The sequence below is a fragment of the Flavobacterium subsaxonicum WB 4.1-42 = DSM 21790 genome, assembly GCF_000422725.1.
Lineage (GTDB): Bacteria > Bacteroidota > Bacteroidia > Flavobacteriales > Flavobacteriaceae > Flavobacterium > Flavobacterium subsaxonicum.
The window spans coordinates 1,291,929-1,376,805 of record NZ_KE383909.1 but is presented as its reverse complement, the minus strand read 5'-3'; the positions used below and the strand labels follow the sequence as shown (position 1 = coordinate 1,376,805).

The 84,877-nt window shown below is 42.4% G+C and carries 69 protein-coding genes (1 of these 69 running past the window's edge); 36 read left to right on the top strand and 33 right to left on the bottom strand.

From position 1 onward, the window contains the following. Positions 1-783 precede the first annotated feature (783 nt). From G509_RS23450 to G509_RS0116655, 3 genes are all read right to left on the bottom strand, one after another. Entirely contained in the window at positions 784-960 is a 177-nt protein-coding gene (locus G509_RS23450) for a hypothetical protein (protein ID WP_154657780.1), read from the bottom strand. A 186-nt stretch (positions 961-1,146) separates the two neighbouring features. Then, the gene (locus G509_RS0116660; RefSeq protein WP_051200313.1) at positions 1,147-1,689 is read right to left on the bottom strand and encodes a GNAT family N-acetyltransferase; all 543 of its coding nucleotides are present in this window, start codon (positions 1,687-1,689) and stop codon (positions 1,147-1,149) included. Further along, positions 1,689-2,057: a VOC family protein gene (locus G509_RS0116655; RefSeq protein ID WP_035739052.1), complete on the bottom strand. Its 369-nt coding sequence runs from the start codon at positions 2,055-2,057 to the stop codon at positions 1,689-1,691. The genes G509_RS0116660 and G509_RS0116655 overlap by 1 nt, the downstream gene beginning before the upstream one ends. Before the next feature lie 131 nt (positions 2,058-2,188). Here G509_RS0116655 and G509_RS0116650 point away from each other — a divergent pair, with 131 nt between their 5' ends. The 12 genes from G509_RS0116650 to G509_RS0116595 all read left to right on the top strand — a co-directional run bounded on the left by G509_RS0116650 (position 2,189) and on the right by G509_RS0116595 (position 12,623). Next, complete coding sequence (locus tag G509_RS0116650; RefSeq protein WP_026992577.1) at positions 2,189-2,896, top strand: HAD family hydrolase; 708 nt, start codon at positions 2,189-2,191, stop codon at positions 2,894-2,896. Then, entirely contained in the window at positions 2,871-3,740 is an 870-nt protein-coding gene (locus tag G509_RS0116645; RefSeq protein ID WP_026992576.1) for a phosphoribosyltransferase family protein, read from the top strand. Before G509_RS0116650 ends, G509_RS0116645 begins: the two co-directional genes overlap by 26 nt. Further along, the gene (locus G509_RS0116640; protein ID WP_026992575.1) at positions 3,700-4,254 is read left to right on the top strand and encodes a TerD family protein; all 555 of its coding nucleotides are present in this window, start codon (positions 3,700-3,702) and stop codon (positions 4,252-4,254) included. The genes G509_RS0116645 and G509_RS0116640 overlap by 41 nt, the downstream gene beginning before the upstream one ends. A gap of 4 nt (positions 4,255-4,258) precedes the next feature. Beyond that, positions 4,259-4,867 carry a TerD family protein gene (locus G509_RS0116635; RefSeq protein ID WP_026992574.1) on the top strand — a complete coding sequence of 203 codons (609 nt, stop codon included), beginning with the start codon at positions 4,259-4,261 and terminating at the stop codon, positions 4,865-4,867. 8 nt (positions 4,868-4,875) lie between these two features. Then, on the top strand, positions 4,876-5,976 hold the full coding sequence (locus G509_RS0116630; protein ID WP_026992573.1) for a toxic anion resistance protein: 1,101 nt from the start codon (positions 4,876-4,878) through the stop codon (positions 5,974-5,976). 16 nt (positions 5,977-5,992) lie between these two features. Then, positions 5,993-6,967 carry a hypothetical protein gene (locus tag G509_RS0116625; RefSeq protein WP_026992572.1) on the top strand — a complete coding sequence of 325 codons (975 nt, stop codon included), beginning with the start codon at positions 5,993-5,995 and terminating at the stop codon, positions 6,965-6,967. A gap of 3 nt (positions 6,968-6,970) precedes the next feature. Continuing rightward, complete coding sequence (locus tag G509_RS0116620) at positions 6,971-7,525, top strand: TerD family protein (RefSeq protein ID WP_026992571.1); 555 nt, start codon at positions 6,971-6,973, stop codon at positions 7,523-7,525. Between the two features lie 21 nt (positions 7,526-7,546). Beyond that, a complete protein-coding gene (locus G509_RS0116615) occupies positions 7,547-8,209 on the top strand; it encodes a TerD family protein (protein ID WP_026992570.1) in 663 nt (220 codons plus the stop codon). A 56-nt stretch (positions 8,210-8,265) separates the two neighbouring features. Next, positions 8,266-9,252, top strand: coding sequence for a TerC family protein (locus G509_RS0116610; RefSeq protein ID WP_026992569.1), 987 nt, complete (start codon positions 8,266-8,268; stop codon positions 9,250-9,252). A 61-nt stretch (positions 9,253-9,313) separates the two neighbouring features. Next, positions 9,314-10,060, top strand: a complete 747-nt coding sequence (gene fabG / locus G509_RS0116605) for a 3-oxoacyl-[acyl-carrier-protein] reductase (protein WP_026992568.1) — start codon at positions 9,314-9,316, stop codon at positions 10,058-10,060. A gap of 33 nt (positions 10,061-10,093) precedes the next feature. Further along, positions 10,094-12,121 carry a hypothetical protein gene (locus G509_RS0116600; RefSeq protein WP_026992567.1) on the top strand — a complete coding sequence of 676 codons (2,028 nt, stop codon included), beginning with the start codon at positions 10,094-10,096 and terminating at the stop codon, positions 12,119-12,121. A 76-nt stretch (positions 12,122-12,197) separates the two neighbouring features. Continuing rightward, positions 12,198-12,623 (top strand): META domain-containing protein, encoded by a 426-nt coding sequence (locus G509_RS0116595; RefSeq protein ID WP_026992566.1) that lies wholly within the window; start codon positions 12,198-12,200, stop codon positions 12,621-12,623. Between the two features lie 58 nt (positions 12,624-12,681). On the opposite strand, the gene G509_RS0116590 is transcribed toward G509_RS0116595, so the two are convergent. Together G509_RS0116590 and G509_RS0116585 are read right to left on the bottom strand one after the other, a co-directional pair. Further along, positions 12,682-13,092 carry a hypothetical protein gene (locus G509_RS0116590; RefSeq protein ID WP_026992565.1) on the bottom strand — a complete coding sequence of 137 codons (411 nt, stop codon included), beginning with the start codon at positions 13,090-13,092 and terminating at the stop codon, positions 12,682-12,684. Positions 13,093-13,168: 76 nt separating this feature from the next. Then, positions 13,169-14,431, bottom strand: coding sequence for an OmpA family protein (locus tag G509_RS0116585; protein ID WP_026992564.1), 1,263 nt, complete (start codon positions 14,429-14,431; stop codon positions 13,169-13,171). Between the two features lie 107 nt (positions 14,432-14,538). Here G509_RS0116585 and G509_RS0116580 point away from each other — a divergent pair, with 107 nt between their 5' ends. After that, positions 14,539-15,891 carry an NAD-dependent succinate-semialdehyde dehydrogenase gene (locus tag G509_RS0116580; protein ID WP_026992563.1) on the top strand — a complete coding sequence of 451 codons (1,353 nt, stop codon included), beginning with the start codon at positions 14,539-14,541 and terminating at the stop codon, positions 15,889-15,891. Positions 15,892-16,030: 139 nt separating this feature from the next. Here the strand turns inward: G509_RS0116580 and G509_RS0116575 are convergent, their stop codons facing one another. From G509_RS0116575 to uvrA, 4 genes are all read right to left on the bottom strand, one after another. Then, the gene (locus G509_RS0116575; RefSeq protein WP_026992562.1) at positions 16,031-18,433 is read right to left on the bottom strand and encodes an alpha-ketoacid dehydrogenase subunit alpha/beta; all 2,403 of its coding nucleotides are present in this window, start codon (positions 18,431-18,433) and stop codon (positions 16,031-16,033) included. A gap of 249 nt (positions 18,434-18,682) precedes the next feature. Next, a complete protein-coding gene (locus G509_RS0116570; RefSeq protein WP_316931087.1) occupies positions 18,683-21,514 on the bottom strand; it encodes a gluzincin family metallopeptidase in 2,832 nt (943 codons plus the stop codon). Between the two features lie 127 nt (positions 21,515-21,641). Then, positions 21,642-22,367, bottom strand: coding sequence for an LOG family protein (locus tag G509_RS0116565; protein ID WP_026992560.1), 726 nt, complete (start codon positions 22,365-22,367; stop codon positions 21,642-21,644). Positions 22,368-22,478: 111 nt separating this feature from the next. After that, positions 22,479-25,307: an excinuclease ABC subunit UvrA gene (gene uvrA / locus G509_RS0116560; protein ID WP_026992559.1), complete on the bottom strand. Its 2,829-nt coding sequence runs from the start codon at positions 25,305-25,307 to the stop codon at positions 22,479-22,481. A 1,256-nt stretch (positions 25,308-26,563) separates the two neighbouring features. Here uvrA and G509_RS23445 point away from each other — a divergent pair. Continuing rightward, positions 26,564-26,809 carry a hypothetical protein gene (locus G509_RS23445; protein ID WP_131450701.1) on the top strand — a complete coding sequence of 82 codons (246 nt, stop codon included), beginning with the start codon at positions 26,564-26,566 and terminating at the stop codon, positions 26,807-26,809. Positions 26,810-26,941: 132 nt separating this feature from the next. Here G509_RS23445 and G509_RS0116555 read toward each other — a convergent pair whose 3' ends face one another. Next, the gene (locus G509_RS0116555; protein WP_026992558.1) at positions 26,942-28,333 is read right to left on the bottom strand and encodes a TlpA family protein disulfide reductase; all 1,392 of its coding nucleotides are present in this window, start codon (positions 28,331-28,333) and stop codon (positions 26,942-26,944) included. A gap of 145 nt (positions 28,334-28,478) precedes the next feature. Here G509_RS0116555 and G509_RS0116550 point away from each other — a divergent pair, with 145 nt between their 5' ends. Further along, positions 28,479-30,101: an ABC-F family ATP-binding cassette domain-containing protein gene (locus G509_RS0116550; protein WP_026992557.1), complete on the top strand. Its 1,623-nt coding sequence runs from the start codon at positions 28,479-28,481 to the stop codon at positions 30,099-30,101. Positions 30,102-30,189: 88 nt separating this feature from the next. On the opposite strand, the gene G509_RS0116545 is transcribed toward G509_RS0116550, so the two are convergent. The 4 genes from G509_RS0116545 to G509_RS0116525 all read right to left on the bottom strand — a co-directional run bounded on the left by G509_RS0116545 (position 30,190) and on the right by G509_RS0116525 (position 33,288). Continuing rightward, the gene (locus G509_RS0116545; protein WP_026992556.1) at positions 30,190-30,489 is read right to left on the bottom strand and encodes a chaperone modulator CbpM; all 300 of its coding nucleotides are present in this window, start codon (positions 30,487-30,489) and stop codon (positions 30,190-30,192) included. Positions 30,490-30,491: 2 nt separating this feature from the next. Further along, the gene (locus G509_RS0116540; RefSeq protein ID WP_026992555.1) at positions 30,492-31,400 is read right to left on the bottom strand and encodes a DnaJ C-terminal domain-containing protein; all 909 of its coding nucleotides are present in this window, start codon (positions 31,398-31,400) and stop codon (positions 30,492-30,494) included. Between the two features lie 142 nt (positions 31,401-31,542). Beyond that, the gene (locus G509_RS0116530) at positions 31,543-32,190 is read right to left on the bottom strand and encodes a hypothetical protein (protein WP_026992554.1); all 648 of its coding nucleotides are present in this window, start codon (positions 32,188-32,190) and stop codon (positions 31,543-31,545) included. Positions 32,191-32,199: 9 nt separating this feature from the next. Continuing rightward, the gene (locus G509_RS0116525) at positions 32,200-33,288 is read right to left on the bottom strand and encodes a M42 family metallopeptidase (protein ID WP_026992553.1); all 1,089 of its coding nucleotides are present in this window, start codon (positions 33,286-33,288) and stop codon (positions 32,200-32,202) included. A gap of 80 nt (positions 33,289-33,368) precedes the next feature. Here G509_RS0116525 and G509_RS0116520 point away from each other — a divergent pair, with 80 nt between their 5' ends. From G509_RS0116520 to G509_RS0116510, 3 genes are all read left to right on the top strand, one after another. Beyond that, positions 33,369-34,034, top strand: a complete 666-nt coding sequence (locus G509_RS0116520) for a DUF4294 domain-containing protein (RefSeq protein ID WP_026992552.1) — start codon at positions 33,369-33,371, stop codon at positions 34,032-34,034. A gap of 229 nt (positions 34,035-34,263) precedes the next feature. Continuing rightward, complete coding sequence (locus tag G509_RS0116515) at positions 34,264-36,432, top strand: T9SS type A sorting domain-containing protein (protein WP_026992551.1); 2,169 nt, start codon at positions 34,264-34,266, stop codon at positions 36,430-36,432. Between the two features lie 154 nt (positions 36,433-36,586). Continuing rightward, positions 36,587-38,641 carry a T9SS type A sorting domain-containing protein gene (locus tag G509_RS0116510; protein ID WP_207382690.1) on the top strand — a complete coding sequence of 685 codons (2,055 nt, stop codon included), beginning with the start codon at positions 36,587-36,589 and terminating at the stop codon, positions 38,639-38,641. Positions 38,642-38,748: 107 nt separating this feature from the next. On the opposite strand, the gene G509_RS0116505 is transcribed toward G509_RS0116510, so the two are convergent. Genes G509_RS0116505 through rlmD form a run of 3 tightly spaced genes read right to left on the bottom strand, consistent with a single transcriptional unit; the run spans position 38,749 to position 41,487 of the window. Then, entirely contained in the window at positions 38,749-39,552 is an 804-nt protein-coding gene (locus G509_RS0116505) for a DUF6048 family protein (RefSeq protein WP_026992549.1), read from the bottom strand. Continuing rightward, positions 39,524-40,051 (bottom strand): DUF6452 family protein, encoded by a 528-nt coding sequence (locus tag G509_RS0116500; RefSeq protein WP_131450700.1) that lies wholly within the window; start codon positions 40,049-40,051, stop codon positions 39,524-39,526. The genes G509_RS0116505 and G509_RS0116500 overlap by 29 nt, the downstream gene beginning before the upstream one ends. Positions 40,052-40,068: 17 nt before the next feature. Beyond that, the gene (rlmD, locus tag G509_RS0116495; RefSeq protein WP_026992547.1) at positions 40,069-41,487 is read right to left on the bottom strand and encodes a 23S rRNA (uracil(1939)-C(5))-methyltransferase RlmD; all 1,419 of its coding nucleotides are present in this window, start codon (positions 41,485-41,487) and stop codon (positions 40,069-40,071) included. A 67-nt stretch (positions 41,488-41,554) separates the two neighbouring features. Here rlmD and G509_RS0116490 point away from each other — a divergent pair, with 67 nt between their 5' ends. The 9 genes from G509_RS0116490 to G509_RS0116450 all read left to right on the top strand — a co-directional run bounded on the left by G509_RS0116490 (position 41,555) and on the right by G509_RS0116450 (position 54,247). Continuing rightward, a complete protein-coding gene (locus G509_RS0116490) occupies positions 41,555-42,112 on the top strand; it encodes a DUF1697 domain-containing protein (RefSeq protein WP_026992546.1) in 558 nt (185 codons plus the stop codon). Between the two features lie 90 nt (positions 42,113-42,202). Beyond that, complete coding sequence (locus tag G509_RS0116485; RefSeq protein ID WP_026992545.1) at positions 42,203-42,613, top strand: OsmC family peroxiredoxin; 411 nt, start codon at positions 42,203-42,205, stop codon at positions 42,611-42,613. Positions 42,614-42,717: 104 nt separating this feature from the next. Continuing rightward, on the top strand, positions 42,718-43,689 hold the full coding sequence (locus tag G509_RS0116480; protein WP_026992544.1) for a helix-turn-helix transcriptional regulator: 972 nt from the start codon (positions 42,718-42,720) through the stop codon (positions 43,687-43,689). Between the two features lie 172 nt (positions 43,690-43,861). Beyond that, complete coding sequence (gene rocD / locus G509_RS0116475) at positions 43,862-45,106, top strand: ornithine--oxo-acid transaminase (RefSeq protein ID WP_026992543.1); 1,245 nt, start codon at positions 43,862-43,864, stop codon at positions 45,104-45,106. Positions 45,107-45,121: 15 nt separating this feature from the next. Then, entirely contained in the window at positions 45,122-45,607 is a 486-nt protein-coding gene (locus tag G509_RS22345; protein WP_035739047.1) for a DUF5362 family protein, read from the top strand. Positions 45,608-45,919: 312 nt separating this feature from the next. Further along, a complete protein-coding gene (locus G509_RS0116465) occupies positions 45,920-49,003 on the top strand; it encodes a SusC/RagA family TonB-linked outer membrane protein (protein WP_026992542.1) in 3,084 nt (1,027 codons plus the stop codon). Positions 49,004-49,013: 10 nt separating this feature from the next. Further along, entirely contained in the window at positions 49,014-50,957 is a 1,944-nt protein-coding gene (locus G509_RS0116460; RefSeq protein WP_026992541.1) for a RagB/SusD family nutrient uptake outer membrane protein, read from the top strand. 110 nt (positions 50,958-51,067) lie between these two features. Then, positions 51,068-53,005 (top strand): sialate O-acetylesterase, encoded by a 1,938-nt coding sequence (locus G509_RS0116455; protein WP_081663327.1) that lies wholly within the window; start codon positions 51,068-51,070, stop codon positions 53,003-53,005. Between the two features lie 201 nt (positions 53,006-53,206). Continuing rightward, the gene (locus G509_RS0116450) at positions 53,207-54,247 is read left to right on the top strand and encodes a LacI family DNA-binding transcriptional regulator (RefSeq protein WP_026992539.1); all 1,041 of its coding nucleotides are present in this window, start codon (positions 53,207-53,209) and stop codon (positions 54,245-54,247) included. Here the strand turns inward: G509_RS0116450 and G509_RS0116445 are convergent, their stop codons facing one another. The 6 genes from G509_RS0116445 to galB all read right to left on the bottom strand — a co-directional run bounded on the left by G509_RS0116445 (position 54,248) and on the right by galB (position 62,755). Beyond that, entirely contained in the window at positions 54,248-55,612 is a 1,365-nt protein-coding gene (locus tag G509_RS0116445; protein WP_026992538.1) for an MFS transporter, read from the bottom strand. It abuts the gene before it with no gap. Positions 55,613-55,645: 33 nt separating this feature from the next. Further along, the gene (gene uxaC, locus G509_RS0116440) at positions 55,646-57,052 is read right to left on the bottom strand and encodes a glucuronate isomerase (RefSeq protein ID WP_026992537.1); all 1,407 of its coding nucleotides are present in this window, start codon (positions 57,050-57,052) and stop codon (positions 55,646-55,648) included. Between the two features lie 12 nt (positions 57,053-57,064). Continuing rightward, a complete protein-coding gene (gene uxuA / locus G509_RS0116435) occupies positions 57,065-58,234 on the bottom strand; it encodes a mannonate dehydratase (protein WP_026992536.1) in 1,170 nt (389 codons plus the stop codon). 12 nt (positions 58,235-58,246) lie between these two features. Further along, positions 58,247-59,068, bottom strand: a complete 822-nt coding sequence (locus G509_RS0116430) for an SDR family oxidoreductase (RefSeq protein WP_026992535.1) — start codon at positions 59,066-59,068, stop codon at positions 58,247-58,249. 126 nt (positions 59,069-59,194) lie between these two features. Beyond that, on the bottom strand, positions 59,195-59,992 hold the full coding sequence (locus G509_RS0116425; RefSeq protein WP_026992534.1) for a polysaccharide deacetylase family protein: 798 nt from the start codon (positions 59,990-59,992) through the stop codon (positions 59,195-59,197). Continuing rightward, positions 59,993-62,755 (bottom strand): beta-galactosidase GalB, encoded by a 2,763-nt coding sequence (gene galB / locus G509_RS0116420; protein WP_051200305.1) that lies wholly within the window; start codon positions 62,753-62,755, stop codon positions 59,993-59,995. A gap of 228 nt (positions 62,756-62,983) precedes the next feature. Between galB and G509_RS0116415 the strand changes: the two genes are divergently transcribed. From G509_RS0116415 to G509_RS0116390, 6 genes are all read left to right on the top strand, one after another. Continuing rightward, positions 62,984-65,548 (top strand): glycosyl hydrolase 115 family protein, encoded by a 2,565-nt coding sequence (locus tag G509_RS0116415; protein WP_026992532.1) that lies wholly within the window; start codon positions 62,984-62,986, stop codon positions 65,546-65,548. 49 nt (positions 65,549-65,597) lie between these two features. Beyond that, positions 65,598-67,736 carry an alpha-glucuronidase family glycosyl hydrolase gene (locus tag G509_RS0116410; protein WP_026992531.1) on the top strand — a complete coding sequence of 713 codons (2,139 nt, stop codon included), beginning with the start codon at positions 65,598-65,600 and terminating at the stop codon, positions 67,734-67,736. A gap of 105 nt (positions 67,737-67,841) precedes the next feature. Beyond that, complete coding sequence (gene xylA / locus G509_RS0116405) at positions 67,842-69,164, top strand: xylose isomerase (RefSeq protein ID WP_026992530.1); 1,323 nt, start codon at positions 67,842-67,844, stop codon at positions 69,162-69,164. Between the two features lie 12 nt (positions 69,165-69,176). After that, complete coding sequence (locus G509_RS0116400; RefSeq protein ID WP_117590860.1) at positions 69,177-70,286, top strand: glycoside hydrolase family 43 protein; 1,110 nt, start codon at positions 69,177-69,179, stop codon at positions 70,284-70,286. A gap of 353 nt (positions 70,287-70,639) precedes the next feature. Continuing rightward, entirely contained in the window at positions 70,640-72,334 is a 1,695-nt protein-coding gene (locus G509_RS0116395) for a glycoside hydrolase family 43 protein (RefSeq protein ID WP_026992528.1), read from the top strand. A 255-nt stretch (positions 72,335-72,589) separates the two neighbouring features. Further along, positions 72,590-73,579, top strand: a complete 990-nt coding sequence (locus tag G509_RS0116390) for a PfkB family carbohydrate kinase (protein WP_026992527.1) — start codon at positions 72,590-72,592, stop codon at positions 73,577-73,579. A 53-nt stretch (positions 73,580-73,632) separates the two neighbouring features. Here G509_RS0116390 and G509_RS0116385 read toward each other — a convergent pair whose 3' ends face one another. Then, positions 73,633-74,601, bottom strand: a complete 969-nt coding sequence (locus G509_RS0116385) for a hypothetical protein (protein WP_026992526.1) — start codon at positions 74,599-74,601, stop codon at positions 73,633-73,635. Between the two features lie 108 nt (positions 74,602-74,709). Between G509_RS0116385 and G509_RS0116380 the strand changes: the two genes are divergently transcribed. Then, positions 74,710-75,846: a cysteine desulfurase family protein gene (locus G509_RS0116380; RefSeq protein WP_026992525.1), complete on the top strand. Its 1,137-nt coding sequence runs from the start codon at positions 74,710-74,712 to the stop codon at positions 75,844-75,846. Between the two features lie 47 nt (positions 75,847-75,893). Here G509_RS0116380 and G509_RS0116375 read toward each other — a convergent pair whose 3' ends face one another. The 5 genes from G509_RS0116375 to lpdA all read right to left on the bottom strand — a co-directional run bounded on the left by G509_RS0116375 (position 75,894) and on the right by lpdA (position 80,020). Continuing rightward, positions 75,894-76,583, bottom strand: a complete 690-nt coding sequence (locus G509_RS0116375) for an OmpW/AlkL family protein (RefSeq protein ID WP_026992524.1) — start codon at positions 76,581-76,583, stop codon at positions 75,894-75,896. 145 nt (positions 76,584-76,728) lie between these two features. Continuing rightward, on the bottom strand, positions 76,729-77,001 hold the full coding sequence (locus G509_RS22340; protein ID WP_207382689.1) for a hypothetical protein: 273 nt from the start codon (positions 76,999-77,001) through the stop codon (positions 76,729-76,731). Between the two features lie 77 nt (positions 77,002-77,078). Next, positions 77,079-77,858 (bottom strand): hypothetical protein, encoded by a 780-nt coding sequence (locus G509_RS23660; protein ID WP_026992523.1) that lies wholly within the window; start codon positions 77,856-77,858, stop codon positions 77,079-77,081. Further along, complete coding sequence (locus G509_RS0116355; protein WP_242604847.1) at positions 77,858-78,370, bottom strand: glycine-rich domain-containing protein; 513 nt, start codon at positions 78,368-78,370, stop codon at positions 77,858-77,860. The genes G509_RS23660 and G509_RS0116355 overlap by 1 nt, the downstream gene beginning before the upstream one ends. A gap of 261 nt (positions 78,371-78,631) precedes the next feature. Beyond that, positions 78,632-80,020 carry a dihydrolipoyl dehydrogenase gene (gene lpdA / locus G509_RS0116345; RefSeq protein WP_035739044.1) on the bottom strand — a complete coding sequence of 463 codons (1,389 nt, stop codon included), beginning with the start codon at positions 80,018-80,020 and terminating at the stop codon, positions 78,632-78,634. A 186-nt stretch (positions 80,021-80,206) separates the two neighbouring features. On the opposite strand from lpdA, the gene G509_RS0116340 reads away from it, so the two are divergent. Continuing rightward, entirely contained in the window at positions 80,207-80,863 is a 657-nt protein-coding gene (locus G509_RS0116340) for a CPBP family intramembrane glutamic endopeptidase (protein WP_026992520.1), read from the top strand. A 274-nt stretch (positions 80,864-81,137) separates the two neighbouring features. Here G509_RS0116340 and G509_RS0116335 read toward each other — a convergent pair whose 3' ends face one another. After that, positions 81,138-82,907, bottom strand: a complete 1,770-nt coding sequence (locus G509_RS0116335; protein ID WP_026992519.1) for an ABC transporter ATP-binding protein — start codon at positions 82,905-82,907, stop codon at positions 81,138-81,140. 14 nt (positions 82,908-82,921) lie between these two features. After that, positions 82,922-83,656, bottom strand: a complete 735-nt coding sequence (truA, locus tag G509_RS0116330) for a tRNA pseudouridine(38-40) synthase TruA (RefSeq protein ID WP_026992518.1) — start codon at positions 83,654-83,656, stop codon at positions 82,922-82,924. A gap of 262 nt (positions 83,657-83,918) precedes the next feature. Between truA and G509_RS0116325 the strand changes: the two genes are divergently transcribed. After that, a complete protein-coding gene (locus G509_RS0116325) occupies positions 83,919-84,413 on the top strand; it encodes a metallophosphoesterase family protein (RefSeq protein ID WP_026992517.1) in 495 nt (164 codons plus the stop codon). A gap of 1 nt (position 84,414) precedes the next feature. Here the strand turns inward: G509_RS0116325 and G509_RS23790 are convergent, their stop codons facing one another. Continuing rightward, on the bottom strand, positions 84,415-84,648 hold the full coding sequence (locus G509_RS23790; RefSeq protein WP_026992516.1) for a hypothetical protein: 234 nt from the start codon (positions 84,646-84,648) through the stop codon (positions 84,415-84,417). A 98-nt stretch (positions 84,649-84,746) separates the two neighbouring features. Then, a protein-coding gene (locus G509_RS0116315; RefSeq protein WP_026992515.1) for a hypothetical protein crosses the window boundary here: on the bottom strand, positions 84,747-84,877 show its 3' end. Its footprint extends 202 nt past the window's final position; the window shows 131 of its 333 coding nt (coding positions 203-333); its start codon lies beyond the right edge, outside the window; the stop codon is at positions 84,747-84,749.

Genomic DNA, 84,877 nt, shown 5'->3' with positions numbered 1-84,877 from the left:
AATCGAAAAATCTGCCAACATCCGGCCTAAGGTAACAACCAGTTCATCTTTTGCCACATCTACGCCTAATACTTGTTTTACTGCCTCCATTACTAATATTTATAGTTATAAAAGTGATGAATCTCCCTTCGTCTTTTCTCCTGGCTGGATATTCTGGATAACAGGTTTGCCTGTTTCCTTACATTCTGTTCAGACTCTAAAAGATAATAAAAGAATGAGGCGATATCTTCGGATCAATATACTTCAATGAGTTATTTCTGAGAGAAACGGCTCTCATTCTTTTTCACTTTAATTTATACAAATCTAATTTGATTTATTAGCACTGCAAACATAGGAGGAGAGGGGCAGCTACACTTTGCTATCCAAACTTTACCCGTTCTCGGACTCCTCTCTTTCGGAGAGTTTTTGGAGAGGACTATAGGTTTAGAGAAGACCATCAGTGTATTTCAAATATGAAAAATAAGTCTATCTCAATATTCTAAACTGTACCCGTTTTCGGCTCCCCTCTCCTTCGGAGAGGGGTTGGGGGAGAGGACTATGGGTTTGAGAGAGGACTATGAATTTTGAGGAGAGGCCTGTAATATTTTAGGAAGAGAGGGGCTTACGCCAGAATGCTAAACTGTACCCGTTTTTGGCTCCCCTCTTTTTCGGAGAGGGGTTGGGGCGGAGATTGTAGGGAAAAAGCAGGAAGTATAAGCAGAAAATCAAAACCAGAAACGGCTATAAATGCGCTTAGCACCTTGTTACAGGTGCTAAACTTATGCGGAATGCTATGTAAGCAAATTATACAAATAAAGGATATTCTTCCTCATCGTACATGTCGTGTTCCATTTCTTCATTAAGCTCGTCTTCGGTCATGTAACCAAAGAATTTTACAAGCCCAAATCCGGCAAGTGCTGCAAGGAAAAATTTAAGCAGTTTCATATCGTGAATGTTTTCTGGGTTAATTACTTTTTTCATGCTCATTCTTGTAATATTGTTATTATTACGAGTTGAAATTAGCAATAATATGTTTACGGATTAATTTCTTTAATAAAATTTTAATACTAAACACGGTAATTTGCAGCGAAAAGGAACTTTCGTGTAACAAAAATTTTATCGGCCCCAGCCGTAATTCAAAATTGGGGAAAATGTGGCACCGCGAGGTTACTTAAGGTAGTTAACCATGGTAATTTTATCTACGGGAGCATCTTCATTAAAAAAGTCTTTAATAAAGCCGCAGGTCTCAAATCCGCATTTTTCGTACAGCTTTATTCCCGCAGCGTTGTTGCTATACACTTCCAGCCATATAATATGCAACTGGCTTTTAGTGGTAGCCCAATTTAATGCGCTTTTAAGCAAAAAGCTGCCCACTTTGCGGTTTTGCCAGGCATAGGCAATGCCCATGCCCAACATAGCCGTGTGGTACATTTTTTTACGGTGGCTGCCCGTAAGGTCCAGGTTGCCTATAAGGTTGTTGCCATGCTCTGCCACCAGGAGAAGGCTGTTCCCTTCGGCAATGTATTTTTCTATAAGCTCTTTTTCCTGCTGTATGCCATTTTTATATTCGTACTCATAAAGCGGTATGCTGCGGGTATCTTTTATATAGCTTTTTTTAAGCTCTAAAAGTTGCAGCGCATCATTAGGCACGGCATGCCGAATGATAACCTCCTTACCGTCTTTGGTAAAATATAGGGCAGGGGTTTGCATCAGGCAGGCAATTTAAATTCAGGGTTGTAAATAAGGCCAATAACATTGCCCCAAAGGTCTTTTACAGATGCTACCATAAGCTCGCCACCCACATTTTGCGGAGCCTCGTGCTCCGTTGCGCCAAGGCTTATAAAATGGTTGTATGCAGCCTTAATATCTTCCACGCCCCAGTAGGTAACGGTATTGTCTCCGGTAACGGCCTCATCGGGCTGCAGGCCAAGCTCGTACCCGCCAATGTTGAAGCCTACGTAAAAAGGCTCGTCAAAATAAGGTTGCGTTTTAAAGGCATCGGCATACCATGCTTTAGCTTTATCGATATCGCTAACTTTGTAAGTAACAGTTCGTAGTCCAAGTATTGTAGTGTTCATTGCGTTTAAATTTAATGGTACTGTAAAGTTAAATTAATAAATTTGATATTGGATAAACCCAAATTGTATTGCATTAAAAAAGATTAAATTTTATATTTACCCTCATTATATATATTCAAATGATATAAAGCATGATGCAGTGGATACCGAAATTATATAAATACCGTCATATTTCTTTCGATTTGTGGCTTACCCTCATTAAATCGCACCCCGAATTTAAAGTTTACCGAAACCTTTTATTTAAAGAATATTTCCAGATTAGCAAACCTATAGAAGAGGTTGCCGCCGTTATCCGGAAATTCGATATACTAACCAACAGCATTAACGAAAAAGTAGGCCGTAATTTTGACACCTTCGAAATTTACTACCTTATATTAGATGCACTTGCTGTAGATATAGAAACGGTAAGCAGGCAACAGTTAGAAGACTTCTACACCCAGACCCACAACCTTTTAATGCAGTACAAGCCGGTTTTGTTACAAGATGATATTCCGCAGGCCTTGCAGCAGCTAAAGGGCGAAGGTAAAACCATGAACATACTTAGCAACACCGCTTTTATTAAGGGCAGTTCTCTTAAGCTTGTTCTTGCGCACTATGGACTGGATGAGGTTTTTAATTTCCAGGTATATTCAGATGAGGTGGGGTATTCCAAACCATCCAACGGAATTTACCAGTGCACGTATAACAAAATAACCGCCATAGGCAACATAGCTAAAAACGAGGTAGTGCATGTTGGCGACAACATTGTAAGCGATTACAACGGTGCCCTTGCTTTTGGTTTTGATGCCCACTTAATTATTAACTCTCCCGTAAATGAACCTAACTTACAGCCTGCATAAAATTACCGACAAGAATAACTGCCCTTTCTCTGAAGCAGAATACAGCAAGTTTAAATTTGGCGATGATGCGCTTGCCGAAAAATTTGCCAACGAGCTGTTTGAGGGCTTTATACAAAAGCACGAGGCGCTGATTTTAGCGCACGACGAAATTGTTATATTGCCAAGTCCGTACCTTGCCATACCCACGGCCTCTAACTATTTGAGCTTTCATTTTAAGGCCCGGATGAACGAGTTTTTGTACACCCACAACAAAAAGGCGTTGGCCGAATCTAAAATATACCGTAACCAAACCTATACTACAGATTATGGCAACCTTGATTTTAACGACCGTGTTAAGCTTATTGCCAACGATACCTACTATATAGACAGCAATTACATAAGCAACAAGCTGTGCCTGTTTATGGACGATATTAAAATTACCGGCAGCCACGAGCATATCGTAAAAAAAATACTCGATCAGCATGGGGTGCAGGGCCAGTTTGTTTTTATTTATTTTGCCGAACTTATAAATAAAGACATACACCCCAACATAGAAAATTATTATAACTACTTTTATGTTAAGGATGTAGAGAGCCTTAGCCACATTATTAACGGTGCCTCTTTTGTGTTTAACACCCGCACCGTAAAATATATTTTAAAATTAGACCACCAGGATCTTGTAACACTTTTGGCACAAGTAGCGACTAATAGGCAACAAGAGCTTTTTAGGCTTGCCGTAAGCAACAATTATCATACGATAAACGACTACAGAGATAACCTGGAGTATATAAATAAAAGTTTAACCAATATAAAAACAAATAATTATGGCTATCAATTTACAGAAGGGTCAGCGCGAAACGCTTAATGCGCCAAAATTTACAATTGGCCTTGGTTGGGATGTTAATGCATCTTCAACAGGATCTGCGTTCGACCTTGATGCATCGGTATTTATTATGGGAGAGAATAAAAAACTCCTTGCCGATGAATTTTTTGTATTCTATAATAACACCAAATCGCCCGATGAAGCTGTAGAGCACACCGGCGATAACCTTACCGGAGATGGCGATGGCGATGACGAGCAAATACACGTAGACCTAAGCAAAATAGACCCAAGGGTTACAGAGCTTTGCATTGTGGTAACCATACACGATGCCGATGCCCGCAAGCAAAACTTTGGCCAGGTGCGTAACTCTTTTGTGCGCATTATAGATGCCGCCAACAACAGCGAGCTTGTAAAATACGAGCTTGAAGAAGACTTTAGTATAGAAACCGCCGTAGAGTTTGGCAGGATCTATAAAAGAAACAACGAGTGGAAATTTGAAGCCGTGGGCGCAGGCCAACGCGGTGGTTTACAAGAATATTTAAACAAATACAACTAACATCATGGCAATTAATTTACAAAAAGGGCAGCGCATAAGCCTTGAAAAAAGCAGCGGAGCCAAATTATTAAATATTTGCGTAGGTGTTAACTGGGGCGCTATAGAGAAAAAAGGCTTTTTTGGTACCAAAAAAGAACCGGTAGACCTTGATGCCAGCTGTGCCATTTACGACGAGAACAAGACCAATATAGACACGGTAAGCTTTCGCCAGCTAAAGAGTAATGACCAGGCCATCCGCCACAGCGGAGACGACCTTACGGGCGACCTTAACGGAGATGACGGACTGGATAACGAGGTTATTACCGTAGATTTTTCTAAGCTTAACCCTAAAACCAACTACGTAGCGTTTTTTATAAACAGCTTCCGTGGCCAGGATTTTAAAGATATTCCGTTTGCATCGATAAGAATTTACGAAGGCACGCCAACCCGCGTAACCGAGGTGTTTGCCAAATACGACATTGCTAACGAAAAGGCTTTTGAAGGCGCAGTATCTATGGTGCTTGGCGTATTTTACAAAAAAAATGGCGAGTGGAAATTTAACGCCATCGGCAACCCAACAACCGACAGGAAACTGGAGGAGACTATCAAAACAATTCAGCAAAACTTCCTATAGGCATTATTATGGAAAACAATATCAACCCCGTAACTCCCACCCCGGGCGTAACGCTTGCCCCTATAGATAAAGAGGGCAATGTAAACCTGGCCAATATAACCGAGGCAGATGCCGTACAGTACCAGTCGATATCCAATCAGTTATCTGAAACCGATGTTAACTCGATACTTAACTTTGGTGCCGAGATACAAAACAACATTGCCAAGCAGAGCGATACGTTTCTTACCAATGTAAGAACGCAGCAGGGTGGCGATGTGGGCAACCTTATAAACGAGCTTTTAGGCGAGCTTAACTACATAGATGTAGACGAACTTAACAAAAACGCTTTCCAAAGATTCCTTTCGGGCATACCGTTGCTTAACAAACTGGTGGTAGATGTGCAGAAACTTTTTCAGAAGTACGATAAGATTACGGCTAATGTAGACAGGATAAGCAATAAGGTAAAGGCCGGAATGATTAATTCGGTTAAAGACAACACGGCGCTACAAACCATGTTTGATAGCAACGTAGGCCTTATTAAAGAGCTTGAAAAATACATTATAGCGGGCCAGCTTAAGTTTAAAGAACTTAGCGAAGAGCTTGCCGTTATGGAGGGCAACCCTGCCAACTACCAGGATTACCAGATATCTGACAAAAGAAATTTTGTTACCCGCCTGGATAAAAGGCTGGCCGATATGAAGATAGTCCGTTTTATATTGCTGCAATCTTTAGCGCAAATAAGGGTGGTGCAAAACAACAACACCTCTATTGCCGAGAAAGCGCAGACTATACTAACCACTACCATGCCGGTCTGGAAAAACCAGCTAACGCTTGCCGTGGCACTGCAAAGGCAAAAACAGCATATCGAAGTTCAGAAAAAGGTAAGCGAAACCACCAATACCATCCTTCAGAAAAATGCCGAAATGCTGAAGCAAAACAGTATAGAGGTAGCAAAAGAGAACGAAAAAACGGTGGTGTCTTTAGATACGCTAAGAACAACCACAAGGTCGCTTATAGATACACTTAGCGAGGTTAAACAAATACACGAGCAGGGCGCACAAAGCAGGCGCGAGCTCGATGCCGGTTTACAAAGCCTTGAAGCCGAGCTTAAAAAAGGCGTAATTAGTTAAGGGAGGCAAACAATAAATGCTGGAAGAAGAAGAAATACATGCCCAGGTTATAGGGGATAGCGAGAAGAAATTACTGGTGGTAAAAATGTTGTCTAACTTTTTTAACCATAAAGACCTCTTTGCCGTATTTGTTCGTACCAAGGTTATCCATAATTTGTTTGCATCTAACAAAACGTTAGATGTTAACAAGCTGGAGCTGTTTCATGTACAATACACCAGCAGCCTTATCGATTTGTTTCAAAAGCTTAAAAAAGCCAAAGAGCAGCAGTACCTTTTAATTTCAGATGAGATCTATATTAACGATGATCTTATCAAAAAACTGGAAAAAGAAACCGAAGGCCGCAACTTTACATCGGCCGCGCGCAGGCAGGCACAGGAGGTGTCGGCTAAGTTAAAAGAGCTGTACAACCTGCTGTCCGATAACAGGGCGGGGATTATAAGCTGGGGAGACATCCTGGCGTTCTCCACCCAGATGGGGCAGGAGTTTTACCGCGAAATAGGCACGCAGCAGTTTGCCACGCTAACACAGGGCACCGATAAAAAGGTGTACGCGGGCAGCAATGCCGTTATAGAGCGTAAATTGCTTGGCAGGCTTAACATATTAAATTTCAGGATAAAGTTTGCCTGTGGGCTTTGCTGCGATAAACAGTATGCCGAGGTGTACGAGTTTGTAGACAGCAACGACCGTTTTGTGTTTGTAAACAATCAAAAGGCGTTTTACCTGTTAGATGATGAGGCTGCCAAAACCATCGACCTGTCTAAAAACCAGTCGAACAAAGGCGGCATAATACTGGATATGAAGTTAAAGAACGAGCAACTTAAAGAAAAACTGGCTACCATAAAAACATCAATGCCCAATGATGTGCTTAGCGTACTGGCTGCCTACCTTGATAAAATATCGGGGGTAGATTTTTTAGAAGAGCTGCAAAATGTAGACGAACAAACCAACATTTTAAGGGCAATGTTAAACATAAACATCAATTCAAAATAAACAATGGCAATAAATTTAGAAAAAGGTCAGAGGCAAAGCATAGCCGCGCCAAAATTTACGGTAGGCTTAGGTTGGGATACTAACGCAAGCAATACCGGCGAGGCGTTCGACCTTGATGCATCGGTATTTGTATTAGGTGCCAACGGTAAACTGGTTAGCGATAGCCACTTTATTTTTTATAACAACCTTAGCACGCCCGATGGTGCTGTTACCCACAGTGGCGACAGCCTTACCGGCGAAGGTGACGGCGATGATGAAAAGATTGTAATAGACCTGTCTAAAATTAGCAGCGATGTAGCCGAGATTACTTTTGTGGCTACCATACACCAGGCGGCAGAAAGAAGGCAGAACTTTGGGCAGATTCGCAATTCGTTCATCCGTATTGTAGATGGTGCCAACAATACCGAGTTGGTTAAGTATGAGTTGGACGAAGATTTTTCGATAGAAACTGCTGTAGAGTTTGGCAGGCTGTACAAACGAAACAATGAGTGGAAATTTGAGGCAGTAGGCTCCGGATTAAAAGGCGGGCTTCAGGATTTTTTAAATAAGTATAATTAGTACTAACAACAGCAATCAATTATGGCAATTAACTTAACCAAAGGCCAAAAAATAGACCTTAAAAAATCATCGGGCGAAAGCCTTACCAATTTTTGCGTGGGTGTTAACTGGGGCGCTATAGAAACTAAAAGCGGCTTTTTAGGGCTTAGCAAAAAAGTGCAAAGCATCGACCTGGATCTTAGCTGTATATTGGTAAACGACCAGGACAAAATAACCGATCATTTATACTCGCCGCTGTACCGCGAAGAAGTGCTTAAGCAATTCGGCCTCCAGAAAGGCAAGCTGCTAACTACAGATGGCGCTATGAAACATACCGGAGACGACCTTGCCGGAGATACCGGTGGCGATGATGGCCTGGATAACGAAATTATTACGGTAGACCTTGCACGCATAAATGCTAACGTTACACAGATATTTTTCTTTTTAAACAATGCCGGTAAAGAAGATTTTTCTCAGATACCGTATTCTAAAATTAGAATGTACGAGGGTACGCCTACAAAGGTGGTATCAGAATTTGCATCGTATAATGTTTCTGCCGAAGGGCAATACGCCGGCAAACGCTCTATAATAATGGGCAAACTGTACAAAAGGGATGGCGAATGGAAATTTAGTGCCATTGGCGACCCTACCGAAGATACTTTTTTAGGCCAGACAGTGCAGCGCATTGTAAAATCGTATCTTTAAAAATTAATTAGCTTACCAATAAACAACGCAAATTAATAATCAATAAAAAAATATAAGTGGATAATAACTTAATAAGTCATCCTGGTTTAATAGGCATTTTTGCCATAGTGGTACTAATAATGCTGCTTTTAGACCTTGGCGTTTTTAACAAAGGCAGCCATGTGGTTACCAATAAAGAGGCCATAACGTGGTCGCTTGTATGGATAAGCCTTTCTATGGCCTTTAGCGGCGTGGTGTACTACTATGCCGGGGTAGAAAAATTCTCCCAGTTCCAGAGTGCCTACTGGATAGAAAAAGCCCTCTCTGTAGATAACCTTTTTGTGTTTATACTGGTGTTTGGGTTTTTTAACGTACCTAAAGAAAACCACCATAAAGTGCTGTTTTGGGGTATTATAGGGGCACTGGTGCTTAGGGCGGTATTTATATTTAGTGGGGTAGGGCTTATTAAGCTTACCTACCTACCGGAGTTTGAAGCCTTTGGTTACAACCTTAAAGTAAATGTTATACTTACCCTGTTTGGTATCTTTCTTATTTATGCGGGTATTAAATCGGCTTTTGCCGAAGACGACGACGATGAGAATAAAGACTTTAATAAAAGTCCGGGTGCAAGGGTAGTGCACAAGTTTTTTAACGTAAGCAAAAACTACGACAACGATAAATTTTTTACCATAGAGAATGGTAAAAAACTGGCAACACCATTGCTTGTAGTAGTAGGTGTTATAGAATTTACAGACCTTTTATTCGCGGTAGATTCAATCCCGGCTATCTTCGCCATAGCGCCAGATGATCCGTTTATACTGTATACCTCAAACATTTTTGCCATATTGGGTTTAAGGGCATTGTACTTTTTACTGGCCAACTTTATACACCTGTTCAGCAAGCTAAAATACGGTCTGGCAATTATCCTGTCTTTTATAGGTGTAAAAATGGTTATATCGCCAATTTACCACATAGAGTCTATTACCTCGTTAATAGTGGTGGGCGCTGTATTGGTACTATCGGTACTGGCATCGGTGGTATTTCCTGAAAAGGAAGAAGCCTAAGCAATAAATAAAGCCACATTTATTATATTTGTGGCTTTCTTATATAAAACAAATCGAACCTATGAAATTATTAGAAGGAAAAACGGCAATAATTACCGGCGCAAGCAGGGGTATTGGCCGTGGTATAGCCTTAGTGTTTGCCCAGCAGGGTGCTAATGTTGCGTTTACTTACAGCGCATCGGCAGAGGCTGCCAAAGCCTTAGAAGAAGAACTTACTGCTTATGGTGTTACCGCAAAAGGTTACCAGAGCAACGCCGCCGATTTTAACGAGGCGCAAAAACTTGCAGATGATGTACTGGCCACTTTTGGGTCTATAGATATTTTAATAAACAACGCAGGTATTACTAAAGACAACCTGCTAATGCGCATCTCTGAGGCTGATTTTGATACCGTTATAGAGGTTAACCTTAAGTCGGTTTTTAACATGACAAAGGCAGTACAAAAAACAATGCTTAAGCAGCGCAAAGGCTCTATTATAAACATGAGCTCTGTAGTGGGTGTTAAAGGTAATGCAGGCCAGAGTAACTATGCGGCTTCTAAAGCAGGTATGATTGGTTTTACAAAATCTATAGCACTGGAGTTGGGTTCGCGTAACATTCGATGCAACGCTATTGCACCGGGCTTTATCGAAACCGAAATGACCGGCAAACTATCTGAAGAGGTGGTTAAAGGCTGGAGAGAGAACATTCCGTTAAAAAGAGGCGGTTCTCCGGAGGATGTTGCCAATGCATGCGTATTTTTAGCGTCAGATATGTCGGCTTACATTACAGGCCAGACCCTTAATGTAGACGGCGGAATGCTTACATAATATTATTAATTTTTTTGGAATAACAATTAGCTAATGACTGCATCTACGGTTTTATTATTACTATTATCTGCAATTGCAGCATTGGCATTGTCGTTTTACCAATATCTTTTTAAAGCCAAAAAGAAGAGCAAAGTGTTCTTCTTTTTGGCCTTTTTGCGTTTTGTTACCTTGTTTTCCATCTTTATACTGCTTATAAACCCAATTGTAACCCGCAAAGACCTCGAAACCGTTAAAACGCCACTACCCATACTGGTAGATAACTCTTTATCTATAAAAGAACTGGGGCAGGATAGTATAGCTAAAATTATCGAGGCAAAAATTGCAGGTAATTCGGCTTTGAAAGATAAGTACGATGTGCAGACGTATACTTTTTCGGATGGTTTTGAAGCCGGCAAAGTCCCTGATTTTACAGGCAGGCAAACGCACATAGACCAGGCGGCCCAAAACTTAAAACAGCTTTACAGAAACACCAATTACCCCGTGGTAATATTAACCGATGGTAACCAGACCATTGGCAACGATTACGTTTACAGCTTTCAGGAAAACACGGCCGTTTACCCGGTTGTGCTGGGCGATACCACATCGGTACTCGACCTAAAGGTAAACCAGGTTAATGTAAATAAGTACGCTTTCCTTAAAAATAAATTTCCCGTTGAGGTGTTTTTACAATACAGCGGCAACAAAAGTGTAAATGCCGTATTTAGCGTTATGCAGGGCAATGCTGTACTGTACAAGCAAAATGTAGCCTTTAGCAAAGACAAAAAAGCACAGTCGGTTTCGTTATTGTTAGATGCTGCCAAAGTAGGCGTGCAAACGTATAAGGCAGTGCTATCATCATCAGAACCCGAAAAAAACAAATACAACAACATTAAGAATTTTGCAGTTGAGGTTATCGACCAACGCAGCGAAGTAGCCATAGTTTCGGCCATAACCCACCCCGATCTTGGTGCATTAAAACGTGCCATAGAAACCAACCAGCAGCGCAAGGTTACCATACTTAAGCCGTCTGAAGTTAAATCGTTACAGGATTATAACGTGCTTATTTTGTACCAGCCCGATGCATCGTTTAAAATGCTGTTGGAGCAAAATAAAAATGCCGGCCTAAACACGTTTATTATTACCGGCCTTAATACCGATTTTAACCTGCTTAACCAATACCAAAGCAGTATCGATTTTAAAATGACATCGCAAAGCGAAGACTACCTGGCCGATTTTAACAGCCAGTTTAACCTTTTTGCACCGCAGGATATTGGATTTAGCCAGTTTCCGCCGCTTACGCACCCGTTTGGCACCATTACTGTAAAGGGCAGTGTAAACACGCTTTTGCAGTCGCGCATACGCAATGTGCAAACCGGCAGCCCGCTTATGGTATTTTCTGAAACCGGCCCGGCGCGCAGTGCCTACCTTTTTGGCGAGAACATCTGGAAGTGGAGGGTAGAGAGCCATCTTAACACCAAATCATTTGAGCAATTTGATGTATTTATAGATAAGACCATACAGTTTTTGGCGTCTAACTCCAAACGAAAATCGTTGGTGGTAAACCACGAGAGTTTTTATAACTCGGGCGAGGTAATAGGTATTACCGCCCAGTATTTTAATAAAAATTATGAGTTTGATGAAAATGCCAGGCTAACCATTCAGCTAAAAAATAAAAAGAACAACACCACAAAAACCTTCGACTTTTTAAAGGGCAATGCCGAGTATAAAGTTAACCTGGATGGCCTTGCCGCAGGGCAATACAGCTTTACGGTTAAAGAGAGTACATCGGGCACCAGCTACGCCGGCTCTTTTGAGGTACTGGATTTTGAAATTGAAAAACAATTTGTAAACCCCGATCTTGCACGTTTGCAGCAAACAGCCGCCAACACTAACGGTGCGGTGTACTATTCTAACACAGCCGATAAGCTGATTAAATTTTTATCGGAAAACGAAAACTACAAAGCGCTGCAAAAAGAGATCACTAAAAAATCGCCGCTAATCGACTGGATGTGGCTGTTGGTTATAGTAGCTATTACATTAAGTGCCGAATGGTTTATACGCAAGTATAACGGCCTGTTATAATATTAAACTATTTATAAAGTCTGCCGCCAATTGTAAGATAATTTTTAATTTTGTTATAAACCAAAACTTAAAAATTATGAAACAGATTGTAATGGGCTGTGCTGCCTTTTTTATAGTAATGCTTACAAGTTCGTGCAATTGCACAAAATCGGCCGCAGATAGCGCTACAATAACCGGAACGGAGTGGCAATTGGCTTCTATCAACGGTAAAAGCCCCGCGGCTGCGGATTATAACAACGGGCTGCCTACCATAAATTTTACTACAGATAATAAAGTTAACGGCAAAGGTGGCTGCAACAGCTATGGCGGCACCTACAGCATTAACGATAAAGGAGGGCTTGCCATTAGCCAGATGATGTCTACCAAGATGTTTTGCCCCGGCGAAGGCGAGAACACGTATATGGCCGCACTGCAAACTGTAAATATGGCTAAGGGAGATAAAGAGAAGCTTACGCTTTTAAACAATGATAATGAAGTACTGGTGTTTACCCCTAAAAAGTAAACCAAGTGTATATAACAACAAAAAGGAGCGAATGGCTCCTTTTTTTATGCTTTGTATTTTATAATTCGGTCTGCTCTACAGGTAGTAACAATTGAACCTGGTCTTTAAGGCGCTCAATAAGCAGGTTCATCATGCGCTTGTTTAGGTTAGACGAGTTTGATGTGTATTCCCTGAACTCCTCTACAGTAAACAGCGCTATAACCATCCCTTTTAGGGCATTTCTGAACTTTATATCCTTATGGATGGTGTTCTCTATGTAGTGCAACTTTTTTTCTGTAGAGAGCGTGTAAAACTGGTTCTTTTGCTTGTTGGCATAATTTAAAAAGGCTTCTATAAAAAGATCGTTTTGCAACTTTAATACCGGCCGTAATGTTTTGTTCTGAAACTTTTCTTCGGGTCCGGATTGCTGGTGGATATCGCCAATGGCTTCACCTCTAAGGGCAAGTATGCCCGTATCACGTTCGTTCATTGTTTTCTTTTAAAGATAAAAAAAAACCTCTGCAAAAGCAGAGGTTTCTTCAAATATATTTTAAGGTATCTTTTTACTATTTAAGTATAAAGGTAACTCTTCTTACAGTCTGACGTGCATACTGAGATTCTTTGTTTACAGATGTATCTTCACCGTTACCAACAATGTTTAACCTGCCTGCGTCTATACCGGCGTCAACAAGTATTTTCTTAACATTTTCGGCCCTTCTTTGAGATAGTCCTCTGTTGTATTCAGTATCTCCAATCTCATCAGCGTAACCAATAACATCAGCAGAAGCAGAAGTATTTTCTTTTAGGTACTTGATAAGGAAATTAATACCACCTACAGATTGTGCATTAGGCTGCTCTTTATTAAAGTCGAAGTATACGTTTACGTATCCACCGTTAATTAACGAAGCCATATCAGCATTCATAGCTTGTTTCATCTCTGTTGTTTTTTGCTCAACATAAGACTCCATCTCGTCTGGAATACCGTTATTGTTAGTATCTATGCTTCTACCTTTGCTGTCAACTTTTACACCTGCAACAGAGTTTGGCTCAGCATCAAGATAATCTGGCACACCATCTTTATCGGTGTCGTTCATCATAGTTTCAAGCTCTTCTATACGGCTTTCAGCTTCTTCAATAGCATCCGGTTTCTCGTCAACATACCAGTCAGCATGCGGTTGGCCTTTTTGTCCAAGATAGATAGCTAAACCAAGTGTAGCGTGGTAAAGAGAGCTGTCAAAGCCCTGCTTGCCCATTGCATCGTACTCAGCACCATCCCATGTTCTTTGTTGGCCAAAGTTATTTAGCATTGAGAAATCTGCCTGTACAGCACCAAAGTTGCCTATTTTGTATTGAGCTGTTAAGCCAAATACAATAGTACCCAGTACATCATCATCTAAATCGTAATCATCATTTTTAAGCATGGTAACACCACCGCCAACATGTCCTAAAACGTTAAAACTTTTTGTCCACGTTTCAAACTGCATAATGCGGCCTAAGTTAACAACGCCTTCAAGTGTACCACCATAAGCACTGGTTTCAAATTCAGGACCTAAGTCTTCTTTAAACTTATCGTAAAATCCAGTTAACTTTAAACCAAATTTGGTACTAAACATATACCTGAAGCCCAAATTTGCATCGAAAAGGTTAGTGGTTTTCATGTGGTAACCAGACGTCATTGGGTTTGCGGCTTTGGCAAAACCAAATCCTAACTCAATTGACGACTTTTTGAAATCATTGGCACCTGTGCCAGTGCTCTCTTCCGTTTCCTGCGCCCGCATACTTACACAAGTAAGGGACAGCATTAGTAGTGGGAGTACAACTTTCTTCATAAATAATTGTTTTGTTTATCAGTACTTTGAAATATTTGGTAAAAATAGTAAAATTATCCTAAGAAAATATTTGTTATTTTTACTATTAATTTAAGCAAAAGTAAAAAATGTTTTCTATTGTCAATCCTTTTAACACAACTTTTTTATCTGAACATCAGTATTTTACTGGGGTTCAGGTAATAAAAATCCTTCAAAACAGTGACCATACGGCACATACATGGGGGGCAAAAACTATAGCTGAGAGGCTAAATTTTATAAAAACTTTAATATTTTCTTTAACAAAATCACAACATTTGATGGCCAAAACCTGTACTTTAGAGATGGGTAAGCCTATAAAACAATCTGTTGCCGAGGTAGAAAAGTGCAAACTTTTGTGCGAATATTACTTAAAAAATGCAGAAGAATTTTTAAAAGACAGGCATATTGCAGCCGATGGCAGCGAGAGTTTTGTTACCCACGAGCCCCTTGGTGTTATACTTGGCGTTATGCCCTGGAATTTTCCGTACTGGCAGGTTTTCAGGTTTGCCATACCGGCAATTATAGCGGGCAATACGGTTGTGGTAAAGCACGCCAGCAACGTTGCGGGCAGTGCAATTTTGCTCGAAGAGCTGTTTAAAGATGCCGGATTTCCGGAGGGGGTGTACACCAACCTGCTAATTGCGGGCGACCAGGTTAAGGAGGTTATAGATAACCCAATTATCAAGGCGGTTTCGCTTACGGGGAGCGAAAAAGCGGGTACATCGGTAGCATCTGCGGCAGCGGCACAGGTTAAAAAGTCGGTTTTAGAGCTTGGTGGCAGCAATGCCCTGATTATTTGTGCCGATGCCGACCTTGAAACTGCCGTGCCTATTGCCATTACGGCGCGTTTCCAGAACACCGGGCAAAGCTGTATTGCTGCCAAGCGTTTTTTGGTGCACAGCAGTATTTTTGATGTGTTTATGGAGAAATTTATAAAGGGTGTGGCCGAATTAAAGTCGGGCGACCCGATGGATGAGGCTACGTATATTGGTCCGTTAGCGCGGGTAGACCTTGCCGAAGAGGTGGAGAAACAGGTGAATGATTCGGTGGCGATGGGTGCAAAAATTGCAATTGGCGGTAAGCGAAATAATGCGTTTTATGAGCCTACAGTGCTAACTAACGTTACTGCCGATATGCCTGTTTTTGCCGAAGAGGTGTTTGGCCCTGCCGTACCGGTTGTGCCTTTTGATACTTTAGAAGAAGCTGTAAAACTAAGCAATGCCACCGGTTTTGGTCTGGGGGTATCGGTTTTTACTACAGATGTTGATGCTATTAAGAGCAAGATATCACTGTTTCAGGAGGGTGCCGTGTTTATAAATGCAATGGTAAAATCTGACCCTGCGCTGCCTTTTGGCGGCATTAAACGCTCCGGCTTTGGTCGCGAACTCGCCGAAAACGGTATTAAAGAATTTGTGAATGTAAAAACGGTTTTTATAGCGTAGTATACAGTCGCAGTCGCAGTTTTCAGTCTCAGTTTGCGCACTTACTCAAATAAAAAATCCCCGGCATAAAGCTGGGGATTTGTATTTTAGATTATAATCTGTCAACTGTATACTGATCACTGTAAACTGCGACTGAATACTAATAAAGTTCCGGATATTCGTTCGGTTTTGCTTCGTGCATAATGCTGTATACTTTTTCGTAAATATCTTCGGCTGATGGTTTAGAAAAATAATCGCCATCGGTGCTGTAGGCCGGCCTGTGTTCTTTGGCGGTAAGCGTATCGGGCTTGCTGTCTAAATGCTTATAAGCGTCCTGTACATCAATTATTTGCTGTAAAATGTAGGCAGATGCCCCACCGGGTACATCTTCGTCTATAACAAGCAGCCTGTTGGTTTTGGCAACACTTTTTACAATGTCGTGGTTAAGGTCAAAAGGCTGTAAGCTTTGTATGTCAATAATTTCGGCATCAATGCCAACTTCTAACAATTCTTTAGCGGCCTGCTCTATAACGCGCAGGGTAGACCCGTATGATACCAGCGTAATATCTTTACCTGTTTTAATGGTTTCTACCACACCCACAGGGGTTTTAAATTCGCCAAGGTTGGTCGGCATTTTTTCTTTAAGCCTGTAGCCGTTAAGGCACTCTATAACCAGAGCAGGCTCATCGGCCTCCATAAGCATGTTGTAAAAACCGGCAGCTTTGGTCATGTTACGAGGCACAAGCACGTGTATACCTTTAAGCGCATTAATTATCATGCCCATAGGCGAACCCGAGTGCCATATACCCTCCAGCCTGTGGCCGCGGGTGCGTATTATTAGTGGGGCTTTTTGCCTGCCGGCCGTGCGGTAATGCAGGGTAGCAAGGTCGTCGCTCATTATTTGTAATGCATACAGCAGGTAGTCAAGGTACTGCACCTCGGCAATTGGGCGAAGGCCACGCATTGCCATTCCAATACCCTGGCCCAGGATAGTAGCCTCCCTAATACCGGCATCGCACACCCTGAAATCGCCAAATTTTTCCTGAAGCCCTTCCAGCCCCTGGTTAACATCGCCAATGCCACCGCAATCTTCGCCAAACACCATAGCCTGCGGGTATTTGGTAAACAGGGCATCAAAGTTATTGCGAATAACCATACGGCCATCGGCCTCTTCGGGTGTATCGGCATACTGCGGCTCTAAAGGGGCTACAGTAAATATATTTTTATCGGATTGCGAGTATAAATGCGAGCTGTATTTAGGCTGAATCTTATCAAAATACCCCGCTATCCATTCGGTAAGTTTGGTTTTACTATTTTCTTTAATAATAAGGCGTAATACCTTTCTGGCGGTAACTAAATTATCTTTACGGATGGGCTCTTTTATAGCGGCCAGCTCGTTGCTGTATTTGTCTATAAACACTTTATTGTCGCTTTGTGCGGCAATGGTATTTAAAATGGCAATAAGCTCTGTACGCTCTTGTTTAATAGGATCCTGGTAGGCCGACCATGCTGCTTTTTTAGCCTCAAGCACATCAACTTTTGCTTGTTTTTCTATGGCTGTAAGTTCGTCTTCGGCAGCAATATTATTTTCGAGCATCCATTTTTTCATCTGGGCAATACAGTCAAATTCGCCCTCCCACGAAAGGCGGTCGGCATTTTTGTAACGCTCGTGAGACCCCGATGTAGAGTGCCCCTGCGGCTGTGTTAGCTGGTACACGTGCATTAGTACTGGTACATGCTCTGTACGGGCAATGTGCGATGCTTTTTCGTAAGCCGAAACCAGCTCAGGATAATCCCAGCCTTTAACGGTTATAATTTCGTAGCCCTTAGCGTTTTCGTCGCGCTGAAAACCCTTTAATATTTCAGATATATTTTCTTTAGTGGTTTGGTGGCGTGCATGTACAGAGATGCCGTAATCGTCATCCCAAACATTTACAACCATAGGCACCTGTAGTACACCGGCAGCGTTTATGGTTTCGAAAAACAAACCTTCAGACGTACTGGCGTTGCCAATAGTACCCCAGGCTACCTCGTTACCGTTAACTGAAAAGTTATCGGGGTTAACACCCGGAACGTTTCGGTACACTTTAGAGGCCTGCGCTAAGCCTAAAAGGCGTGGCATTTGGCCTGCGGTAGGCGAAATATCGCTGCTTGAGTTTTTTTGCTGCGTAAGGTTTTTCCAGTTGCCGTTCTCGTCCAGGCTGTGGGTAGCAAAGTGCCCGCCCATTTGCCTTCCGGCCGACATTGGGTCGTCTTCTAAAGAAGCGTGCCCGTATAATCCTGCAAAAAATTGTTGTATAGTTAACTGGCCAATAGCCATCATAAACGTCTGGTCGCGGTAGTAGCCCGAACGGAAATCGCCGTTTTTAAAAGCCTTTGCCATAGCCAGCTGCGGTACCTCTTTACCGTCGCCAAAAATGCCAAACTTAGCCTTACCCGTTAGCACCTCGCGGCGGCCTAAAAGGCTGCACTCCCGGCTGGTAACGGCAATTTTATAATCGTTAAGCACTTGTGCCCTGAAATCTGTAAAAGAAAGCGATTGTTTTGTTTCTGTCTCGGTCATAAAACTTGTGTTGTGCGAATTACAAATTTAAGTAAAAGAACGACATATTGGAAATTATTGCCGAAAATTTGAATTGTATTTTTAGCAATAAAACAAAATCAATGCGTTACATAAATACATTTTGCGTAGCAATTGTGCTTTAAAAGTATATTTTGTATATTTTTTTGAACATAAAACCGCACTGCTGTTATATAATGCCAAATGCGCACCAGTATGTGATTTTTTTATGCGTGCACAATAAAGCCGGTTTTAAAACCACTTACGCGTAAACAGGTTTAGCAGCGTGTTGGGCTGCAATGTTACCACAAAACGTATGCGCTGGCTGTAGTTGCCAAGGCCGGGCTCGAACCCGTTGGTAGAATACATAGGAAAGTACAGCTCAAAATAATCGGTAACCAAATTAAGGCGTATACCACTATCATACACAAACTTAGTGCCGCTGTATTTGTTTTTAAACATACCGGCATCGCCATAAATTTCTATCCAGTTCCACACATTAAAACTGCCATTTACGGTGGTCATCCACTGGTTGGCAAACTGGTTTGTAAACCGTGATTTAAAACCACCCTCGGCCATAATAAACTGCTGGCTCATTAGGCCCTTATCTTCAGACCTACCGTAGTAATTGTAGTCGAACAAATAATCGGTTGGCCTGTCGAGTCCAAAACTAAAAAACTCCGAACTGGTGCTGCGGTACATAAAAGCACCTGCAAACACGCGCAGGTTTACCTGCCTGTTATCGTTAAACAGGCGGCGGAACTGCAACTCGCCCGATAGTTTGCCAAAGGCATTGGCTATCTGTACATCGGTATAAAAGTTATAGTGGCGGGTAATTTCTGAATCGAATTTGCTGTAGCGGGCGTTAAAAACCGAGTAGTTTTCGTTTTGCTGATCGGTTAGTACAAAGGCCGATTTTTCGCGGTTTACCGTTACCTGCCTTAGCATTATAAACTCTTTTTTATTTTTACGAAGATCGTCATCACGCATCCTGAACTGCACTGCCGGGGTAAACTTAAAGTAACGGGCATCGGGCGTGTAATGGTAGGTGGAGCCACTAAGTGTGTAGCGCACGTTAAAAAGGCCTTCTTCTCTAATATAATGGTTGTAAAGCAACGACATAGAGCCAATTAGTTCGCCGGTTTTGGTAGAATAGGTAGGGCTGGCCTCAAAGATAATGGGCTTTTCCAGCATCGATTTGTTATGGATGCGGAACCCCGGCGAAAAGCCATCGTAAATATTAAATATAAAGGCCGGCACATAAAATACTTGGTTGTATTTAGGGTTTTCAAGATCCTGGAAAAACGTGAATTTAAATGGCTTATCGTTAGGGAAAAACTTATTTAAGCGTTTCCAGTTATCGCGCTTGTTGTACTCCGGTATCAGGCTGTTGTAGTTAAGCACCAGCTTATCGGCATCGTTGCGGGGTATGGTCAGTGTGCTGTCGGCCTCAAAACCATCAAACCACTGCTTGTACACCACATTGCCTTTTTTTAGCCCATAAACAGCTACCGGCACCTTAGTGCCCGTAACATTTTTAAGCGTAACCTGTAGCGAGTCGTTATCTTTTTTAACGCGGCCCATTTTGTAATCTATCAAATCTCTGGTGCCCACAACGGTATCAAAAAACCAGTCGATATTTTTATCGGTCTTGCTTTTAATAATGGTTTCAAGATCGGCCCTGTCCGTTTTTTGTGCTGATGCATTAAGTGCGTAAAACTCCTTAAGCGATTGATTTACAACATCGCCACCCAAATAATCGTCCAGATAGCTAAAGCTTAGGCCCGCGCGGTATTTGCCGGCAATTTGCTGGTTAAATTTTATGAATGAGTTTTTAGGGTCGCCAATGGGCTGGTCGAGGTTTCGGCGCGCCATAAGCAGGTACAGGTAGTTGTACTGGTCGTTATAAGGTATATTAAACAGGTTATAGCCTTTTAAAATGCCAATTTGCCCAATTTGCCCCATCATTTTACTATCGGGGTGATGCTCGTTAATATAGCGTATCATCAACTGCATCTGGATACCATCATAAATCCAGTTATCCTTGCGCGGGTCTAATTTTAAAGTGTTTTTAAGATAGGCGTTAAGGTAGGTTTTGAGGAATTTTATCTCATACAAAAACGAATCAGGGAAAGGGCTAAGAAACGACGGCAGCTGATTAAGCCCGTACATGGGGTTACGCTCGTAATCGGCCTGGGTTACCAGTATTTTGCCGTTGGTGTAATTGCCCAGGTTTTCCTGAGTAAAATTCACGACCCTGTTAATCAGGTCGGCACGCTGTATATCGGTAGTTCGGTTGTCTTTAAGGTTGCAGTTTACCTCTATGCCATTAATTTTAAAAACCTCGAATGTGTTTTTGGTTTCGAGCACCATATTAAAATTGGTAATGGATTTACCGGAGAAAACATACTCGTCTATACCCTCCTGCGAGGTTCTTTTATCCTGAAGAAGATCTGTAGTAACAAAGGTGCCTTTGGGTATTTTTAGGGTAAGGTTATAATCGGCGGCGGCGTTGGCAATGTCTTCGGTATTTTCGTTGCTGTACAGCACAAAGCCATCGTGGTAGCGGGCAGGGGTAAGGTACCAGTCTTTTAGGTTAAAGGTTTTTTCTTTATCATCAAAACCAAAACGCGTAAAGCGGTTGTTGGGCAATTTAACCTCGTATGTAAGCGAAAGCGTAAACTTTTGCCCCGGGTAAATGGGGTTTTTAAGCTGCACCTTTACAATATCAGGATGATTATCGGGCCGGCTGCTGGTAAGGTTAAGCCCATTCTGGTCTGCAATAGAAAATATTTTGGTGTAGCCGCGGTCTTCGTCTTTTGCAAGGTGAAAGGCCTTGATAAACTCATCGGTAAAGCGTTTTGCCAACGGCGTGGTTTTAGCCGAATAGGCGTTGTTCCAGTCGTTAAGCATAACGTAGTTAAGCGTATCTGTACTTTGGTTAAAGTAAACAATATGCTGCTGCACCTTAAGCATTTTAGCCTCATAATCTGCCTGCACAACCATACGGTTTAAATGCTGGGCATGCAACACACCTGTAAACGCCAGTAACAGCAGTAAATAAAACCTTGTTTTTATGATCAAAATTGCCTTAAAATTAATTGTATAATATAACGTTGTATGGCTTTTAATTGGTGCCACAATATAACTATATATACGATACAAAAATGCGCTATGGGTTGCTTTGTATTGTGTTAAATTAAAACAGGTTTTAAAAATTAGGGCTAAGGCTGTATTTTTTGTAAAAGTTGTCTATCACTTCAACCACTTCATCGGCGGTGTCTACCAGTTTAATAAGGTTAAGATCATCGGGGCTGGCGTTGTGGTGCTCGTTTATAAGGGTGCTTTTTACCCACTCTAAAAGGCCACTCCAGTATGATGTTCCTACCAATATAATAGGAAATTTAGCTATCTTTTTGGTCTGGATAAGGGTAACGGCTTCAAAAAACTCGTCTAAAGTTCCGAAACCTCCCGGCATAACCACAAAGCCCTGCGAGTATTTTACAAACATGGTTTTGCGCACAAAAAAGTAATCGAAGTTTAGGTTTTTGTCGTGGTCTATGTAGGGGTTAAAGTGCTGTTCGAAAGGCAGCTCTATATTAAGCCCCACCGATGGCGCTATACCACGCTTGGCGCCTTTGTTACCGGCCTCCATAATACCGGGGCCACCGCCTGTAATAACACCGTAGCCGGCATTGGCAATTTTCTCGGCAATTTCTTCGGCAAGCAGGTAGTATTTATTATCTGATGCGGTGCGCGCCGACCCAAATAACGAGATACACGGCCCTATGCGCGACATGGCTTCGAAACCGTTTACAAACTCCGACATTATCTTAAAGATCGCCCAGGAATCGTTACTTCTTATTTCGCTCCACGGCTTTTGTTTAAGCCCTTCGTTAATCCATTCGTCGTCGCTGCTGTATGTTTCTTTTGCCATTGTAATATTTTTCTTTTGCCACAAATTACACAAATTTCACAAATTTATATTGTTTGAATATAAATTCAGAAGTAAAAAATTCGTCTATTAGTGTAATTCGTGGCTAAATTTTTAAAGTTCTTTTTTAAGAAAATGAGCGGTATAGCTCTTTTTGTTTTTGGCTACTTCCTCGGGAGTTCCTTTCGCAATAAGCTGTCCGCCGCCCTTGCCGCCTTCGTAACCAATGTCTATAATGTAGTCTGCCAGCTTAATAACATCCATATTGTGCTCTATAATAAGCACGGTGTTGCCTTTGTCTACCAGTTTATTAATTACCTCCATAAGCACGCGGATATCTTCAAAATGAAGCCCCGTTGTGGGTTCATCTAAAATATAAAAGGTGTTGCCGGTATCTTTTTTAGAAAGCTCTGATGCCAATTTAATACGCTGCGCCTCGCCTCCCGAAAGGGTAGTACTTTGCTGGCCCAGGGTAATATAACCCAACCCAACATCCTGGATGGTTTTTATTTTACGGAAGATTTTTGGGATGTTCTCAAAAAACGGAACCGCCTCATCTACCGTCATTTCCAGTATATCGCTTATCGATTTGCCTTTGTACCTAATTTCAAGCGTTTCGCGGTTAAAGCGCTTGCCCTGGCAGGTTTCGCACTCCACATACACATCGGGTAAAAAGTTCATCTCTATAACGCGCAGTCCACTGCCTTCGCAGGTTTCGCAACGGCCACCGCTTACGTTAAAGCTAAAACGGCCGGGTTTGTAACCACGAATCATAGCCTCCGGCGTTTGGGTAAAGAGCGATCGTATTTCGCTAAACACCTCGGTATATGTAGCCGGATTAGAGCGTGGCGTACGGCCAATAGGGCTCTGGTCGATATCTATAACTTTATCGATATGCTCAAGGCCTTCGATTTTTTTAAACGGAGCCGGTTTTTTTACGCCATTAAAAAAGTGGGCATTTAAAATAGGGTAGAGCGTGCCGTTTATAAGCGTACTCTTGCCACTACCCGAAACCCCTGTAACGCATATCATTTTACCCAACGGAAACTCTACCGAAACATTTTTAAGGTTGTTGCCCGTTGCGCCCGTAAGCTTAAGGGTTTTGCCATTGCCCGGGCGGCGTGTTTTAGGTACGGCAATTTCTTTTTCGCCGTTAAGGTACGCTGCCGTAAGGGTGTGTTCTAAAAGCAGTTCGGCAGGGGTGCCCTTGCTAACTATCTGCCCGCCAAAACGGCCGGCAGCAGGGCCAATGTCTATTACATAATCGGCACGTTCAATCATATCCTTATCGTGTTCTACCACAATAACCGAGTTGCCAATATCGCGCAGCTGCTCTAACGAGTGTATCAGTTTTTCGTTATCGCGCTGGTGCAGGCCAATGCTGGGCTCATCTAAAATATAAAGCACCCCAACAAGCTGCGACCCAATTTGCGTGGCCAGCCTTATACGCTGTGCCTCGCCACCCGATAGCGTGCCCGACCCGCGGTTAAGCGACAGGTAATTTAAACCTACATCTACCAAAAAGCTAAGGCGTGCCTTGATCTCTTTAATAATCTCGGTAGCAATAACCTTCTGTTTTTCCGACAGGTTCTGGTCCAGGCTCTCAAACCAGTCGGCCAGGTCTGATATATCCATTGCCGAAAGCTCTGCAATATTAAGGCCGTTTATCCTAAAGTAAAGCGACTCTTTTTTAAGGCGGCTGCCGTGGCAAACCGGGCATTGCACCTCGTCCATAAACTCTTTTGCCCAGCGTTTTAATGATGCTGTGGCACTTTCATCGTACTGGTTTTTTATAAAGGCCGAAATGCCCTCAAAATCAATTTTATATTCGCGGTTAACGCCCAGTGTTTTGCTGGTAACCGTAAATTTTTCTTTACCGCCGTTAAGGATCATCTCCATAGCCTCGGCCGGAATTTTCTCTATGGCATCGGTAATCTTAAAGTCGTATTTTTCGCCAATGGCCTCTAACTGCTTAAAGATCCAGGAGTTTTTGTATTCGCCCAAAGGCACAAAACTACCCTGTTTAATGGATAGTTTAGGATTGGGAATTATTTTTTTAACGTTAATTTCGTTTATAATGCCCAGGCCGTTGCAATTATCGCACGCCCCTTTTGGCGAGTTAAACGAAAAGTTATTAGGCTCTGGGTTTGGGTACGATATGCCCGATGTTGGGCACATTAGGTTACGGCTGTAGTAGCGCGCCTCACCACTTTCCTGCTCAATAACCATCATAACATCTTCGCCGTGGTACATGGCTGTTTTAATGCTGTCGGCCAGGCGTTTATCAGTGTCCGGCGTGGTATCAATAGCCATGCGGTCTATCACGGTTTCAATATCGTGGGTTTTGTAGCGGTCCAGCTTCATGCCGCTTTCAATGTCTTTAATAACACCGTCTACACGCACTTTTAAAAAGCCCTGCTTGCTAACCTGCTCAAACAACTCGCGGTAGTGCCCCTTACGCGAACGTACAATGGGCGCCAGTATGCTAATGCGCTTACCGTTAAACTTTTCTATTATCAGGTCTTTAATCTGGGTGTCGCTGTAGCTCACCATTTTTTCGCCGGTCATGTAACTGTAAGCGTCGGCGCCACGGGCGTAGAGCAGTCGCAAAAAGTCGTAAATCTCGGTAATGGTGCCCACGGTAGAGCGGGGGCTTTTGCTGGTGGTTTTTTGCTCTATGGCAATAACCGGGCTAAGGCCGTCTATTTTATCTACATCGGGCCGCTCGAGCCCGCCCAGGAACTGACGTGCGTAGGCCGAAAATGTTTCGATATAACGGCGCTGCCCCTCGGCATAAATGGTATCGAACGCAAGCGACGATTTACCCGACCCCGAAAGGCCCGTTATAACCACCAGCTTTTCGCGAGGAATGGTTACATCTATGTTTTTTAGGTTGTGGACGCGGGCGCCTAAAACCTCTATATTATCTGTACTGTCTAACATATTTTTGTGCAAAACGCAAAGGTACTCAATTTTGGGCTATTTTTATGTGAGGGGCTTGTGTAAGAAATTGTTAAACTGTACTGTGTGATAATGGAACCTGCCCTTGCCGTTCAGGAGGGCGCGGATGACGCGGATTAAAGTTGATTTTGAAATGTTTTTAAAGCATTGCTGATAGATTGCTTCGTCGTGCCTCCTCGCAAAGACTTGCACGGGTATAATACGTGCTACTCTTCACGCAACGTCCTTGCGAGCGTAGTGCAACGGAGCGCGGCAATCTCACTCGGGGAGCCACAATAATGAGATTGCTTCGTCGTGCCTCCTCGCAAAGACTTGCACGGGTATAATACGTGCTACTCTTCACGCAACGTCCTTGCGAGCGTAGTGCAACCGAGCGCGGCAATCTCACTCGGGCTTCTACACTTCGTTGCAAAGACAATATATGAAAAATCCGTTAAATCCGCGATTGCTTGCATCCGTGTCATCCGCGTTCCATAAAATACAACGATGAGATTGCTTCGTCGTGCCTCCTCGCAAAGACTTGCGCGGGTATAGTACGTGCTACTCTTCACGCAACGTCTTTGCGAGCGCAGTGCAACGCAGCGCGGCAATCTGTCTTATTAATTGGACTGCCAAGCGAAAACCAAATCCGTTAAATCCGCGATTGCTTGCATCCGTGTCATCCGCGTTCCATTACCCATCATTCGGCTACAAAATTACAACACAACCCTAACCGTAGTACTGAAGCCATTCTTTCAGTAAATAAAAATTGATAATTTTGGACATGGAGGCGGTCTGTAAAGTATATACACGGCTGTCTTGGCAGCTTTTTATAAAAATGCAAAAAAAAGGCACATTCCAAAATCCGAAAGTGAAATATCAAAATACAATAATTTGATTATCAGTATATACTTGTTTTATCAAAGCAGAAAAAGGGAAGTAATATTTATACTGCTAAATTTATATACATTGTAGGTTTTTACTTTGTTTTTTTGTGCGGAGATAAAAACCCCAGGAGCAGAGTTCAGTGCCTTCAAAATTTAAATATATAAAATCAGCGATTGCGCAGCATCCGTGCATCCGCGTTCCATGTTAAGGGCATCATAAAGCCGATATGCAAACTATTGCAGATTAGGTTTTTACCTACCTTATTTATAAACGGTCTATTTATAAATAGCTCAAATACAGTTATTTAGAATTTCTCTAACATTTATTCTGCTTAAATTTGTTCTATTACTAATCGACAAAAGAAAAACGTTATGGATATTAAATTAGCAAATTGTTGTGGTAACTGCGATCACCATGTAAAAGGGCAGTTATGCAACGTACACGAAATAGTTACTGCCGAGACACAAGCCTGCCAGGCTTATGAGTTTCGCGCCGTATTAAGCAGAGAATCAGATTGTTTAAAATGTGCCAAGTTCCAGACAGAGCATTGCGCACACCCAAACAAAGCAAGCGAAGGTATGATGTGCACCGTATTCTACCCAAGAATAATGGCGTAGTAATTACCTATAAATTAGCATTTATACAATACAAAAGGCTGCCTAAATATGGGCAGCCTTTTGTATGAATATACCTTTCAGGATTGTTAGATTTATACATTTTCAGACGCAGGTTTAATGCGACATAAAACCCTATTTTAAAAACTCTTCAAACCTGGTATCCAGTAAGTTAGTAAAGGCGTTTTTAATAGTGCCGTTAGAATTTAAAACAATGGTACGGTTAATTTTGGTAAACACCCATTTGTTTCTAAGTGCCGCAAAATCAGTAGTTCGCAGTTGTTGGGCCGCATCAAAATTGTAAAGCCCCATGGTCTTTTTCCACTCGGTATCGTTATCAACGTTAACGCCTATAAAATGTACGTTAGGGTGCTGTTTTTTAAGCTCTTCCACACGCTGGTACACGTTTAAAAGGTGTGCGCGGGCACAGCTTGTCCAAAAGAAAATTACGGTTTCTTTTTTGATATCGTTGTCAATATCAAAAGCCTTATTGGTGCTGTCTACCAAGGCAATAGCCGGTAGTTTGTTGCCCTCTTTAAGCTGTTTTATGGCATTGCCAATTTTCTTGATCTCGTTATCGGGGCTGTTATCTGTAGATAGTTGCAGGTAGCGCTCTAAGAACTTTTGGTTATTTACAATGTTCTGGTCTTCAAGTAAGTAGTTAAAGGCAATGTTGTTAAGCACATCATTTTTAATACCCTCATTCTTTCCAAACATCGAGTCGGCAATATTGAGCTTGTTGATGTTATCGCGCAGCGCATCCTCCTGAACGTTACCGTTTTTATAGCTGCGGGTAATGGCCATATTATTAAGCATAGCCGTCAAATATCTTTGGAATGGCGAAAAGTCGGTTAGGCGTGCATCGTTAAAATTCAGCGTTTTACGGTAGGCATAAAAGTCTTTAGGCAGTTTAGATTTTATCTCTTCGCCGGTACGGCGGGCGTGTACATAGGGGTAGTATTCTCTTTTAGTATAGTAGTTAAGCTTAACGCGCTGCTGGGCATAAAAGTCAAAACCTTCGCTCCATTTAATAGTCTCCTTATTTTGTTTATAGAATGCCTCCCTAAGATTGTAAGTAGAATCTATTGCTTTTCTAAATCTTTCATAATCATAGTTATAAAAGTCGTAAGCCTTGTGGCGATCGGTTTCCTGCTGTATAAACAATTCCATCATAAAATTGTTTTTGGCCTCTCCGCGGCCGCTAAAAACAATCGACTGGTCAAAATCGGCCGTGTTGATGGATACCATCAGGCTATCATTACGGTCAAAATAAACATACTGGTAATCGGGGTCGTGCTTAAAGCTGTATAGCCCAGGCGATAGCGAATCGAATTTGACAAAAAACCGGTTGTCTTTATCCAGTTTTATAGTATCTATAACCTTATTGTCTTTACTAAAAATAACATAGGGGGTGCGGGGGTTAACCACCTGGCCGCCAAAATAGGCCGTATAATTTTGTTCTTTGCTGCACGAACAGAGCATTAGCAACACAGAAAACAGTAAACAGGCTTTAGTAAAGTTATGCATTAAGGTAATTTAGTGTGTATGGCAAAAATATTTTTAATAAGTTGTTAATGTTGTTAAAATACCGTTAAAATAAACAGTGCCCGCCTAATATTATTAGAAGCTGTAAATGTGCATTAAATTTTATACTTTTGCAAAAATTTTTACAATGCTATCAGTTTCAAATTTATCGGTACAGTTTGGTAAACGAATCTTATTCGACGAAGTAAACACGAGTTTTACCCAGGGCAACTGCTATGGTATAATTGGTGCCAACGGTGCCGGAAAGTCTACTTTTCTTAAAATACTTGCAGGCGATATAGACCCTACATCGGGCCACGTGCATTTAGAGCCGGGCAAACGTATGAGCGTTCTTAACCAGAACCACAATATGTTCGACGAAAACACTGTTTTAGAGACCGTTATGATGGGTAATAAAACGCTTTTTGCGGTTAAGAAAGAGATGGATGATATTTATTTAAAGCCAGATTTTTCTGATAAAGATGCCGACAGGGTAGGAGAGCTTCAGGTAATTTTTGAGGAAATGAACGGCTGGAATGCTGACTCTGATGCTGCTGCAATGCTATCGAGCCTTGGCATTACCGAAGATTACCACTATACATTAATGGGCGACCTTGATGGTAAGCTTAAAGTTAGGGTGCTATTGGCACAGGCCTTATTTGGCAACCCCGATGTGCTTATTATGGATGAGCCTACCAACGACCTGGATTTTGAAACCATTAACTGGTTAGAAAATTTCCTGGCAAATTATGATAATACCGTAATTGTAGTAAGCCACGACAGGCACTTTTTAGATGCTGTTTGTACGCATATATCTGATATCGACTTTAGTAAGATAAACCAATACTCTGGTAACTATACGTTCTGGTACGAGTCGAGCCAGCTTGCTGCAAGACAACGTGCCCAGCAGAACAAGAAAGCCGATGAAAAAAAGAAAGAGCTACAGGAGTTTATTATGCGATTTAGTGCCAACGTTGCTAAATCCAAACAGGCTACAAGCCGTAAAAAAATGCTCGAAAAGCTTAAGGTTGACGATATTAAACCATCAAGCCGCCGTTACCCGGCCATTATTTTTGACCAGGAGCGTGAGGCAGGAGACCAGATTCTTAACGTTAAAGACCTTAGCGCTTCTATAGATGGCGAGCTATTGTTTAAAAACGTAGACCTTAATATGAATAAAGGCGATAAAGTGGTTATCTTCTCTAAAGATAGCCGTGCTTCTTCTGCCTTTTACGAAATACTAAACGGCAACCTACAGCCCGATGGAGGTACGTTCGATTGGGGTATTACAACCATACAGTCGTACCTTCCGGGAGATAACCATTCGTTTTTTGAAAACGACCTTACCCTGGTTGACTGGCTGCGCCAGTGGGCTAAAACTGAGGAAGAGCGCGACGAGGTATATCTTCGTGGTTTCTTAGGTAAGATGATTTTTAGTGGAGAGGAAGCCCTTAAAACCGGCAGGGTATTATCGGGTGGTGAAAAAGTGCGTTGTATGCTAAGCCGCATGATGATGATGCGTGCCAACGTATTAATGCTGGATGAGCCTACCAATCACTTAGACCTTGAGAGTATTACGGCGTTTAACAACTCACTTAAGAACTTTAAAGGGTCTGTGCTGTTTACAACACACGATCATGAGTTTGCGCAAACTGTTGCCAACCGCGTGTTAGAACTTACGCCTAACGGGGTTATAGACCGCCACATGACATTTGATGAATATCTTGACGATGAAAAAGTACAGGAACTGAGAAAGAAGATGTACAACTAAGTTGACAGTTATTAGTTGACGGACATAAATATCAAAAATCCCGTAAGCAGTGCGCTTACGGGATTTTTTGTTTTAATACTATTCTCGTTTAGTCTTCGTATAGTTTTAGCTTACTGCGCAGTAAATTAACCTCATTTTGCAGGCCATCTACTTTTTCCAGCAAATGGGCTGCTACTGCTAAGGCATCGGCATCCAGGTTAAAATCGCTGTGCAGGCGTATAAGCTTTTCTACCTGTGGCAGATGGTTTACAGCTATGTATTGTGCATCGTTCACCGTAGTAATTTCAACCAGTTGCAATTCGTATAACGATGTAAAAAATGCGGCCTCTATATGGTAGTGCAGGTAAACAGTCTGCACCGGTATTAAATCGAAATCGTTGCTTTCCATAATTAGTTAGTTTTAGAGATAGCGGCAAGCTCATTAAATAAATCCTTTTGCTTATCGGTTAAATTTGTCGGGATGCTAACCTGGTAGGTTACATAAAGGTTGCCATATTCGCCCTCTTTCTTATAGATAGGGAAACCTTTGCCCTTTAACCGCACTTTGGCACCGTTTTGCGTTCCTGGTTCCACATTTAGCTTTAGGGTACCATCTAAAACAGGTACCAGTATTTCGCCACCCAGCACGGCGGTATATAGGTCTATTTCTTTAATAGTATATAAGTCATCGCCCACGCGTTTAAACTGCGCCGAGTTGGCTACAGAAAAGGTAATGTACAAATCGCCATTGGGGCCTCCACTGCTGCCCGGTGCGCCCTGATTGGCCAGTTTTATAGTCTGCCCATCTGTAACACCGGCAGGTACGGTAATCCTGATGCTTTTGCCGTTTACGCTAAATGTCTGTTTGTGGGTAGTGGCAGCCTCCTGTAGCGTAAGCGATACAGTGCTATTATAATCCTGCCCTTTGTATTGCGCCCTGCTGCGCCCGCGAGACTGCTGGCCAAACATCGACTCAAAAAAGTTAGAGAAGTCGCCGCCCTCAAAATCGCCACCAAACCCGCCAGATGCCTGTCCGCCACCATAGCTCTGCCTTTGCCCCTGCTGAGCTTGCTCATATTTTTCGTACTCTTCGCCACGCTCCCAGTCTTTGCCGTATTTATCGTACTTAGCCCTTTTATCGGGGTCGCTTAGCACGGCATTGGCCTCATTGAGCTGCTGAAATTTTTTGTTAGCCTCTTTATCGTCCGGGTTAAGATCGGGGTGCAGCTTGCGGGCCAGCTTTTTATAAGCCGTTTTTATTTGTGGTTGTGTAGCGCTTTTATCTATGCCCAACACTTTGTAATAATCTATAAACTCCATTAGTGTACTGCTATTTTGGTATATAAATTTACAAAATATTACCGTCTAAAACAGCGCATTAACGGCAATAATACCGGTTTTATAAATTTTTTAACCAGGCACCAAAAAAAATCCCGCAAACGTTGAGTATGCGGGATTTAAATTATTTAGTAAGGGGAAAAAAGTCTTCACCTTTCTCAATTCTATCCACTGGCATTCTTGGCGGTTCAGGCCTTGAAATTTGTGGAGGCGTTGTTGGCACTGTAGCAGGCCTGTTGTCTTCATCCATGATTATTACTGAATTTATTGCAAATATTCCTAAAAACACAACTGTTATAATCAACGAAAAAATAGTAAATGTCTTTGATCTATACAAATTTAATGCTCTTTTGTCATTAATATGCGTATGATTATCAGCTAATTCTATAATTTTATTAACAATATTTTGTTCAAAAGTCTGTGAATTTTCAGATGAATGAGTTATGTTATAGGCTTCTAATTCTTTTTCATAATTTCTATATTCCTGAAGTAATCCAAAATTCTTATAGTTAAATCCTTTGAATAGATTATTATATGATAAAAATAGAAAAAACAGAGAAAAGATTATTGTTATACTTATGATAGAAAGAAATATTAATTGAGTTGTAATCATGTGATTATCGGCTTTAAAACCTATCTTTTCAATTAAATAAGAATTTAAAGTTATGACAATAGTTATTCCTAAAACAGGAGCATTAATAGCATTGTCTAATTGATTACGCCTATCAAGTTCTCTATTAAACTTATTTTTATACAAATCGTGACTATCCATTGTAACTTCCTATTTAAAATAAGAAAACGTTTCTTCGGTCTGTATGTTTAAAAGTGTTTCGTAGATAAGTTTAATAACATTCTCTACATCCTCACGGTGCACCATCTCAACTGTTGTGTGCATGTAGCGCAATGGCAACGATATAAGTGCCGATGCCACACCGCCATTGCTGTAAGCAAAAGCATCGGTATCGGTACCTGTTACGCGGCTTGACGCCAGGCGCTGAAACGGAATTTCGTTTTTATGGGCCGTATCTAAAATAAGTTCGCGCAGGTTGTTTTGTACTGCGGGAGCGTATGTAATAACCGGACCCTTACCAATCTGGGTATCGCCTTCAATACGTTTTTCTATCATTGGGGTAGTGCTGTCGTGGCAAACATCGGTAACAATAGCTACGTTCGGCTTAATGGTCTGGGTAATCATCTCGGCACCACGAAGTCCAACCTCTTCCTGAACGGAGTTGGTTATGTACAAACCAAAAGGCAGTTTTTTACCGTTTTCTTTAAGCAAACGGGCAACTTCGGCAATCATAAAGCCACCAATACGGTTATCTATGGCGCGGCACACAAATTTGTTTTCGTTTAGTACCATAAACTCATCCGGGTAGGTAATAACGCAGCCCACGTGCACGCCCAGTTTTTCAACCTCTTCTTTAGTATTGCAGCCAAGGTCTATAAAAATAGTCTCAATTTTAGCAGGCTCTTCTTTACCGCGGTTACGGGTATGTATGGCCGGCCATCCAAAAACACCTTTAACAATGCCGTTTTTGGTATGAATGTTTACACGCTTAGAAGGAGCGATCATGTGGTCGCTGCCACCGTTGCGAATAACATATACCAGTCCGTTATCGGTAATATAGTTTACGTACCACGAAATTTCATCGCTATGCCCTTCAATTACAACTTTATAAGGTGCATCGGGGTTTATAATGCCCACAGCAGTGCCATAGGTATCGGTAATAAAGGTATCTACGTAAGGTGTAAGGTATTCCATCCACAGTTTTTGTCCTGCCGACTCGTAGCCTGTAGGCGATGCATTATTTAAATAGTTCTCTAAAAAGGTTAAAGAAGCATCGTTTAGTATGGTTTTTGATGACATATAATTTAATTTTCGGCTAAATTATAAATAACATTACAGAGTTATGTATAATTGCATAATTTTGACATAAATTTTTGAAGATGAAAGTCACTCTTTGTTTTGCATTTTTCCTCCTGGCTACATTGGGTATTGAAGCCCAGGTGTCTGTAAAAGACAGTATTGTGCAAGACAGTATTGCCTTTAGCATGCAGTTGCAGGAAATTGTAATATCTAACGTTAAAGACAGTCTGTCAGACGCTGATAAAGCACTGCTGTCGGCTTTGCGCAGGCGTACGCTAAAAGTGTACCCGTATGCTAAAATAGCTGCCGACAGGCTTACTATGCTTAGCGTAAACATGTCTAAGCTTAAAACTGATAAGGAGAAAAAAAAATACGCCAAAATTGTAGAAAAGTACCTTGAAGATGAGTTTGAAGCACAGCTTAAAAAACTATCGCGCAAAGAGGGCCAGATATTGGTTAAGCTAATTTACAGGCAAACGGGCACGTCTACATTCGATTTGATAAAAGAGCATAAGAGCGGCTGGAAAGCCTTTTGGTCTAACAGGGTAGCCAAGGTGTTCAATATTAACTTAAAAACTACTTACAACCCTGCAACCGTTGCAGAAGACTATATGATTGAGGGCTTTTTAATTAAAGCGTTTCAGGAACATAAATTGCAAAAGCAGGACCCTGCCTTTAAAATAGATTACAAAGCGCTAACACATGCCTGGCGCGAAAAGAACAAGAATAAAAAGCAGGAAGGGTAAGCCTTATTTCCTATTAAATATTAAAGTCTCCTTAACGGGAGACTTTTTGTTTGCAGTAATTTATACAAAAGTGTATTATTATATAGTATTCTGATCTTTATTGGTTTATTGTAAAATCAACATGGCATTTTCTACATTATATTAAATATTTTGTGACTTTGATTTAAAATAGAAGTAGGGTTTTTAATAAGAAAAATGTTTTAACTAAAAAAATTATACATTTTACCTTATGAAAAAGAAACTACTCCTAATTGCATTTTTTGCCCTGTTTTGCTTGCAGGGTTTTGCACAGGCAACGGCCTATCCGGTGCCCGATCTATCACTGTGCGCTAACAGCGGCGTGTTTGACTTAACAGTACAAAATCCAATAGCTTTGGGCAACCAGTCGCCAACCGGTTATACGGTTACGTATTATCATACCGAGGCTAACGCCCAGGCCGGTACTAATGCCATTGCTAACCCTGTAGCCTATTATGCCACTACTAACGATGAGCTATTTTTAAAGGTAACCAACAACACAACCGGCGATTTTGATATTACAAGCTTTAATGTAAGCTGGACTACCATATTTACACCGTGGGCCAACGTAACGGTTTGCCAAAGCTACGAACTGCCTACAATATCGTGGCCTGCCATTACTTTTTATACCGGGCCAAACGCTACAGGCACAGTTGTGCCGGGCGGTACAGTAATTACCTCTACGCAAACAATTTATGGCGTACAAACCGGTATTTGCAGTAATGAGTGGCCTTTTACTATTACGGTTGCCGGATCGCTGCCCGATGTAAATTTTGACCCAATTTCGGTTTGCGATGCTGATTTTGACGGTTATGCTGTTTTTTATCTTGAAGAGCAGTTAAACTATATATGGTCATCTTATCCGGGCTATCCTGATATTAATATTCAATTGTTTGAAACACAGGCCGATGCCGAAAATGATGTTAACCAGATATGGGATTATGTTTATACTAACACAACACCTAACCAGCAAACCATTTATGTAAGGGTTACAGCCCAGGACTGCGTATCTATAAAGCCTTTACTGCTGATAGCAGAACCTTGTGTTACCGATAATACCATTGCCGGTGTAATACGCTACGATGGCGATGATAATGGCTGTACCGATGCCGATGTGGCTGCATCTAATATAACCGTTTACTATACCAACAATAATAATTACTATTTTACCACTACCGATGCAAATGGTGCCTACAGCTTTTTAAACGTACCCGATGGTGATATTACCGTTTATGCCTATACTTCTTATCCTTTTACAACTACGGTGGCTCCTCAAAGCTATAGCTTTACTTTTCCGGGTAATGAAGATGATGTGAATTTTTGCCTTACGGAGCAGCAAACCACTATAGATGCAAGTGTGTATACCTACGCATATACCTCTTTTGTACCGGGCTTTACTGCAACTTATGTTATTGCCGTTCAAAACACAGGTAGTGCTGCAATACCTACAGGCAATGTAACACTATCTTTTGATGCCGATAACCTTACTTATACCTATTCTAACTATGCTGCAACGCTTAGCGGCAACCAGTTATCTTTTGCTTACAATAACCTGCTCCCGTTTCAAACACAGTACATTTATGTAAACTTTACGGTAGCTACTACCGCAGTTCTGGGAGATTTACTTGCCTTTGAAGCTACAGTTAGTCCGCTTGACGACGAAAATCCTGATAATAATACCTGTACCGCTACTACAACTGTAGTAAGTTCTTTCGACCCGAATGACATCACTGTAAGGGAAGGCGAATTTATTACAGAGGAGCAGGCCGATGACTACCTGCATTATACCATCCGTTTCCAGAATATGGGTACTGCCAATGCAACCTTTGTAAGAATTGAAACACTGCTTAACGAAAACCTTGATTTTGATACGTTTCAGCCAATGGGCGGCAGCCATAATTTTGTAACCAACCGTGTGGGTACGTCTTTAGAATTCTTTTTTGATGATATCAACTTAGCTTTTGAAGATGCCGACGAGCCGGCAAGCCATGGTTTTGTAAACTTTAAAATTAAACCGAAAGCAACTGTAGCATTGGGCGATGAAATGACGGCACAGGCCAACATTTATTTCGACTTTAATCCGCTTGTGGCTACCAACACTGCTATTACAACGGTGCAAAATGTTGCATCGGTTAAAAACATCAATGCCAATAGCTTTGTGCTGTATCCAAACCCGGCATCGGGCAGGGTAGTGCTGCAAATGCAAAACGCCGTAAATGCCACTGTAACCATTACCGATGTACTGGGTAAAACCGTACAAACATCGGCCATTAACGGTGCGCAGGCCAATTTAGATGTATCTGCTTTAAAAACGGGTGTATACCTTGTAACGGTAAACGCTAACGGAAGCAACACTACTAAAAAATTGGTAATTAAATAAAAGCCTAAATAAGCCCCACATTTTGTGGGGCTTATAATTTATCTCCATATTCCCCATGAAACAAAAATTACTCTTTCTTGTTATTTTATCTTTTTTCGGATTTAAAAATTTTGCGCAGACAGTAGCTAATCCGGTACCCAACCTTACGGAATGTATGCCCAATAATTTTGACCTTACCGTACAAACAGCCATAACGCTGGGTGGCCAGGATCCGAATAATTTTACCGTAGAATATTATGAAACTGAGGATAATGCGGTTAACGATCAATTTGCGATTGCTAACCCGGAAGTTTTTTTTCCTATAGTATCAGAAAATCAGGAAATAACTATAAGGGTTACAAGTTTATTAGACGAGACATTTGCCATAACATCATTTTATATAAATTGGATAGACGCGAGTGTTAGCAGCCTCCCTAATACGGTGGCCTGCACATCGTATACATTAGAAGCAATTAACAATGGTACTTATTTTACAGGCCCTAACGGTACGGGTACTGTACTACCTGCCGGTACTGTAATTACTACTACACAAACTATATACATCTATAAAGAAATTGTGCCATGCTCTGATCAGGATACTTTTACCGTTACTATTTTAAGCGAAGGTAATAATTTGGTACTGTCTGCATTAACAGGGTGTGATTATAATAACGATGGCATTGGTGTTTTTGACCTTGAACTTATAGCTCCGGAAATTTACAATGCTTACGGATATCTGGACATGGCTTTTTATCCAACAGAGGTTGAGGCACAAGAGGGATTCCCGATGATATTAAATATAAACAATTATACATCTGCCACTGCAACCATATATGTGAGTTTATTTTTAGATGATTGTACTATTATTTTACCACTTACATTAGTGGTAGAGCAATGTATGTATAATACATTATCTGGTTACGCAAGGTTAGATGCTAATGGTTCAGGTTGTACCACAAATAGTACGTCTCTTTCTTATGTACCCGTAGTATACCAGCAAAATGGTATTAGCTATTTTACATTTACAAATAATTACGGTTATTACTCATTTAATAATGTTGGTAACGGTAATGCAACCGTTACCATTAGCGATAATTATGATGAAGGATTAATTGGCACACCCCTGCAATACGCCCTTACATTTCCGGGTAATTATGATGATACTAATTTTTGCCTTACCCAGCCGGAGCCTAACCACAATTTAAAGGTAACAGTTATTTCTACCAGTAATAATGTTCCCGGTTTTGCCGCAACCTACCTGATAACCTATAAAAATATTGGCACATATACCGAGAGTGGTTCGGTAACGCTACAATTTGATAACTCTAAACTTACCCTTAGCAGTGCACAGCCGGAAGTTACACAATCTGCCAATTTGTTAGCTTTAGATTATACCGATTTGCAGCCTTTTGAAACCCGTACCGTAACATTAACCTTTAATGTAAGTACCACAGCTGTTAGCAGCGAGATACTTAATTTTATTGCCGGTATTACACCATTAGCTAACGATATTGATACAGCCAATAATACCTCTGTACTTAATAAGCAAATTGTAAGCTCTTTCGACCCTAATGATATTACGGTACACGAAGGCGAATTTATTACAGAAGATCAGGCTAATAATTACCTGCACTATACCATCCGTTTTCAAAATACAGGCAATGCCAATGCTACTTTTGTGAGGTTGGAAACACTGCTTAACGAAAACCTTGACTTTGATACGTTTGAACCTATAGCAGGCAGCCATACGTTTCAGGCCAATCGTACAGGTAGTGATATTGAATTCTTTTTTGAAGATATCAACTTAGCATATGAAGATGCCAACGAGCCGGAAAGCCACGGTTTTGTAACCTTTAGGGTTAAGCCTAAAAATACCGTTAGCTTAGGCGATGTAATGACGGGCCAGGCCAATATTTATTTTGATTACAATCCGTTTGTTGCAACTAATACAGCCACTACAACGGTACAAAATGTGGCATCGGTTAAAAATGTAAATGCTAACAGCTTTGTATTATATCCTAACCCGGCATCGGGCAGGGTAGTGCTGCAAATGCAAAATGCTGTAAATTCTAACATAACCATTACAGATGTATTGGGTAAAACCGTACAAACATCGGCCATAAGCGGCACACAGGCCAGTTTAGATGTATCGGCTTTAAAAACAGGTGTTTACTTTGTAACGGTAAATGCCAACAGCACAAATATTACTAAAAGATTAATGATTAATTAAAAAAGCAAAAAATCTAAATTTTTTAGGAACAAAAACCGGCATACATGTATGCCGGTTTTTTATTTTTTAAGGAATCAAATTTCTAAAGCATGGCTTTTGCCGAAGGATTAGCCTTTTTTCTTAGCCTCTTTAAATACAGGGGTATTTTGCTTTTTATAGAATGGAATAAAATACGACAGCGTGTAATTAAACCCTACTCCAAAGCTACCATCGTACGTACGGTTAAAACCCGGAATGTACAGGTTGTCAAAAGTATCGGGCTTTTTGTTTGATATTAAATAGTTTAGCCTAATGCTTGCACCAATATACAGATTGTCAAAAATTTCTGCCTTAAGGCCGGCTACAACCTCTGCCCATTGGGCAGTAAGGCTGCTGTATTTTTGATTGGCGTTTACGGTAACATCATCAAAATAATTGGCCTGATCGTCTGCTGTGCCAAGCGCATCAGAGTTTTGGTATATTTTATACGAGTTAAGGTTTTGGCTAAAGGTGGCAAAACCGTACCTAAACCCAATGTACACCATGTTTTCCATATCCAGCCAGTTATCGTAAGCGTTAATATCTATACCTGCTTTAATGTAACTGCCCTTGGTGGTAAAGTTTAGCTGTGCTTCATCTTTAGTATAATCTACGTTGCCAATTTCTGCGGCAGCATAATATTTTTTAGACAGGCGGTAATCAGCCACCAGTTCCAGGCCTTTATGGTCGGTATTGTAAAAAGAACGGCTAAGGCTGTGCAAATCGATACCCACACGGATACCATAGCGCTCTATCCTGACAGGGGTAACGGTATCTGCAGGCTGCTGGGTTTGATTTTGAGGCGTAACCTGCAGCTCTGTTGGATCTTGGGCAAATGCCGAAAACGACACACACAATAACAGGCTAAAAATAGATCTTGATATGTACGTCATCTTCGTTTTCTATATTAGGAGTTATTACATCTACATGGTCTATCCATAAAGATGTGGCATCGGTACCATTGGTTAACACCGGGTTAGGTGCCCCGGCAGCAGGCAAGTCTAAAGTAAAAAGCGTTTTATAGCCACACGCACGCGATACATATTCGGTACGCGGTATGTATTTAAATTCTAAAAAATCGGTGTTAGGGGTAACCAAAGAGGTATTGGGCCTGTAGTACACAAAGCCCCATTTGGTGCTTGTAGCATCTACACGCAACGGCACCCTTATAGAACTTACAGATCCCGGGCTAATGGTATCTGTCATGCCCTCTACAAAGTATTTAAGCCCGTTTACATTGGTTAAGGTAGCCTCATCAGATTTATCGTAAAACTCCACCACAAGGCTTGGCGTAGTAGCAGTACCTTCGGCACAAATGTCGTCTTTTTCGCAACTTACCATGTAACAGGAAAGCGCGAGCAGTAAAGCTACAGAAGCTATTAATCTTTTCATAAGGAGAAAACCTTTATTTATCTTTTTTCTAAAAGTACAACATTTTCTACGTGGTGCGTTTGCGGAAACATATCTACCGGGCGAACTCGTGTAACTTTATACACCTCGTCCATAAGGGCAAGGTCGCGCGCCTGCGTAGCCGAATTACAGCTTACATAAACCACTTTTTCCGGTGCTATGCGCAATATCTGCTCAACAACATCTTTATGCATACCATCGCGCGGAGGGTCGGTAATAATAACATCGGGCATGCCATGCTGGGCAATAAATGCATCGTTAAATACATTTTTCATGTCTCCAACAAAAAACTCGCAGTTGGTAATATTATTGCGTCTGGCGTTTTCTTTAGCATCAAAAATAGCTTCAGGAACCGCCTCTACACCAACAACCTTACGTGCCTTGCGCGATACAAACTGCGCAATGGTACCCGTACCGGTATATAAATCGTACACCAGCTCGTTACCTGTAAGGCCGGCAAAATCGCGGGTAATGCTGTACAACTGGTAGGCCTGGTCGCTGTTAGTCTGGTAAAAAGATTTAGCATTAATGCTAAACGTTAGGCCCTCCATTTCTTCTAAAATGTAATCGCGGCCTTTATAAAGAATAATTTCCTGGTCGTAAAGGGTGTCGTTAGCCTTTTGGTTAACGCAGTATTGTAACGATGTTATGCTGGGGAAAGTGTATGCCAGATAATCCAGCAACTGCTCGCACTGCTCTTTGTTATCATCAAAAAACTGGATAAGCACCATTATTTCTCCTGTAGAAGCTGTGCGTAGCATAAGGGTACGCAACAATCCGCTGTGTTCGCGCGGATTAAAAAACTCCATGCCGTTCTCATTTGCAAAATCCCTAACTGCATTTCTAATAGCGTTGCTTGGGTCTTCCTGCAGGTGGCATTTAGTTATATCCAGAATTTTATCCCACATACGCGGTATATGGAAACCAAGGGCATTACGGTTCTGGCCTTCAAACTCTTCGCCGCTTTGCACTTCCTTATCGGTCATCCAGCGGGCGTTAGAGAAAGAGAATTCCATTTTATTGCGGTAAAAAAACTTCTTGTCGCTGCCTTTTATAGGCTCAAACTCGGGCAGTTCTACTTTACCAATACGCTTAAGGTGGTTAAATACCTCGCGGTTTTTATAATATAATTGTTTTTCATAGTCCATATTTTGCCATTTGCAGCCACCACAGGCTCCAAAATGCTGGCAGGGCGGTATAACCCTGTCGGCAGAATATTCATGAAAATGCACGGCTTTACCTTCGTAATACGCCTTACGTTTTTTAAATGTTTGCACGTCTACCACGTCTCCGGGTACTACATTAGGTATAAATATTACCTTTCCGTCCGGGGCTTTGGCTATAGATACACCTTTGGCACCGGCATCCAGCACTGCCACATTATTAAAAACGATCTTGTCTGTTGTCTTTCTTCCCATTCGGCAAAAATAAACTATTGCTCACAAAATTTAAATAAATTTGCAATTAATCCTTTAGCAAAATAACATGCCAGTATATTTAGCCCTTTTCCGCGGTATTAACGTAAGCGGACACAACATGATAAAGATGGACGCCCTTAAAAAACTTATGGAGGCCGAGGGGCACCAAAATGTAGAAACCTACATACAAAGCGGCAATGTTGTTTTTGAAACCGAAGACACCAACCGCGACAGGGTGGGTAAATCGCTCGAAACCCTTATGTATAAAGAGTACGGCTATGATGTAGTTATTTTTATGATGGATATAAACGATGTACGTAAAGCCATAGACAGCAACCCTTACACCGGCCGCGAACCCGAAGGGCAGGGTGCCAAAAAGTTTTTTGTGGCATTTTTAAACGGGGTACCTACCACATCTGGCATCGACCAGATTAATAAATACAACCGCAGCGACGATGCTTTTAAGGTTGTTGGCAATGTTTTATACTTAAAACTGGCCCAAAGCGCAGCCGACTCTAAGCTTACAAACGTGTTTTTAGAGAACAAGCTGGGCCTAAAAGCTACCACCCGCAACTGGAACACCACCCTTAAAGTGCTCGAAATGCTGGAGGCCCGCGCCAAATAGCGTTTAATGTTTTGTTAAACGGGCTGTTATATTTTTAATGTTTGACTAATTTTAAGCATTACTTAAAAATCAAACTAAAAAAACAATACCATGATAAGACATGCAACTGCCCTGTGGGAAGGCTCTTTTAAAGAAGGGGAAGGTACATTAAATACCGAAAGCACCGTGCTGCAAAACGCGCAATATTCGTATAAAACCCGTTTTGAAGATGGTGTTGGCACCAACCCGGAAGAGCTTATTGCCGCAGCGCATTCCGGTTGTTTTACCATGCAGCTTACTGCCTATATAAACCAGGCCGGCTATACGGTAGAGAGTATTGAGACCCGCTGCGATATCGACTTTCAGGATAAATCGGTCGTGGGGTCGCACCTTATTGTAACGGCTAAAATAGAAGGTATAGAAGATGCCGAGTTTCAGGAGCTGGTAACCAAGGCCGAGACTACGTGCCCAATTTCGCGCCTGCTTGATACCAAAATAACATCGAGCGCCACACTTGCTTAATGCAAAGCACATAAATAAAATTATACTAAGCCTCTTTTAAAGAGGCTTTTTTATTGGCTGTCTTGCCCTAAAAATTTTATATTTGATGAGATAAAATCAACCGTATGAACCGTTTTGACAGGATAACCGCTATACTTATACAACTACAGTCTAAAAAGGTAGTTAAGGCCCAGGACCTGGCCGATAGGTTTGCTATTAGCCTGCGCACGGTGTACCGCGATATACGGTCGTTAGAGGAGGCTGGCGTGCCTTTGTACGGCGAAGCGGGTATTGGCTACTCTTTGGTAGACGGCTACAGGCTGCCGCCCGTTATGTTTACGCCCGAAGAGGCTATTGCGTTTATTACTGCCGAAAAGCTGATGGAAAAATTTAGCGACAGCGCATTGCAAAATCATTTTAACTCGGCTATGTTTAAGGTTAAGGCGGTACTCCGCGGCAGCGAAAAAGACCTGCTGGAAAACCTCGACGAACAAATTATGGTTACCGAGAAAAAAGGCAGTACCCCCTTGCCACAAAATGTTTTAGATACACTGTTAAAATCTATATCTGAAAAGAGAATAGTAAAAATGGTATATAAAGCCTTTGGTAATAACGAGAGTAGCGAGAGGCTGCTGGAACCAATCGGCATTTTTCATGAATACGAAAACTGGTATACCATTGGCTTTTGCCATTTGCGTAACGACTACCGCCAGTTTAGGCTGGACAGGGTTATAGACATTAAGCTAACCGACATGCCGCAGCAGGAGCGGGCATCTTTAAAAGAGTTTCAGGAACTTAGGGAGCAGGAAAAAAAGGGTGCCAACCTTATAAAAGTGGTGCTTAGTGTAGATAAATCGGTTTCTATTTACATGGAAGAGCACCGCCATTATCATGGCTATGTGTCGGAAACTATTATGGGCGACCAGATAGAAATGACGTTTTTAACCCCATTGACCGACCCCGGTATGGAGCGTTGGATAATGATGTTTGCCGATAAGGTGGAAATTATTGAACCCCAGGATTTAAAAGACCGCGTTTGCAGGCTATTGGATGTTTACGTTCAAAAATATGGACTAACTAAAAATGTGCTTACATAGATTTACCGTCATGCAATTAATCGCATAAAATGGTTTTATTGGCTTTTATTGTTTGCATTTAATGCAGAATAAACACAGAATAATTTTATTTTTAGTATTTTGCAGACTTTATATAGGATGATTTCTCTCCATAAGCAGGAATTGCTGTTTATAAAATAAAATTTAGATTACAATGTCGATTTTAGAAAAATCAGGAGCTGCAAATGCAATAGCTTTAGAAGACAAATACGGGGCGCACAACTACCACCCACTGCCCGTTGTATTAAACAGGGGAGAAGGTGTTTATGTTTGGGATACCGATGGTAAACGCTATTACGACTTTCTTTCGGCTTACTCGGCTGTAAACCAAGGGCACTGCCATCCAAAAATTGTTAATGCACTTATTAGCCAGGCACAAACGCTTACTTTAACATCGCGCGCTTTTTATAACGATAAGCTGGGCAAGTACGAAGAGTTTGTAACCAAATACTTTGGCTTTGATAAGGTATTGCCCATGAATACCGGTGCGGAAGCGGTAGAAACTGCCATTAAGCTGTGCCGCAAATGGGCATACGAGCGTAAGGGCATTGCCGAAAATGAAGCGAAGATTATTGTTTGCGAAAACAACTTCCACGGCCGTACCACCACAATTATTTCTTTTTCTAATGATGAAGGTGCCCGTAAAAACTTTGGCCCTTACACCGCAGGTTTTATAAAAATAGCCTACGATGATATTGCTGCTTTAGAAAATGTATTAAAAACCGAAACCAACATAGCCGGTTTTCTTGTAGAGCCTATTCAGGGTGAAGCAGGGGTGTATGTTCCGGCAGAGGGGTATCTGGCGAAAGCCAAAGCACTTTGCGAGGCACACAACGTACTTTTTATTGCCGATGAGGTACAAACAGGTATAGCCCGTACGGGTAGATTGCTGGCCGTTAATCACGAAAATGTACAACCCGATATTTTAATTTTGGGCAAAGCACTTTCGGGTGGGGCATATCCGGTTTCGGCGGTGCTTGCCAATAACGAGATAATGAATGTTATAAAACCTGGACAGCACGGTTCTACCTTTGGTGGTAACCCCATTGCCGCTGCCGTGGCCATAGCTGCCCTTGAGGTGGTAGAAGAAGAAAACCTTGCCCAGAATGCAGAGGCGCTTGGTAAACTCTTTAGAGAGAAGCTGGGCGATTATATTAAAAACAGCACCATTGTTAGCCTTGTGCGCGGCAAAGGATTACTTAACGCCATAATTATTAACGATACCGAGGATAGCTCTACCGCCTGGGATATTTGTATGGCCCTAAGCGAAAACGGCCTGTTAGCCAAGCCTACGCACGGCAACATAATCCGTTTTGCACCACCGTTGGTGATGACCGAAGAGCAGCTGTTAGATTGTGTAAACATAATTACGACCACCTTAAAAGATTTCGAAAAATAAAACCAACCTTTATTTATGGAAAATAACGCACCGTACCAGGACACTAAATCGGCTTTTGATACTTTCGAATTGCAGCTAACGCCACAGGCACAGGCATTTTTAAAAGAAACCGCTAAATGGGCAACGTTTCTTGCTATAGTGGGCTTTTTATGTGTTGCTTTTGGCATTATGCTGGGCATATTTTATGTAGCTATGGCCAGTACCATTTTTGCCGGACCGGGCATGCCAACGCAAATGCAATATGTTGGCCCCGCCCTTGGTGCTGTGTTTATAATCGGGTCGCTGATTACTATTTTCCCAATAATATACCTGTTGCAGTTTGCCTCTAAAACAAAGGCAGCTTTATCAGAAAACAATACCGAGAAACTAACCGGTGCTTTATCAAGCCTTAAATCGCATTACAAATTTGTGGGTATTTTTACCATTATAGTAATAGCCCTTTACATATTTGCCATTATAGCAGCAGTAGTAGCAGGCGCAGCAGCAGCTTCGTCTATGTAGGTTCTCACACTATCTTATATACAATCCTCCTGTAAACACAGGGGGATTTTTTTTGCCTGCAACCATTTAAAACTTCAGATAAAATTTACAACTACAACGTATTCGTAAATTTTATTCCATTTGTTGCACCCCTCTTTAACTAAATTTTACTTTTGGTCTATAGTACCATAAGAGACAAACACTTAATTTACGAAAACGTTATTGTTGCCGATTGGCCATCTAAAACAATAACCCTTATTACACAGTAACTTATGTGCTAACCATTTTTACCGAGAACAAACCAAACAAACTAATAATTAACTAAACTAATATATGGAGAACATCTACCTCGTATCATCCACATCAAAGCGTTTGATACTATTACTTATGTTATGCTTAACCACACACTTTAGTTTTGCACAAGAGCAAAATATAGAAGTTACCGGTACTGTTATCTCTCCCGAAGATAATTTGGGCATACCGGGTGTTAATGTTGTTATTAAAGGTACCAGCAATGCAACCATTACCGATATGGATGGTAAATTTAGCATATCGGTACAAAAAAATGCAGTGCTTGTATTTACCTCTATTGGGTTTAAACCCCAGGAGGTAGTGGTGCAGGGCAGCACCGTTAACGTATCTATGCTATCGGACACGCAGGAACTTAAAGAGGTTGTTGTTGTGGGCTACGGTACACAGCGCAAGGAGGCCGTAACCGGATCTGTAGCCTCTATAAAAGGCGATGCATTGCGCGAGGTGCCTTCGCCCAATATTACCCAGGCATTGCAGGGGCGTATTGCGGGTGTAGAAATGATGCAGACATCGAGCAAGCCGGGCGCTACCATGCAGGTGCGTATACGTGGTACACGATCGCTAACCGGTAGTAACGACCCTCTTGTTGTACTGGACGGCATACCGTTTGCGGGCTCTATTGGCGATATTAGTACCGATGATATTAAGAGTATCGACATCCTTAAAGATGCATCGGCTACAGCCATTTACGGTTCACGTGGTGCTAATGGTGTTATATTAATTACAACCAATAAAGGCGTAAAAGGGCAGGAGGCTAAATTTACATATAACTCGTATTACGGACTTAAAAGTGTTTTTGGCGAGTACCCTATGATGAACGGCGCCGAATTCTCTAAGCTTCGTGCCGATGCAGGTATTTATACCTCTAACGGTGTAGATGAGGCTGATGGTGTAAATACCGACTGGCAGGATCTTTTCTACAAAAAAACAAGTACGATTACTAACCATTACTTAGGCATATCTGGCGGTACAGCTAAGGGCAGCTATAACTTTAGTATGAGCTACTTTAAAGATGAAGCAGTAATACCATTACAGGATTACGAACGTTTCTCGTTACAGGCCTCGTTAGACCAGGAAATTGGTGCCTTTAGGTTTGGTTTCAGTTCAAATAATAACTATTCCATTTCGAGCGGTAACAGCATAAATATGTATGGCGTTTTAAGTCAGTCGCCTATTGCTAACCCGTATAACGAAGATGGCACGCTAAAACGATTTGTAAAATCGCCGTTAGACGACCAGTATGTATATACAAGGGAAGGTTTAGAAGGCCTTGGCGATAAATATGTAGACCAGATAAGGGCATTTTCATCGTACAACACAGTTTATGCCGAGGTTAAAATACCGGGTATAGAAGGATTAAAATTCCGTACTAACTTAGGTGGTACCATCCGTATGTCAGACGGTGGAAGCTATACAGGCCAGGGGGTATTTAACGTTAACGAAACTACGGTTTCTACAGCTAATATTAACCACTCCATGACAACCAACTGGGCGGTAGAAAACCTTTTAACGTACGACCGTACTTTTGCCGAAAAGCATAAGGTAAATGCCGTGGCATTATACTCGGCACAGCAAAATACGTACAACTACTCATCGGTTTCGGCAAGAGATATCCCTTCAGATGCTTTCCAGTTTTACAACTTGGGTAATGCAGCGGGCGAGCTTATTATTAACCCGAACAACCAGACGTATACACAAAACGGATTATTATCGTATATGGCTCGTGTAATGTACTCTTTTGACGATCGTTATATGCTAAGCGCAACAGTAAGGTCAGATGGTTCATCGGTACTTGCCAAAGGGCAGCAATGGCATACATATCCTGCGGTATCTGCCGGATGGAATGTAAATAAAGAGTCGTTTCTTAAAAATGTAAAAGCCATAGACGTTTTAAAAATAAGGGTAGGCTACGGGCAAACCTCTAACCAGGCGGTACCACCGTACAAAACATTGGGCCTTTTAAGCACAAGGCCGTATAACTTTGGTCCGGGCGAAAATTATGATACCGGCTATTATGTATCTGAAGCACCAAGCCCTAACTTAGGCTGGGAGTATTCTAAAACATGGAACTACGGTTTAGACTTTGGGTTGTTCAACAACCGTATAACGGGTACTTTTGAATATTATGTTCAGAAAACCGAAGACGTGTTGCTTAACGTGTTGCTACCGGTTACCAATGGTGTACCAAGCTACCTTAGCAACATAGGCGAAACCCAGAACAAAGGGGTTGAATTCTCTTTAAACGGCATTATATTAGACAACTACAATGGCTTTACGTGGGATGCCGGCGTTAACATCTATGCCAACCGCAACAAGCTTGTTGCTTTAGATGGTGGTGCTACAAGAGACATTGGTAACAGCTGGTTTGTGGGGCAACCTATAAATGTGCTTTACGATTACAAAAAAACAGGCCTTTGGCAGGAGGGCGACCCGTACAGGGATATCCTGGAGCCGGGTGGTAATGCAGGTATGATTAAGGTAGAATACACCGGAGAGTACAATGCCGATGGTACACCGGTAAGGGCAATAGGCGAGGCCGACCGCCAGGTTATAGATGTTAACCCTAAATTTCAGGGTGGTTTTAATACACACGTAGCGTACAAAGGTTTTGACCTTGGCGTAGTGGGTGCATTTCAGCACGGTGGTGTATTGATAAGCACTTTATACGGGTCTTCGGGATATCTTAATATGATGGATGGCCGTAGGGGTAACGTAAAAGTAGACTATTGGACACCCGAAAATACCGATGCCAAATATCCAAAACCGGGTGGTATAATGAGCAGTAACAACCCTAAATACGGTAGTACACTTGCTTATTTTGATGCATCATACGTAAAAATTCGTACTATATCGTTAGGCTATACGTTTCAGCAGCAATTTTTAAAAGATGCCGGTATAAGCAAATTAAGGCTATACTGCACGGTGCAAAATCCGTTTGTAATTTACTCGCCGTATCATAAAGAATCGGGCATGGACCCGGAGCCTAACTCGTATGGTAACGAAAACCAGGCGGTAAACACAGCGTACAACTCGCGTTTGCTAACCATAGGCACAAACACGCCTACTACACGCAACTATATATTTGGTATGAATGTATCATTTTAAAAAACTAACTATGAAAAATATAAAGATAAAAACGTTATTAGGAGCACTTGTAATGGCAATGGTTTTAGGCAGTTGCGATGACATTTTGGAAGAAGAGCCACGCAGCATTTATACGCCTGAGTATTTTAAAACAGAAAACGGTGTTTTAGGTGGGGTAACCTCTATGTATGCTCACCTGCGCTACATTTATGGCAACGGCTATTATTATAACGCCTGCCTTACGGGTACCGATGAGGTAACGTACGGATCGAGCGGCGATGGCAACTTTAAAGACATGGACCTTTCGGGCGTTGGGCAGCTAACGGGCACATCGAGCCGGTCTGACGTGTTGTGGAATACCGTGTACTCTAACATTAATACGGCAAGCGGCATTATAGAAAATGCGGTAGCAGTACCTACCATTACCAATGCAATTATAGCTGAGGCACGTTTTTTCCGTGCTTTTGATTACTTTTTATTGGTGCAAACGTTTGGGGGTGTGCCTTTAGACTTAGGATCTGGAGAGCTGATGTTTAACAGCAACACTACAAAAGCATCGGTGCGTAACACTGTGCCCGAAGTGTATACGAGGGCGGTATTCCCGGACCTGCTTACTGCTGTTAACGATTTACCCGATGTTGGCCGTGTAACCGGTGGGGCTACAAAAACAGTGGCGCGCCTTTATCTTGCAAAAGCCTACCTAACTTATGCATGGTGGCTGGAAAACCCAAACAACATACCTACCTATCCGGAAACATCGAGGGTAGACCCTGATGGGCACGATGCGCAATGGTATTTTCAGCAGGCTTATGATGTTGCTACGGCAGGTATAGACAGTCCGGGTTCGTTTGGTTTACAGCCAACCTATTATGATGTTAACCTTGCACAAAACGACCGCAACAACGAAATACTATTGTATGCCGACCATACCGAGTCGAGCGAATTTTTTAACGGTGGAAGCCTTACTTACGGTACAGGTGCATCGCCCGACAACTTTTCGGTTTGGATGATGACGTCTAACTACACCCTTATAAGGAGCTCTGCTGATACACAACAGGCTAACCTTATAAGTTCAGTTCAGCGTGAGGCAGAACAGCACCTTGGCCGTCCGTGGTCTTGTATGGCGCCAACCATTGGGGTAATTACAAATACCTTTGCCGATAAAACAAACGATTCTCGCTACGACGGTACTTTTACAACCGTTTACCGTGGCAACTGGAACAAAGGCGGTATAACCAATCCGTTTCTTTACAATGCAAACAACGAGCAGGTTGTACCTGGCGATGCTATATTAACCTTCCTGGACGATGAACCTTCATCTTCTATAGATTATTCTAACTCGGTTTATAAAAGCAACATTGGCGCCGGTGTTTTACCGGGCAGGGCCGATTATGTAATTTCGCCACAAGGCATCAACAGGCTAAGATATCCGGGTTTATGGAAACTGGGCACCTACCGTACCGATAACAATGGCGGTTTAGGCCAGCCTAATGCAGGTAATACACGTCCGTTTAACATTGCTAAATTCTCAGAGCTTTACCTTATTGCCGCAGAGGCAGCCGTTAAAGGCGCCGCTACACAAGGGGGCAGGAGTGCGAGAGACCTTGTTAATGTGTTACGTGAACGTGCCGGTAAATGGCGTTTTGATAATAACGGCAACGTTACTAAAATACAGGATAACAGTGCCGCAATGGCTGCTGCCACGCCTGCTGCTGTAAATATTGATTTTATTTTAGCCGAACGCTCTCGCGAATTTTATGGCGAAGGCTACCGTTGGTACGACCTTGTTCGTACTCAAAAATGGACAGAGTATGCATCTACCTACGTAATTGGCGGCATGACGGCTACCAGCGTAACGCCACAAACTTTTCAGCGTACCATTACGCCTAATTTATACCTGCGCCCAATTCCGCAAAGTCAGTTAGACCGTATGGATGGATCGGCAGTAGGGTACCAAAACCCGGGTTACAATTAACAAGGGTGTATACTATATTGATATAACATGATTATAAAACGGGTGAATTGTTTCACCCGTTTTGTTGTTAAGGGTGTAACCACTATTTTTAATACTTGAAAATCAAAAAAATGGACTTTAAATTCAATAGGGCAATTTATACGGTAGCAGCGCTATTTTTTATAATGCAGTTTGCGGCTTTCGCCCAGATACGGTTGCCTAAACTAATAAGCGATGGCATGGTGCTGCAGCATTCTGAAAATTTAAAGATCTGGGGATGGGCTGCCCCTAACGAAAAAGTAAGTTTGCAATTCGGCTCAAAAAATTATACCGCCACCACCAGTACAGCAGGAGAGTGGATAATACAATTACCTCCGCAAAAAGCCGGTGGGCCACATACCATGACGTTTAATGCATCGAACACTATTACGGTAAGCAATATTATGTTTGGCGATGTTTGGCTGTGCAGTGGGCAGTCTAACATGGAGCTGGGCATGGGCAGGCTTATGGATACCTACCCGGATGAGGCTACGGCCAACAAACCCAACATAAGGCAATTTTTAGTACCCGATGTTGCTAATTTTAAGGGTAAACAAACAGATGTAAGTTCGGGTAAGTGGCAATCGGTCAGCCCTCAAACCATAGCCGATTTTTCGGGTGTGGCATATTTTTTTGCATCGTACATCAATAAAAAACACAACATTCCTATAGGGATAATTAATGCCGCCCTGGGAGGATCGCCGGCGCAGGCATGGATTAGCGAGGCCGGTATTAAAAAGTTTCCGGAGTATTTTGCAGATGCCCAACGTTTTAAAGACGATAAGCTGATAACCCAGATAGAACAGGAAAACAAAACAATAAACCGCGACTGGTACAGCGAACTCAACAAAAATGATGAAGGTTTAAAAAACAACTGGAAGTCGGCCACTTATGATGACAAAGGCTGGGCTACAATGCAAATACCCGGCTATTGGGCAGATACCCAAACGGGGGCTGTTAACGGCGCGGTCTGGTTTAGAAAAACAATAGAGGTGCCACCGGCAATGGCGGGCAAACCGGCAAAGCTTATTATGGGCAGGATTGTAGACGCCGATTCGGTTTTTGTTAACGGTGCGTTTGTGGGCACAACGTCTTACCAGTATCCGCCAAGAAAATACAAGCTTGAGGCTAACATTTTAAAACCGGGCAAAAACACTATTGCTATAAGGGTAATTAGTAATTCGGGTAAAGGGGGCTTTGTTTTAGATAAAGATTATCAATTAATTGCAGGTACAGATACCCTTAGCCTTGCAGGCACCTGGAACTTTAAAACCGGCTATGCAATGCCACCTGTAAAATCGCAGGTTATTGTCAGGTTTAAGCCTACCGGCCTGTATAATGCCATGATTGCACCGTTGGAAAACTACACTATTAAAGGGGCGCTTTGGTATCAGGGGGAATCTAATGCGGGTAAGCCCGAAGAATATGCCGACCTTATGAAAACCCTCATTGCCGATTGGAGAGCCGGATGGGGTCAGGATTTCCCATTTATCTATGTGCAGCTTCCCGGCTTTATGGAGCAAAAAACAAGTCCCGGCGAAAGCAACTGGGCCGCACTTAGAGAGCAGCAGGCTAATTTGCTCGCCATCAATAACACGGCAATGGCGGTAGCCATCGACCTGGGAGAATGGAATGATATTCATCCGCTAAACAAAAAAGGTGTGGGAGAGCGGCTGGCACTTCAGGCAGAAAAGCTGGTGTATGGCGATAAGAAAATCGTGGCTTCAGGGCCTTCTGTAAAGGTTGTTACTAAAAAGGGTAATAAATTAATTATCAGGTTTAAGGATGTGGGCAGCGGCCTGACTGTAAAAGGCAATGCTGCATTACAGTATTTTGCAATTGCCGGCGCAGACCAAAAATATGTGTGGGCAATGGCTAAAATAACAGGCAAAGATGAGGTTACGATTTGGAGCGACCAAATTACAGACCCCATCTACGTTACCTATGCCTGGGCAGATAACCCGGCAACGGCCAATTTGTACAACAAAGAAGGCCTGCCTGCAACGCCTTTTAAAACAAAGGTTGAATGAAATAAATATAGCAGTGCGGACAATATAAATAGTTTAAAAAATCGGCTTTAAAATTTCTAAAGCACTAAAAAAAAATGTAATATTGTGGTAAATAAGTCAATTTCAAACGAAATAGATATTAAAATCATCACTTAGATTAATTGAGGCATCCACCCTGATTAATCGTTATAGTAGGCTAATCTAATCAGGAGTACCGCATATATGAGCAATATTACTATAAAAGACATTGCAAAGGCTTTAAATTTTTCGGTTTCAACCATATCCAAAGCACTTAACAACAGCTATGAAATTAGTGCCGAAACAAAAAAGATAATTACTGATTATGCAAAGGATAACAACTACAAAATAAACCGGTTAGCCAAAAGCTTAAAAATTGGCCATACCAATTCTATAGGGGTTATTGTGTGCTCTTATTTTAGCAGTACATTTTTAGCGCAGATACTGGACGGTATCCAGAAAGCATCGTTAGAAACTGGGCACGACATTATTATAATGCAAAGCTTTGAAAATGTTGAAACCGAAAAAGCCTGCCTTGACTCGCTGATATCGAAAGGGGTAGACGGTATTTTAATGGCTCCTGTAAGCGAAACTTCCAACTCTGAATATCTTAGCTACATCAATAAAAATCATTGCCCTATTGTGCTGTTCGACAGGATTAACGCTGCCATTGAAACCACAAAAATTGGGGTTAATGAGTACAAGGGTGCTTTGGAAGCCACGCAAGAACTTATTAGCATTAACCGTAAGCGGATTATGTTTATAACCGGCGATAAGTTTGGCGATAACAATCCAAGAATCTTAGGGTTTAAAAAGGCACTTAAAAACCTCGACATACCTTTTAACCCGCGCTACATGGTGTTTTGTAACCTGGAAAATACCGAAGAAATGGACGCCACAATAAGCCGTTCGTTACGCGAGCTGACCGAACAAAACATAAAGCCGAATGCCATTTTTGGCGCGACTGATGTAATAACTACCCGTACTTTAGGTATTTTAGCTGAGCTAAAAATTAAAGTGCCCGAAGAGATTGCTGTTATTGGTTTTGCCAATACCGATATTGCTTTTGCGCTAAACCCATCATTATCTACTATACGGCAGCCCGCTAAAGAAATGGGCTTTTTAGCGCTTACAAAACTGGTAGAGATAATAGATGCCCCGGTTAAAACGGCGCAGAAGTACGAGACTATTTTATTAGAAACCTCTATCCAGTTACGAAATTCTACCAACCTGCAATTATCGTAGTTACTCTTCCAATCGAACGATTTTCATTTTCGGAACCAGGAGTTTCATAATTCCCCATGCAAGCAGGTACGATAGCGCGCAGATGGTAAACACTATGGTGTAGCCCATTTTAGGGTCGCCTATGGCTTTGTAATGGTCGAAGATGCGCCCAACAAAAACCGACATTAATGCCCCGCTTATTCCGCCCGCCATGCCGCCAATACCGGCAACACTGGCCACAGCTGCTTTAGGAAACATATCTGATATAGTAGAATATACATTAGCCGACCACGCCTGGTGTGCCGATGCTCCAATGCCTATTAAAATTACCGGAACCCAGAAGGACAGGTAACCAAACGGTTGTATTAACAACACGACAAGCGGAAAGAGCGCAATGATGAACATAGCTTTCATACGTCCGTCATACGATGAATATCCTTTGTTAATAAAATAAATGGGAAACCAGCCACCGCCAATGCTACCGGCCATTGTCATGGTGTAGAGTATTGTTAGGGGCAGGGTAATTTGCGTGGTGGTTAAATTAAACTGGCCCGTTAGGTACGATGGCAGCCAGAACAGGAAAAACCACCAAATACCATCGGTAAAAAATTTACCTGCCGTAAAAGCCCAGGTTTGCCTAAAGGTTAACAGCTTAAGCCAGTTGACTTTAATTTCAGGATAAGGTTCTGATATTTTATCATACACCGTATCGTGCGCTATGTATTGCAGTTCTTCGGTAGATAATCGTTTTTGTTTCAGGGGTGTATCATAATAATACAGCCAGAAAATAAGCCATACAAAACCCAGTGCGCCAATAACTATAAAAGAGCTTTGCCAACCCAAATGATAGGCCAGCCACGGCACGGTTAGCGGTGCCAGGATTGCCCCGATGTTAGAGCCTGAATTAAAAATACCTGTAGCCAGGGCGCGTTCTTTTTTAGGAAAATACTCTGCCGTTGCCTTTATGGCCGCCGGAAAGTTAGCCGATTCTCCCATGCCCAAAACCAGCCTTGCAACTATAAAACCCAATACCGATACCGAGATTCCTGAGATGCCTATAACCCCTAAAACGTTTGCGGCCACAGTGCCAATTTCTATGGCATAGGCGTGTATCATAGCACCAATTGACCAGATAATCAGCGCAATGGTATAACCCTTTTTAACGCCCAGTTTGTCTACAAAACGCCCTGCTAAAAGCATAAAAAAGGCATATGCCAGCTGAAAAACCGCCGTTATGGTGCCGTAATCAGAGTTTGTCCAGCCAAATTCTTTTTCTAAAACAGGGTGCAGCAAGCTTAAAACCTGACGGTCGAGATAGTTAATTGTGGTGCCAAAAAAGAGCAGCGCACATATTGTCCACCTGTAATTACCTGTTTTATTTTTCATTTTGACTGGTTCTTTTTTTCGATTAAGTATCGGTTATATTTTAAAGTAATTTTTGGCGTTATGGTAACAAATATCAGCTATTATACTGCCAATCCACTGTATATCATTAGGCAGGTAGCCCTTTTGCATATCTTCGGCAAAAAGATTGCACAGCAGCCTCCTGAAGTACTCGTGCCGTGAATAGGACAGGAACGACCTCGAATCGGTAAGCATGCCTATAAAGGTACTTATAAGCCCCTGGTTGGAGAGTGCGTTTATCTGTTTCGTCATGCCATCCAGCTGGTCTAAAAACCACCACCCGGAGCCAAATTGTATCTTGCTGCGGATGCCTTCGCCCTGAAAATTCCCTGCCAAAGTAGCAAACAGCGTATTATCGGCCGGATTTAAATTATACAGCACCGTTTTAGCAAGTTTGTCCTGCTGCTCTAAATGGTTTAACAGTACAGAAAGTGTCTCGGCCTGCTTGTAATCGCCAATAGAGTCGTAACCGGTATCGGCACCAATAACAGACACTTTATGGGCATTGCTGTTGCGCAAAGCACCCAGATGAAACTGCTGCACCCAGCCTTTATTATGGTACATGGCACATAGTTCGGCCAAGACATAAAAGGCAAAAGCTTCCTGTGCTTCGAATGCACCTGCATCACTGCCTTGTAATACTGCCTTAAAAATGGTATCCAATTCATTTTTAGAAAGTTTCCCTCTATGGGGAATGTAATTCAGCCCATGATCTGATGCTACACAGCCTGCGTTATCAAAATAATCAACACGGATTTTACAGGCCGCAATAAGCGATTCCAGATCTATAATTGCAACGCCGGAAACATCGCCTAACTTTTGAACATAACTTCTAAAATCATTACCTAAGTGGATATTAAAAATTTTATCGGGACGGAAAGAGGGGAGTACTTTAGTTTGGAAACCACTATTTTTTAAAGATAAATGATGTTCCAGAGAATCTGTAGGGTCATCGGTAGTACCCACCATTTCTACATTAAAATGGTTAAGCAAACCTTGTGTAGAAAAGGCATCCTGCTGCAATTGTTGCTGCGTGGTGTTGTAAATTTTTTCGGCACTGTTGGCATTCAGTAGCTCTTCGATCCCGAAAGGGTTTTTAAGCTCCATATGTGTCCAATGAAACAGCGGGTTACGCAACGTATACGGAACCGTTTCGCTCCATTTCTGGAACTTTTCCCTATCGGTAGCGGCACCGGTAATGTAGTGTTCGCTAACACCCAAAGCCCGCATGGCGCGCCATTTATAATGGTCGCCCTTAAGCCATATATTGGTAATATTTTCAAATTTTTGGTTGTTAGCAATGGCTTGTGGCGAAAGGTGCGAATGGTAATCTATAATAGGCTGGTTTTTAGCAAACTCAAAGTATAATTGTTCTGCTATTGATGAGCCCAGGATAAAATTGTCTTTTAAAAAGTATGACATACTGTAGTGTATTTATTGGCCAATTATGCCTATTTCCAGCCCCCGTAATTCAGCCAGCCCGCGCAGCCTGCCAATGGCAGAATAGCCCGGGAAGGTTCTCTTATCCAGGTCGTCGAGCATCTGGTGGCCATGATCTGGCCTGAAGGGTATGGGCGTGGCGCGTTTACTGTTCTCGGCAACGGCAGCCTTCATAACCTTGTACATATTTACATCACCATCCAAATGGTCTGATTCGTAAAAATTGCCCAAGGCATCCTTCTTAACATTACGCAAATGCATAAAGTGCACGCGGTGCTTTACGGCCTCAAATATTTCGCTAACATTGTTGTGTACACCCGCGCCTAAAGAGCCGGTACAAAAGCAAATGCCGTTATAATCGTCGGTTATGCTTTGTATAATATACTCTAAATCGGCTTTGTTGCTTACTATCCTTGGCAAGCCTAAAATAGGGTAGGGCGGGTCGTCGGGGTGGATGGTCATTATTATGCCCTGCTCTTTACAAACTGATGCGATAGATTGCAGAAAATACACCAGGTTTGCTCTTAAACCATCAAAACCAATGGCTTTGTAGGTGGTAATGCTTTGCTGCAAACTCTCTAAAGTAGTATTGTCTTCGCCGGGAACACCCATCAGGATAATATTTTTCAGGATGGCCTCTTCATCAGCAGTAATGCTATTTTTCCTGTCGGATAATGCAGCTATAATTTCTTTCGGATAATCCTGCTCAGCGTTTTCTCTTTTTAAGATGTATATATCAAAATAAGCCAAGTCTATCCAGTTAAAATATAAGGCTTTAGAGCCGTCTTTCATTTCAAGGTCAAGTTGGGTGCGCGTCCAGTCCAAAACCGGCATAAAATTATAGCACACCGTTTTTAAACCGCAGCTGCCTAAGTTTTGTAAGGACTGGCGGTAATTTTCCAGATATTTTTCGGCATCTGCGTTACGCGTTTTAATAGCTTCATGCACGGGCACACTTTCTACAACCGACCATGTTAGGCCTGCCGCTTCGATCTCATTTTTTCTCTTTGTAATTTCTTCCACCATCCATACAGCGCCATGTGCTACATGGTGCAGTGCAGAGACTATACCTGTGGCGCCGGCCTGTTTTACATCCTGCAGGCTTACCGTATCGTTAGGGCCGTACCATCTCCAGGTTTGCTCCAGCTTGTTTACTTTTTCCATTATTTAAAAAAATTATACGCCGCTCCAGGCATTAAAACCACCATCTACAAAAATTGTTTCGCCGTTTACAAAGGCAGAGGCATCGCTTAGTAAATACACAAGTGTGCCCTGTAACTCCTGTGGCTCGCCAAGGCGGGAATAGGGGGTGTTATTTACAAATTTTTGAGCCCTATCAGTAAACGTACCATCAGTATTAGTAAGAAGAGTGCGGTTTTGTTCGGTTAAAAAAACGCCCGGTGCAATGGCATTTATGCGCACTTTATCGCCATAGCGAAGCGACAGTTCTGTAGCCATCCACTTGGTGTAACCGTCTACGCCGTGCTTGGCAACGGTATAGCCCAGTACGCGGGTAATAGACCTGCTTGCGGCAAGCGACGATATATTAATAATAGACCCTTTACCTTTTTCGGCTATTACCTGCCCAAAAATGTGGGTGGGAATTATAGTGCCGTATAAATTTAGCTCAATAGCCTTAATGGTATCTGTAATCTCCGACTCAAAAAGATTGTCGCCCATACTAATGGTAGCCCCGGGAATGTTGCCTCCTGCTGCATTAACCAGGCCGTCTATAGTGCCAAAGCGCGCTAAAATTTCGTTTTTTGCCTTGATAACTTCCTGCTCGTCCATTACGTTAGTTATAACGGCAATGGCTTCGGCGCCCAGCCGCTGTGCCATGGCAACCCTTTCATTAGCTTTATCTTTGTTGCGGCCCAATATGGCAATTTTTCCACCCGCCTGCGCAATTGCCTGTATAAACGATTCGCCTAAAATGCCGGTGCCGCCGGTAACCACAATTACTTTATCTTTGAGTGAAAACTGGTCTAAAATACTCATTATCTGCTTTATTATAATTTAACCTTCTTATCTAAAAATCAATATTACTTCTAAAATATAGCATTGATTCACTTTTTTTAAAATATCAACTATATCGTATTAGTAACTTTTTATTCAATTAGTAACCTACCTTAAATTTTGCCCCTTTTTAATGTATTTTGCAACATCTACCATAGTGGCCACCCAGATATCCTTTTCCTTTTTCTTTAGATACTCCAGCAGCTTGCGGTGCTCTTCCAGTTCTATGTTTAAAGGATGCTCGCCACCCACACCATGAAACAGTAAAACAACAAAAGAGCCTGTTTTTTCGGCCTCTTCAATTTGCGCTATCATTTGTGCGGCAGTACTGCCAATTTGTGCAAAGGCAGTAATATCAGAAAGATTTACGTCTTTTAGTTGAGGATATGCCGATACAACGCCCCGTGCCCCTACAAAGTCATTCTTTAAAAAATTATAGTACAGCGTATCGCTAATGGTAAGGTCGCCGCAGGGGTAGGCAAAGGTGCGTTCGTCTTTGCCGTCTATGGCTTTAAGAAGCGTATTGGTTACCCTAATTTCGTTTACAGCCCTTGCCACCGTATATCTGGACAGGTCGTTCTCTGCGGTTACAAAGCCCCTGCCGGGTAGTGTGCCATCGCACGGGTGGTTAAGGGTATGGTTGCCCAGCTCGTGGCCGTTTTTAGCGGCGGCTCGCCACTCCGTTAATCGTTTAGATACTACTGGTGCCGACCCGATTAAATAAAAAGTGCCTTTAAATTTATACGCATCCAGCATCGGGATAACCTTGTCCAGATGGATGTTAAGTGCATCATCGTACGTTAAAACAACGGCGCATTTTTTACCGTTCCAGTTTCGGGTTTCCTGCGCATAACTTGTATTAAAAATCAGGATTAAACCTGCAATTAGTATATTTTTTAAATTCATTTACTTAATAGTTTTTATTGCGATGCTCCCTTGCTTTAAACCATTAGAGGTAACGGTTAGTTTAACCTTTCCGGCTTCGCCCGGTTTACTGCGCACAATAACAAGGCACAGGCCGTTAAACGCCTCGCGCTCTAACGATGCGAACGATACAAGGCTTGCAGCATCGCCATTATCTGTGGCAACAATCTCACCCGGGCCCTCTATAGTAAATGTAAGCATATTGTTGGCCTGTGGTACGGTTAGTCCATCCGTATCGGCTATGCGTACGGTAATAAACGACAAGTCTTTTCCATCGGCCTTTATAGTAGCCCTATCGGCAGAAAGCTGTGTTTTGCTGGCCTCTTTTGTAGTTTTTACGCTGTCTTCGGCCCATTTCTTGCCATTTTTATAAGCCACTACCTTAAGTTCGCCGGGGGTGTATTGTACATCATCCCAACGCAGGCGGTACTCATAGTCTCCCTTTTTCTTTTTGCCGAGCGATACACCGTTTAAAAACAATTCGGCCTCATCGCCCGATGTAAATACATGTACCGGCGTTACCTGCCCAATGCGGTTGGCCCAGTTCCAGTGCGGTAGTATATGTGCCATTGGCAATTCGGGTTTCCATTGCGACTGGTACAGGTAAAACCTGTCTTTTTTAAACCCGGCCAGATCGATAATTCCAAAATAAGAACTGCGCGATAAGTAGTAAGGAGTGGGTTCGCCCAGGTAATCCCATCCGCTCCAAACAAAGCCACCGGCAACATAGGGGTGCTTATCCATAGAGGTAAACACCTTATCGGCGGAAGCCCCAAAATCTACCGAATAAAGCTCGTAGGCATTAACCTGCTGCTTTTTGGAGTCGCCACCCATACCATCCTTAACGGGCGAGCTGTTGCCGGCATAAACAGGAAACATATATTCGCCACGGCTGCTTAAGGCGGCGGCATTTTCGCTGCTTACAATTACCTTATCAGGAAATTTATCATGAAATTTAGGGAAAAGAGGGGGTGTGTTTATGCCTTTTAAACCTGCATAAGCATCGCCATTTCGAATGCCCTCGCCCTGGTAATTAAGGCTGATGATGTCTACCACGGCGGGCAGGGGCATATCGGGCTTGGCATAATTCATAGACACCGTGGTAGGGCGGGTGGTGTCTTCTTCTTTGGTAATGGCCTGCAGGCGTTTAGCCACTTCGGCACCTTTAACATCGGTATACTGTTCGCCAACCTCGTTGCCATAGCTCCACATTATAATGGACGGGTGGTTACGGTCGCGGCGCAAAAGGGCACGAAGATCCTGCTCATGCCAGTCGGGAAAAATAAGGTGAAAATCCAGCGGGGTCTTTTTAAGCTCCCAGCAATCAAAAATCTCATCTACCACTAAAAATCCCATCTTATCGGTTAGTTCCAGTAATTCTGGCGCCGGTGGGTTGTGCGAAAGCCGTATGGCGTTACAACCCAGTTCGCGCAGCATTTCCAGCTGGCGTTCGGCTGCCCGAATGTTAAAGGCTGCCCCAAGTGCGCCAAGGTCGTGGTGCTGGTTTACCCCTTTAATATAAATGCGCTCGCCGTTTACAAACAGGCCTTTTTCGGCATCAAATTGTATATTGCGGATGCCGAAGGTGGTTTCGTAGCTGTCGATTAGATTACCTTTTGAAGTAACGTTGGTAACCGCCACATAAAGGTTGGGTATCTGAGTAGGCAATGGCCCCCATAATTTAGGATTGGCCAGTGTAGCCGACCCGGAAACTGTTGCTGTGCCCTGCGCCTGTAACAACGTATTTGCGGGAGCTATTTTGGCAACGGGCTTACCTGTTTTTTTGCCGTTCGTATCTAAAAGGTAAATTTCAGTAGCAATATCAAAAGTTCCGGCTGTGGCCGAACTGTTGTTAAGCGTTACTTTACAATCTATTGTAGCACCTTTAGCGGTAACGTTATTGGTAGTAATAAAAGTGCCCCAATTGTCTATATGCACAGGCATTGTTTTGGTTAGCCACACATTACGGTAAATGCCCCCACCCGGATACCAGCGCGACGAGCTTATGGGATTATCTACCCTTATGGCTACCTGGTTGTTGCCACCGGGCACTATATAAGGTGTAATATCTACCTGCCAGGAGGTGTAGCCATACGGCCAGCCACCTACCAGTTTGCCATTTACCCACACCATAGTGTACGACATGGCCCCATCGATATCTAAAAAGATGGATTTACCTTTATCTGAAGCAGTAATATCGAGCTTACGGCGGTACCAGGCCACACCCTGAATGGGCAGCCTGCCCATACCGCCACCTATAACGGTGCCGTCGCCTTTATAAAAAGGGCCTTTAATAGCCCAGTCGTGCGGCAGGGTTACGCCCTCCCATTTAGTATCATCAAAATTATTTTGAACGAAAGGAAAATCGCCACCGGGATTACCCTCCGGGCGAATGTGCCGCTTAGACGGGTCTTTAATAAAGGCATTGCCCGTAGGCAGTATCCAGGGCTTTAAAACAGCCTGTGCCGCTTGTACCTTTAAAGCTTCGGTAGGCTTTGCATCGGCAGCTATCTTATCAATATTTTCGTTAACCTCGGGGCGAACATCATAAATAAGGTTGTCGGGCTTGGCGGTGGCATCGTACTTAAAAAACTTCCAGCCATTGTTAATAGAAATACGCTCTCTAACCGCTGTTTTGTTGGTGCCCGATTGTGCAAACACCTGCGTGCTACCCAGTATAACTGCACAGGCAATTAGGGTTTTACAATTTAATTTAAAGATGTATGATGTAATGTTATTAAACATAAAGGTGTTATTTTGTTGCAGGGCCTTATTTTACTGCACAATTGCTTTGTGCGCAGCAGGCTGTACGTCTCAAAATCAAAAGTAGAATATACTTAAGATTGCCTGTAGTATTTGAAAGAAAAGTTACGAATACGTTTTAGCTGATATTTTAGAAAGATTTTATAATTCAAAAATATTCGGGGTAATATTGAAACATTATTGGAGAATTATTTTTGTTAACCACATCTAATGAGTAAAGTACTATTATTTTTTTTCAGCATCCTTTATATAAATGCCACTGCACAAAGCCTTGTAACCGATAAAAGCAATGGCTCGGGATTTCCTGTAGTATTTAAAGGAGAGGCTACTTCAATACTGATCGATAGTAAGGATGATTCGCTAATAAACATCGTGGCAAACCTGTTTATAAGCGATGTAGAGAGGGTAAGCGGCAAGCGTCCGAAACTTACGACCAAACCAGATACCAATAAGAACATAATAATTATAGGCACCGTAGCTAATAGCAGCTATATAAAAGAGTTAGTCAAAACAAAAAAACTTAATGTAGAAACCCTTACGGGGCAATGGGATGGTTATACCATACAGGTAGTAAACAACCCGTTTAAAGGTGTAAAACAGGCCCTTGTAATTGTAGGTAGCAACAAGCGCGGGGCAGCTTATGGCACTTTAGAAATATCTAAACAAATGGGGGTTTCGCCGTGGTACTGGTGGGCCGATGTGCCGGTTAAGAAGAAAAGCGAAATATTTGTAAACGTTGCCACACCAATATCTGACGCTCCTAAAGTTAAATACCGCGGTATTTTTATTAACGATGAAGCACCCGCTTTTACAGGCTGGGCTAAAGAAAAATTTGGCGGGCTAAACCACAAAACGTACGAAAAGGTATTTGAGCTGTTGCTTCGCCTAAAGGCCAATTATTTATGGCCCGCCATGTGGGGCAGCGCTTTTAATGATGATGATAAGCTGAACCCTGTTCTGGCCGACCGTTGGGGTATTGTTATGGGTACATCGCACCACGAACCCATGCAGCGCGCCCAGCAGGAGTGGAAACGCTATGGCAAAGGCGCCTGGGATTATACTAAGAACGAAAGCGTATTACGCGATTTTTGGCGCAAGGGTATACAGAATATGGGCACGCACGAAAGTATTGTTACCGTGGGCATGCGTGGCGATGGCGACGAGCCTATGACCGAGGGTACTGCCACCGCTTTACTGGAAAAAATAGTAGCCGACCAGCGTAAAATACTTGAAGAAATTACCGGTAAACCGGCATCTGAAACACCACAGCTGTGGGCGTTGTATAAAGAAGTTCAGGATTATTACGATAAGGGAATGCGTGTGCCCGATGATGTTACGCTGTTGCTGTGCGATGATAACTGGGGCAACATCCGTAAGTTGCCGAAGGTTGATGACAAAATCCGCAAAGGGGGTTACGGTATTTACTACCATTTTGATTATGTGGGCGACCCTCGGAATTATAAGTGGATAAACACCAATAATATTGCCCGTGTGTACGAGCAAATGCATCTTGCGTGGGAGTATAATGCCAGGCAGATATGGATTGTTAACGTAGGCGATATTAAGCCAATGGAGTTCCCCATTTCTTTTTTTCTTGATTACGCCTGGAACCCCGATAAATGGACTCCCGATAATTTACGCACCTATTACACCAATTGGGCAGCCGACCAGTTTGGCAGCCAATACGCTAACTCAATAGGCGAGGTGGTGCGCGAGTACGGCCAGCTTGCCGCGAGGAGAAAGCCCGAGCTTGTAGATAGCAGTACCTACAGCCTTCAGCATTATAATGAGGCTGAAAACGTAGTTGCCACCTACAATGCCCTTTTAGAAAAAGCAGAGAAAATCCAGCAGCAATTGCCGGCCGAGTATCATGATGCTTATTTTCAGTTGGTGTTGCATCCCATAAGGGCCAATGCCAACCTGCACCAAATGTATTACGCCGCTGCACAGAACAACAGGTATGCAGCTGCGAACGATAAAAAGGCTAATGCATACGCCGATACTGTAAAAGAGTTGTTTAAGAAGGATTCTGTTATTTCTGTGCAATACAATACCATGAACAACGGCAAATGGAACCATTTTATGGACCAGGTGCATATAGGCTACACGTCGTGGAACGACCCTAAAACCGACATAATGCCCAAGGTTACGTATGTGCCTGAAACTTCTAAAGCCACTTTGCCGGTAGAAGCAGCTGTAGCGGATAAGTCGGCGCAAAGTGAGGCGGCTAAAGATACTGGAACAGCTTTCTTCGAAAAAAACGGTTATGTAGCTATCGATGCCGAGCATTTTACCAACGCAATAAACACCAATGGTATAACGTGGAAAATACTGCAGGATATTGGCAGGACGGCATCGGGCATAACGCCGTTTCCTGTTACCGCACCAAAACAACAGCCGGGCGGTAACAATCCGCACTTAGAGTATACTTTTTACATTTACGAAGAAGGAAAAGCCAGTGTTGCTGCTTATTTTTCGCCAACCTTAAACTTTCATAATGCGGCCGATGGCTTGCGCTATGCCATATCTATAGATAATGAGACCCCAAAGATAGTAGGTATAAATGCCTCTCCCGATGCTGCGGTATGGAGGGGTTGGGTGGCCGATAACTGCATCGTAAAAACTACGTCGCACAGCATTTTAAAACCCGGTAAGCATACCTTAAAATTCTGGATGGTAGACCCGGCGGTGGTACTGCAAAAAATAGTGATTGATTTTGGGGGTGTTAAGCAAAGCTACCTGGGCCCACCCGAAACCCGCACCGTTAAACCATAAGCAATTAATAATATAAGGCTTGTTTACGAGCCTGTTTCAAAACCTTATAATGAAATATAAAATACTACTTACTTATTTACTGATACTGCTATTGCCCATAGGCCTTAAGGCTGATGACGGCTACCGCTTGTGGTTAAAGTACGAAAAGTTAACCGATGCCGCACTTTTAGAGCAGTACCGCCAGGCATTGCAATCGTATTGTGTTGAGCAAAAATCGGCCACTATAACGGCGTTGCAATCAGAGCTGGCTAATGGGCTTAAAGGCTTGCTGGGTAACGATGTTAAACAGGTAAAGTCGGTTAACAATGGCTGCCTTCTTATCGGCACGCCCAATGTTTCTCCGCTTGTCGCAAATTTAAATCTTGCTTCCCAATTAAAAAGTTTGGGCAACGAGGGTTTCCTTATAAAAACGGTTACCATCAATAAAAAACAGTGTACTGTAATAGCCGCCAATAAAGATATTGGCCTGTTGTACGGCGTTTTTCATTTCTTAAAACTAATCCAGACACAGCAAAGCATTGCCAGTCTTTCGGTGGCAACCGCACCAAAAATTCAGTTAAGAATGCTGGACCATTGGGATAACCTCGATGGCAGCATTGAGCGTGGCTATGCCGGCACATCTATCTGGAACTGGGCGGAGCTGCCTAAGGTTACAGACCCGCGTTACACCGATTATGCCCGTGCCAATGCCTCTATAGGTATTAACGGTACGGTTTTAAACAATGTAAACGCTAATCCTAAAATACTTACGGCCGAATATCTACCCAAGGTAAAAGTTCTGGCAGATGTTTTTAGGCCGTACGGACTCAAAGTGTATCTTTCCATATCGTTTAGTGCGCCAATTACGTTGGGAGGTTTAAAAACAGCCGATCCGTTGAATGCGGATGTTGCGCAATGGTGGAAAGCAAAGGCCAATGAAATTTATAAACTTATACCTGATTTTGGCGGTTTCCTGGTCAAGGCAAACTCAGAGGGGCAGCCCGGCCCGCAAGATTATGGCCGCTCTCATGCCGAGGGTGCCAACATGCTTGCCGCTGCATTGCAGCCCCATAACGGTATTGTAATGTGGAGGGCATTTGTGTACAACACCAACCCCGCCGAAGACCGCACGCTACAGGCTTACAACGGTTTTAAACCCCTTGACGGCAAATTTAACGATAACGTACTGGTACAGATAAAAAATGGCGCCATAGACTTTCAGCCGCGCGAGCCTTTTTCGCCGCTGTTTGGGGCTATGCCGGCCACATCGCTTATGATGGAGTTCCAGATAACGCAGGAATACCTTGGCTTTTCTAAACACCTTGTTTTTCTGGCTACTTTGTTTGAAGAAACACTAAAATCGGATACCTACGCCAAAGGCAAGGGCAGCACGGTGGCTAATGTGTTGCAGGGCAAATACAGTACGGGCAAGCTAACCGGTATGGCCGGAGTTTCTAACATTGGCAACAGCCGCAACTGGTGCGGGCACCCCTTTGGTCAGGCCAACTGGTATGCGCTGGGCAGGCTGGCGTGGAACCCGGAGCTAACCGCCGATACCATTGCCGACGAATGGATACGCATGACTTTTTGCAACGATAATGAGTTTGTAGCACCTATAAAAACGGTAATGCTGCAATCGCGAGAAAATACGGTTAATTACATGACGCCTATGGGGTTGCACCACATTATGGCTTATGATACCCATAACGGCCCGGGCCCGTGGGTAGATACCGCTGCGCAGCCCAACTGGAAATCAACCTACTACCACAATGCCAGTGCCGGGGGTATTGGTTTTAACCGCGCAAGCACCGGGTCTGATGCCGTGGGGCAGTATTTTCCTCCCGTAAGAGATGAATTCGAAAAATTAGAAACCTGCCCGGAGAACCTTTTGCTGTGGTTTCATAACGTAAAGTGGACGTACACAACAAAATCGGGGCGCACCCTTTGGGATGCCTTGTGCTACCATTATTACGCCGGTACCGATGGGGTAAAGGCTATGGCAAAAACCTGGGATGGTGTTAAGGGACGCATTGATAACGAAACGTTTACAAAAGTACAAGCATTACTAAAAACGCAGGAGGAAGAGGCGGTTATATGGAGAAATTCGTGCGTGCTGTATTTCCAGACGTTTTCTAAAATGCCCATTCCGGCCGGTTTAGAAGCACCCGATAAACCATTAAGCTACTACAAAGGGCTCACATTGGAATAGAGCGGAACATGTAGCAGTAGCATTACTGCGACTTATCTTATAGTCATAAGTACCATATATAATTAAGAATAATAAAAAACATCGAATCAATTAAAATAGATAACAATGAGTACAACAAAACAAGCCTACTTTAAAACCGTAGACAAGATAAAATTTGAAGGCCGCGATAGCCAAAACCCAATGGCATTTAAATGGTATGACGAAAATCGTATCGTGGCGGGCAAACCCTTAAAAGAGCATTTTAAATTTGCAATGGCCTATTGGCACACGCTGTGCAACACCGGTGGCGACCCGTTTGGTCCAGGCACTGAAACCCACGAGTGGAACAGCAAAGAAAGCGCCGTTGCCCGTGCCAAAGATAAAATGGATGCCGGTTTCGAGTTTATGGAAAAACTGGGTATACCTTACTACTGTTTCCACGATGTAGATTTAGTAGATGAAGCTCCGACCTTAGAAGAGTTCGAAGAGCGCATACAAGCGGTGGTAGAATATGCCAAAGAGAAACAAAAAGAGACAGGTATCAAGTTACTTTGGGGAACATCAAACCTTTTCAGTAACCCACGATATATGAACGGTGCATCTACCAATCCTAACTTTGATGTGGTGGCGTATGCTGCGGCTCAGGCTAAAATTGCTATTGATGCTACGATTGCGTTAGGTGGCGAGAATTACGTTTTCTGGGGTGGCCGCGAAGGCTATATGAGCCTGCTCAATACCGATATGAAACGCGAGCAGGATCACCTGGCGCAGTTCTTAACTATCTGTCGCGATTACGCAAGGAGTAAAGGTTTTACAGGCAACTTCTTAATCGAGCCAAAACCAATGGAACCAATGAAGCACCAGTACGATTTTGATGCGGCTACATGCATTGGTTTCCTTAATAAATACGGTTTACAGAACGATTTCAAACTTAACTTGGAAGTTAACCACGCAACCCTTGCAGGACATACTTTTGAGCACGAAATGCAGGTGGCTGCAAGCGCAGGTCTTTTAGGCAGCCTTGACGCTAACCGTGGCGATTACCAAAACGGTTGGGATACTGATCAGTTCCCAATTGATATTTACGAGGTAACACAGGCTATGCTTGTTTTCCTTCAGGCAGGTGGACTGCAGGGCGGAGGCATCAATTTTGATGCTAAAGTTCGTAGGAACTCCATCGACCTTGACGATAAATTTATTTCCCACATTAGTGGTATGGATATTTTTGCAAGAGGATTAATCAGTGCCGACCATATCCTTAAAAACACCAATTACACCCAGCTTCGCGAAGAGCGTTATGCATCTTTTGACGGTGGCAAAGGAGCCGAATTTGAAAAAGGCGGCTTAACGTTAGAAGACCTTAGTGCCTACGCACGCCAAAATGGCGAGCCTAAAGCCATTAGCGGCAAACAGGAATTGTTTGAGCAAATAATTGCTAATGCTTACTAAACAAATAGTTATATGAAAAGCATCACAAATAAAAAAGTAAGCGGCGCAGTTACAGTAGCTTCGGCGGTAGTTATGCTGCTTAACCTGGCGGCCTGTAAAGACACACCATCTGAAAAAACAGAAGAAAAAACTACTGAGGTAAAGGCAACTAAAAGGTATTTATCGACACCGCTGGTAAAGGATATTTTTACGGCCGACCCATCGGCACACGTGTTTGAGGGCAAGATCTACATTTACCCGTCGCACGATATTGAGGCCGGCACGCCCGAAAATGATAACGGCGACCATTTTGATATGAAAGATTATCACATACTGTCTATGGACAGCGTTGGCGGTAAAGTGACCGATCATGGTGTGGCACTGGCGGTTAAAGATATTCCGTGGGCTAAGCGCCAGTTGTGGGCACCGGATGTGGCCTTTAAAAACGGAACGTACTACCTGTATTTTCCGGTAAAAGATAAAAACGATGTGTTTAAAATAGGGGTGGCCACGAGCAAATCTCCGGCAGGGCCGTTTAAGGCGGAGCCAAAACCTATAGACGGCAGTTTTAGTATAGACCCGGCTGTTTTTACCGATGATAATGGCGATGCTTATATGTATTTTGGCGGTATATGGGGCGGGCAGTTGCAGCGCTGGGTTACCGGATCGTACAATGCAGACGGCTCTAAAACCGACCTTGAAGATAACAGCAAGCCGGCTTTAAGCTGCAAGGTTGCAAAAATGAGCAAAGACATGCTGCAGTTTGACGGCCCTGTAAAAGATGTAGTTATACTCGACGAAAATGGCAAACCACTGCTTACCGGCGACCACGACAGGCGCTTTTTTGAGGGCTCGTGGATGCACAAATTTAACGGTAAGTACTATTTTACCTACTCTACAGGCGATACGCATTTGCTTGCGTATGCTACCAGCAACAGCCCTTATGGCCCTTTTAATTACAAAGGAACGTTTATGAGTCCTGTTGAAGGCTGGACTACACATCACTCTATTATTGAGTTTAAAAATAAGTGGTACCTGTTTTATCATGACACCGAAATTTCGGGTAAAACGCACCTTAGAAACGTAAAAGTTACCGAACTGAAACATACTACCGACGGTGGTATTGAACTGATTAAACCTTAGTTATTTACGGTAGGTTTTGGCTAACAGGTATAAGGAAAATAAGTTTACGAATACGTTTTAGTTGATATCGTAAAAATATGATTAGAGTACATCTTTTTATAAGTAATATTGTCATGTTGACTATATGATGCATCGGCTATCAAAATCATTTGAAGCAGAAATTATATAGTCGGCATGATTTCTCAGAAACTCCACAATCGGTTTACTAAATCGATATAGTATTTTGAGATTACAAAATTGAGAGTTTTAAGTTCTGGTTAGTTGCTTGTAAACTACGCAAAATATTGGGTACTATTTTGCGTAGTCCCTACAAGGTAAGTGGCCTGAAACCATCTACATAAGATAGCACGATAATGAATACAATTACAAAGGTTTTGATAGTTTTGGCAGCCGTTTGTTCTATGGGCTGTAAATCGGCACGTAACGGTAGCGAAAGCCGGGAGGCAGCTTCAACAACCTACCAAAATCCAATTTTAGCGGGTTTTTACCCAGACCCAAGCATCTGCAAGGTAGGGTCAGATTACTACCTTATCAATTCAACCTTTGCTTACTTTCCGGGCATACCTGTTTTTCATAGTAAAGACCTGGTGCACTGGCAACAAATAGGCAATGCCATAGACCGCCCTGATCAGCTCGATTTTATAGGTCAGCGCGTATCGCAGGGGCTTTTTGCACCGGCTATAAGCCATCATAACGGCACATTTTATATAGTTTGCACCCATATTAGCAGGCTGGGTAACTTTATAATTACGGCTAAAGATCCGGCGGGGCCGTGGTCTAATCCGGTGGCGCTGCCGCAGGTAAACGGCATAGACCCGTCGTTATTTTTTGATACCGATGGCAAATGCTACCTGGTGTACAACGGCGATGCGCCCGATAACAAACCACTGTACGACGGCCACCGCACCATAAGGATAGTACCTGTAGACATTGACAATTTAAAGGTTACCGGCGAGAACACCATACTTGTAAATGGCGGTACCGACCTTGCTAAAAAACCGGTTTGGATTGAAGGGCCGCATATTTTTAAGCACAATAACTTTTACTATCTAATTGCTGCCGAGGGTGGTACGGGCGATAATCATTCAGAGGTGGTATTCAGGAGCAATACTGTTTATGGGCCGTACGAGCCCTATAAAAACAACCCCATTTTAACGCAGCGCGACCTCGACCCTAAAAGGGCTAACCCTATAACCACAGCGGGGCACTGCGATTTTGTACAGGCCGAAAATGGCGAATGGTGGAGTGTTTTTTTGGCGTGCAGGCCTTATGAGGAAGGCTACTTTAACATTGGCCGCGAAACCTTTCTGGCACCCGTAAACTGGATTGACGGCTGGCCCGAAATTACTAAAAAAGGCGAACTGATTCAGCATGAATATACTGCACCCACCACAAAAGAGAAATCGAAGGGAGAGCAATTATCGGGTACTTTTGTTGATAATGAGGAGTTTGATAAAAACAAACTCGATTTTAGCTGGTTAATGCTTCGCAACCCTAAAGAACAATGGCATACTATTGCTGATGGCAAACTGTCTATAAAATTACGGCCAGACCAATGCCATGAGGCCGGCAACCCCAGCTTTTTGGGCAAACGCCAGCAACACAGCTACGGCTATGCCAAAACAGCGTTAGAATTTACGGCGCAATCTGAGAATGAAAAGGCCGGGCTTGCGGTTTTTCAGAGCGAAAAAAACTACTATTACTTCTGTAAATCAGTACATAACAATAAAAATGTGCTACAACTTATAAAATACAGTACTGACCATACCGAGGTTATTAAAGAAGTTGCGTTAGAGCCTGATGCATCGACCGTTGTTTTACAGATAGTAAGCAAGGGCGCATATTACAGTTTTTACTATGCTGTGGGCAAGGGTAAACCACTGCTTTTTGCCGATAACGTTGATGCTAAATACCTTAGCACTAAAACGGCGGGTGGCTTTGTAGGATGTATTTACGGTTTGTATGCCACCTCTCAGGGTATCGCCAGCACTAACGTAGCCGTTTACGATTACCTGCAATTAAGCAACGAGGACGGCGTACAAAATTAGCCTGCCGAATTTTAAGACATTCCATCTCATACTATCATAAAGTTAAAATTTGGATGTATTTTTTACACAAAGCCTGCGGGAGTGGTTTCCGGCAGGCGGTAAAAAATAGTTGTTGGTTGATAAAATATTTACAGAGTGCTGAAATTCATTTCAGATGTTTTTTTGGTGCTTAAGTACCGTAACTCGAACTCTAAAAGTGAAATATCAAGCGTTTTTTGGGTCAGATTCCTTCTTTCAAATTATAAAAAATTAAAAATGTATTACAATTCTACTACCGGGAAGGTTGTAACCTTTGGTGAGGTTTTTCTGATGGTAGCCCCAATAGAACTCCTCAAAATTCAGCAGTCGGAAACCTTGTGTTTTACCTTTAAAGGGCCGGAGATGGCGGTGGCGGCATCGCTGTCTAACTTTGGTATAGAGGTGGCCCATGTAAGCAGCGTTTCGCACGATATTTTGGGCGAAGCAGCCATTGCTTTTATAAGGCGCTATGGTATTGATACTAAATATGTAAACGCAAATAACTATCCGTTAGGTTTTTATGTGGTAGAGTCGGGTATTGGAATTCGCCCGTCTAAAATTGCGAATACCAAATTTAAGACCGCATTTGAGGGGATGAACCCCAATTATATCGACTGGGATAAGGCCTTTACAAAGTGCGCCACATTTTACTGGAGCCTAAGTTCGGTAGCATCAGATGGTGTGCTTCAAACCCTGAATAAAGCGCTGGAAAAAGCTAACCAGTTAAACATCGATGTAATTGTAGATGCCTCTTTAGAAAATAGTATTCGCCACCCATACCTGCCCTATAACAGTAACGCTATTAAGGACTTAGTAAAGCAAAGCACTATTTTTATTGGCGGAAGCAAAGAGATAAACTTAATGCTGGACACTAAATTTTTAGATGATACCGATGGTTTTATAGGTGCCTGCAAGGCTCTTAATGAATTGTATCCTAACGTTTTAAAGTTTTTTGATAAGGTTAATGATGGCCAATATTGCTATAGCAGGGGGTGGACCGGCAAGCAGTATATCGAAACCGCTAAAATTGCATTGGGTAATGTTATGGAGAGCCAGGGCACATCTGAAGCTTTTGCAGCCGGAATTATCTATGCATTAAGGTATTACAATTACGAGCACTCGTTAAACTTTGCCAATGCCGCATTTGCCATTAAGCATACCATTGTGGGCGACTTTAATGTATCTACCGTTGCCGAGGTGGTAGAGGTGCTGCAAGTATCAAAATAAAAAAGGACTGATAGTTTAATTATCAGCCCTTTAAGTATTATGTTAAAACTCTCTTATTCAGGTACAAAGGTCCCGAAAAGGTAACCGTCTTCACCAGTAGAATCCTGGAGCTGGTAGGTTTGCGGGGTACTGGTATTTTGCTTGTAGAATATAAGGTCTACAAGGTATATTTTATGATTTACAAAGCCACCAACAATGCTGGTTTCTATCCTGATTTTACCTTCCTGGGCAATCCAGTGCTGTAGTTCTGCCGGCGATAATACGTTAGGCTCGCACATTTTTGCATCGGTAGCATTGCCATCAAACAAATAGAAATCAACAACATACAGGTCTAAATTTGTAGAAATATCTATCTCTACAGTACTTGCGGTTGTAGGGTATAACGTGTCCGGAATAGAAATTTGCAGGGCTTCATCGGCCTTTCTTTTATAAATAGGCGATTGGTTAGAGCATCTCCTTATAGGGGTAGGGATAGTTTCTTCATCTTCAAAATCAAAATCGAAGCCGCGTGTGGTTGCTACAGATCCAAAATTGTTATCCTGAATCCTAATCTGCTCGTCGCTGCCCGCTTTGGTAAAGGTAATGTCGGTCAGTTCGATGGTGTGGTTAAAGGTTATTACACCATCATTTACGGTTTTATTGGTTATAATAGTCACGGTGCCAACGCCAACCCATTTATCAATAACTACAGGGTCGGTAATAACAAGGTCTGCATCATTACAAACACTGGCGGCAGCAACGGTTCCGCTATAATTATAATAGGTAAGGGTGTTACCGCTGGTGGTAACGGTTAATTGCCTTGCTACACCAAGCACATTGGTATCATCGGTGTTTGGAAAAGCCGTTTCGTTATCAAAAGTAAAGGTAAGTACCTCTGTGCCAACAATTTTATAAATGGCATCATCTCCGCACCATGCAGGATCTGACCCGTTATCAAAATCAAAAGTCTTAAAACTCATCTCGCCATCATCGCATCCGGATAGTAAAATAAGGACAGCAATCAGGCTAAAAATCTTTTTCATATACGTAATTTTAAACAAAAATAATGTTTTTTAGTTTGTTGGTACAAGCTTTTCTTATAGGTGCGGTAAAAATAGCATGGCAAAGCATTTTTAAGTAATTTTGCACCAATGAAAAAAGCTTATTTAGATAACGCCTCTACCACCGCCATGCACCCCGATGTTATTGCGGTAATGGCGCAGGTAATGACCGATATTTTTGGTAACCCATCGAGCACCCACAGTTTTGGTCGCACCGCTAAAGTGGTGCTGGAAACCGCCCGCAAAGGCATTGCCAACCTTATAAACGCCGAAGCACGCGAAATTATTTTTACGTCGGGCGGTACAGAGTCTAATAATCTTGTAATTCGCGGCGCGGTTAGAGACCTTGGCATTAAGCGCATTATTAGCAGCAGGGTAGAGCACCACTCAGTTTTAAACAGCATACCCGCAGCTGCGGCAGAATTTGGCATTGAAACCGTTTACCTAAACCTATTGCCGGGTGGCCAGCCCGACCTTGCGCATCTTGAAACATTGCTTCAGGAGAATGTGCCTACTTTGGTGAGCCTTATACACGTTAATAATGAGACGGGTGTGGTTTTAAACCTTGAAGAAACGGGTACTTTGTGCAGGCAGTACAAGGCGCTTTTTCATACCGATACCGTGCAGTCCATTGGAAAGACGCAGTTTGATTTGCAGACCCTTCCGGTAGATTTTTTAGTGGCCAGCGCCCATAAATTTCACGGGCCTAAAGGGATAGGTTTTGTTTATATCAGGAAAAATATTGGCTTAAAGCCGATGATATACGGTGGCGAGCAGGAAAAAGGCGTGCGAGGTGGTACTGAAGCCATACACCAGATTGCCGGTACGGCTAAGGCTTTAGAGCTATCGTATCAAAATTTAGAAGTAGAAACGGCTCATATTAAGGCGGTTAAAAACTATTTGTTTAAACAGCTTGATATTCATTTTCCGGGCTATAAAGTTAATGGTGCTTCCGCAGAAGGTGATGCGCTTTTTTACAACATAACCAACATTTTGTTGCCGTTACCGGAAAATAAAACAGCCATGATATTATTCCATTTAGATATGCAGGGCATAGCCGTATCGCGCGGTAGTGCGTGCCAGAGCGGTAGCATAAAACCATCGCACGTGCTTAAAGAAATTCTGGCCGAAGCCGATATTAAAAAGCCGTCGCTGCGCATATCATTCAGCCATTATAACACTGTAGATGATATCGATCTGCTGATTGCTGCCTTAAAAACGGTTTAAAATAAAAGGCCGCTTTTTACAGCGGCCTTCCCCAAAAATACAGAAATCTAAAACTTCATACCTACGCCAAAGCCCAGTAGCAATGGGTTAATGTCCACTTTAGCCGGTATGCTAAGGCCGGGCGAAAGGTTAGAAGCATCTACGGTAACATCGGTATTCAAAAATATTTTTTTGGCATCTACATTGATAAAAAAGGTGTCGTTTAGCATCAGGTCAAACCCCAGCTGAACGGCATAACCCACTGCATTGTCATACTTTACATTCTTAACGGTGCTGCCTTCTTTTACGTTATAAAACAGGCTGTAATTAATACCCGCGCCTACATACGGTTTAAACACTTTTTCGGCAAAGGGGTAAAAATGGTACTGAAACGTTAGGGTAGGCGGCAGCAGGCTAACGCTGCCCAAATCTACAATGGTGCTGGTTGGCCCGCCAATGGACGAAATATCCGACCCTACGGTATGCACATCGTGTTTAGAAGTGCCCAGTATTAATTCGGCAGCAAAGTTTTTGGTAAAAAAGTACGTAAAATCGAGCTCAGGGATAAAGGTGTTGGATAACGATACGTCTCCGCCAATAATGCCAATGTTAGCGCTTTCCTGCGGCACTACGCCTACACCGCGAAGGCGCACCTGCCATTTTTTAAAGTCGGCCGATGTATTTTCTTCCTGTTGGGCATGGGCAAAATTTACACTGAATAACGATACTGCCAAGGCAGCCAAAACTACTTTTTTCATGGTATTTGTGTTTGTTTATTACACACCAAAAGTAGGTAAGGCAATGGCCACAAAACCTGACATATATCATGGTTTAAAAAGTATGTTTACCGTAAAATTTATACGTTATTTAACCAAAAAATCACCGTGGTTACGGTGATTTTGCTTATTTCTTTTTCTTGGATTTTGATTTCTTTTTACCGCCTTTTTTGCCGGTTTTTTTCTTTTTAGCAGAGGCTTTCTTTTTGCCCTTTTTCTTTTTTTTGCCCCAGTTGTCCTGCATCTTGTCGTAGGACTTTTTAGATACTTTAGACTTTTTCTTTGAACGCGATTTGCCTTTTCGCTTGCGTGCATTTATATTATTTACCAGCGAATTTTTTACGCCCAGCTTGTTCTTTTTCTTGCTGCCTTTTTTTGCTTTTTTCTTTAGTTTGCTCATAATATTGGGTTTAGCTTACTAAAGTTACGGCAAAGTTATGTTAGCCGAATGCGCTATAACATTTATATAAGAAGTGTTTAATCGCCACCGCAACCACCACAGCCACTGCAGCCGTCGCCCCCACAGCCATGCCCGCCACAACCACTATGGCCACCGCAACTGCTGTTAAAACTATCGCTAATGCCATCAAAGTCAAAATCGGGCCACTCATCCGGTGCGAAATCAAAATCATAACCTCTTTGCTGGCTCATAGCAAGTAGTAATTCTTTGTCTATCAGGTTAAAAAAATCGTCATCCGCATCCTGCAATAATACTATATTGCCATTAATTGCCAAAAGTATAGCTGCTGCACCTGCATTTGCCGATTGCAGCATTGGGAGTAACTTTGCCTGTAAGTTTACAATCTCGCTTTGTAGTACAGCCTGGGTTTTTAAGCCTAAAGAATTTATGGTAAGTCCACCAAAAACCAACTGGATAAGCGTTTTAGTAAACAATGGCTTTAAGTTATAATTGTTGTGCAGTAAATTTTTAAACGCCCTTTCGCCCTTACAGTTCTGATATGCTATTTTTACAAAATTGCGCAGCAATAGTGCATCTCCAGATGTTTTAAACGGCTGTAAAAAAAACTGCTCATGCTCATTAGGCTTATAGGTTTTAAAATTAGTACCTTCTTTTACATATTTGTAAACCCAGATGCTATCGCGGCTGCTAATAAATTTTTCTACTTCAAAAACCTGTAGTACCTGTTTTACAAGCAGGTCTATAAAAGTTGCTTTTAACAAGTCTTTTAATGGTACATCAGGACCTTTTACAACCATTAGCGCTTCGGCCGGGGTAAATTTTACAAGATAGTCCATTATAGTCGTGGCTTTTTTATAATCCAGTAATCGTTGGTGTTAACGCGCTTAAAGTTGGCGCCGTTAAAGCGTATTTTATCATCAGGCCAAATACTTTTAGGGGCGTCAACCCCAAAAATATCTTTATATAGGCTGAGAGTTTTATTATACCAGTTGGTGTATTTTGTGGTTTCGTTGCTGCCCCCTTTGGTTGGGCCGTGGTGTATTTGCCTGCCTAAAATGTTTTGGCAAAAATCTGTCCAGTATAGCTGTGTATATAGTAGGTGCAGGTGCCAAACCTGGTCTACCTGGTCTGACGGGGTAAGTGGGTGGGAGGTAATACAAAGCAACAGCATAAACTTTTTATATTCGGTTACGGCGGCAACGGCGTACTGCGTATCCCAGTTATTTTCGCGGGCAAGCCTGTCGGTAAATGTCATAGCCGATGTAGGGTCGTCTAACTCAAAAGCCTGTATTTTATGCCAAAGTTTCTGCTGTTGTGGTGTCATTTTAAGGCTTACTATATCGATCAAATATACAAAAACGGCTTTTACGGAAGATTAATGAGTAGTTTAAAATGGTATATTATAGCATTATCCTCATAGAGTTTTGCAATTTTTTCAAATGTGAATAGCTGTTGATAATAATGATACATATCTTTAAATTGACTTTTTATAAAGCTAATAAATTTCATACAAAGTCATAACATTAAATACCATAAAAAAATCCGCTCAAATTGCTTTGAGCGGATTTTATATATTCTGACAACTGTCAACCGATAACTGTCAACTAAATTAGATATGGATAACCTCATCGTAAGCAGCAGCAGCAGCTTCCATAATAGCCTCGCTCATAGTAGGGTGAGGGTGAACCGATTTAATAATCTCGTGGCCTGTAGTTTCTAACCTACGGGCAACAACAGCCTCGGCAATCATATCGGTAACGCCGGCACCAATCATGTGGCAGCCTAACCATTCGCCGTACTTGGCATCAAAAATAACTTTTACAAAACCATCAGAATTACCCGATGCTTTTGCTTTACCTGATGCACTGAAAGGGAATTTACCCACTTTAATTTCGTAACCTTTTTCTCTTGCAGCTTTTTCTGTAAGGCCAACCGAAGCAATTTCCGGAGTAGCATACGTACAGCCCGGTATGTTGCCATAATCAAGCGGCTCTACATGCAGGCCAGCCAGTTTTTCTACGCAAAGAATACCCTCTGCAGAAGCAACGTGTGCAAGCGCCTGGCCCGGAACCACATCGCCAATGGCGTAGTAACCCGGTATGTTAGTCTGGTAATAAGCGTTAACAAGAATTTTATCCCTGTCGGTAGCAATACCCACTTCTTCCAGTCCGATGTTTTCGATATTCGATTTAATACCACCTGCCGAAAGCAGGATATCGGCCTCGATAATCTCTTCGCCTTTAGCTGTTTTAACGGTAGCTTTAACACCTGCGCCGGTAGTATCAACTTTTTCAACCGAAGCGTTAGTCATAACTGTAATACCCGATTTTTTAAGCGAACGCTCCATTTGTTTAGAAACATCCTCGTCTTCTACCGGTACAACGTTTGGCATAAACTCAACAATAGTAACCTGTGTGCCCATAGAGTTGTAAAAATGAGCAAACTCTACGCCAATAGCACCAGACCCAACAACGATCATGCTTTTAGGCTGCTCCGGCAACACCATAGCCTGGCGGTAGCCAATTACTTTTTTACCATCCTGTGGCAGGTTAGGCAGCTCGCGAGAGCGTGCACCTGTAGCAATAATAATATTATCGGCGCTAAGCTCTGTAACAGCACCGTCTTTATCGGTAACGTCTATTTTTTTGCCCGGCTTAACTTTACCGGTACCAAATATAACCTCGATCTTATTTTTTTTCATAAGAAACTGAACACCTTTGCTCATGCCGTCGGCCACATTACGGCTACGGGCAACAACGGCTGCAAAATCTTTATCAAATTCGCCTACGGTAAGTCCGTAATCAGCTGCATGTTTCAGGTAATCAAAAACCTGCGCGCTTTTTAGTAACGCTTTAGTAGGGATACAGCCCCAGTTAAGGCAAATACCGCCAAGGTTTTCTTTTTCTACAATGGCTACTTTAAAACCTAACTGAGAAGCCCTTATAGCTGTTACATAACCGCCCGGGCCACTGCCTAAAACAATAATATCGTATTTCATTAGTATATAATTTGCTTTAATATTTGAGTGTACGAAAATAGTTAATTATTTGCAAAGAGTAAAATGATGCACCTTAAATTTGCATTACGCCACAGCTATGCCGCAATGTTTTTTAAAAAGCTGCCGGTAGTGTAACATTTTTGCTTTTTGACTGTCTATAATGTTATATTTTAATTTTTACCGGATATGCAAAAATCTCTGCAACCCTTACTAAACAATAAATTTGCAGCCCTAACCCTAATAGCCGTAAGCTTTGGGCTAATATTTGTGCCGTTGGCCAAATTCCCCATCAAGTTTATGATAATTACGGCGTTGGTACTGCTGTTTGCCTTTTTGCAGGAGGGCAGCCTGCGCGGACTCAATTTTAAGCGCCTACGATTGCAGGAAGTGATAATTATTATTGTAAGCTATTTAGGTTTAGAGCTGCTAATGGATTTTGCTATTCAGCCCCTTGTATCCAAAATTTTTAACGAACCTGCCGATTATACCGCCTTTGATTTTATTAAAGGCGATACCCAAAGCTATTATAAGTACCTGCTTTATATGTGGATTAGCGCTGCCGTAGGCGAAGAAGTATTATTTAGAGGGTTTATGACCCTGCAACTGCGCAAAATAGTGGGCGAACGCAAACTTGTAATTGTGCTTATTACTGCGGTGCTATTTGCCCTGCCACATTTGTACCAGGGACTGTCGGGACTGGTGATGACATTTTTATTCGGACTTGCCTTTGGTTTTCTCTATCTTAGGTTTAATAATATCTGGATAAATATTATTGTACACGGACTTATAGATAGCCTGTTTTTAACGCTGGCTTATTTTGGTGAGACAGGGTTTTATCAATAAACAAAAACTATGATTTTTTAAATTGCGATAGTTATAAAAAAAGAGGTTTCAATTTAAGAATTGAAACCTCTTTTTTGTGACTTACATTTTATGTTTTTGATGGCGAATTCGAGATCCGGATCGTCGAAAAATTTAAAATACCAAACTCAAAATCCAAAAGTGAAATATTAAGCTATTTGTAAGTGTATACTTATTTTATTAGGCGAAAAAGTGCCTTATTTTATGCATCTTAAAAACCAAAAGTGAAATATTAAGCACTTTTTGGTCTAAAAAACTACTCCTCTGTCTCTACCGCAAACTGCGAATAATACAAATTTTTGTAGTAACCGGCATCGCGGTTTATAAGTTCGTAATGAGTACCGCTTTCAACAATTTTGCCCTTATCCATTACAATAATGGTATCGGCATTTACAATGGTTGCCAGCCTGTGGGCGATGATGATAGATGTCCTGTCCTTTGTAATAGCGTCGGTAGCGTTACGAATCAGTTCTTCGCTGTAAGTGTCTATAGATGAAGTAGCTTCGTCTAAAATAAGAATGCTTGGGTTGCTAACATAAGCCCTTAAAAACGCAATTAACTGCCGCTGGCCAGACGACAGCATTACACCGCGCTCTTTTACATTATAGTCGTAGCCGCCCGGCAGGCTCATTATAAAGTCATGAACGCCAATGGCTTGAGAGGCTTGTACTACCTTTTCGCGGGTAATGGTAGGGTCGTTAAGCGTAATGTTATTTAGTATTGTATCGGCAAATAGAAATACGTCCTGCAACACAATGGCAATCTGCCTGCGCAGGGTATCGAGCGTAAAGTGGTCAATATCAGTACCATCTATGGTAATTCGGCCGCTGTCTATCTCGTAAAAACGGTTCAGTAAATTAATGATTGTACTCTTGCCGGCACCTGTAGAACCCACAATAGCAATGGTTTGCCCCGATTCTATCTTAAGGTTGATGCCCTTAATAACCTCTTCGTTCTCTAAGTAGCTAAAACGTACGTTCTCAAAGTTAAGCTCGCCTTTAAAATGCCATGCTGCGGTTGCACCGTTTTTTTGTGTATTACCTTGCATATCAAGTAGTTCAAATACCCTGTCAGACGCTACAATACCCATTTGCATCTCGTTAAACTTATCGGCAATCTGCCTTAGCGGGTTAAACAGCATGGGTACAAACATAAGGTAGGCAAACATATCGCCGGGCTCTGTAATTGGATCCAGGTTAAGGATGCTAATACCAGCGTACCATATTACAAATCCGAGAGTTAGCGATGAAATAATGTCGGCAATAGGGAAAAAAATGGAGTTGTAAAGGATGTTTTTTTGCCAGGCATCGTTATGTTTCTTGTTGATAACCTTAAACTTTTCGTACTCAATGTTCTCACGGTTAAACAGCTGAACGATTTTCATGCCCGTAACACGCTCTTGCACAAAGGTATTAAGGTTGGCAACCTGGGTGCGTACTTCCTCAAAAGCGCCCTTCATTTTCTTCTGGAAAATTCGGGTAGCAATTACAAGCAGGGGCATGGCCAGCAGCACCACAAGGGTTAATTTCCAGTTCATTACAAACATAACTATTAAGATAACCAGCATTTTAAGCATATCGCTGATGATCATAAACAAGCCCTGGCTAAATATTTTAGAGATGCTCTCGATATCAAAAACGGTACGGGTAACAAGGCGGCCAACAGCTTCATTATCAAAGAATTTCATCCTGAAATTGCTTATGTGCGCAAACAGGCGCTCGCGAATATCTTTTACAATATCCTGCCCCAGCCAGTTGGCCCAATATACAAAGTAAAACTGCGCAGCAACCTCTAATATTAGCATACCGCCCATAAGGCCAATGTAATACAAAAGGCCGGTGTGGTCTTTTTTAATAAGGTATAAATCAACCGTTTGCTTAAGTAAATAGGGGCGAGCTGCGGCAAAAAGCGACAGTGCTATAGAAAAAACTATGACCCATATAAAGCGGGAACGGTAGGTTTTTGCAAACCGCATCACTTTTTTAAGCGACGAAGTTTTATGTGGAGTTTGTGTAGTGGCGTTCATATAAATTTAATGGCTTAAAGGTACGGATAAATTACCTTAGTAAGGTACAACCCATGTGCCGGAACCGATGCACCTGCATGGCCACGGTCGCGGCTTTGTATTATTTTGTCAACATCTTCAACAGTAATTTTGCCCAGGCCAACGTTAACCAAAGTACCTACAATGGCACGAACCATGTTGCGTAAAAAACGGTCGGCGGTAATGGTAAACACCAGTTTATTAGCGTGCTGCTCCCATTTTGCGTGTGTTATTTTACAGTTGTAAGTACGTACATCGGTATGGGTTTTAGAGAAGCATTTAAAGTCGGTATGGTTAAACAAAACCTGTGCCGCTTCGTTCATTTTATCTACATTAAGCGGATGAAAATGGTACCAGCTTCCCTCGTTTTCAAACGCATCTTTATAGGTGTGAATGTGATATTCGTACGTGCGGCTTGTGGCATCAAAACGTGCATGGGCATCGTCGTGCAGCGGTATAAAGCGGTATACCACAATGTCTTGAGGTAAAAAAGCATTGAGTTTATGGGCAATTACTTCCCAGTTAACTTGGGCATCAAAATCAAAGTGGGCATACATCTGGCGGGCGTGTACACCGGTATCGGTACGGCCTGCGCCAACAACGTCTATAGGGGTGCGCAGCAGGGTAGAAAGGGCCTTGTTAAGGGTTTCCTGTACCGATGGGCTGTGGGGCTGGTATTGCCAGCCGCAGTAGTTTTTACCGTTATATGCAAACTCTATAAAGTACCTCAAAACCGTTGTTGTAATTAAGGTGCAAAGATACTTATTTAAGTTGGAAAGTCGTAAAGTTGAAAGTCGTAAAGTGGCAAAGTTACAGGGTTAGCAAAATTTATGACAATGCACCAAATTTAATATTTTTGAATGCGAATCAAAACTTATTGGCGTTATTGCTTTGATAATCTGTAACTTTCAAATTCCATCAAAACTTTGCTACTTTGCTACTCTGTAACTTTGAAACTTCTTTCTAACTTTGTTGCTCTTTAACTTACTACTCTTGAAAAAAATCCTTCTTCTTTCTGATACGCACAGCCATTTAGACGATACCATAATGAAATACGTGCGCCAGGCCGACGAGGTGTGGCATGCGGGAGACATTGGCGACCTGCATGTTACCGATGCTATTAAGAAAGAAAAGCCCCTGCGTGCTGTGTACGGCAACATAGACGATAATAAAGCACGTATGGAATTCCCCCTTAATAACCGTTTTTTTTGCGAAGGGGTAGATGTCTGGATTACCCATATTGGAGGCTATCCGGGTAAATATAACCCAACCGTTAGGCAGGAACTGGCGCTAAATCCGCCTAAATTATTTATCTGCGGGCACTCGCACATACTAAAAGTGCAGTTTGACCAAAAGCACAATTTACTGCACATGAACCCCGGCGCGGCTGGCACGCATGGCTTTCAGCAGGTGCGCACTATGCTTAGGTTTGAAATTGACGATGATAAGATACAAGCCCTGGAAGTGATTGAAATAGCCCGAAAATAGGCTATTTATTGATAATATCGACTCTTAATCCTAAAGAGAAATTCAGCTGTTGCAAATTGTTAAAAAACGATTCGTATTCGGCGTTGGTTGCTACGTTAGGGCTTAAATAATTATAGCGTGCACGGGCAAAAAGGCTAAGGCCCTGTTCCAGGTAAAAATCAACATCGGCACCAAGTCCAAAAGCAGCACCCCTCTGTTTACCATAGCTTTTACCATTTGTTTTTTGATGGATCATAAGCGCGCCCCCTGTTATAAACGGGCTAAGGGTTAGTTTTTTTACTACATCTAACTTGTACGCTACTCTTAAATAGTAATTATTAATGTTGGTATGCTCTATGTTGCCTGCAAGAGCAACATCGGTAACATTATAGCCTGTAAATTCATATCCGGGAGCCAGGTAAAAGTTGTCATATCTAATAACATTGTGCTCAATGCCAAAGCCATAGGCACCTCGTTGGCTTTGC

What these genes read in the sequence shown, in the direction of transcription:
- G509_RS0116430 (WP_026992535.1), bottom strand. Translation starts at nt 59,068, where the DNA reads ATGAGTATTTTAGACCAGTTTTCACTCAAAGATAAAGTAATTGTGGTT.
- G509_RS0116550 (WP_026992557.1), top strand. Translation starts at nt 28,479, where the DNA reads ATGCTATCAGTTTCAAATTTATCGGTACAGTTTGGTAAACGAATCTTA.
- galB (WP_051200305.1), bottom strand. Translation starts at nt 62,755, where the DNA reads ATGTTTAATAACATTACATCATACATCTTTAAATTAAATTGTAAAACC.
- fabG (WP_026992568.1), top strand. Translation starts at nt 9,314, where the DNA reads ATGAAATTATTAGAAGGAAAAACGGCAATAATTACCGGCGCAAGCAGG.
- G509_RS0116400 (WP_117590860.1), top strand. Translation starts at nt 69,177, where the DNA reads ATGAAAAGCATCACAAATAAAAAAGTAAGCGGCGCAGTTACAGTAGCT.
- G509_RS0116465 (WP_026992542.1), top strand. Translation starts at nt 45,920, where the DNA reads ATGGAGAACATCTACCTCGTATCATCCACATCAAAGCGTTTGATACTA.
- G509_RS0116660 (WP_051200313.1), bottom strand. Translation starts at nt 1,689, where the DNA reads ATGCAAACCCCTGCCCTATATTTTACCAAAGACGGTAAGGAGGTTATC.
- G509_RS0116635 (WP_026992574.1), top strand. Translation starts at nt 4,259, where the DNA reads ATGGCAATTAATTTACAAAAAGGGCAGCGCATAAGCCTTGAAAAAAGC.
- G509_RS23445 (WP_131450701.1), top strand. Translation starts at nt 26,564, where the DNA reads ATGGATATTAAATTAGCAAATTGTTGTGGTAACTGCGATCACCATGTA.
- G509_RS0116485 (WP_026992545.1), top strand. Translation starts at nt 42,203, where the DNA reads ATGATAAGACATGCAACTGCCCTGTGGGAAGGCTCTTTTAAAGAAGGG.
- G509_RS0116415 (WP_026992532.1), top strand. Translation starts at nt 62,984, where the DNA reads ATGAGTAAAGTACTATTATTTTTTTTCAGCATCCTTTATATAAATGCC.
- G509_RS0116615 (WP_026992570.1), top strand. Translation starts at nt 7,547, where the DNA reads ATGGCAATTAACTTAACCAAAGGCCAAAAAATAGACCTTAAAAAATCA.
- G509_RS0116545 (WP_026992556.1), bottom strand. Translation starts at nt 30,489, where the DNA reads ATGGAAAGCAACGATTTCGATTTAATACCGGTGCAGACTGTTTACCTG.
- G509_RS0116375 (WP_026992524.1), bottom strand. Translation starts at nt 76,583, where the DNA reads ATGAAAAAAGTAGTTTTGGCTGCCTTGGCAGTATCGTTATTCAGTGTA.
- G509_RS0116565 (WP_026992560.1), bottom strand. Translation starts at nt 22,367, where the DNA reads ATGGCAAAAGAAACATACAGCAGCGACGACGAATGGATTAACGAAGGG.
- G509_RS0116655 (WP_035739052.1), bottom strand. Translation starts at nt 2,057, where the DNA reads ATGAACACTACAATACTTGGACTACGAACTGTTACTTACAAAGTTAGC.
- G509_RS0116510 (WP_207382690.1), top strand. Translation starts at nt 36,587, where the DNA reads ATGCCCAATAATTTTGACCTTACCGTACAAACAGCCATAACGCTGGGT.
- G509_RS22340 (WP_207382689.1), bottom strand. Translation starts at nt 77,001, where the DNA reads ATGAGCAAACTAAAGAAAAAAGCAAAAAAAGGCAGCAAGAAAAAGAAC.
- G509_RS0116380 (WP_026992525.1), top strand. Translation starts at nt 74,710, where the DNA reads ATGAAAAAAGCTTATTTAGATAACGCCTCTACCACCGCCATGCACCCC.
- G509_RS23790 (WP_026992516.1), bottom strand. Translation starts at nt 84,648, where the DNA reads ATGATCCATCAAAAAACAAATGGTAAAAGCTATGGTAAACAGAGGGGT.
- G509_RS0116625 (WP_026992572.1), top strand. Translation starts at nt 5,993, where the DNA reads ATGCTGGAAGAAGAAGAAATACATGCCCAGGTTATAGGGGATAGCGAG.
- G509_RS0116590 (WP_026992565.1), bottom strand. Translation starts at nt 13,092, where the DNA reads ATGAACGAACGTGATACGGGCATACTTGCCCTTAGAGGTGAAGCCATT.
- G509_RS0116595 (WP_026992566.1), top strand. Translation starts at nt 12,198, where the DNA reads ATGAAACAGATTGTAATGGGCTGTGCTGCCTTTTTTATAGTAATGCTT.
- uvrA (WP_026992559.1), bottom strand. Translation starts at nt 25,307, where the DNA reads ATGTTAGACAGTACAGATAATATAGAGGTTTTAGGCGCCCGCGTCCAC.
- G509_RS0116645 (WP_026992576.1), top strand. Translation starts at nt 2,871, where the DNA reads ATGAACCTAACTTACAGCCTGCATAAAATTACCGACAAGAATAACTGC.
- G509_RS0116575 (WP_026992562.1), bottom strand. Translation starts at nt 18,433, where the DNA reads ATGACCGAGACAGAAACAAAACAATCGCTTTCTTTTACAGATTTCAGG.
- G509_RS22345 (WP_035739047.1), top strand. Translation starts at nt 45,122, where the DNA reads ATGGAAAATAACGCACCGTACCAGGACACTAAATCGGCTTTTGATACT.
- uxaC (WP_026992537.1), bottom strand. Translation starts at nt 57,052, where the DNA reads ATGTCATACTTTTTAAAAGACAATTTTATCCTGGGCTCATCAATAGCA.
- G509_RS0116505 (WP_026992549.1), bottom strand. Translation starts at nt 39,552, where the DNA reads ATGACGTACATATCAAGATCTATTTTTAGCCTGTTATTGTGTGTGTCG.
- G509_RS0116395 (WP_026992528.1), top strand. Translation starts at nt 70,640, where the DNA reads ATGAATACAATTACAAAGGTTTTGATAGTTTTGGCAGCCGTTTGTTCT.
- G509_RS0116385 (WP_026992526.1), bottom strand. Translation starts at nt 74,601, where the DNA reads ATGAAAAAGATTTTTAGCCTGATTGCTGTCCTTATTTTACTATCCGGA.
- G509_RS0116340 (WP_026992520.1), top strand. Translation starts at nt 80,207, where the DNA reads ATGCAAAAATCTCTGCAACCCTTACTAAACAATAAATTTGCAGCCCTA.
- G509_RS0116585 (WP_026992564.1), bottom strand. Translation starts at nt 14,431, where the DNA reads ATGAAGAAAGTTGTACTCCCACTACTAATGCTGTCCCTTACTTGTGTA.
- G509_RS0116540 (WP_026992555.1), bottom strand. Translation starts at nt 31,400, where the DNA reads ATGGAGTTTATAGATTATTACAAAGTGTTGGGCATAGATAAAAGCGCT.
- G509_RS0116520 (WP_026992552.1), top strand. Translation starts at nt 33,369, where the DNA reads ATGAAAGTCACTCTTTGTTTTGCATTTTTCCTCCTGGCTACATTGGGT.
- G509_RS0116515 (WP_026992551.1), top strand. Translation starts at nt 34,264, where the DNA reads ATGAAAAAGAAACTACTCCTAATTGCATTTTTTGCCCTGTTTTGCTTG.
- G509_RS0116490 (WP_026992546.1), top strand. Translation starts at nt 41,555, where the DNA reads ATGCCAGTATATTTAGCCCTTTTCCGCGGTATTAACGTAAGCGGACAC.
- G509_RS0116445 (WP_026992538.1), bottom strand. Translation starts at nt 55,612, where the DNA reads ATGAAAAATAAAACAGGTAATTACAGGTGGACAATATGTGCGCTGCTC.
- G509_RS0116620 (WP_026992571.1), top strand. Translation starts at nt 6,971, where the DNA reads ATGGCAATAAATTTAGAAAAAGGTCAGAGGCAAAGCATAGCCGCGCCA.
- G509_RS23450 (WP_154657780.1), bottom strand. Translation starts at nt 960, where the DNA reads ATGAAAAAAGTAATTAACCCAGAAAACATTCACGATATGAAACTGCTT.
- xylA (WP_026992530.1), top strand. Translation starts at nt 67,842, where the DNA reads ATGAGTACAACAAAACAAGCCTACTTTAAAACCGTAGACAAGATAAAA.
- G509_RS0116480 (WP_026992544.1), top strand. Translation starts at nt 42,718, where the DNA reads ATGAACCGTTTTGACAGGATAACCGCTATACTTATACAACTACAGTCT.
- G509_RS0116450 (WP_026992539.1), top strand. Translation starts at nt 53,207, where the DNA reads ATGAGCAATATTACTATAAAAGACATTGCAAAGGCTTTAAATTTTTCG.
- G509_RS0116640 (WP_026992575.1), top strand. Translation starts at nt 3,700, where the DNA reads ATGGCTATCAATTTACAGAAGGGTCAGCGCGAAACGCTTAATGCGCCA.
- G509_RS0116530 (WP_026992554.1), bottom strand. Translation starts at nt 32,190, where the DNA reads ATGGATAGTCACGATTTGTATAAAAATAAGTTTAATAGAGAACTTGAT.
- G509_RS0116580 (WP_026992563.1), top strand. Translation starts at nt 14,539, where the DNA reads ATGTTTTCTATTGTCAATCCTTTTAACACAACTTTTTTATCTGAACAT.
- G509_RS0116555 (WP_026992558.1), bottom strand. Translation starts at nt 28,333, where the DNA reads ATGCATAACTTTACTAAAGCCTGTTTACTGTTTTCTGTGTTGCTAATG.
- G509_RS0116425 (WP_026992534.1), bottom strand. Translation starts at nt 59,992, where the DNA reads ATGAATTTAAAAAATATACTAATTGCAGGTTTAATCCTGATTTTTAAT.
- uxuA (WP_026992536.1), bottom strand. Translation starts at nt 58,234, where the DNA reads ATGGAAAAAGTAAACAAGCTGGAGCAAACCTGGAGATGGTACGGCCCT.
- G509_RS0116525 (WP_026992553.1), bottom strand. Translation starts at nt 33,288, where the DNA reads ATGTCATCAAAAACCATACTAAACGATGCTTCTTTAACCTTTTTAGAG.
- rocD (WP_026992543.1), top strand. Translation starts at nt 43,862, where the DNA reads ATGTCGATTTTAGAAAAATCAGGAGCTGCAAATGCAATAGCTTTAGAA.
- G509_RS0116630 (WP_026992573.1), top strand. Translation starts at nt 4,876, where the DNA reads ATGGAAAACAATATCAACCCCGTAACTCCCACCCCGGGCGTAACGCTT.
- G509_RS0116460 (WP_026992541.1), top strand. Translation starts at nt 49,014, where the DNA reads ATGAAAAATATAAAGATAAAAACGTTATTAGGAGCACTTGTAATGGCA.
- lpdA (WP_035739044.1), bottom strand. Translation starts at nt 80,020, where the DNA reads ATGAAATACGATATTATTGTTTTAGGCAGTGGCCCGGGCGGTTATGTA.
- G509_RS0116650 (WP_026992577.1), top strand. Translation starts at nt 2,189, where the DNA reads ATGATGCAGTGGATACCGAAATTATATAAATACCGTCATATTTCTTTC.
- G509_RS0116410 (WP_026992531.1), top strand. Translation starts at nt 65,598, where the DNA reads ATGAAATATAAAATACTACTTACTTATTTACTGATACTGCTATTGCCC.
- G509_RS0116335 (WP_026992519.1), bottom strand. Translation starts at nt 82,907, where the DNA reads ATGAACGCCACTACACAAACTCCACATAAAACTTCGTCGCTTAAAAAA.
- rlmD (WP_026992547.1), bottom strand. Translation starts at nt 41,487, where the DNA reads ATGGGAAGAAAGACAACAGACAAGATCGTTTTTAATAATGTGGCAGTG.
- G509_RS0116600 (WP_026992567.1), top strand. Translation starts at nt 10,094, where the DNA reads ATGACTGCATCTACGGTTTTATTATTACTATTATCTGCAATTGCAGCA.
- G509_RS23660 (WP_026992523.1), bottom strand. Translation starts at nt 77,858, where the DNA reads ATGGACTATCTTGTAAAATTTACCCCGGCCGAAGCGCTAATGGTTGTA.
- G509_RS0116455 (WP_081663327.1), top strand. Translation starts at nt 51,068, where the DNA reads ATGGACTTTAAATTCAATAGGGCAATTTATACGGTAGCAGCGCTATTT.
- G509_RS0116390 (WP_026992527.1), top strand. Translation starts at nt 72,590, where the DNA reads ATGTATTACAATTCTACTACCGGGAAGGTTGTAACCTTTGGTGAGGTT.
- G509_RS0116500 (WP_131450700.1), bottom strand. Translation starts at nt 40,051, where the DNA reads ATGAAAAGATTAATAGCTTCTGTAGCTTTACTGCTCGCGCTTTCCTGT.